This is a genomic window from Streptomyces sp. NBC_01537, assembly GCF_045040445.1.
Taxonomy (GTDB): domain Bacteria; phylum Actinomycetota; class Actinomycetes; order Streptomycetales; family Streptomycetaceae; genus Actinacidiphila.
This window is the reverse complement of the sequence record NZ_CP109392.1, coordinates 8,504,353-8,617,937: the sequence shown is the minus strand read 5'-3', so window position 1 is coordinate 8,617,937 and position 113,585 is coordinate 8,504,353. Positions and strand designations below refer to the sequence as shown.

103 protein-coding genes and 1 riboswitch (2 of these 104 only partly in view) are annotated in these 113,585 nt (G+C 71.8%); of the genes, 19 read left to right on the top strand and 84 right to left on the bottom strand.

The window, feature by feature from the left end:
* On the top strand, positions 1-740 hold the 3' portion of the coding sequence (locus OG607_RS39615) for a DUF3048 domain-containing protein (protein ID WP_405734267.1). The gene continues 247 nt to the left of window position 1, outside the view; only the last 740 of its 987 coding nucleotides appear in the window; its start codon lies off the left edge, out of view; its stop codon occupies positions 738-740.
* A gap of 18 nt (positions 741-758) precedes the next feature.
* Here the strand turns inward: OG607_RS39615 and OG607_RS39610 are convergent, their stop codons facing one another.
* Together OG607_RS39610 and OG607_RS39605 are read right to left on the bottom strand one after the other, a co-directional pair.
* Positions 759-1,160: an STAS domain-containing protein gene (locus OG607_RS39610; RefSeq protein WP_405734265.1), complete on the bottom strand. Its 402-nt coding sequence runs from the start codon at positions 1,158-1,160 to the stop codon at positions 759-761.
* A 192-nt stretch (positions 1,161-1,352) separates the two neighbouring features.
* Entirely contained in the window at positions 1,353-2,480 is a 1,128-nt protein-coding gene (locus OG607_RS39605; RefSeq protein ID WP_405734263.1) for a M24 family metallopeptidase, read from the bottom strand.
* Between the two features lie 544 nt (positions 2,481-3,024).
* Between OG607_RS39605 and OG607_RS39600 the strand changes: the two genes are divergently transcribed.
* Complete coding sequence (locus tag OG607_RS39600) at positions 3,025-4,920, top strand: AAA family ATPase (protein WP_405734261.1); 1,896 nt, start codon at positions 3,025-3,027, stop codon at positions 4,918-4,920.
* Here the strand turns inward: OG607_RS39600 and OG607_RS39595 are convergent.
* From OG607_RS39595 to OG607_RS39545, 11 genes are all read right to left on the bottom strand, one after another.
* Positions 4,917-5,969, bottom strand: coding sequence for a hemolysin family protein (locus OG607_RS39595; protein ID WP_405734259.1), 1,053 nt, complete (start codon positions 5,967-5,969; stop codon positions 4,917-4,919). The genes OG607_RS39600 and OG607_RS39595 overlap by 4 nt on opposite strands.
* Positions 5,966-7,297 carry a hemolysin family protein gene (locus OG607_RS39590; protein ID WP_405734257.1) on the bottom strand — a complete coding sequence of 444 codons (1,332 nt, stop codon included), beginning with the start codon at positions 7,295-7,297 and terminating at the stop codon, positions 5,966-5,968. The genes OG607_RS39595 and OG607_RS39590 overlap by 4 nt, the downstream gene beginning before the upstream one ends.
* Before the next feature lie 181 nt (positions 7,298-7,478).
* Positions 7,479-7,928 carry a PH domain-containing protein gene (locus OG607_RS39585; RefSeq protein ID WP_405734255.1) on the bottom strand — a complete coding sequence of 150 codons (450 nt, stop codon included), beginning with the start codon at positions 7,926-7,928 and terminating at the stop codon, positions 7,479-7,481.
* Positions 7,916-8,764, bottom strand: coding sequence for an ATP phosphoribosyltransferase (gene hisG, locus OG607_RS39580; RefSeq protein ID WP_405734253.1), 849 nt, complete (start codon positions 8,762-8,764; stop codon positions 7,916-7,918). Before hisG ends, OG607_RS39585 begins: the two co-directional genes overlap by 13 nt.
* A 71-nt stretch (positions 8,765-8,835) precedes the next feature.
* Positions 8,836-9,108, bottom strand: a complete 273-nt coding sequence (locus OG607_RS39575) for a phosphoribosyl-ATP diphosphatase (protein ID WP_329320380.1) — start codon at positions 9,106-9,108, stop codon at positions 8,836-8,838.
* Positions 9,109-9,196: 88 nt separating this feature from the next.
* Positions 9,197-9,685, bottom strand: a complete 489-nt coding sequence (ribH, locus tag OG607_RS39570) for a 6,7-dimethyl-8-ribityllumazine synthase (protein ID WP_329320379.1) — start codon at positions 9,683-9,685, stop codon at positions 9,197-9,199.
* 32 nt (positions 9,686-9,717) lie between these two features.
* Entirely contained in the window at positions 9,718-11,025 is a 1,308-nt protein-coding gene (locus OG607_RS39565) for a bifunctional 3,4-dihydroxy-2-butanone-4-phosphate synthase/GTP cyclohydrolase II (protein WP_405734250.1), read from the bottom strand.
* Positions 11,022-11,672: a nicotinamide riboside transporter PnuC gene (locus OG607_RS39560; protein WP_405734248.1), complete on the bottom strand. Its 651-nt coding sequence runs from the start codon at positions 11,670-11,672 to the stop codon at positions 11,022-11,024. The genes OG607_RS39565 and OG607_RS39560 overlap by 4 nt, the downstream gene beginning before the upstream one ends.
* Complete coding sequence (locus OG607_RS39555) at positions 11,669-12,286, bottom strand: riboflavin synthase (RefSeq protein ID WP_405734246.1); 618 nt, start codon at positions 12,284-12,286, stop codon at positions 11,669-11,671. Before OG607_RS39555 ends, OG607_RS39560 begins: the two co-directional genes overlap by 4 nt.
* Before the next feature lies 1 nt (position 12,287).
* Positions 12,288-13,352 carry a bifunctional diaminohydroxyphosphoribosylaminopyrimidine deaminase/5-amino-6-(5-phosphoribosylamino)uracil reductase RibD gene (gene ribD, locus OG607_RS39550; RefSeq protein ID WP_405737359.1) on the bottom strand — a complete coding sequence of 355 codons (1,065 nt, stop codon included), beginning with the start codon at positions 13,350-13,352 and terminating at the stop codon, positions 12,288-12,290.
* Positions 13,353-13,561: 209 nt separating this feature from the next.
* A riboswitch (FMN riboswitch) is annotated at positions 13,562-13,692 on the bottom strand.
* An 80-nt stretch (positions 13,693-13,772) separates the two neighbouring features.
* Positions 13,773-14,981, bottom strand: a complete 1,209-nt coding sequence (locus tag OG607_RS39545) for an ROK family transcriptional regulator (protein ID WP_405734244.1) — start codon at positions 14,979-14,981, stop codon at positions 13,773-13,775.
* A 135-nt stretch (positions 14,982-15,116) separates the two neighbouring features.
* On the opposite strand from OG607_RS39545, the gene OG607_RS39540 reads away from it, so the two are divergent.
* Complete coding sequence (locus OG607_RS39540) at positions 15,117-16,316, top strand: MFS transporter (RefSeq protein WP_405734242.1); 1,200 nt, start codon at positions 15,117-15,119, stop codon at positions 16,314-16,316.
* On the opposite strand, the gene OG607_RS39535 is transcribed toward OG607_RS39540, so the two are convergent.
* Entirely contained in the window at positions 16,313-17,158 is an 846-nt protein-coding gene (locus OG607_RS39535; RefSeq protein ID WP_405737356.1) for a helix-turn-helix transcriptional regulator, read from the bottom strand. The two genes, OG607_RS39540 and OG607_RS39535, sit on opposite strands and share 4 nt — an antisense overlap.
* Before the next feature lie 178 nt (positions 17,159-17,336).
* Here OG607_RS39535 and OG607_RS39530 point away from each other — a divergent pair, with 178 nt between their 5' ends.
* A complete protein-coding gene (locus tag OG607_RS39530) occupies positions 17,337-18,017 on the top strand; it encodes a DUF5995 family protein (RefSeq protein WP_405734240.1) in 681 nt (226 codons plus the stop codon).
* 14 nt (positions 18,018-18,031) lie between these two features.
* Here OG607_RS39530 and OG607_RS39525 read toward each other — a convergent pair whose 3' ends face one another.
* From OG607_RS39525 to rpe, 8 genes are all read right to left on the bottom strand, one after another.
* The gene (locus OG607_RS39525) at positions 18,032-19,750 is read right to left on the bottom strand and encodes a flavin monoamine oxidase family protein (protein WP_405734238.1); all 1,719 of its coding nucleotides are present in this window, start codon (positions 19,748-19,750) and stop codon (positions 18,032-18,034) included.
* A 35-nt stretch (positions 19,751-19,785) separates the two neighbouring features.
* Positions 19,786-20,577, bottom strand: a complete 792-nt coding sequence (locus OG607_RS39520) for a carbon-nitrogen hydrolase family protein (RefSeq protein ID WP_405734236.1) — start codon at positions 20,575-20,577, stop codon at positions 19,786-19,788.
* A gap of 161 nt (positions 20,578-20,738) precedes the next feature.
* Positions 20,739-21,194 (bottom strand): Lrp/AsnC family transcriptional regulator, encoded by a 456-nt coding sequence (locus tag OG607_RS39515; protein WP_405734234.1) that lies wholly within the window; start codon positions 21,192-21,194, stop codon positions 20,739-20,741.
* Between the two features lie 22 nt (positions 21,195-21,216).
* Entirely contained in the window at positions 21,217-22,665 is a 1,449-nt protein-coding gene (locus tag OG607_RS39510) for a GuaB1 family IMP dehydrogenase-related protein (protein WP_405737354.1), read from the bottom strand.
* A 75-nt stretch (positions 22,666-22,740) separates the two neighbouring features.
* On the bottom strand, positions 22,741-23,058 hold the full coding sequence (locus tag OG607_RS39505) for a barstar family protein (protein ID WP_405734232.1): 318 nt from the start codon (positions 23,056-23,058) through the stop codon (positions 22,741-22,743).
* Positions 23,055-23,420 (bottom strand): ribonuclease domain-containing protein, encoded by a 366-nt coding sequence (locus OG607_RS39500; protein WP_405734230.1) that lies wholly within the window; start codon positions 23,418-23,420, stop codon positions 23,055-23,057. Before OG607_RS39500 ends, OG607_RS39505 begins: the two co-directional genes overlap by 4 nt.
* Positions 23,421-23,456: 36 nt before the next feature.
* Positions 23,457-24,491, bottom strand: coding sequence for a sugar-binding transcriptional regulator (locus OG607_RS39495; protein WP_405734228.1), 1,035 nt, complete (start codon positions 24,489-24,491; stop codon positions 23,457-23,459).
* A 70-nt stretch (positions 24,492-24,561) separates the two neighbouring features.
* Positions 24,562-25,227: a ribulose-phosphate 3-epimerase gene (gene rpe, locus OG607_RS39490; RefSeq protein WP_405734226.1), complete on the bottom strand. Its 666-nt coding sequence runs from the start codon at positions 25,225-25,227 to the stop codon at positions 24,562-24,564.
* Positions 25,228-25,399: 172 nt separating this feature from the next.
* Between rpe and OG607_RS39485 the strand changes: the two genes are divergently transcribed.
* A complete protein-coding gene (locus OG607_RS39485) occupies positions 25,400-27,568 on the top strand; it encodes an MMPL family transporter (RefSeq protein ID WP_405734224.1) in 2,169 nt (722 codons plus the stop codon).
* Here OG607_RS39485 and OG607_RS39480 read toward each other — a convergent pair.
* From OG607_RS39480 to OG607_RS39380, 21 genes are all read right to left on the bottom strand, one after another.
* Positions 27,565-28,443, bottom strand: coding sequence for a peptidoglycan-binding protein (locus tag OG607_RS39480; RefSeq protein ID WP_405734222.1), 879 nt, complete (start codon positions 28,441-28,443; stop codon positions 27,565-27,567). The two genes, OG607_RS39485 and OG607_RS39480, sit on opposite strands and share 4 nt — an antisense overlap.
* 24 nt (positions 28,444-28,467) lie before the next feature.
* A complete protein-coding gene (locus OG607_RS39475) occupies positions 28,468-29,871 on the bottom strand; it encodes a DUF6519 domain-containing protein (RefSeq protein WP_405734220.1) in 1,404 nt (467 codons plus the stop codon).
* A 21-nt stretch (positions 29,872-29,892) separates the two neighbouring features.
* Positions 29,893-32,028 (bottom strand): hypothetical protein, encoded by a 2,136-nt coding sequence (locus OG607_RS39470; protein WP_405734218.1) that lies wholly within the window; start codon positions 32,026-32,028, stop codon positions 29,893-29,895.
* Positions 32,025-35,828 (bottom strand): putative baseplate assembly protein, encoded by a 3,804-nt coding sequence (locus OG607_RS39465; RefSeq protein WP_405734216.1) that lies wholly within the window; start codon positions 35,826-35,828, stop codon positions 32,025-32,027. The genes OG607_RS39470 and OG607_RS39465 overlap by 4 nt, the downstream gene beginning before the upstream one ends.
* Positions 35,825-38,950: a putative baseplate assembly protein gene (locus tag OG607_RS39460; protein ID WP_405734214.1), complete on the bottom strand. Its 3,126-nt coding sequence runs from the start codon at positions 38,948-38,950 to the stop codon at positions 35,825-35,827. Before OG607_RS39460 ends, OG607_RS39465 begins: the two co-directional genes overlap by 4 nt.
* Positions 38,947-39,354 (bottom strand): GPW/gp25 family protein, encoded by a 408-nt coding sequence (locus OG607_RS39455; RefSeq protein ID WP_405734212.1) that lies wholly within the window; start codon positions 39,352-39,354, stop codon positions 38,947-38,949. Before OG607_RS39455 ends, OG607_RS39460 begins: the two co-directional genes overlap by 4 nt.
* Complete coding sequence (locus OG607_RS39450; protein WP_405734210.1) at positions 39,351-39,683, bottom strand: hypothetical protein; 333 nt, start codon at positions 39,681-39,683, stop codon at positions 39,351-39,353. Before OG607_RS39450 ends, OG607_RS39455 begins: the two co-directional genes overlap by 4 nt.
* 20 nt (positions 39,684-39,703) lie before the next feature.
* Entirely contained in the window at positions 39,704-40,219 is a 516-nt protein-coding gene (locus tag OG607_RS39445) for a phage baseplate assembly protein V (RefSeq protein ID WP_405734208.1), read from the bottom strand.
* Between the two features lie 27 nt (positions 40,220-40,246).
* Positions 40,247-41,389: a hypothetical protein gene (locus OG607_RS39440; RefSeq protein ID WP_405734206.1), complete on the bottom strand. Its 1,143-nt coding sequence runs from the start codon at positions 41,387-41,389 to the stop codon at positions 40,247-40,249.
* On the bottom strand, positions 41,382-41,723 hold the full coding sequence (locus OG607_RS39435; protein WP_405734204.1) for a LysM domain-containing protein: 342 nt from the start codon (positions 41,721-41,723) through the stop codon (positions 41,382-41,384). Before OG607_RS39435 ends, OG607_RS39440 begins: the two co-directional genes overlap by 8 nt.
* The gene (locus tag OG607_RS39430; protein WP_405734202.1) at positions 41,723-42,364 is read right to left on the bottom strand and encodes a hypothetical protein; all 642 of its coding nucleotides are present in this window, start codon (positions 42,362-42,364) and stop codon (positions 41,723-41,725) included. The genes OG607_RS39435 and OG607_RS39430 overlap by 1 nt, the downstream gene beginning before the upstream one ends.
* On the bottom strand, positions 42,361-42,930 hold the full coding sequence (locus OG607_RS39425; protein ID WP_405734200.1) for a HEAT repeat domain-containing protein: 570 nt from the start codon (positions 42,928-42,930) through the stop codon (positions 42,361-42,363). The genes OG607_RS39430 and OG607_RS39425 overlap by 4 nt, the downstream gene beginning before the upstream one ends.
* A 35-nt stretch (positions 42,931-42,965) precedes the next feature.
* Complete coding sequence (locus OG607_RS39420; protein WP_405734199.1) at positions 42,966-49,064, bottom strand: DUF4157 domain-containing protein; 6,099 nt, start codon at positions 49,062-49,064, stop codon at positions 42,966-42,968.
* Entirely contained in the window at positions 49,061-49,351 is a 291-nt protein-coding gene (locus tag OG607_RS39415) for a hypothetical protein (protein ID WP_405734197.1), read from the bottom strand. Before OG607_RS39415 ends, OG607_RS39420 begins: the two co-directional genes overlap by 4 nt.
* Positions 49,342-51,282, bottom strand: coding sequence for an ATP-binding protein (locus tag OG607_RS39410; RefSeq protein ID WP_405734195.1), 1,941 nt, complete (start codon positions 51,280-51,282; stop codon positions 49,342-49,344). Before OG607_RS39410 ends, OG607_RS39415 begins: the two co-directional genes overlap by 10 nt.
* A 28-nt stretch (positions 51,283-51,310) precedes the next feature.
* The gene (locus OG607_RS39405; RefSeq protein WP_405734193.1) at positions 51,311-51,937 is read right to left on the bottom strand and encodes a DUF4255 domain-containing protein; all 627 of its coding nucleotides are present in this window, start codon (positions 51,935-51,937) and stop codon (positions 51,311-51,313) included.
* On the bottom strand, positions 51,934-52,656 hold the full coding sequence (locus tag OG607_RS39400; protein WP_405734191.1) for a hypothetical protein: 723 nt from the start codon (positions 52,654-52,656) through the stop codon (positions 51,934-51,936). Before OG607_RS39400 ends, OG607_RS39405 begins: the two co-directional genes overlap by 4 nt.
* The gene (locus OG607_RS39395) at positions 52,649-53,371 is read right to left on the bottom strand and encodes a hypothetical protein (RefSeq protein WP_405734189.1); all 723 of its coding nucleotides are present in this window, start codon (positions 53,369-53,371) and stop codon (positions 52,649-52,651) included. The genes OG607_RS39400 and OG607_RS39395 overlap by 8 nt, the downstream gene beginning before the upstream one ends.
* 14 nt (positions 53,372-53,385) lie before the next feature.
* Positions 53,386-53,910, bottom strand: coding sequence for a phage tail protein (locus OG607_RS39390; protein ID WP_405734187.1), 525 nt, complete (start codon positions 53,908-53,910; stop codon positions 53,386-53,388).
* 8 nt (positions 53,911-53,918) lie between these two features.
* Positions 53,919-55,766 carry a phage tail sheath family protein gene (locus OG607_RS39385; protein WP_405734185.1) on the bottom strand — a complete coding sequence of 616 codons (1,848 nt, stop codon included), beginning with the start codon at positions 55,764-55,766 and terminating at the stop codon, positions 53,919-53,921.
* Positions 55,767-56,311: 545 nt separating this feature from the next.
* Positions 56,312-57,214, bottom strand: coding sequence for a helix-turn-helix transcriptional regulator (locus tag OG607_RS39380; protein ID WP_405734183.1), 903 nt, complete (start codon positions 57,212-57,214; stop codon positions 56,312-56,314).
* 188 nt (positions 57,215-57,402) lie between these two features.
* Here OG607_RS39380 and OG607_RS39375 point away from each other — a divergent pair, with 188 nt between their 5' ends.
* A complete protein-coding gene (locus OG607_RS39375) occupies positions 57,403-57,828 on the top strand; it encodes a cupin domain-containing protein (protein WP_405734181.1) in 426 nt (141 codons plus the stop codon).
* 112 nt (positions 57,829-57,940) lie between these two features.
* The gene (locus OG607_RS39370) at positions 57,941-59,335 is read left to right on the top strand and encodes an MFS transporter (protein ID WP_405734179.1); all 1,395 of its coding nucleotides are present in this window, start codon (positions 57,941-57,943) and stop codon (positions 59,333-59,335) included.
* 36 nt (positions 59,336-59,371) lie between these two features.
* On the opposite strand, the gene OG607_RS39365 is transcribed toward OG607_RS39370, so the two are convergent.
* The 3 genes from OG607_RS39365 to OG607_RS39355 all read right to left on the bottom strand — a co-directional run bounded on the left by OG607_RS39365 (position 59,372) and on the right by OG607_RS39355 (position 61,832).
* Positions 59,372-60,295 carry a helix-turn-helix transcriptional regulator gene (locus OG607_RS39365; protein WP_405734177.1) on the bottom strand — a complete coding sequence of 308 codons (924 nt, stop codon included), beginning with the start codon at positions 60,293-60,295 and terminating at the stop codon, positions 59,372-59,374.
* A 112-nt stretch (positions 60,296-60,407) separates the two neighbouring features.
* Positions 60,408-61,154 carry an SDR family oxidoreductase gene (locus OG607_RS39360; RefSeq protein WP_405734175.1) on the bottom strand — a complete coding sequence of 249 codons (747 nt, stop codon included), beginning with the start codon at positions 61,152-61,154 and terminating at the stop codon, positions 60,408-60,410.
* A 198-nt stretch (positions 61,155-61,352) separates the two neighbouring features.
* Positions 61,353-61,832 carry a nitroreductase family deazaflavin-dependent oxidoreductase gene (locus OG607_RS39355; protein ID WP_405734173.1) on the bottom strand — a complete coding sequence of 160 codons (480 nt, stop codon included), beginning with the start codon at positions 61,830-61,832 and terminating at the stop codon, positions 61,353-61,355.
* 154 nt (positions 61,833-61,986) lie between these two features.
* On the opposite strand from OG607_RS39355, the gene OG607_RS39350 reads away from it, so the two are divergent.
* A complete protein-coding gene (locus OG607_RS39350) occupies positions 61,987-62,826 on the top strand; it encodes a helix-turn-helix transcriptional regulator (RefSeq protein ID WP_405734171.1) in 840 nt (279 codons plus the stop codon).
* 1 nt (position 62,827) lies between these two features.
* Here the strand turns inward: OG607_RS39350 and OG607_RS39345 are convergent, their stop codons facing one another.
* Both OG607_RS39345 and OG607_RS39340 read right to left on the bottom strand, forming a co-directional pair.
* Entirely contained in the window at positions 62,828-63,187 is a 360-nt protein-coding gene (locus tag OG607_RS39345) for a winged helix-turn-helix transcriptional regulator (protein ID WP_405734169.1), read from the bottom strand.
* Between the two features lie 18 nt (positions 63,188-63,205).
* Entirely contained in the window at positions 63,206-63,469 is a 264-nt protein-coding gene (locus OG607_RS39340) for a hypothetical protein (RefSeq protein ID WP_405734167.1), read from the bottom strand.
* A gap of 79 nt (positions 63,470-63,548) precedes the next feature.
* Here OG607_RS39340 and OG607_RS39335 point away from each other — a divergent pair, with 79 nt between their 5' ends.
* Positions 63,549-64,211, top strand: a complete 663-nt coding sequence (locus OG607_RS39335) for a TetR/AcrR family transcriptional regulator (RefSeq protein ID WP_405734165.1) — start codon at positions 63,549-63,551, stop codon at positions 64,209-64,211.
* Between the two features lie 41 nt (positions 64,212-64,252).
* Here OG607_RS39335 and OG607_RS39330 read toward each other — a convergent pair whose 3' ends face one another.
* The 3 genes from OG607_RS39330 to def all read right to left on the bottom strand — a co-directional run bounded on the left by OG607_RS39330 (position 64,253) and on the right by def (position 67,241).
* Positions 64,253-65,662 carry an RsmB/NOP family class I SAM-dependent RNA methyltransferase gene (locus OG607_RS39330; RefSeq protein WP_405734163.1) on the bottom strand — a complete coding sequence of 470 codons (1,410 nt, stop codon included), beginning with the start codon at positions 65,660-65,662 and terminating at the stop codon, positions 64,253-64,255.
* 70 nt (positions 65,663-65,732) lie between these two features.
* Positions 65,733-66,665, bottom strand: a complete 933-nt coding sequence (gene fmt / locus OG607_RS39325) for a methionyl-tRNA formyltransferase (protein WP_405734161.1) — start codon at positions 66,663-66,665, stop codon at positions 65,733-65,735.
* A gap of 30 nt (positions 66,666-66,695) precedes the next feature.
* Positions 66,696-67,241 carry a peptide deformylase gene (gene def / locus OG607_RS39320; protein WP_405734159.1) on the bottom strand — a complete coding sequence of 182 codons (546 nt, stop codon included), beginning with the start codon at positions 67,239-67,241 and terminating at the stop codon, positions 66,696-66,698.
* A 332-nt stretch (positions 67,242-67,573) separates the two neighbouring features.
* Here def and OG607_RS39315 point away from each other — a divergent pair, with 332 nt between their 5' ends.
* Positions 67,574-68,062: a hypothetical protein gene (locus OG607_RS39315; RefSeq protein ID WP_405734157.1), complete on the top strand. Its 489-nt coding sequence runs from the start codon at positions 67,574-67,576 to the stop codon at positions 68,060-68,062.
* A gap of 126 nt (positions 68,063-68,188) precedes the next feature.
* Here OG607_RS39315 and OG607_RS39310 read toward each other — a convergent pair whose 3' ends face one another.
* The 14 genes from OG607_RS39310 to pyrR all read right to left on the bottom strand — a co-directional run bounded on the left by OG607_RS39310 (position 68,189) and on the right by pyrR (position 84,517).
* Positions 68,189-70,336 (bottom strand): primosomal protein N', encoded by a 2,148-nt coding sequence (locus OG607_RS39310; RefSeq protein ID WP_405734155.1) that lies wholly within the window; start codon positions 70,334-70,336, stop codon positions 68,189-68,191.
* Between the two features lie 82 nt (positions 70,337-70,418).
* A complete protein-coding gene (gene metK, locus OG607_RS39305; protein WP_405734153.1) occupies positions 70,419-71,627 on the bottom strand; it encodes a methionine adenosyltransferase in 1,209 nt (402 codons plus the stop codon).
* 150 nt (positions 71,628-71,777) lie between these two features.
* Entirely contained in the window at positions 71,778-72,980 is a 1,203-nt protein-coding gene (coaBC, locus tag OG607_RS39300) for a bifunctional phosphopantothenoylcysteine decarboxylase/phosphopantothenate--cysteine ligase CoaBC (RefSeq protein WP_405734151.1), read from the bottom strand.
* 67 nt (positions 72,981-73,047) lie between these two features.
* On the bottom strand, positions 73,048-73,320 hold the full coding sequence (rpoZ, locus tag OG607_RS39295; protein ID WP_006382157.1) for a DNA-directed RNA polymerase subunit omega: 273 nt from the start codon (positions 73,318-73,320) through the stop codon (positions 73,048-73,050).
* 29 nt (positions 73,321-73,349) lie between these two features.
* Positions 73,350-73,907, bottom strand: coding sequence for a guanylate kinase (gmk, locus tag OG607_RS39290; protein WP_405734149.1), 558 nt, complete (start codon positions 73,905-73,907; stop codon positions 73,350-73,352).
* 50 nt (positions 73,908-73,957) lie between these two features.
* Positions 73,958-74,281, bottom strand: a complete 324-nt coding sequence (locus OG607_RS39285) for an integration host factor (RefSeq protein ID WP_405734147.1) — start codon at positions 74,279-74,281, stop codon at positions 73,958-73,960.
* Positions 74,282-74,495: 214 nt separating this feature from the next.
* Positions 74,496-75,338, bottom strand: a complete 843-nt coding sequence (pyrF, locus tag OG607_RS39280; protein ID WP_405734145.1) for an orotidine-5'-phosphate decarboxylase — start codon at positions 75,336-75,338, stop codon at positions 74,496-74,498.
* A complete protein-coding gene (locus OG607_RS39275) occupies positions 75,335-76,414 on the bottom strand; it encodes a quinone-dependent dihydroorotate dehydrogenase (RefSeq protein ID WP_405734143.1) in 1,080 nt (359 codons plus the stop codon). Before OG607_RS39275 ends, pyrF begins: the two co-directional genes overlap by 4 nt.
* Before the next feature lie 210 nt (positions 76,415-76,624).
* Positions 76,625-79,936: a carbamoyl-phosphate synthase large subunit gene (carB, locus tag OG607_RS39270; RefSeq protein WP_405734141.1), complete on the bottom strand. Its 3,312-nt coding sequence runs from the start codon at positions 79,934-79,936 to the stop codon at positions 76,625-76,627.
* Positions 79,929-81,062, bottom strand: coding sequence for a glutamine-hydrolyzing carbamoyl-phosphate synthase small subunit (gene carA / locus OG607_RS39265; protein WP_405734139.1), 1,134 nt, complete (start codon positions 81,060-81,062; stop codon positions 79,929-79,931). Before carA ends, carB begins: the two co-directional genes overlap by 8 nt.
* Positions 81,059-81,622, bottom strand: coding sequence for a hypothetical protein (locus OG607_RS39260; protein ID WP_405734137.1), 564 nt, complete (start codon positions 81,620-81,622; stop codon positions 81,059-81,061). The genes carA and OG607_RS39260 overlap by 4 nt, the downstream gene beginning before the upstream one ends.
* Positions 81,619-82,911 (bottom strand): dihydroorotase, encoded by a 1,293-nt coding sequence (locus OG607_RS39255; protein ID WP_405734135.1) that lies wholly within the window; start codon positions 82,909-82,911, stop codon positions 81,619-81,621. Before OG607_RS39255 ends, OG607_RS39260 begins: the two co-directional genes overlap by 4 nt.
* Positions 82,908-83,876: an aspartate carbamoyltransferase catalytic subunit gene (locus OG607_RS39250; protein ID WP_405734133.1), complete on the bottom strand. Its 969-nt coding sequence runs from the start codon at positions 83,874-83,876 to the stop codon at positions 82,908-82,910. Before OG607_RS39250 ends, OG607_RS39255 begins: the two co-directional genes overlap by 4 nt.
* Positions 83,877-83,950: 74 nt before the next feature.
* Positions 83,951-84,517, bottom strand: coding sequence for a bifunctional pyr operon transcriptional regulator/uracil phosphoribosyltransferase PyrR (gene pyrR, locus OG607_RS39245; RefSeq protein ID WP_405734131.1), 567 nt, complete (start codon positions 84,515-84,517; stop codon positions 83,951-83,953).
* Between the two features lie 240 nt (positions 84,518-84,757).
* On the opposite strand from pyrR, the gene OG607_RS39240 reads away from it, so the two are divergent.
* A complete protein-coding gene (locus OG607_RS39240; protein WP_329320298.1) occupies positions 84,758-85,258 on the top strand; it encodes a transcriptional regulator in 501 nt (166 codons plus the stop codon).
* A gap of 142 nt (positions 85,259-85,400) precedes the next feature.
* Here OG607_RS39240 and nusB read toward each other — a convergent pair whose 3' ends face one another.
* The 13 genes from nusB to OG607_RS39175 all read right to left on the bottom strand — a co-directional run bounded on the left by nusB (position 85,401) and on the right by OG607_RS39175 (position 97,970).
* The gene (nusB, locus tag OG607_RS39235; protein ID WP_405734128.1) at positions 85,401-85,829 is read right to left on the bottom strand and encodes a transcription antitermination factor NusB; all 429 of its coding nucleotides are present in this window, start codon (positions 85,827-85,829) and stop codon (positions 85,401-85,403) included.
* Between the two features lie 2 nt (positions 85,830-85,831).
* Entirely contained in the window at positions 85,832-86,398 is a 567-nt protein-coding gene (gene efp / locus OG607_RS39230; RefSeq protein WP_405734126.1) for an elongation factor P, read from the bottom strand.
* A gap of 51 nt (positions 86,399-86,449) precedes the next feature.
* Positions 86,450-87,559 carry an aminopeptidase P family protein gene (locus OG607_RS39225; protein WP_405734124.1) on the bottom strand — a complete coding sequence of 370 codons (1,110 nt, stop codon included), beginning with the start codon at positions 87,557-87,559 and terminating at the stop codon, positions 86,450-86,452.
* A gap of 68 nt (positions 87,560-87,627) precedes the next feature.
* The gene (locus OG607_RS39220; protein ID WP_405734119.1) at positions 87,628-88,293 is read right to left on the bottom strand and encodes an AAA family ATPase; all 666 of its coding nucleotides are present in this window, start codon (positions 88,291-88,293) and stop codon (positions 87,628-87,630) included.
* Between the two features lie 154 nt (positions 88,294-88,447).
* Positions 88,448-89,530, bottom strand: coding sequence for a 3-dehydroquinate synthase (gene aroB, locus OG607_RS39215; protein ID WP_405734117.1), 1,083 nt, complete (start codon positions 89,528-89,530; stop codon positions 88,448-88,450).
* On the bottom strand, positions 89,527-90,042 hold the full coding sequence (locus OG607_RS39210; RefSeq protein WP_405734115.1) for a shikimate kinase: 516 nt from the start codon (positions 90,040-90,042) through the stop codon (positions 89,527-89,529). The genes aroB and OG607_RS39210 overlap by 4 nt, the downstream gene beginning before the upstream one ends.
* Positions 90,039-91,223, bottom strand: coding sequence for a chorismate synthase (aroC, locus tag OG607_RS39205; protein ID WP_405734113.1), 1,185 nt, complete (start codon positions 91,221-91,223; stop codon positions 90,039-90,041). Before aroC ends, OG607_RS39210 begins: the two co-directional genes overlap by 4 nt.
* 126 nt (positions 91,224-91,349) lie before the next feature.
* Positions 91,350-92,189, bottom strand: a complete 840-nt coding sequence (locus tag OG607_RS39200) for a shikimate dehydrogenase (protein ID WP_405734111.1) — start codon at positions 92,187-92,189, stop codon at positions 91,350-91,352.
* Positions 92,190-92,254: 65 nt separating this feature from the next.
* Positions 92,255-93,985 (bottom strand): endolytic transglycosylase MltG, encoded by a 1,731-nt coding sequence (mltG, locus tag OG607_RS39195; RefSeq protein ID WP_405734109.1) that lies wholly within the window; start codon positions 93,983-93,985, stop codon positions 92,255-92,257.
* Positions 93,986-94,108: 123 nt separating this feature from the next.
* On the bottom strand, positions 94,109-94,573 hold the full coding sequence (gene ruvX / locus OG607_RS39190) for a Holliday junction resolvase RuvX (protein WP_405734107.1): 465 nt from the start codon (positions 94,571-94,573) through the stop codon (positions 94,109-94,111).
* Between the two features lie 5 nt (positions 94,574-94,578).
* Complete coding sequence (alaS, locus tag OG607_RS39185; protein WP_405734105.1) at positions 94,579-97,248, bottom strand: alanine--tRNA ligase; 2,670 nt, start codon at positions 97,246-97,248, stop codon at positions 94,579-94,581.
* Positions 97,248-97,541: a DUF6167 family protein gene (locus tag OG607_RS39180; RefSeq protein WP_405734103.1), complete on the bottom strand. Its 294-nt coding sequence runs from the start codon at positions 97,539-97,541 to the stop codon at positions 97,248-97,250. The genes alaS and OG607_RS39180 overlap by 1 nt, the downstream gene beginning before the upstream one ends.
* A gap of 6 nt (positions 97,542-97,547) precedes the next feature.
* On the bottom strand, positions 97,548-97,970 hold the full coding sequence (locus OG607_RS39175; RefSeq protein WP_405734101.1) for a DUF948 domain-containing protein: 423 nt from the start codon (positions 97,968-97,970) through the stop codon (positions 97,548-97,550).
* Between the two features lie 193 nt (positions 97,971-98,163).
* On the opposite strand from OG607_RS39175, the gene OG607_RS39170 reads away from it, so the two are divergent.
* Positions 98,164-100,374: an ATP-binding protein gene (locus OG607_RS39170; RefSeq protein WP_405734099.1), complete on the top strand. Its 2,211-nt coding sequence runs from the start codon at positions 98,164-98,166 to the stop codon at positions 100,372-100,374.
* On the opposite strand, the gene rpsD is transcribed toward OG607_RS39170, so the two are convergent.
* Positions 100,362-100,976 (bottom strand): 30S ribosomal protein S4, encoded by a 615-nt coding sequence (gene rpsD, locus OG607_RS39165; protein ID WP_405734097.1) that lies wholly within the window; start codon positions 100,974-100,976, stop codon positions 100,362-100,364. The genes OG607_RS39170 and rpsD overlap by 13 nt on opposite strands.
* 227 nt (positions 100,977-101,203) lie before the next feature.
* Between rpsD and OG607_RS39160 the strand changes: the two genes are divergently transcribed.
* The gene (locus OG607_RS39160; protein ID WP_405734095.1) at positions 101,204-101,908 is read left to right on the top strand and encodes a DUF2470 domain-containing protein; all 705 of its coding nucleotides are present in this window, start codon (positions 101,204-101,206) and stop codon (positions 101,906-101,908) included.
* A 36-nt stretch (positions 101,909-101,944) separates the two neighbouring features.
* Here OG607_RS39160 and OG607_RS39155 read toward each other — a convergent pair whose 3' ends face one another.
* Positions 101,945-103,297 carry a replication-associated recombination protein A gene (locus tag OG607_RS39155; protein ID WP_405734093.1) on the bottom strand — a complete coding sequence of 451 codons (1,353 nt, stop codon included), beginning with the start codon at positions 103,295-103,297 and terminating at the stop codon, positions 101,945-101,947.
* A gap of 36 nt (positions 103,298-103,333) precedes the next feature.
* Positions 103,334-103,975: a vitamin K epoxide reductase family protein gene (locus OG607_RS39150; RefSeq protein WP_405734091.1), complete on the bottom strand. Its 642-nt coding sequence runs from the start codon at positions 103,973-103,975 to the stop codon at positions 103,334-103,336.
* A gap of 163 nt (positions 103,976-104,138) precedes the next feature.
* Here OG607_RS39150 and OG607_RS39145 point away from each other — a divergent pair, with 163 nt between their 5' ends.
* The 4 genes from OG607_RS39145 to OG607_RS39130 are packed head-to-tail and all read left to right on the top strand — an operon-like array spanning position 104,139 to position 107,693.
* On the top strand, positions 104,139-104,999 hold the full coding sequence (locus tag OG607_RS39145) for an ABC transporter ATP-binding protein (protein WP_405734089.1): 861 nt from the start codon (positions 104,139-104,141) through the stop codon (positions 104,997-104,999).
* The gene (locus OG607_RS39140; RefSeq protein WP_405734087.1) at positions 104,996-105,844 is read left to right on the top strand and encodes an ABC transporter permease; all 849 of its coding nucleotides are present in this window, start codon (positions 104,996-104,998) and stop codon (positions 105,842-105,844) included. The genes OG607_RS39145 and OG607_RS39140 overlap by 4 nt, the downstream gene beginning before the upstream one ends.
* On the top strand, positions 105,802-107,061 hold the full coding sequence (locus OG607_RS39135; protein ID WP_405734085.1) for a sensor histidine kinase: 1,260 nt from the start codon (positions 105,802-105,804) through the stop codon (positions 107,059-107,061). Before OG607_RS39140 ends, OG607_RS39135 begins: the two co-directional genes overlap by 43 nt.
* Positions 107,058-107,693: a response regulator gene (locus OG607_RS39130; RefSeq protein ID WP_405734083.1), complete on the top strand. Its 636-nt coding sequence runs from the start codon at positions 107,058-107,060 to the stop codon at positions 107,691-107,693. The genes OG607_RS39135 and OG607_RS39130 overlap by 4 nt, the downstream gene beginning before the upstream one ends.
* On the opposite strand, the gene hisS is transcribed toward OG607_RS39130, so the two are convergent.
* Both hisS and OG607_RS39120 read right to left on the bottom strand, forming a co-directional pair.
* A complete protein-coding gene (gene hisS, locus OG607_RS39125) occupies positions 107,690-108,964 on the bottom strand; it encodes a histidine--tRNA ligase (protein ID WP_405734081.1) in 1,275 nt (424 codons plus the stop codon). The two genes, OG607_RS39130 and hisS, sit on opposite strands and share 4 nt — an antisense overlap.
* 14 nt (positions 108,965-108,978) lie before the next feature.
* Entirely contained in the window at positions 108,979-109,671 is a 693-nt protein-coding gene (locus tag OG607_RS39120; RefSeq protein WP_405734079.1) for an MBL fold metallo-hydrolase, read from the bottom strand.
* A gap of 167 nt (positions 109,672-109,838) precedes the next feature.
* On the opposite strand from OG607_RS39120, the gene OG607_RS39115 reads away from it, so the two are divergent.
* Both OG607_RS39115 and OG607_RS39110 read left to right on the top strand, forming a co-directional pair.
* The gene (locus tag OG607_RS39115; RefSeq protein WP_405734077.1) at positions 109,839-110,657 is read left to right on the top strand and encodes a peptidylprolyl isomerase; all 819 of its coding nucleotides are present in this window, start codon (positions 109,839-109,841) and stop codon (positions 110,655-110,657) included.
* Positions 110,658-110,843: 186 nt separating this feature from the next.
* Positions 110,844-112,073, top strand: a complete 1,230-nt coding sequence (locus OG607_RS39110; protein ID WP_405734075.1) for a DUF349 domain-containing protein — start codon at positions 110,844-110,846, stop codon at positions 112,071-112,073.
* Between the two features lie 82 nt (positions 112,074-112,155).
* Here OG607_RS39110 and OG607_RS39105 read toward each other — a convergent pair whose 3' ends face one another.
* Positions 112,156-113,585, bottom strand: partial view of a RelA/SpoT family protein gene (locus OG607_RS39105; protein ID WP_405734073.1) — the 3' portion only. The gene runs 1,012 nt beyond the window's last position; the window shows 1,430 of its 2,442 coding nt (coding positions 1,013-2,442); the start codon falls outside the window, past its right edge; it ends in the stop codon at positions 112,156-112,158.

Genomic DNA, 113,585 nt, shown 5'->3' with positions numbered 1-113,585 from the left:
TCTACGTCGAGGAGGTCGAGGGCGGCCTCAGCCGCATCCTCGCCGTCTTCTCGTCCCAACTGCCCGCCCGGGTCGGGCCGGTGCGCAGCGCCCGGGAGTCCGACCTGGAGCTGCTCCGCCAGTTCGGCAGCCCCGCCCTCGCCTACTCCGGCGCCCAGAGCAAGCTGCTGCCCCTGATCGCCGCTGCCCCCGTCCACGACGTCTCCCCCGCCCACGCCCCGCAGGCCTACGCCCGGGACTCCTCCCGCCCGGCCCCGCACAACCTCTACGCCTCCCCGCGCGAACTGCTCGCCGCCGCGCCCGGCGCGAGCCTCTCCCGCGACATCGGCTTCCGCTTCGGCGCCGCCCCCTCCGGCGGCACGCCCACCGCCCGCGAAACGGTGCGCTTCCCCTCCGCCACCGTCGGCCTGCGCTGGTCCACCGACCGGGCGCGCTGGCTCGTGTCCTTCGACGGCCGGCCCGCGACAGCCACCGAGGGCGGCCAGTTGGGCGCGCCGACCGTCGTCATCCAGTACGTCACCGTACGGGCCTCCGGCTACCACGACCGGCTGGGCAACGCCTCCCCCTACTCCGAGACGGTCGGTTCCGGCCGCGCACTCGTCCTGCGCGACGGCAAGGCGTACGACACCCGCTGGTCGCGGCCCTCAGCCGCGCAGGGCACGGCCTTCACCACGACGGACGGCATGCCCATGCGTTTCGCGCCGGGGCAGGTCTGGGTCGTCCTGGCGCCCCGGCCGTGAGGTGACGGCACCGGAGGGTCAGGCGATGGCGCCGTTCGCGTCCGGGTGCTCCGCGGGGCCGCCGGGCGCGGCCAGCGCCGAGGCCAGGTCGTTGTGGAGGGCGAAGGCCCGCGTCATGCGGGTCAGCCGGAGCAGGCGGAGCACCGGGGGGCTGTCGCTGACGATGCCGAGGCGGCCGCCGCGGTCGAGGACGCGCTTGCGGACCCGGACGAGACAGGAGAGGCCGCCGCAGTCCATGAAGGTGACCCCGCGCAGGTCAAGGACGACGTCCGGCCGGCTCCCGGCGGTCAGTTCGTCGAGGCGGACGGACACCGACGCCGCGGCCACGACGTCCAGTTCCCCCGTGACCTCCACGACGGCGGTGGCCCCCACCGACCGTTCGCGCACCCCGAAAACGAACTCGTGCTGTTCCTCGAACATGGAGAAGGCCCCCGACTCCCGCTGCCTGACGGGGCGTGGCGCGGTCGACACCACACACCGAAGAATTACGGGATACCCCCCTGCCGTACCGCCCGTCAACACATCGGACCAAGAGGCCGAGCGAATGGGTGGGGCGGCGTCGCAGGGCGATGGGCGGCGCTCCTCCACCCACCCCACCTATTCGCTCGGCCTCTAACCAGGAAGTACGACCAGATCCCGTGCTGTCAGGTTGAGGCGCTCACCGCCGTCCGCCGTGCAGACCGCGATGTCCTCGATGCGCGCCCCGAAGCGGCCCGGGAGGTAGATGCCGGGCTCGACGGAGAAGGCCATGCCCGGTTCCAGGGGCCGGGCGCTGCCGGACACGATGTAGGGCTCCTCGTGGGTCTCCAGGCCGATGCCGTGGCCGGTGCGGTGGATGAAGTGCTCGCCGTATCCGGCGGCGGCGATCATGTCGCGGCCCACGGCGTCGAGTTGCTCGGCGGTGATGCCGGGGCGGATGGCCTGGATCTGCGCGTGCTGGGCGCGCTGCAGCACCTCGTACAGCTCGCGGAACGCGGCGGGCGGCTCGCCGACGGCGTACGTACGAGTGGAGTCCGAGCAGTAGCCGTCCTGGGTCGTGCCGCCGATGTCGACGACGACCGGGTCCCCGGCGCGGATGACCCGGTCGGAGACCTCGTGGTGCGGGCTGGCGCCGTTGGGGCCGGAGGCGACGATGACGAAGTCGACGGTGGTGTGGCCGGCCTGGAGGATGGCGTCGGCGATGTCGCGGGCGGCCTCGCGCTCGGTGCGCCCGGCGCGGACCCACTCGCCGATGCGGCGGTGCACGCGGTCGATGGCGGCCCCTGCGCGGCGCAGCGCTTCGATCTCGGCGGACGTCTTGCGCATGCGCAGTTCCAGCAGCACACGCCCGGCCAGGCTCTGTTCGGCCCCGGGCAGTGCGGCGCGGAAGGCGAGCACCTTCTCGGCCCACATGTGGTTGTCGACGGCGACCCGCTCCAGGCCCCTGGGAAGCCGGCCGGCGACGAGCGCGTACGGATCGTCCGTCTCGCCCCAGCCGATGATGTCGATGCCGAGCCCGCCCAGCGGTGAGGCCTCGGCCCCCGGCTGCTCCAGCTCGGGCACGACGAGGAAGGGCTCGCCCAGGGCCGGGACGGCCAGGCAGACGAGGCGCTCGCTGACGTGGGCGTGGTAGCCGGTGAGGTAGCGCAGGTCGGCGCCGGGCGAGATGAGCAGGGCGTCCAGGCCCGCGTCGGCGGCGGCCTTGCGGGCCAGTGAGAGACGCTCGGCGGGGTAGAGCTGCGCGGTGGCGGAGTCGGTCATGTGCCTCACGGTACGACGGGCTCCGGTGGAACGGCCGGATGCGGGCGCGGGACGCGCGAAGCGCCACGGATCCGCTGCAGCGCTGCCGCGTCACTGCCGGGACAGCCGGGGAACGACGGAAACAAGGTGCCGGTGAGGCCGATGGGACGGCCCCGAAATGCCGTTACCATCACGCATTGTGACCGGTTGCAGTCGGTGCGCTGCGGCCCCACGAAGGCTCTCGGACAGTGCTCCGAGGTGGCTTGACCCGGGAGCCATACAGGACTTACGTTCTGATTGCGCGCTCCGGAACGACGCGCACCCAGACGCGAAGCCCCCGGTTGTTCCCCCGTGACCGGGGGCTTCGTTCTGCCCGCACTGGACAAATGGGCCTGCTGCGGGCCGTTTTCCTTACACGCTGTCACCGCGTGCGCCACTCTTCGGCAGGCCGGATCTCCCGAGTACCATGCGAACGGGGCGCGGTGACGGGTATATGTGTACGACACACCCTGCACCAACTCCGGGCTCGGGGACGCGCATTGGGGGAACGGTTGGTGGGGATCTGATGGACTTCGGTACGGAATACTCCGATTCCCCAGCCGACCGTGCCTGGTCGCGGGCCGTGGACGCCTACACCGTGGGCGCCTATCCCCATGCCGAGGAGGAGTTCCGCGCCGCCGTCCGGCTCGACCCGGGCATGGCCGACGCCTGGCTGGGCCTGCACGCGCTGCGCGCCGACACCTCCACCGCGCTGCTGCAGATGTACCGGCACCGCGACCGCTTCGGCGAGCAGCGCAACCGCCACGGCCGCTCCATGAACTCCTGGTACTGGCTGGGCTGGTGGGTGCAGCCGGTCCTGGAGACCGGCCGCGACCTGGTGCTCGCGCACGCCTCGCACTGGCTGGACGGCCGCCATGTCGCCGAGCTGGACCGCGCGCTGGCCGAGTGCCCGCCCATCGACACCGATCCGCACGTCCGGTTCCTGCACGCCTGCCGTGCCTATCTGGTCAAGGACTGGGAGCAGTTGGTGCGGCACACCGAGCCGCTGCTCGGCGACCCCGTGCTCGGCATCGAGGCCGGCCTGTTCGGCGGCATGGCCCGGGTCCGGCTGGAGCTGTGCGGGCAGGCCGAGCCGCTGCTGGCCGCCGCGCTGATGCGGTGCCGCAGCGAGCAGCCGCAGCGCAAGGAGCTGCGCTACTGGCTGGCCCGCGCGTACGAGGGCACCGGGCGCACGGCCGCCGCACTGCCGCTGTACCGGGCCGTGCACCGGGTCGACCCGGCCTTCATGGACACCGCCGCCCGGCTCACCGCGATCAACGAGGCCGACATCCTCGACGAGGGCGGCGCCGACCTCGCCTCCGTCACCACGGCGGGCCTCGGCCTCGGCCAGCTCGTGCCGGACACCCTGGCCGACCCCGATCCGCTGCCGCCGCCCGGCACCGGCCAGCCGCCCGCCGGCCCGTTCCTCGACGACCTGCTGTCCGGCCCCGGCCCGCTCGACGACGACGTACGCGACCGGGTCATCCTCCCGGTCACCCCCATCCCGCCGTCCGATGTCCCGGTCGTCGCGCCCGACCCCGTCCTGCTCGCCGAAGCCCTCGCCGAACTCGACCGCATGGTCGGCCTCGACCCCGTCAAGCGCCAGGTCCGCGCCCTGTCCGCCCAGCTGCGCATGGCCCGCCTGCGCACCGGCCAGGGCCTGCCCGTCCAGCCGCCCAAACGGCACTTCGTCTTCTCCGGCCCCTCCGGCACCGGCAAGACCACTGTCGCCCGCATCCTCGGCCGGGTCTTCTACGCCCTCGGCCTGCTCGGCGGCGACCACCTCGTCGAGGCCCAGCGCTCCGACCTGGTCGGCGAGTTCCTCGGCCAGACCGCCGTCAAGGCCAATGAGCTGATCGACTCCGCCCTGGGCGGCGTCCTGTTCGTCGACGAGGCCTACGCCCTGTCCAACTCCGGCTACACCAAAGGCGACGCCTACGGCGACGAGGCCCTCCAGGTGCTGCTGAAGCGCGCCGAGGACAACCGCGACCGCCTCGTCGTCATCCTCGCCGGCTATCCCGAAGGCATGGACCGCCTCCTCGCCGCCAACCCCGGCCTCGGCTCCCGCTTCACCACGCGCGTGGACTTCCCCAGCTACCGGCCCCTCGAACTCACCCGCATCGGCGAGGTCCTCGCCGCCGACAACGGCGACCACTGGGACGACGAAGCCCTCGACGAGCTGCTCGCCATCTCCGGCCATGTCGTCGACCAGGGCTGGATCGACGAGCTCGGCAACGGCCGTTTCCTGCGCACCCTCTACGAGAAGAGCTGCGCCTACCGCGATCTGCGGCTCTCTGGCTACCCAGGGGCGCCCAGCCGTGACGACCTCTCCACGCTGCGCCTCCCCGACCTGATGCAGGCCTACGGCGAGGTCCTGTCCGGCCGGGGCCCCGGCCTCCCCCCGCCGGACCCGGCCGACTAGCCTGCCAGCGCCCGCGGCGGAGCCGCCCGGTGCGCCGGGTCGCGGACCTCGCCGACGAGCATTTCGAGGACGTCCTCCAGGGCGACGAGCCCGAGCACACGGCCCCCGGAATCCGCGACCGTCGCAAGGTGGGACGCCGCACGCCGCATCTGCGTGAGCGCGTCGTCGAGCGGCAGCTCGGCCCGCAGCGTGGCCATGGGCCGCCACAGCCGCGCGGGGACGGGGCGGTCGGATTCCTCCAGGTCGAGGACGTCCTTGACGTGCAGGTAGCCGAGGTAGGCGCCGTCGGGAGCGACGACGGGGAAGCGGGAGTAGCCCGTGCTGACGGTGAGGTCCTCGACCCGGCGCGGGGTGACGGAGGCGTCGACCGTGACGAGGGAGGCGGGCTGGAGAAGGACGTCGGTGACGGGGCGGGTGCCCAGTTCGAGCGCGTCCTCCAGGCGCTCCTGCTCGCCGTCGTCGAGGAGGCCGGCCGCCCGGGCGTCCTCGACGAGCAGGGTGAGCTCCTCGCTGGTGAAGACCGCGTCGACCTCGTCCTTGGGCTCGACCCGGAACAGCCGGAGCACCAGCCGCGCGCAGGCGCCGAGCACGGCGATCACCGGCCGGAAGACCCGCGCGAAGCCGACCAGCCCGGGGCTGAGCCACATCGCGGTCTTCTCCGGCGCGGCCATCGCGAGATTCTTGGGCACCATCTCGCCGATGACCAGATGCAGGAAGACCACGACCGCGAGGGCGATCACATAGCCCAGCGGGTGGATCAGCTGGTCCGGCAGGTGGACCGCCTCGAAGACCGGCTCCAGCAGGTGCGCCACCGTCGGCTCGGCGACCGCGCCCAGAGTCAGGGAGCAGATGGTGATGCCGAACTGGGCGGCCGCCATCATCTGGGGCAGGTTCTCCAGGCCGTGCAGCACCGTGCGCGCGCGCCGCTGCTTGCCGGCGAGCGGCTCGATCTGGCTGCGGCGTACGGAGACGAGCGCGAACTCGGCGCCGACGAAGAAGCCGTTGGCGAGCACGAGCAGTGCCGCGAAGAAAAGCTGCAGAACACTCATCGTTCGCCGCCCTCCCCGACACGCACCAGGCGAACCCTTTCCGCCCGGTGATGGGAGACCTCCCGCACCCGCAGCTCCCAGCCCGGCAGCCGCGCCACGTCGCCCGGCACGGGGATCCGCCCCAGCAGGTCGGCGACGAGCCCGGCCACGGTCTCGTACGGGCCCTCGGGCGCCGCCAGGCCGATGCGGGCGAGGATGTCGACCCGGCAGCTGCCGTCGGCGTCCCAGGCGGGGCGGCCGGGGCCGTCGGGCTGGACGGGGGCGAGTTCGGGCAGGTCGACGGTGTCGTGCTCGTCGCGGACCTCGCCGACGAGCTCCTCGACGATGTCCTCCAGGGTGACCAGGCCGGCGGTGCCGCCGTACTCGTCGACGACGACCGCGATGGGCTGCTGGCTGCGCAGCTGCTCCAGGAGCTGCTGCACCGGCAGCGTCTCGGGGACGAGCAGCGGCGCGACCGCGATCCGGCCCACCGGGGTGCGGTCCCGCAGGTGCGCGGGGACCGCGAGGGCGTCCTTGAGGCCGACCATTCCTATGGTGTCGTCGAGCCGCTCACGGTAGACGGGGAAGCGGGAGAGCCCGGTGGCCCGGGTGAGGTTGAGGACGTCGGCGGCGGTGGCGGTGTCCTCCAGCGCGCTGACGCGCACGCGCGGGGTCATCACGTTCTCCGCGGTGAGGTCGCCGAGCGAGAGGGTGCGTACGAACAGGTCGGCGGTGTCCTGTTCGATGACCCCGGCCCGCGCCGAGTGCCGGGCGAGGGAGACCAGCTCGGTGGGCGTACGGGCCGATGCCAGCTCGTCGGCCGGCTCGACGCCGAGCGCGCGGACCAGGCGGTTGGCGGCGGTGTTGAGGAATTCGATGACGGGCCGGAAGAGGGCGGAGAAGGCCCGCTGCGGGCCGGCCACCATGCGGGCCACCTGCAGCGGCCGGGAGACGGCCCAGTTCTTGGGGACGAGCTCGCCGATGACCATCTGTACGGCGGAGGCGAGCGCCATGCCGATGACGACGGCGATCGTGGGGGCCGCGCCCTCGGGGATGCCGGTCGCGGTGACCGGACCGGCGAGGAGCTCGGCGAGGGCGGGTTCGGCGAGCATGCCCACCACCAGCGAGGTGATGGTGATGCCGAGCTGGGTGCCGGAGAGCTGGAAGGACAGCTTGCGCAGGGCCTCCACCACACTGCGGGCCCGGCGGTCGCCCTCCGCGGCGGCGCGTTCGGCGGCGGGCCGCTCCACGGTCACCAGGCCGAATTCGGCGGCGACGAAGAACCCGTTGGCGAGGATCAGGGCAAAGGCTGCCGCGAGTAGCAGCCACGAGGACAGTTGAGCGCTCATGCCACCGCTCCGGGATGTCGGAAGAACGCGGTGGCGCAGGTACTACCGGACGGTCCGTCCATCGAACTTGGTTGTCACTCCTTGGGTCGTACTCGGGCACGAGGCGGTGCGGCGTCCTGTGCGGGGTTCCAGAGTAATCAAGAACCGGGCACCAGCGGCAGGCCTGGGACCCCTGTCGGGCCTATCGGCGCCCCGGCTGCCCCGTGCCGTGCTCCTCGGCCAGCGCGCGCAGCGCCCGCGCGTCGCGCAGCGCCTGCTCGCGCCCGACGCCGGGCTGGATGCCCATGGCGGCCAGGCTGGTGCCGTCGGCGAGGTCGAGGTGCACCCAGGCGTCGCCGGGGCGCAGATTCACCCGGACGATCTCGGCCCAGGCCAGGCGGCGCCGGGTGACCAGGTTGACGACGGTGATGCCCTCGGCGTCCACCACGACCTTGGGGCGGCTGAGCCAGGCCAGTACGGCGAGGATCAGCGCCCCGGTGCCGGCGAAGGCCAGCCGGTCGCCGGTGCCCCACGGGCGGGCCCCGTCGGCGGGCAGCAGGACGGCGATCAGCGTGAACATGCCGAACGCCACGCCGCCCGCCGTCAGCAGCACCGCACGGGTGCGGGTCGGGCGGAAGGTCACAGCCGGCACGCGTGGATGCCGGTGGTGAGGATCCCGCGGGCGCCGAGGTCGTAGAGCTCGTCCATGATCCGCTGGGCCTCGCGGCTGGGCACCATGGCCCGGACCGCGACCCAGCCCTCGCGATGCAGCGGGGACACGGTCGGCGACTCCAGGCCGGGGGTGAGGGCGACGGCCCGGTCGACGTGCTCGACGCGGATGTCGTAGTCCATCATCACGTAGCGGCGGGCGACCAGGACGCCGTGCAGGCGGCGCAGGAACTGCTGCACCTTGGGGTCCTCCGGGTCCGCGCCGGCCCGGCGGATGACCAGGGCCTCGGACTCCATGATCGGCTCGCCGATGACCTCAAGACCCGCGTTGCGCAGCGAGGTCCCGGTCTCGACGACATCCGCGATGACCTGGGCGACGCCGAGCTGGATCGCGGTCTCCACGGCGCCGTCCAGGCGGACGACGGAGGCCTCGACGGAGTTCTCGGCGAGGTGCCGCCGGACGACCTCCGGGTAGGAGGTGGCGATGGTCAGCCCGCCGAACTCGCTGACCTTCGTGACCGAGCCGGGCACGGTGGCGTAGCGGAAGGTGGAGCGGGCGAAGCCGAGCTGCACGATCTCCTCGGCGTTGGACGCCGAGTCGAGCAGCAGGTCGCGGCCGGTGATGCCGATGTCGAGCCGTCCGGAGCCGACGTAGATCGCGATGTCCCGGGGACGGAGGTAGAAGAACTCCACCTCGTTCTCGGGGTCGACCAGGACCAGCTCCTTGCTGTCCTTGCGCTGCCGGTAGCCGGCCTCATGGAGCATGTCCGCCGCGGGTCCCGAGAGTTGGCCCTTGTTGGGAACGGCGATGCGCAGCATGGGAGCGTGTTCCTTCTGTTCGGCTGGTGCGGGTGCGGGTGCGGGGTGTCAGTGACTGCTGGGGCAAAGGCTCACAGATGGGCGTATACGTCGTCCAGCGAGATTCCGCGGGCGACCATCATCACCTGAAGGTGGTACAGCAGCTGCGAGATCTCCTCGGCGGTGCGGTCGGCGCCCTCGTACTCGGCGGCCATCCACACCTCGGCGGCCTCCTCGACCACCTTCTTGCCGATCGTGTGCACGCCCTTGCCGACCAGTTCCGCGGTGCGGGAGGTGCTGGGGTCGCCGGTGGCGGCCTTGTGCCGGAGCTCCTCGAAGAGCTCCTCGAATGTCTTCTTCGCCATGATGCGTACACCCTACGGGGTGGGCCCGGCTTCTGAACGCGGTGGTTCAGAAGCTGGACACGGGCGCCCGCATTGAGGGAACCGACGTTCAGCCGCGCCAGGGTTCGGACACCGAACGCAGGATCGTCGCGGTGGCCACGGCGGCTGTCACGGCCTCGTGGCCCTTGTCCTCGTTGGAGCCCGGCAGGCCCGCGCGGTCCAGGGCCTGTTCCTCGGTGTCGCAGGTGAGCACGCCGAAGCCGATCGGCACGCCGGTGTCCACGGAGACCCGGGTGAGGCCCTCGGTGACGCCCTGGCAGACGTACTCGAAGTGCGGGGTGCCGCCGCGGATGACCACACCGAGGGCGACGATCGCGTCGTAGCCGCGGCCGGCCAGCACCTTGGCGACGACCGGCAGCTCGAAGCTGCCGGGCACGCGCAGGAGGGTCGGCTCGTCGATGCCGAGCTCGCGCAGCGCGCGCAGCGCGCCGTCGACCAGTCCGTCCATCACCTGGTCGTGCCACTGTGCCGCGATCACCGCCACGCGCAGGTCGCCGCAGTTCTTCACGGTCAGCTCGGGGGCGCCCTTACCGCTCACGTACGTCTCTCCTTGGATCGGTGATTGCTGGATTACTGGTTGCCGCAGGCGCCGGTGGTGCGCCCCGCTTCGAGCCACGGCAGGTCGTGGCCCATTCTGTCCCGCTTCGTGCGCAGGTAGCGCAGGTTGTGCTCGCCGGCCTGGACGGGCATCGCCTCGCGGCCGTTGACCTTCAGGCCGTGCCGGGTGAGGGCGTCGACCTTGTCGGGGTTGTTGGTCATCAGGCGCAGCGAGCGCACCCCGAGGTCGGTGAGGATCTGCGCGCCTGCCGCGTAGTCGCGGGCGTCGGCGGGCAGGCCGAGCTCCAGATTGGCGTCGAGGGTGTCGCGGCCGCGCTCCTGGAGCTCGTACGCGCGCAGCTTGGACATCAGGCCGATGCCGCGGCCCTCGTGGCCGCGCAGGTAGATGACGACGCCGCGGCCCTCGGCGGCCACCTTTTCGAGCGAGGCCTGGAGCTGCGGTCCGCAGTCGCAGCGCAGCGAGTGGAAGATGTCGCCGGTCAGGCACTCGGAGTGGACGCGTACGAGGACGTCCTCGCCGTTGCCGATATCTCCGGCCACCAGGGCGATGTGCTCCACGCCGTCGACCGTGCTGCGGTAGCCGAAGGCCCGGAAGTCGCCGTACTCGGTGGGCAGCCGGGTCTCGGCCTCGCGGCGCACGGTGGGCTCGGCGGAGCGCCGGTAGGCGATCAGGTCCTCGATGGAGATGATCGCGAGGCCGTGCTTGCGCGCGAAGAGCACCAGCTCGGGGAGCCGGGCCATGGTGCCGTCCTCGTTGGCGATCTCGACGATCGCGGCGGCCGGGCGCAGCCCGGCGAGCCGGGCGAGGTCGACGCCGGCCTCGGTGTGGCCGTTGCGGACCAGTACGCCGCCGGGGCGGGCGCGCAGCGGGAAGACGTGGCCGGGGCGGACGAAGTCGCCGGCCTGCGATTCGCCGGAGGCGAGCAGGCGGATGGTGATGGCCCGGTCGGCGGCGGAGATGCCGGTGCTGGTGCCGTGCTCGGGGCCCGCGTCGACCGAGACGGTGAAGGCGGTGCTCATCGACTCGGTGTTCGTCGCGACCATCTGCGGCAGGTCGAGCCGGTCGAGGTCGGGCTCCTCCATGGGCACGCAGATCAGGCCGCGGCATTCGGTCATCATGAAGGCGACGATCTCGGGGGTCGCCAGCTCGGCGGCGATGATGAGGTCGCCCTCGTTCTCCCGGTTCTCGTCGTCGACGACCACGACCGGGCGGCCGGCGGCGATGTCGGCGACGGCGCGTTCCACCGGGTCGAGGACGATCTGCTCGTCCCCGGCCTCGTACAGGCTGTGCAGTGCGGTGGTCAGGCGTGCGGCGGTCATGCGGGGGCTCCTTCCAGTGCGGGCCGGGGAGCCCGGGTCTGCTGCCACCAGGCGTACATGCCGGCGATCACCAGGACGAAGTAGATGACGTAGACGAGGCCGGAGAAGGGCAGTCCGCTGGTGAAGGCGAGCGGGACGCCGACGACGTCGACCGCGAGCCAGGCGAACCAGAACTCGACCCAGCCGCGGGCCATGGCGACCATCGCGGCGACCGTGCCGACGAAGATGTACGCGTCGGGCCAGGGGTTCCAGGACAGCGACGGATAGAGCGTGAACAGGCCGACCACCGCGAGGGTGCCGGCGGCGGTGCCGGCCACCAGCGCGCCGCGCTCGCGCCAGGTGGCGAAGCGGATCTCGATCTCACCGGAGCCGGAGCCGCGGATGCCGCGCCGCCACTGGAACCAGCCCCACACCGCGACGCCGATCACCAGCAGCTGCTTGCCCACGCCGCCGGTCAGATCCGCCGACCAGTAGGCCGCCACCAGCACCACGCCGGAGACCAGCTGCACCGGCCAGGCCCACACCGAGCGGCGCCAGCCGAGGGCGAGACCGGCCAGGCCGAGCAGGTTGCCCGCCATGTCGGACCATATGACGTGCTGCCCGAAGGCCGTGAAGGCCTCGGAGTTGAGCGAGTTCAGGGCGCTCACTTGGCGGTCTCCGTCCCGGTCCCGGCGCGGGCGCCGAGCATCCGCTCGACGTACTTGGCGATCACGTCCACCTCGAGGTTCACCGGGTCGCCGGGCTGCTTGAAGCCCAGCGTGGTGAGGGCGAGGGTGGTCGGGATGAGGCTGACGGTGAAGAAGTCGGGGCCTGCGTCGACGACGGTGAGGCTGATGCCGTCGACCGTGATCGAGCCCTTCTCGACGACATAGCGGGTGAGGTCCGCCGGGAGGCTGATCCTCACCAGCTCCCAGTTCTCGGACGGCTTGCGCTCGATGACCGTGCCCGTGCCGTCGACATGGCCCTGGACGAGGTGTCCGCCGAGGCGGCCGCCCAGCGCCATCGGGCGCTCCAGGTTGACCTTCGAGCCGACGGCGAGGGCGCCGAGGCTGGAGCGGTTCAGCGTCTCGGCCATGACATCGGCGGTGAACTCGCCGTCGCCGAAGTCGACGACGGTCAGGCAGACGCCGTTGACGGCGATCGAGTCGCCGTGTCCGGCCCCTTCCGTGACGACCGGGCCGCGCAGGCGGAAACGCGACGCGTCGCCCAGCTCCTCGATGGCGACGACGTCGCCCAGCTCTTCGACGATTCCGGTGAACACTTCAGTTCTCCTCGGGACGGCTTGGGTAAGCGGTGATGCGCACGTCGGGGCCGATGCGGGTGACGTCGGCGACATCGAGCCGCAACGCCCGGCCGATGTTCGTGATTCCGGCGTCGCCCAGGGCCGCGGGTCCGGCGCCGAGCAGTGCGGGGGCGAGGTAGCCGACGACCTTGTCGACTGCGCCCACCTCGACGAAGGCGCCGGCCAGGGTCGGGCCGCCTTCGAGGAGGACGGAGCGCACGCCACGGCCGTACAGCTCGGTGAGCAGGGCGTGAACGGCGATTCCGCCCTGGGCGCGGGGCAGTCTGGCGATGTCGACGCCCGGCAGGTGCAGGGTGCTCGCGTCCTGCGCGACGGCGATGAGGGTGGGGGCGGTGCCGTCGAGAACGCGGGCGCGCGGCATGGTCCGGGCCTCGGTGTCGACGACCACCCGCAGCGGCTGGGTGATCTCGCCCTCGACGTCGCGTACGGCCAGTTGCGGGTCGTCGGCCCGCAGGGTGCCGGAGCCGACGACGACCGCGTCCGCATGCGCGCGCAGCCGGTGGACGTCGGCGCGGGACTGCGGGGAGCTGATCCAGCGGCTGGTGCCGTCGGCGGCGGCGATGCGGCCGTCGAGGGTGCTCGCGTACTTCCAGAGCACGAAGGGGCGGCGCAGCCGTACGGAGGTCAGCCAGGCCTCGTTGCCGAGGGCGGCCTCGTCGGCGAGCAGGCCGGCCTCGGCGGTGACTCCGGCGGCGGCCAGGGTGGCCGCGCCGCCGTTGGCGTCGGGGGTGGGGTCGGCGACGGCGTACACGACGCGGGCGATTCCGGCCTCGATGAGCGCCTGCGCGCAGGGGCCGGTGCGGCCGGTGTGGTTGCAGGGTTCGAGGGTGACCAGAGCGGTGCCGCCACGGGCGGCTTCGCCCGCCGCGCGCAGGGCGTGGATCTCGGCGTGCGGGCCGCCGGCCCGCTGGTGCCAGCCTTCGCCGGCGACCTGTCCGGCGGCGTCGAGAATGACGCAGCCGACGACGGGGTTGGGGCTGGTGGAGCCGAGTCCGCGGGCCGCGAGCGCGATCGCCCGGCGCATACTCGCGTCTTCACGGGCTCTGCGGGCTTCGCCGGCTTGCGTGGCGGTGGCCACCGGGTTCTCCTTGCCTCTTCGGGCACGGACTCCGGGGCGTGTTACGGGACATGAGCGGACGCTGGGCACGGGGGAACGCCGGGGTCGGACGGAGCCTCGTGTACGCGGGGTGCGTACAGCGGGCCACCGACGGCGGCGTACCGGTGCTCTGGCCGCCGCGCACTGCCTCCCATCCGGACTTTAACCGTCGGTCCAGGAATTTCACCTGGTCAACCGGCCGCTGGATGCGGACGGGTCGCGGACTGTAACCGCCGGTTCGGACTTTCACCGACCCCGGAGTGCGCTAAACGTCACTGGTACGGACAACAGTCTGCCACGGACGATCGATGCGTATGCATCCGGATCCCTGTGGGCTGGCTCACAGGGTCACTGGGTTTCCGGGGCGAACAGCCGGTTCTGCGCGGCGTCCATCGCGGTCAGGACTGCCCCGCGCAGGACCGCGCTGCCCTCGACGGCCCCGGCGCGGACCTCGGTGGGCAGCGGCGTCATCCGGGCCAGGCCCTCCGCGACGCGGGTGGCGAGCGCCTCGCCACCGGCCCGGCCGACCTCGCCGGCCAGGACGACGCAGCCGGGGTCGAGGACGGCGCAGACGGCGGCCGCGCCGATGGCGATGCGGGCGGCGAGGGCGTCGAGGAAGACCTCGCCGTGCTTGTCGCCCGCGCGGGCGAGGGCCACCACGGCTTCCGCGGCGGCGGCATCGTCGTCCTCCCCCATGACCGGCAGGTGGTGCGCACGGGCGAGGGCGCACACCGCCGCGCTGCCGGCGAGTGAGTGGAAGCCGCCCTCGCACAGGGAGGCGGTGGGCAGCTGGAAGGTGCCGGGGACGGGCAGGAAGCCGATCTCCCCGGCGCCGCCGGAGGCGCCCCTGCGCAGGACGCCGTCGAGGACGACGGCCGCGCCGACCCCATGTCCCAGCCAGAGAAGGACGAAGGTGTCCCGGTCGCGGACGGCGCCGAGCCGCTGCTCGGCGACGGCGGCGAGATTGACCTCGTTGTCCAGCAGCACCGGTATGCCGATCCGCTGCCGCAGCTCGGCGACCAGCGCGGAGTGCCACACGGGCAGCTGGCCCGTCGCGCGCAGTTCGCCCGTCGCGGGGTCGACGAGGCCGGGCGCGCCCACGGCGACGGTGTGCAGGGCGGTGGCCCCGGCCTCCCTGGCGGTGCGCTCCAGCAGGGCGACCGAACGCTTGACCGTGCGCCGGGGGTCCCCCTGCGGGTCGACCGGCAGGGCGGCCCGGCCGATGGTGCGGCCCAGCAGGTCGGCGACCTCGATGGCGACGCTGTGGGTGCGCACGTCGACCGCCGCGAGGTGGGCCCGGTCGGCGACGATCCCGTACACCCGCGCGTTGGGGCCGCGGCGCTCCGCGCCGGACTCGCCGACGACGTGGATCAGCCCGGCTGCGCCGAGGCGCTCGACCAGGTCGGCGACGCTGGGGCGGGACAGACCGGTCAGCTCCTTGAGCTGAGTGGCTGTCAGCGGGCCCTCGCTCTGCAGGAGTTCGAGCGCCAGCCGGTCGTTGATCGCACGTGCCGTACGCGGTGAGGCGGTCCGGCCGGAGTAAGGCGTGGCGGTCATGGCTGGATCCTTCCATGACGTAACCGTCCAAGTCCCCGACGGGTATCTATCAGGGAGCCTGCCTGATAGTTTATGCGCGCATCAGACCGCTTCGCGGCGGCGTCAGAGCAGGCGATTCCGGGGAGGGGATCCACGATGACAATCTCGGCCAAGGCGGACAGGGCGACGGTGACGAAGGCCGACCCGCGCGTGCGCAGGGCGCACCGCGCGGTCGCCGCGGTCTTCGCCGTGCACGGCGCGGTCGCCGGCAGCTTCGCCACCCGTATCCCGTGGATCCAGGAGCACCAGGGCATCGGCACCGGGCAGCTCGGCTTCGCCCTGATGTTCGCCGCGCTCGGCGCCTCCGTGGCGATGCCGCTCGCCGCGCGCATCGTCCACCGGCTCGGCATGCGCACCGCGCTGCGCGTGCTGCTGGCCCTGTGGTGCGCGTCGCTGGCGCTGCCGCCGCTGGCGCCCGGGCTGGTGGGGCTGTGCCTGGCGATGTTCGTGTACGGCGGCAGCGCGGGCATGGCCGACGTGGTCATGAACGCGCAGGGCGTCGAGGTGGAGGAGCGGCTCGGCCGGTCGATCATGTCCGGCCTGCACGGCATGTGGAGCGTCGGTACGCTCCTCGGCTCGCTGGTGGGCGTTCTCGCCGCGCATGCCGACCTCGACGCGCGCCTGCACCTGTCGGCGATGGCCCTGGTCCTGGTCGCGCTGGGCGCGTACGCCTGCCGGGGCGTCCTGGACATCCGGCCCGCGCCGGAGGAGGCCGTGCCGGCCCGCTTCTCCTTCCCGCCGAAGGCCGCGCTGGTCATCGGCGCCGTAGGCTTCTGCGCGGTCTTCGCGGAGGGCGCCAGCATGGACTGGAGCGCCGTCTACCTCCGCGACATCGCCCATGCCTCGCACGGCACGGCCGCCGCCTCCTACACGGCCTTCGCCTGCATGATGGCCGCCTCCCGGCTCGCCGGCGACCTGGTCGTACGCCGCTTCGGCCCGGTCCGTACGGTGCGGGCCGGCGGCCTGCTCGCCACCGCCGGGGGCGTGCTGGTGGTGACATCCGCCTCGCAGTTCGCCGCGATCGCCGGATTCGCGCTGATCGGCGTCGGGGTCGCCGTCGTCGTGCCGCTGTGCTTCGCCGCCGCCGGGCGCGCCGGGCCGGTGCCGAGCCAGGCCATCGCGGGCGTCGCCACGGTCACCTACACCTCGGGCCTCGTCGCGCCCGCCGCGATCGGTTCCATCGCCCAGGCCACCTCGCTCACGGTCTCCTTCGGCCTGGTCACCGCCCTGGCCGCCGGCCTGGTGCTCGGTGCGGGTGTGCTGCGTCCGACGGCGGGCACCCCGGACAAGGCCTAGCCGGTCGGCGTCAGATCCTGCAGGCCCACGACGCGCAGCAGGCGGAGCCGCTCGTACGACTCGCTGCCGGGGCGGGCGGTGTGCAGGATCAGCCGCTGGTCGTGCTCGGCGCTGAGCAGCACCTCGCAGTCCAGCTCCAGGTCGCCGACGACCGGGTGCCGGACACGTTTGACGCCGGACCCCCGCACGGCGACCTCGGGGGTGTCCCACAACCGGGCGAACTCCTCGCTCCTCGCGCGTAGTTCGACGACGAGCGAGGCGGGGCGCGGATCGTCGGGGCGGGCGGCGAGCAGGGCGCGCAGGTTCGCCACGTGGATACGGGCGTGCTCCGCGCGGTCCTCGGACGGGAAGAGGGCGCGGCTGCCTGGGTCGGTGAAGAACTTCCGGACAATGTTGCGCTGCGCCTGCGGCCGGGCCGAGATGTCGCCGAACAGGGCGGCAGCCATGAAGTTCTGGGCGAGGACGTCGCCGAAGTCGCTGACCACCTGGGCCGGAGTGTCCTCCAGCCGGTAGAGCACCAGCAGCAGACCGGGCCGCACGTGACCGGTGCCGTGCCCGCCGCGCGGCGGTTCCTCGCCGGCGAGGTGGAAGAGGTGGTCCCGGGTGTCGTCGGTGAGCCGCAGGGCCCGGGCCAGGGCGGTGAGGATCTGCCGGGAGGGGCGCGGGCCGCGCGACTGCTCCAGCCGCGTGTAGTAGTCCACGGACATCCCGGCCAGCTGGGCGACCTCCTCCCGGCGCAGCCCCGGCGTGCGCCGCCGGGTGCCCTCGGTGAGGCCCACGTCCATGGGGACGAGGCGGGCACGGCTGCGGCGGAGGAAGTCGGCGAGTCCGACTCGGTCCAGGTCGAGGTCCACGTCTCCAGCATCGCGCGGCGGTGCGCCGGTATCCAGGGCGTGCTGGTCCCCTGATCGGCAGGTCCTTCCCGCCCCGGTCCGACCGGTTGAACGATCGTTTCACCCGTATCGGGGATGCCACGGCGCGCGACCGCCGAATCGACAAATCGCCTGCGACTCTGGGCGCATGACGACGCGGGCAATGGAAGTGAACGATGTGGACGACGTCGTGGCGCGCATGCGCGCCCTCGACGCGGCCCTCCCGCCTCGCGACGGCGTCGCCGTCTTCAACCGCGTCTACCTCACCGTCACCGAGGAACTGCGCCGGCGCATCGCCACCCGCGCCTTCGCCGACCCGGCCGGCGCCGCCGAGCTGGGCACCCGCTTCGCCGCCCGCTACCTGGCCGCCGTCACGGCCGGCCCGCGCGACGCCCCCGCCTGCTGGCGCCCCCTGCTGCAGCTGCGCCACCACCGGGGCATCCGCCCCCTGCAGTTCGCCCTGGCCGGTATCAACGCCCATGTCGGCCACGACCTCGCCCTGGCCGTGGTCGACGCGGCCCGCGCTCTCGACCGCGAACCGCCGTCCCTGGAGCGGGACTTCGACCGCGTCGGCGAGCTCCTCACCGCCATCGAGGAGCGCGTACGCGAGGAGCTGATGCCGGGCCCCGACCTCCTCGACATCGCCGACCCCCTCACCCACCTCGCCGGAGCGTGGAGCCTGGACCGCGCCCGGGACGCCGCGTGGGCCGCTTCGCGGGTGCTGTGGTCGCTGCGCGGGCTGCCGGAGATGTACGAGGAGTTCACCGAGAAGCTCGACACGGGGGTCGGGCTGATCGGCCGCTTCCTGCTGACGCCCCTCGACCGCTGATCGCCCTGCGCCGGTCAGTCCTCGTCGAGCGCGACGGGGGCGATCTCGTCGTACAGGTCGCCCGGGCCCGGGTTCGCCGGGTCCGTGCCGCCGCCGAGGTGGTGCATGACGCCCCACACGGCGTTGAGCGCGGTCTGCACGGCGCCCTCGGCCCAGCCCGCCGTCCAGGAGATGTCGTCGCCGGCGAGGAAGATCCCGCGCTTGTCCTCCGGGAGCCCGTCCTGCATGAAGTGGGTGAACAGCCGCCGCTGGTAGCGGTAGTGGCCGGGCAGGTTGGCCTTGAAGGCACCCATGAAGTAGGGCTCGTTCTCCCAGGACACGGTGACCGGGTTGCCGATGATGTGCCGCCGGATGTCGACGTTGGGATAGATCTCGCCGAGCGACTTGAGCATGACCTCCATCCGCTCACCGGCGCTCAGCGGCAGCCACTTGAGGCTGTCGTCGCACCAGGTGTAGGAGAGGCAGATGACGGCGGGCCGGTCCGGGCCGTCGTCCAGCAGGTACGTGCCCCGGGTCATCCGGTCGGTGAGCGTCATGCTCATCACGTCCCGGCCCGTCTGGTTTCCCATGTCGTCGACGGCCTTGTCCAGCCAGAAGGGCCGGTCGACGGGCACGAAGAGCTTGCTGGACTCCATGTAGTGCGTGCGCTCGATCGCCGTCCAGTGGTCGATCGGGAAGAGCGACTCGTCACAGGCGATCTTGCTGAGCAGCATCCAGCTCTGCGCGGTGAAGACCGCGGCGGCGTACGTACGGATGTCCCCCGTCGCGTCCGTCACCGTGATGCGGTTGCCCGCCGTGCGGTGCAGCCGGGTGACGGCGGGGCGCGGGGCGCCGCCGTGCAGGGACTTCAGCGAGGTTCCGCAGGCCCAGTGGACGGTCTTGTCGGGCTCGCGCTCCCACAGCCGCAGCGGAAGCTGCTGGCTGCCGCCGACGATGCCGTGGTGGTCGTCGTCGGCGCCGGTGTAGACGACGCGGAGGATCTCCAGGATGGAGTTGGGGAAGTCGGTGTCCCAGCCGCCGGTGCCGAAGCCGACCTGGCCGAAGATCTCGCGGTGCCGGAAGGACCTGAAGGACGGGGAGTCGCAGAGGAAGCCGTAGAAGGTCTGGTTGTCCAGTCTCTCGACCAGCCGGGACCAGATCTCCCGGATCCGGGGGATGTCGCGCATGCGCAGGGCGAGCTGCATGTCGGAGAAGTCCGCGCCCTCCTCCAGACAGGCGTTCCAGGCGTGCATGACCTGGTGGTAGACCTCGGGCAGCTCGTCCACGCAGGTGGCGTAGTGCGTCTCGCCCTTGAGGTCGACCACGGTCGAGGGGGTGCCCGGCGCCAGCGGGTTCGGGAACGGCCTGGTCTCCAGGCCGACCAGGTCGACGTAGTGCCAGAAGGCGGTCGAAGAGGGCGGGAAGCGCATCGCGCCCATCTCGGCCGTCAGATTCTCGTCGCAGCCCTCGAACCCGACGGTGCGCAGGCGGCCGCCGATCCGGTCGGCCTCGTAGACGACGGGCTTCAGGCCCATCTTCATCAGCTCGTACGCGGCGACGATGCCGCTCAGGCCGCCGCCGATCACCGCGACCTCGGTGCCGAGCGCGGCCGCCGGTACGGAGCCCAGGCCCGCCGGATGGGCCAGGAAGTCGTCGTACGCGTACGGGAAGTCCGGCCCGAACATGGTGATGGGCGGGGCGGCCTGGGCCTGCTCGTGCTGCTCGTCGTGGACGGCGGTGGGCACGGACGTCATGGGGGTGGTGCTCCTAGCGAAACGAAAAAGGTGGGTCAGTACAGCTCGGGCCGGCGGTCGGCCAGGTACGGGTTCGCCGCGCGCGACGCGCGCAGCAGCTCCGGGTCGGCGTCGGCGAGCAGCAGCTCCTCGCCCCTGGCGGCGCGCGCATGCGCGATTCCGTCCGGCCCGGCCAGGCAGCTCAGCCCGACGAAGTCGAACTCGCCCTCTGTGCCGATCCGGTTGACGTAGGCGACGTACAGCTGGCTCTCGAAGGCCCGCGTCGGGACGACGCTCTCGGCCACGAATTCAAAGGGCTGCATCTGCGCCGTCGGCACGACCAGCAGGTCGGTCCCCGCGACGGCATGCGCACGCACGTTTTCCGGGAATTCCACGTCGTAGCAGATGAGGAAGCCGAGCCTGAGACCCTGCAGCTCCGCCTGGACCACCGGGGTTTCCCCCGGGGTGAAGTACGCACGCTCGAAGTCGCCGAAGAGGTGGGTCTTGCGGTAGTTCGCCAGCGGCAGCCCGTCGGGGCCGATCAGCTGGACGGCGTTGTACGTCTCGCCCGCGGTGCCGCGCTCCGGATAGCCGTAGGCCAGCGCGATCCCGTGCCGCGCGGCGACGGCTCCCAGGCGCCGCGCGCTCGGCCCGTCGGCGGGCTCGGCGAGGCGGTGCACGTCGTCCCCGATCGCGTACCCGGTCAGGAACATCTCAGGGGCGATCAGCAGGCCGGCCCCGGCCTGCGCCGCCCGGCGGGAGGCGTCGTCCAGGATCTCGATGTTCTGCTCGACGTCGCTGAGCTTTCCGGAGCTCTGGAGCAGGGCGGTGCGCAGCGGCGGCGTCATGGATCCTCGCGGGTCGTCCGGGTGTTCGGGGGGCACTGGAAACGGTACGTTTCACGGTCTCCCCCGGACAAGACGCGGACATTGCGGACCAATGACCGATCTGTTGCGTCTTTCCGGTGCCGAGCGGCGATTTGTTGCGTCCTACGCCGGACTACGCCGGACTACGTCGGAGACCCGGACGTGTACCGCCTCAGCAGCGGCGACAGCACCAGCACCGACTTCGTACGCTCCACGAACGGCTCCCCCGCGATCCGCTCCAGCACGCGCTCGAAGTGCCGCACGTCGGAGGCGAAGACCTGGACGACGGCGTCCGCCTCACCGGTGACGGTCGAGGCGGACGCCACCTCCGGGTAGCGCGCCAGGCCGCGCCGGATGTCCTCCGGCGACGTGTTGTGGCGGCAGTACAGCTCGACGAGCGCCTCCGTCTCCCAGCCGAGCGCCGCCGGGTCCACCCGTACCGTGAAGCCGGTGATCGCGCCGACCGCCCGCAGCCGGTCGACCCGGCGTTTCACGGCCGGCGCCGACAGGCCCACCTCGGCGCCGATGTCCGCGTAGGAGCGGCGGGCGTCCTCGGCGAGGGCGTGGACGATGCGTTCGTCGAGATCGTTCAGTGGCACAGAGGGAAGTAGAACACGGCGCTCACTGCCAGCTGGCGTGCAGCGGCTTGCCCTCGGCGTATCCGGCGGCGCTCTGGATGCCGACCACGGCCTTCTCCGCGAACTCCGCGAGCGAGGCCGCGCCCGCGTACGTGCAGGAGCTGCGCACCCCCGCCATGATCGAGTCGATCAGGTCCTCGACCCCCGGGCGGGCCGGGTCCAGGAACATCCGCGAGGTGGAGATGCCCTCCTCGAACAGCGCCTTGCGCGCGCGGTCGTACGCGGACTCCTCGCTCGTACGGTTGCGTACGGCGCGGGCCGAGGCCATGCCGAAGCTCTCCTTGTACAGGCGGCCGTCGGCGGTCTGCTGGAGGTCGCCCGGGGACTCGTACGTACCGGCGAACCACGAGCCGACCATGACGTTCGACGCGCCCGCGGCGAGCGCCATCGCTACATCGCGCGGGTGGCGGACGCCGCCGTCGGCCCACACGTGCTTGCCGTACTTCCGCGCCTCCGCCGCGCACTCCATGACGGCGGAGAACTGCGGGCGGCCCACGCCGGTCATCATGCGCGTGGTGCACATCGCGCCCGGTCCGACGCCGACCTTGATGATGTCCGCGCCGGCCTCGATGAGGTCGCGTACGCCCTCCGCCGCGACGATGTTGCCCGCCACGATCGGCACCTGCGGGTCCAGACCGCGCACCGCGCGCACCGCGGCGATCATCGACTCCTGGTGGCCGTGGGCGGTGTCGACGACCAGGGTGTCGACGCCCGCGTCCAGCAGCTGCTTGGCCTTGCCCGCCACGTCGCCGTTGATGCCAACGGCGGCCGCGATGCGCAGGCGGCCGTTCCGGTCGACGGCGGGGGCGTAGAGCGTCGCGCGCAGCGCGGCCTTGCGGGTGAGGATGCCGGCCAGCTTCCCGTCGCCGTCCACGGCGGGGGCGAGCTTGCGGTGCGCGTCCTCAAGGCGGTTGAAGGCTTCGCGGGGGTCTATGCCGGCGTCCAGGAGCAGCAGGTCGCGGGACATGACCTCGGACAGCTGCGTGAAACGGTCCACGCCGCTGAGGTCGTGCTCGGTGACGATGCCGACCGGGCGCTCCTCCTCGACGACCACGACCGCGCCGTGCGCCCGCTTGGGCAGCAGGGACAGCGCGTCGGCGACCGTGGCGGTGGGGGCGAGGGTGATCGGGGTGTCCAGGACCAGGTGGCGGGACTTGACCCAGCCGACCACCTCGGCGATCACATCGATCGGGATGTCCTGGGGGATGACCACCAGGCCCCCGCGACGGGCGACGGTCTCGGCCATCCGGCGGCCCGCGATGGCGGTCATGTTGGCGACCACGAGCGGGATGGTGGTGCCGGTCCCGTCGGGGGACGCGAGGTCCACGGCCTGACGGGACCCGACCGCGGAACGGCTGGGCACCATGAAGACGTCGTCGTAGGTGAGGTCGTACGGCGGCTTTACATCATTGAGGAAACGCACGTACCTCAGTTTTGCATGGCTGGGCCACGGCCGCCCCCAACCGAACGTCCTGGGCTGCGGCCTTCTCTTTGTGGCTTCCTCCAATCACTCCAGGACGATCTCGACGGGCGGCGTCCCCTCCCCCGACCCGCTCATGGCGTCCGCGAAGATCTGCTCCGCGATCGTCCAGTCGTGCGGGTGCCGCGCGGCGTACTCCTGCCACCCGCGTACGCTCACCCGCCACCCGGCGGCGTCCTGCTCCGGCCACCAGCTCGGGTCGCCCAGGCACTCGTCCAGCGCGTCCCAGTTGCGCCCGAAGTACTCCGGCAGCCGCAGCCCGCTCGCGCAGCGGTCCATGAAGGCCTCCTTGTCGGTGACCCCGGCGAGGTCGAGCACGTCCGTGCGCCAGTCGTGCCCGGTCATCGCAGTACCGCCCTGAAGCTCGCGTAGTGATCGTCGGTGTAGTAGAACTCCCCGCCCTGCCCGGTGATGATGCGACGGGCGCCGCGGTCGCTCTCCCCCGGCGTGGGCACGGTGTACTCGTGGTAGTAGCCGCGCCGCCGGCTGGGCAGCAGGCCCTCGAAGTTGCCGAAGACGGTGCCGTCCTTGGCGTACGGGAAGGGGCCGCCCGCGTCGATCAGCTTGAGGGTGTCCTGGGCCTCGGCGGGCAGTTGCGCCTGGGCGACCGTTGACGTGGCGGAGGTGCCGCCGCCCGAGGCGGTGCAGCCGCCGAGCAGCAGCATCAGGCACGCCAGCAGCGCGCCCAGAACGGGCCTTGGGAGCATGCGGCGATGCTCCCACAGGCCCAGGCGGTGCGGCCGTTACGACCCGTCGGGGTCCGCGCGGTCCAGCGCGGGCCGCGGCAGCGGATCGGTGGAATGCAGAAGGTAATCCGCTGCCGCGGTGTCAGTGACGATACTGGTGACCAGTCCGGACCGCAGAACGGCGTCGACGGCGGCCGCCTTGCGCAGGCCGCCCGCGATGGCGAGGACCTCGGGGATGCGGCGGAGGCGGTCGGCCTCGATGGTGATGCAGCGTTCGCCCAGGTCACGGCCCACGCGGCGGCCGGAGGCGTCGAAGAGGTGGGAGGACATCTCGGCGGCGACGCCGAGGGAGGCGTAGTGCTCGCGCTCCTTGTCGGTGAGCGCGTCGTGCACCGTGGAGATGCCCGCCTCCCAGGAGCCGACGGAGACGACGGCGACGGTGACCTTGTCGAAGTAGCTCATGGCGGCCGCGATGCCGCTCTGCGCGCGCAGCGCCGCCGCCGTGGCCGGGTCGCCGAGCACCATCGGGGCGTACATCGGGTGAGCCTCGCCGCCGGAGACGGCGGCGGCGGTGCGGACGGCCTCGACGGAGCCGCGGTCGGCGGTGCCGGCGTCGTACACGCCGGTGAGCTGGACGACGGTGCAGGGCGGGAGGCGGTCCAGCGCGTTGGCCATGGTGATGATGGAGCGGCCCCAGGCCAGGCCCAGGACGTCGCCCTCGCTGACCAGCTCGCCCAGCAGGTCTGCGGCCACCGCGCCGAGGTTCTCGGGGTCGGGGCCGTCACTCTCGTCGGCCGGGGACTCCACGACGACGGCGTGGCGGAGGCCGTAGCGGGCGCGGAGCGCGTCGGAACGTTCGGCGTCCAGCTCGGCGGGGACGCGGATCTCGATGCGTACGAGATCGCGTTCGAGGGCGGTCTCCAGGACCCGGGCCACCTTGAAGCGGCTCACGCCGAACTCCTCGGCGATCTGGATCTTGGACTTCCCTTCGAGATAGAAGCGGCGAGCCATCGCTGCCGCCTGGACCATCTCTCCTGGGCCCATGCGCACCTGCGTGCGGCCTGTGGTCACGTCGCTCTCCCGTTTGCCCATCTGATCGGCTCCGCGCTCATCCTCGCACGATCGCGCGAAGTTACGGACACGTAGGCCCGGTCCGCCCGGTTCAGTGGGCGCAGGCGGCCGTGGCCTGCTTGCGCAGGTTGCGTACGGCCTCCGCCGGGTCCTCCGCGCTGTATACGGCCGAGCCCGCCACGAACACATCGGCGCCGGCCTCGGCGCAGCGCTCGATGGTGGCCGCGGACACCCCGCCGTCCACCTGGAGCCACATCTGGAGCCCGTGCCGGTCGATCAGCCGGCGGGCACGGCGGATCTTGGGCAGCATGATGTCGAGGAAGGCCTGTCCGCCGAAGCCGGGCTCGACGGTCATGATCAGCAGCATGTCGAGCTCGGGCAGCAGGTCCTCGTACGGCTCGATCGGGGTGGCCGGCTTCAGCGCCATGGACGCCCTGGCGCCCTTGGCCCGGATCTCGCGGGCGAGCCGGACCGGGGCGGCGGCCGCCTCGACGTGGAAGGTGACGGACCCCGCGCCCGCCTCGATGTACGCCGGGGCCCAGCGGTCCGGGTCCTCGATCATGAGGTGGAGGTCGAGCGGGGTGTCGGTCGCCCTGCTCAGCGATTCGACGACCGGGACCCCGAGGGTGAGGTTGGGGACGAAGTGGTTGTCCATCACGTCGACGTGGAGCCAGTCGGCGCCCTCGACCGCCCGCGCTTCCTCGGCGAGACGCGCGAAGTCGGCGGACAGGATGCTGGGGTTGATCTGCACGGCCATGCCTCCAGTATGGCGGTGCCGGCCCCCTCTTATGTCCTCCGGGCCGGGTACTGGACCGGGTACCGGGCGAGGTCCGTAATCGCGCTGCGGCGACCGGCTTCCCATGGGATGCTGACCGGAGACATTTGCACTCCTCGGGGGACGCCTTGGACAGGCGGAGGTGGCTGACGCGATGGCTCCGGGCACATCTGGCAAGCTGGCCCTTCTTGTGTGCGGAAAACGCAGCAAGTGGGTCGTTCTCGTGCTGTGGCTCATCCTGCTGGTGGCCGTGGCGCCACTGGCCCAGAAGCTCACGGACGCCGAGCAGAACGACGCGTCCTCGTGGCTGCCGGGCAGCGCGGAATCCACGCAGGTCCTGAATCTGCAGAAGGAGTTCCTGCCCGACACCGCCCCCGCCGTCGTGATCTACGCCCGGCCGGACGGGCTTACGCAGGCGGACCGTACGAAGATCCAGGCGGACGCCGCCGGCATCAAGGCCATGACCCGGCACGGCATCTTCGGCACCCGCACCCTGGGCCCCGCCTACGACCGTCCCGCCGACCCGCGCGCCGCCCAGCTCATCGTCCCCATCAGCGTCGACGAGGGCGGCTGGAACGGCATCGCGGACGCGGTCAAGGACATCCGGGGCGTCGTCACCCAGGACACGGCCGGCCTCGAAGTCCACATCACCGGCCCCGGCGGGTTCTCCTCCGACTCGGCCGACGCCTTCTCCGGCATCGACGGCACCCTGCTGTACTCCGCGCTCGCCGTGGTCGTCCTCATCCTGCTGCTCACCTACCGCAGCATCACCCTGCTGCTCGTGCCCGTGCTGTCGGTCATCGGCGCCCTCTTCACCGCCCAGGCCGCCATCTACCTGCTGGCCACCCACGCCGGCCTGGTCGTCAACGCCCAGAGCGCCGGGATCCTGACCGTGCTGGTCTTCGGAGCCGGCACGGACTACGCGCTGCTGCTCATCGCCCGCTACCGCGAGGAGCTGCGCCGCCACGAGGACCGCCACGAGGCGATGGCCCTGGCCTTGCACCGCGCCGGGCCCGCCATCCTCGCCAGCGCGGCCACCGTCGCGGTCAGCATGCTCTGCCTGCTCTTCGCCGAGATGAACTCCACCTCCGGGCTCGGCCCGGTCGCCGCCATCGGCATCACCATCGGCGTGACCGCGATGATGACGCTCTTCCCCGCGCTGCTGGTCATCTCCGGGCGCTGGGTGTTCTGGCCCACGATCCCCCACGTCGGCTCCGCCGAGCCCACGCGTACGGGCCTGTGGTCGCGGATCGGGCAGCGCATCGACCGCAGGCCACGCACGGTGTGGGTGACGACGGCGCTGATTCTGGCCGTCCTGTCGCTCGGCCTGATCAGCCTCAAGGCGGCCGGCCTGACCAACGCGGAGAGCTTCACCGGCAAGCCGGACTCCGTGACCGGGCAGGAGGTCCAGGCCCGGTACTTCGCCGCGGGCGCCGGCCAGCCTCTGGTCGTCATCGCCAAGGCCTCCGCCACGGGCCAGGTCGAGGCCGCCTTCGCCTCCGTCAAGGGCATCGCCCCCGGCTCCGTCGGCGTCCCGGCCGGGGCCCCGGCGCAGAAGAACGGCCTCGTCTACCTGGAGGGCACCACCACGGCCGCCCCCGACAGCCAGGCCGCCAAGGACACCGTCGACCGGGCCCGCGACACGCTGCACGCCATCCCCGGCGCCGATGCCAAGGTCGGCGGCGGCACGGCGACGATTCTCGACGCCAATCGCGCGGCCCAGCGCGACAGCGAGCTGCTCATCCCGCTGATCCTCGTCGTCGTCCTGATCATCCTCGGCATCCTGCTGCGCGCCCTGGTCGCCCCGCTGGTGCTCATCGGCACCGTCGTGCTCTCGTTTGCCGCCGCACTCGGCGTCAGCGCGCTCGCCTTCCGCCACATCTTCGGCTTCGAGGGCGAGGACACCGCCTTCCCGCTCTTCGTCTTCGTCTTCCTCGTCGCCCTCGGCATCGACTACAACATCTTCCTCATGACCCGCATCCGCGAGGAGACCGCCCACTCCGGCACCCGCCAGGGCACCCTCACCGGCCTCGCCGCCACCGGCGGCGTCATCACCTCCGCCGGCCTCGTCCTCGCGGGCACCTTCGCCGCGCTCGCCACCCTCCCCATCGTCGGCTTCGCCGAAATCGGCTTCGCCGTCGCCTTCGGCGTGCTCCTGGACACCTTCATCGTCCGGTCCGTTCTCGTCTCCGCGATCACCCTCGATCTGCGGCACCGAGTGTGGTGGCCCAGCCGCCTGGACCACCCCTCAGCGGTCGGCCCCGCCGCGGTCGCCCCGACGGCCGAGGAGGACGCCAGGGCGGGCGGCGGCTCAGGGTCCTAGACGTTGGGGACGTGGAGCCTGTCCCAGCTGGTCCTGCCGGGGGTGCCGTCGGCGGCGGTGCCTGAGTAGCCGAGCTTGCGCTGCCAGGCGGCGTAGGACTTGCGGTCTGCTTCGGACCAGGCGGGGCCGGGGCCGACCTCGTAGCGGCCGCAGTTCTCGGCGACGAGGCGCTTGCCCATGGCGGTTATGACGGAGCTGCGGCGGCCGGTCTTGAAGAAGTCGGCGCCGGGGAAGGGCTCGTACTTGGGCTTTCCGGGCTTGGGGGCGGCGGGGGTCGTGGGCTTGGCGGCGAGGCGGGCTTTGACGCGCTTGCGCATGGCGGACATGGTGAAGCCCTTGGGGTCGATCTTGCCGGGCTGCCATTCGAGATGGCCGATGACGGATTCCTCGCTCCAGCCATGGGCGCGGCAGAGGGCGGCAGAGGCCTTCTCGATGGCGGTGAGCTGCGCCGCCGGCCAGGGGTCCTTGCCGTCGCCCAGGTTGACGCACTCGAAACCGTAGAAGTGGGCGTTGCCGTCGGTGTTGGCCTCGTTGTCGGGTGGCAGCGCCGACTGGTTGACCACGGAGCGCAGGACGTCGTCGTCGCCGAGACCGGCGTGGTTGGCGCGGCCGTTTCCGACCAGATAGACGGTGCCGTCCTTGGCGATGACGCCGTGGCACAGGGGTCCGGGCAGGTCGGAACGGCCGTTGTAGCAGAGCTCGACGGAGTTCCTGGTGCCCTTGGTGACGGTGTGGTGGATCATGACGCCGTTGGCGGGTCCCCAGGCGCCTTTGCTGTTGCGGTTGTGGGTGCGCCAGGTGCGGTGCTCGACGACGGTGAGTCCCTCGGCACGGAGCGCTTTGAGCAGGCCGTCGGCGGACAGCGGCTTCGACATCGGTGAGTACCTTTCGATCCGCGACTACTTGGCGGCGTTGACCGGGCCGGCGAGGGGGCCGAAGGCAAGCCGCAGGTCTTCCTGGGAGCGCGTCGACTTGCCGCCGATCCAGGCGAGCGGGGCATAGTGGTGGGCGATGCCGGCCGGGCGTTGCAGCAGCGGCTCGCCGGCAGCGCTGCGGGGCCACTCCACGGTGCCGGTGACGGCGCGGGCGGGGACGGTCCAGTAGTCGCCGGGACGGTAGGTGCCGCCGGGCTCGAACCACACCTGGACGCCGTCCTCGATGTCGAGCCAGACGCCTTCCTGGACGCGCACCGAGCCCGCGGTGAGCCTGCCGCGCTGATCCCAGCGGCGCAGGCACGGGTGGCGTTCGGCGAGGCGTCCGATGCCGGGCTGGGGCTCGCCGGAGAGCCGGACGCGACGGCCGGGGAGGTCGATCTCCTCGACCTGGAGAAGGGGGGCGGGCTCACCGCGGCTGACGTAGGCGGAGTCGAGCACCTCCACCCAGTCCCCGGCGTTGAGGTCGAGCTTGTCGTCGGCGCCGAGGGTGGACAGCTCGGCCCAGCTGCCGTTGAGGGAGTCGATGGGGAAGACGACGGAGCCGTTCTCCCGGGACCACTTGAAGGTGGCGCCGTCCTTGTCCTTCACGGGGCCACCGCGGTGGATCTCGACGCGGTAGAGCTGGTTCTCCGGGCCCCGGTAGCGGGCGTCGGGGCTGACCAGGCACGGCTCCTCGTCCGTTCGGGCCGGGCGCTCGCTGCGCACCGCAAGCCGCCCGCCGACGGCGTCCTGCTGGGCCGCCCAGTCGGCGAAGGCCTTGCGTCGGGAGTCGGTGTCCGCCTTGACCTCGCCCAGCTGGGAGCCCGGCACGGCCAGCACCTGCCAGACGGTCTTGACCCGGGCGGCGGTGTCGGGGAGCGCCGCGCCGAGGGCCACTTCACGGATCTCGGGGTCCTCGGCCGCGGTGACGCTGCGCTCCCAGACCTTGAGGTAGACGAGATAGGGAAAGCTCGTGGGCAGCCGGTCCGCCGGCTTCTCCCGGTCGCGGTAGGCGTCGGGCTGGTCCCAGTAGGACCACGCGGACGGATCCGGCTCCGCGGCGGCCGTGCCGGCGTCGGTCTCGGCGGGGACACCGGGCGCGGGCCGGTCGGCGTCGAGGAGGATGCCGTCGACGTAGTAGCGGCCGCCGCCGATGGCCAGGTCGTCGAGTTCGTTGTCGCCCGGGAGGTAGGTGATCCCGAAGCCGTTGGCGGCCGCCGGGCCGCCGTGCGGGCCGATGAGGTCGGCGGCGGTGGTCCGGGCCTGGTGGAGCTGGATGGCCGCCTGTTCGTTGGCGTCGGCGTCGAGCTGGACGCGTCCCTGCTGGGCGAGGACGGCGGAATAGCCCTTCGCCGGCCGGAAGGTGATGCGTGAGAGGTCGCCGTGCATGGCTGGATGTTCCCCGTTCTTTCAAGAGACGTAGAAGATCCCGGCGTCGGATCCCGCCGGGGTGTACTCGTCGAGGCGGGCGCGCAGGTTGTCCTCGCGCTGGGGCTGGAAGAGGTCGTGGAAGGCGCCGAGTTCGGAGCCGTCCTGCGCGCCCCGGGTGATCTCGGGGGCGGCGGACCGGGCGAGCCGGCCGTAGTCGGGGGTGCCGTAGCGGACGCTGGAGAAGACCGGACGGACCCGGTCGGCGTCGTCGGGGCCGACGAGGTCGGGCTGGCAGTGGTAGCGGCGCGGGGTGCGGGACCCCGGCGGGACGTAGCTGAAGCGCAGGCAGCCGGTGCCGCGCCGGGCGGTCCGGACGGTGCCGGTGAAGACGCAGTCCTCCGCGATCTCGACGGCGTGGGTGTGGATCTCGCCGATGACGGTGGTGCGGTGGGCGTGCAGCACCGCGTGGGCGTGGCGGCAGTCGGGGGCGGACAGTGCCTCACGGTCGTCGCCGGTGGCGTCGAGGATGCTGTCGGCGATGTGGACGGCCAGCGGGTCGGTGCCTACCTCGTCGCCGGTGACCAGGATGGTGCCGAGGATGGAGCGTTCGATCTGGACGCAGGCGGTGGTGCAGTCCAGGACGAGGCTGGGCTCCTCGGGGGAGTGCGGCTCGCACGTGTGCTCCAGCGACCAGCCGGGGACGAGGGTGCAGTGCCGGATGACGACGGAGCCGACCGGGCCGGTGACATTGACGCCGCGTCCGGTGATGAGCAGCCCGTCGAGGGTGATGCGGGGCGCGGGACCGTCGCCCTCACAGGCCTCACGGGCACGGATGTTGAGGGCGTCGGGGCGGTTGCTGTACCAGTCCAGGAGCCGGATGACCGGGCGGGTTCCCTCGGCGGCGCGCACTTCGAGGCGGTCGCCGGGCTCCAGGTCGAAGTCCAGCTGTTCCTGGTAGGCGCCGCTGTGGGTGATCTCGATGACCGCCTCGCCGCCCGCGGCACCGGACTCCTGGTCGGCGCGCCACCGCTCGTAGGCGCCGGTGATGCGGTCGTGCGCCTGGCCGGGACCGACCCGGTAGACGGTGGCGCCGCGGGGTGTGGTGCGGTCCCGGAGGTACTCTCCGCCGCCCATGTCGTCGCTGAAGGCGTAGTGGTGGGTGACCCGGACTCCCCGGCGCGGGGCGGTGCGGGAGCCGAAGGCGATCCGGCCGAGGGCGGGATCGACGGCGATCTGGCCACGCCGGGGGCGGTAGGTCCAGTCGGTGAGGTCGGCCACGACGAGGTCGGCGGGAGGGATGGGGTGCGGATCGTCGTCGCGCCAGATGGCCAGGCTCTTGCCGGGGCCGTAGTAGTCGCCGATGCGGTCGGCCAGGCGCCGGCGGCTGATGCGCGCCGGGACGTTGTCGATCGTCGCGATGTGGGTGGCGGACGGCTCCGGCACGGGCCTGGTGACGAGCGGGCTGTCGTTGCCCAGGATCGAGAAGGTGTACAGGTTGCGCGCCCGGTCGATGCAGTACGCGGGGCCCCGCGAGATGGCGTACGGCCCCAGGCGCCAGACGAACAGGCCGACGCCGTCGGGCGTGCGGCCGCCCTGCCGGCGGGGCGAGGCGGCCCGCCGTACGTCGGCGGTGTGCGCCAGCTCGTCGAAGGGGCCGTCCAGCAGGTCCAGGGCCGAGCCGTCGCGGACGTCGACGGTCCGGCCGCGGGTGAGGCGGCGGGCGTTGGCGGTGTCCTGGCCGGTGCCGTAGAGCCCGACGGGCTGGTGGGTGGCGAGCAGCCGGGAGAACTCGACGGCGCGGGCCGGCCAGTCGGCGACCTTCGCCGAGAGTTCCTCCAGCAGGGCGAGCGTGCCCTTGCGACGGCGGTCGGCCACGGTGTCGGCGACGTCGCGGCGCGGGGCGAGACGGGCGGCGAGCGCGCGGTCCGTGGTGAGGGCTTCCTCGTAGCCGGGCAGCGTCCGGTAGCCGACGAGATCGCCGAGATAGGGCACGGCCCAGTCCTGCGCGGTCTCGATGAACCAGTCGTCGTAGGCCTGCTCCGTGCCGGTCCGTACGAGATCGGCCTGCTCGGCGATGACGGCGAGCAGGGCGCGCAGCGGCTCGCCGGCTTCACTGTCGCGGATGCGGAGCCATTGCGGGAGCAGTTCCAGCAGGCCGTCGGGGTCCCGGCTCATGAGGTGGCCTCCTTGAGGATGAGGGTGTCGGGCAGGTCCGGGGACAGGACGGCGAGCTGGGCGGGGCGGATGCCGCGGAAGACGACCACGGAGCGACCCGGCGGGAGGGGCTTGGTGCCGGTGATACCGGGGTTGAGGCGGAGCAGGCCGGCGATGGAGATGCCGTGCGCCGCGGCGATCTCGGTGAGGGTCTCCCCGCCTTCCCGCGTGACCCGGTAGCGCTGCTCGTCGTAGCGGGCGAGGCGGGACTCGACGACGGGCAGCGGGGCCTGGAGCTGCTCCGCGAGGTGTTCGAGGCCGGCCGGGGTGAGGCTGCCGGGCACACCCGCGAAGGCGTCGACGTCGATGTAGTCGACGCCCGGGACGGACTGGGCGGTGGCCAGCACCTCGGAGAGGTGGGCGGGTTGGCCGAGTTCCCGGGCCGGGTAGCCGAGGCGGGCCAGGAGAGCGGCGCGCAGCCGGGGTTCGACCAGGTCCCAGGAGTGGTCGGGCAGCACCTTGACGTTGGCGGCGACGACCAGCAGGACCTGCTCGCGTACGGCGACCTGAACCGGGAGCCGGGGGTCGCCCTGCTCGGCGAGGGCGGCCCGCAGCGCCCGCAGGAGGGCGGAGTCCTCGGTGAGCGGGATGTCGTCGACTCCGGCGACGGTGAGGTGGACGACCTCGCGGCCGCCGTCGTGGATCTTGACGGCACTGGCCCGGCCGATGCCGGCGCGGGCGCGGGTGAAGTCCTCGTAGTCCGGTACGGAGACGAGCCGGTCCAGGGCCGCGACGGCGAGCGGGATGTTGCGCCGGGCCAGACCGGGGCCGTCGGGGTCCGAACCTCCGGTGGCCGGGAGCGGGTTGGTGACGGCGGAGACGCCGAGCGGGCGGGTGGTGAGCTGGGTGATGCTCTCCGCGCCGACGTTGGCGGCCCGGCCGATGCCCACGCGGTACCCGGCCCGGACGTTCTCGTGGCCGGTGGGCAGCCGGGAGCCGTGCACTCCGTCGCCGAAGGTGACCGTGGTGCGGCCGTCGTCCATGAGGCCGGTGACGTAGATCCGCTCCTCGGGGCCGCGTCCGGCGAGGCTGTCGGTTTCGTGCCAGAGCACTCCGTCGACGCGGATCCGCAGGGTGCTGGCGGCGCCGGACGGGGTGTCGGAGGCGAGCCAGGTGAGCGGGCCCTGCCAGAGGGTGAAGGTCTGGCCGGCCTTGCCGGCGTCGCCGCTGCCGATGGGTTCGTCTCGGGAGGCGCCGTGGGAGGCGCGGACGACGTTGCCGTGGATCTTCACGGCGTCACGGCGGTAGCTGTGGGCGAGGGCCGAGGTGAGCTGGAGGGTGGTGTGCACGGTGTCGCCGGGCAGGGCCGGGTCGACGCTCTGCTCGACGCCCGCGATCATGGCGAGTTCGCTGCCGCGCACGCCCGGGGTGCCGGGGATGTCGGTGCGCTCGCCGCTGACGATGATCCAGCGGCCGGGGGCCAGCCCGTCCTGCAGCCCGGCGAGTTCGATCCGGTCGCCGTGGACGTCGTCGGTGACGGGTTCGTCGGCGAGCCGGATCGTGTCGCCCCGGGCGTGGACGGTGGCGTCGCGGATGTGGGCCAGGAGGGTGTCCTGGTCGTCCAGCCAGTCGTCCTCCAGGGTGAGCTGGGTGACCTTGCCGGTGATGCCGAAGTCGGCGCGGGACAGCACCCGCAGGGAGCTGACCCGGGTGATGACCAGCGCGAGGCCGGGGTCCCCGGGCACCTCGCCGGAGACACCCTTGCGGGGCCGTTGGACGGCCACCCAGCTGCCGGGGGCTATGCCCTCGTACACCGCGTCGAGAGCGATGACCTTGCGGGAGGTGAGCTTCAGCTGGGAGGAGAACGCCACTTTGACGGAGGTCCCCTCGCCGGAGGGCGCCTCGCCGGAGGCCGCCCGGCTCACGGTGACCGTGAACTCCCCCTGGGTGAAGGCGTCCGGTTCGTCGCCGGGCGCGAGGTGGAACTCGACGGGGTCGACGTCGCCGATCGTGACATGGATCAGGCCGTTCTCGATGGCCGGGCGGGAGACGAAGACCGTGCGTTCGGGCAGGTCGGGCAGGAGCTTTACCTTGACGCCGAACTCCTCGTCCCCGTCAGCCGCGGCACCGGGGGCGGGGTTGGGGTCGGGCTCGGTGGTGGTCAGTACGACCCGGCCGGGGCCGAAGTCGTGGGTGCCGTCCTCGCCGGGGAGGGCGAAGGACTGCTGGACGGAGCCGCCGCCCTCGACGTAGGTGAACTCGGCACGCCGGGGCGCCGTTCCGTCGGAGTCGTAGCCGATCCGGAGGCTGGCGAGTCTGGTGCCGGTGAGCGGCCAGTCGTCGTAGCGGGTGACGCGGCCCTGTGGGTCGTAGACCGGCTTGAGCGGGGCGGTCGCGCCGAAGGGGGTGGCGGTGACGCGCATCGCCTGGAGTTCGCGCAGCGCCGGCGCGGCGGTGAGGTCGGTGTTGCGCCAGGCGGCGTAGAGGTCGTCGCTCAGGCGGGGGTCGAGAGCGGAAAGCAGCTGTGGGCCGAGGTCGGAGCCGGGGGCGTAGATGCGGCCCGGGTCGCGGTCGAGGCTGCGGGCGTCGGCCGGCAGCCGGGCGGGGGCGGTGCGCAACGGGCCGAGGAGCGCGCCGAGGCCGCGCAGGGCGGCGGGGACGGCGGCGCCGCCTTCCGAGGGGTCCGGGGCGTCCGGGGTCTCCAGGAGACGGAGTCCGGCGGCGAGGGAAGGCGTGTCCGGCTGCGGGGGTTCGAGGACGCGGGCCTGGGCCTGGAGGGTGGCCAGTTCGGTCTCCAGTGCCTCGAACCAGTCCATTACGTCCGGGTAGTCGTGGGCGAACTCCTTGGCCTCGCGGAGCCGTTCGAGGGTTGTGGTGAGGCGGTCGGCGAGTTTCGACGGTGTCGTGAGCTGGTCGAGATCGGCCCTGAGATCGCTGAGCACCTCGTCGTCGAAGGTGTCGACGATGCGGCTGCCGTCGGGCCAGGGGTTGGGGGTGTCCTGGTCGCCGGGGGTGATCCAGAGCTGGAGTTCGTCGAGGAGATCCTTCAGCGAGCGCAGTTCGGGCCCGGGCAGTGCGATGACGGTGGTGCCGCTGTCACGGTCGACGTTCACCCCTGGCACGGTGAGCAGGACCCGCTGGGAGGGGTCGGCGGTCTTCTCGGCGCTGAAGACGAAGAGCAGTTGGTCGCCGGGCTTGACGTTGTTGGCCGTGCCGGTGGCGTGCAGGGCGGTCCGGTGGGGCAGTTGGGCCGCCGTCAGCTGGTAGGGGCGGCGCTGCCGTACGGGGAGTTCGTTCCAGGCCGAGCGGGCGGGCAGGTCCTCGTCGGACTCGAAGGACTGCGGTTCCTCGCCGGGGCCGGGGACGCTCTGGGCGCGGGCGCCGCGCGGGATGGTGACCACGGCCTCCTGGCCGGTGCGCGGGTCGCGGTCGAGGGCGTAGGCGAGGTAGGTGCCGGCGGCGACTCCGGGACGTGGCCGGTGGCCGACGAGGCGGCCGAGCAGGGCGAGGGAGCTCTCCTCGGTGGCGGTGCGCAGATAGCCCTCGTTGGCGATCCGCTCGGAGTAGAAGGTGAGCAGGTCGCCCAGGACGGCCCAGGCGTCGAGCAGGGCGATCGCCGGGTCGTCGGGGGTACGGACGGTGAGGTCGCGCAGGGCCGGGTAGGCGGGGCCGGAGAGCCGGTCCAGCATGGCCTGGAGGAATCCGCCGTACTCCCCCACCCGGTAGCCGATGGCGGACTGTCCCGGCGGGTTGAAAACGCTGACGGGCGTGGCGGGTTCGGCCCCGCCGCAGCCGCAGCCGCACGTGCTGTCGGCGGTCATCGGCCACCTCCGATCACAAGCGAGACACGGCCGTTCTCGGGCCGGTCGGGGTCGTTGTCGCATTGGGCGACCTCCAGCGGGCCGATCCGCAGCAGGCCGGCTTCGAGTTCGCCGTCGGCCTCCCGGAAGAGGCGTTGCAGCCTGGTCACCCGGGCGCTGAGCACGCCGGGTACGGCGGCGGCGACCGCGACCAGCCGGCTGAGGCGGACGGGCTCGCCGAAGGTGAGCGCGTCGGGGTCGAAGAAGCCGCCGCCCCGGTTGCCCAGGGCGCGGCGGACCCCGTCCAGGACATGGCCGCGCTGGTACCCGGGGGCGGCGCAGACGCTGACTGCGATGTCGAGCGGGACCAGGGCCGCCGGGCGGACGACGAGGTCGTGGCCGATGCGGCGGTACGCGCCCAGGGCGTACTCGACGGCCTGCAGCAGCGCGGCGTCCGGGGTCGCGGTGCCCAGGGCGTCGATGGAGACGTGCATCTCCTGGCTGCTGCCGGTCCAGCGGAGTTCGGCCGCCGCCCGCTGGACTCCTGGGAGCCGGGCGGCGAGTTCGGCGTAGTCCTCGGGGGTGACGGCGCGCATGCGCTGCCGCTGGAGGGCGAGCGGGGCGAGCGTGCGGACCTGGTCGACCGCCTCGGGATCGGTGCCGCCGGTGGCGGGCAGCGGGTTGCGCACGCGGGTGACGGCGCCGGTCGGCACCGGCGTGCGGCAGGCGTCCCGGCAGATGACGAGATGGCCGATGGCCTCGGCTCCGACGTTGCCGGCGGGGCCGCTGCCGACCCGGTAGGCGGCCTGGAGGTGGTCGCCGGGGACGGGTGCGGCCCCGTGCCGGCCGTCGCCGAAGCGCAGGACGAGGCGGCCGTCGTCCTCGGTCTCGCCGGTGAAGTGGCGGTCACGGGGGCCGTCGGCCAGCAGGTCGCCGTGCGGGGTCCATTCGCCGTCGGCTCCGGTGAGGCGTACGGCGGGGAGCGCGGCGCTGGGGTCCTGCCGGGCGAGTGCGGAGGCGGGGCCGGCCAGCACCGGGTCGCCGGGGGCGAGCCCGGCCGCGTAGCGCTCGCCCCAGCTCTGGGCGGTCTCCCAGACGATGTGCCGGTCCAGCACCGCGCCGGCCCGGGCGCGGGCGGTCAGTACCTCCAGGCGCTTGAGCTTGGCGGCCAGCAGCCGCTTGCGGCGGGCCAGCAGCTCGCGCAGGGCCTGGGCGGGGTGGTCGGCCAGGTGGAGGCCGGCCAGGGTGCGGGCGCCGAAGAGCACGGTGAGCTCTGCGGTTTCGGGGTGGCCGGGCGGGTGTCCGTCCTCGGCCCGGCGCCACAGCGCCTCGAGGCGGTCCCGTACCCGCTGCGGGATGGTGGCGAGCAGTGCCGCCTGGCCTGCGGCGACATGGGCCGGGTCGGGGTACGGTGCCGCCTGGGTGACCGGCGCGTGGCGCAGCACGGGCCGGAAGCGGGGAGCGATCGCGGGGTAGGTGAGCTGGGCGAGCAGCGTTTCCAGGGCTGCCGCCTGGGCGTCGGCGGTGGGCGGCTGGACGCGCTCCTCGGTGGTCGTGCCGGGCGCGAGGTCGATGCCGAGTCCGGCGCGGGTCGTGGCGTCCTCGCCGATGAGGTCGTACAGCCCGTGGATCTGTCCGGGGCTCAGTTGCCGCCCGGACCGCGTCTGGTCGAGCAGCGCGCGCAGCGCGTCGGCGGAGCCGCTGCCCTCGGGCCGGACGTCGGCGCAGCCGAAGGCAGGGGGGCCGCAGGGGGCCTCGGTGACGGGCTCGGGCGGGACGGCGAGGCTTTCGGGCGCGCCGCCGCAGAAGGTGAGGGAGCGGCCGTGGTCGACAAGGGTGACATTGCCGCGGGCGACGCCGATGTCGGTGATCAGCGCACAGTCGGTGCCGCCGCGTGCCGACAGGCACAGCGGGAAGGTGAGGGCGTCCTCGGGCGCCCAGACCACGTCCAGGACCGGCTGGTCGTAGAGCTCGTCGGTGAGCGGGGTGACGGAGACGATGCGGACGGCCTGGCGGTGCGCCGGGTCGGCGTCGGCCGGTGAGCCCGTACGGGGGCCGAGGACCTCCTCCAGCAGCAGCAGGTCGCCGGGGCGCAGCTCCAGTGCGCGCTCGCAGCCCGGGCCGTCGCCGTCGCGCAGCGTGGCGGTGGTGGCGCCCTTGGGGAGGGTGCACTCCTGCTCGCCCCAGGTCCAGAAGGAGATGGCGTTGTGCTCGGGGCGCAGCTCCAGGTCGGCCCGGCCCAGCGGTTCGTAGATCTCCAGGCCCGCGCGCTCGGAGAGGGTGTCGAGGTCCTCGTCGGCGATGACGGTGCCGAGGTCGGGCCGTTCCTGCGGGTCGAGCCGGCCGATGTCGACGGCGGCGAAGCGGAATTCGCCGCGCGGGAGGGTGACCGGCTGGTCCGTCTCCAGGGCGATGAAGGCGCGGGCGTTGCACCCGTCGTGCATCGCGTAGTCGATCAGTCTGACGTGGCGGCGGACCGAGACCCGGCGCCGGGCGGTGTCCAGGTACGCCTCCGTCGCCACCGCGTCCTGGTGGTAGGAGAGCTGGTCGGCGGTGTAGGCGAGCAGTTCGACCAGCGTGACGCCCAGATCGGGGATGTGCCGCTCGGCCCAGTCGGGAGCGGTGAGGCTCATCCGGTCCAGGACCAGGCTGCGCAGGCTGTCGTAGTCGCGCGCGGTGTAGTCGATGACCGGGGAGGGCAGCCGCTGCGGTGTGCGGGGCTGCTGTTCGTCGCGGCAGTCGTACGGGGTCGGGCAGGCCTGGCCGAAGGAGAACTCCGCGGACGCGTAGCGCGGGTCGAATCCCCGGTAGGGCTTGGTGCCGGGCCGCCCGTAGGCGTCCGGCTCCACGACGCTCAGCCGGTAGAGGGAGGTGTCCCCCGCCTTGTCGACGGTGATGAGCATGCGGTCGTCGAGCTCGGGGTCCTCCTCGGCCTCGACATGGACGTCGAGGGCGCGGATGGCGGTGATGCGGCGTCCGCCGTCGATGCGGATGTTGCGCGGGTGGAGGTGGTGCGGCGCCTTCCCCAGGAAGGTCACGGTGAGCGTGCGCCCGTCGTCGCTCACCTCGACCGCGTCCACTCCGTTCAGCCGGGCCGCGCGGACGTCGCCCCGCCGCCGGTCCGTGCGGCACTGTGCGCTCACGCGGCTCCGCTCCCTTCGAACACTTCGTTGCGGCGCGTCCCGGTGCGCCGGACCGTGTAGGTCAGGTGCACCCGCACCACGTTGTCCTCGCTCTCCACGTCGAGCGCCTCGACCTCGATCACATCGCCCAGCCAGCGCTGCAGCGCCGCCTGTACGGACAGCTGCAGCGCGGCCGCCAGCTCCGGGCTGTTCGGCGCGAAGACCAGGTCGAGCAGCCCGCATCCGAAGTCCGGGCGCATGACGCGCTCCCCGGGGCTGGTGAAGAGCAGTTGCTCGATGAGGTCCCTCACGTGGTCGTCGTAGCCGGCCTCGGCGGTGCGTCCCCGGCTGTCGGGCCGGAACGGGAAGGCGATGTCGGTGCGGCGCGGCCCGGGGGCGGCGGCCTTCGGCTCGATGACCCTCATGACCCCACCACCCGCTGCTGGACCACGGTCACCGACGGCGGCCCCTGCGGGGCCTGTTCGGCGCTGTGGCACAGGGCCCGTGAGCTCTGCAGCAGCGCGGGCGATCCGTTGACCCGGATCCGTGCGGACGGACCGGTCCAGCGGACGGTGACGCAGGGCTGGGGCTTGGTGCCGACGGTGAAGGGGCAGCCCGTCACCGTGTAGAGGTCGGCGACGGTGGCGGCCGGGCTGCCGACGGCCACGACGCGCGACTGGGCGGGCTGGGCCGAGGCCTGTCCGCCGTGCGGGCACATCACGGTGGCCGCCGTGTTGAGGTTGTTTCCGGACATGAACTTGAACCTTTCCCCCGTCAGGTCACACTCAGGGCGTCCTGGTTGATGGTCACGGTCGGGCCGCTGAGCGAGATGGACGCGCCCTGCCCGTTGTCGAGATGGATCCCCGAGTCGTCGATCACGATGGACGCGCCGGACGGATGCCGGAGCGTGATGCCCTTGCCGCCGGGCTCGTCGGACAGCACGATCAGGCGCTGCCCGCTGGTCTGCAGAACGATGTTGTGCTGGGTCGGGATGGCCGGCCTCGCGTCCGCCGGGACCTCGGTGGCGGAGCCGAACCAGCAGCCCGTCCAGATCGGGTAGCTGGGGTCGCCCTGCTCGAACTCCACCCACACCCCGGCGTCCCTCGGCGGGATCGCCCACTCCCCCATGCCGGGTCCGGCCACCGGGAAGCATGGCATCGCCCACGAGGAGGTCGCGTCGCCCAGCACGTCCGGGACCTGGACCTGGATACGGCCGACTCCGTTCGGGTCAACGTTGTTGACCACCGTGCCCCGGTACTTGCCGAGGTAACGAGTGGGTTCTGCGGGCATGCGCGGCTCCTGGTGCGGTAGTTGCGACTAGGGGACGACGGCAGGCGTCAGGGAGATCAGCCCCTCACGGGCGAGGGTGAAGTTCTGGGTGTAGGCGCCCCGTTGCAGGTTGTGGGTGACGCTCTTGACGAAGTACAGGCCGTCGTAGGTGATCCCGGCGCCGCGTACGCCCACCAGCTCGCGGGGGCGCAGGACATACCCGTACCTGACGACGTCGAGCTGGCCGGAGCCGGACACCGCGTCCGCGGACTCCGCGGCCTTGGCGAGGGTTTCGGCGAGCACCTGGCCGGCGTCCTTCTTCGCCGTGTCGCCGATGACCTTCTTCTTCAGGGCGGGCGCGGGGCGCAGAGCCAGCGGCGGGCGCAGGATGCTCACCTCGGGCACCGGCAGGATCGCCGACACCCGGGTGGCGGGGAACTGGATGCGCGCCTCCGGCTCCTCGCGGGCCGTCCCGTCGAAGGCGAAGGTGAGCTGGTCGACGTTGGACAGGGTGTCCATGTTGACGTTCAGCGCGTGCTGCGGGATCCCGAGCCGGACCTCCGGGCCCCAGTAGGCGCGGCTCATGCCGGGCAGCGGGCCGGGGTCCAGGTAGAAGACATAGCCGTTGGCCTTGGCCAGCTCCGACACGTAGGAGAGGTCGGTGCCCTTCTGGAAGTCGATCCGCTGGGTCGGCATCGGGGTCTGCGGTATGAGTTCCGGCACGACGAGCGGGACGATGCCGTACTGGGCGTACTGCGACAGGATGGCCGCCACCCGGGCCGCGGGTCCCATCGCGGGGAACGGGATGCCCGCCTTCTCCTCAAGGTCCATCAGTACGGTCAGGTCCTCGCCGGTGACGGTGAGGGTGGACTGGCCGGGCTGATTGCTGATGCCGACCTCCTGACGGATGATCACCCCGTCCATGAGGACGGTCGCGGTGCCCTCGACGGTGGCGGTGAGGATGACCCGCGTCTTGGGGTCGAAGAAGCCGGCGGGCAGCAGGCCGGTGTTGATCAGCCCGTTCCTGGACAGGTCGAACGCCAGCTGGAATCCGCTGCGCTGCCCCGATGCCACCGTGACCTGCGCGGACAGCAGCGCGTCGGTGACCTGCTGCGGCACCGGCACGGCGATCTGCGGCCCCATCATCAGGGTCAGCCGGATCGGCCCGGTGGTGATCGGCCTGTCAGCCATTTGCAGCTCCGGGCACTCCTGGCACACCGGCGGGGAGCGTGATCCGGATCCGCCGCCCCGGCGTGTCGGTGAGCTCCCGGGGATCGAGCACCGGGTTCGCGTCCGCGATCTGCCACCACTGGTCGGCACGGCCGAGGTAGCGGGCGGCCAGCAGGTCCGGGCGGTCGCCGGTGCTCACGGTGTGCACGGCGACCTCGCTCAGGTCCTCCGGCCGGGGCAGCAGCCGGCGCCGCAGGTAGCGGGTCTCGCGGCCGTCCGCGCCGGTGTGCACGGCCGTCCCGGTGCCGTAGTACCGGCTCGACCTCGGGTACGACGTCTGTGTTGCGTCCGCCATCAGATTCCCCTCACTCCGAGCGTGTCCAGCCGGCCCGCTGCCGCCGTGCCGACCAGGCGCTCCTTCTGTGCCAGGTGGGCCAGGTACAGCTCCGAACCCCGGTGCCCGGTCGGCAGATCGCTCGTCGTCAGCACCCGCAGCCCGATCCCGACCGCCGCCCTGATCGGGTTCAGCTCGATGTCGAACGCCTCTTCCGTGACCGACAGTTCGGTCAGCCGCACCGGCAGCACCCGCTTGTTGCCCCACGTGAACAGCGTCAGCGGGCTCTCGATCGGCGTGATCTCCAGCGTGCCGAGCGCCGCCAGCGCCTCGTTCTGCCGCAGCCGGGCGCTGGAGGGGTTCACCAGCATCTCCAGCACCGCCAGGTGGGGGTGGATGCCGTTGGGCGCCGCGACGTCCAGCTGGTCCGTCGCGTCGATCTCGGCGGTGAACTTCCAGTTCTCCACGGCCGGGCCCTTCAGGCGCAGCGCCTCGGTGCGGTCGCCGGCGCCGTCCGCCCCGGCCGCCTGCGGGGCGAGCGTGCGCTCCAGGCTGTCGGGGTTGAACTGCAGCACGATGACCTGCTGCGGGGTGCCGCGCTGGGGGTCGACGATGACGATCCCGGACCGGATCGGCTTGGGGATGTCGGCGAATTGGGTCATGAGTCCTCGCCCCTGCTCCGCGCCGCCAAAATGGCTTCCGCATCCTCGCGCACCTCGACCACCGGGTCGTGGTCCCGGAGGTACTCCATGAGAGGCGTGAACTCTTCCCAGCCGGTATTGGCCGCCGACATCAGTGCCACTCGGCGCACCACGGGTTCCGGGTCGTGCAGCGCCCACCGGAAAAGAGCGAACATCTCCGGGTCGAACGGGCCCGAGCAGTGGACCCCGAGCAAGTTCAAGGCGTCCATGAGCCGGACCCCGTCCCGGGTGCCGTCGAAGAGCTCGGCCAGCGAAGCGTCGTCGTAGAGGTCCAGCCCGGCCCGCAGCACGTCAAGGACCGGTTCGGTGTCCGCCCCGGTCACGACCACGTAGTGCACCGGTGTCAGCTCGCCCTCGATCCAGTGGACGGTGGCGCCTTGGTCCCGCGTCAGCCAGATGATCTCGAACGGAGTGTTGCCGGAGGCCTGCACGGTCCGGTAGCGACTCCAGCCCGCCCGCTCGGCCAGTTGTTCGATCTCTGCTCGTCCCGCGCCCGGCTTGGGCACGCGGCGGATGGGTGGTGTCAACGGGGCTCCTTGGTCTGTACGGGTACGCATCAAGATCATCGCCGGATCCACAAACCGCCGGGGGACAGCTCCCATCCCGGCCCAGGGGAATCGGGCGCCTCCCAGCGCCCTCCGGGCGCCATGAACCGGGCGGCGTTGTGCATCGCCCATTCGGGGAACTGCCGTACCAGTTGCTCGTCGCTGAGGTAGAGGGAACCCGCCTTGGCTCTGGCAAAGGCCCTGACCAGGAGGAGCGAGGCATTGCCTCGCATGGTGGTCACCGCGGTGTCGAGCTGCTGACCCCTGCGGGTCAGCCCACCCGTCCGGCTGTGGGTCATCTCCGCCTGTATGCGCTGCGGATCCTGCAGATAGGAGGAGGCCGCGACAGCGTTGTGCGGTGCCATGATGTTCGTCCCCGACACCACATCCCGCCAGGTGGCGCCCGGAAAGTCCGCTAGCTGCCAGGCCAGAACGTTGCCGAGGGCCGCTCCCGGATACCTGGCGCTCTCGACCGTGAGCATCAGCCTGGACAGCGAGGCCACGGTGGCGGCCGCGTCCGGCTCCTGGTGGAAGAAGGGATCAGCCGGCATCCGGCCCTGGGTGACTTCGAAGAACGCCGTCTGGATGCGGCGCCTGGCGACGGATTCCCGGTTCTGCCGGCCGACCACCTCAAGACCCATGCTGCGGACAAGGCGCTCCTGGATGTGCATGAGCTTGTCCTCGGCCGCGTCGGAGCTCTGTCCCGACCGGCGTACGTAGTGGCCGGAGCCCAGACCACTGAGCACCTTGACCAGGCCGGGCTGGGTCTCCCCCGCGCGGGGCCCCCTGCCGAGCGCACGCTGTTGCTCGCTGACCCCGATCTCACCCCCGAGACCTGAGGCCATGATGATTCGCTCGTGTCCTTCGGGACGCTCCCGCCGGATGGCCGCCGCTTCCGACAGCGGATCCCGCGCGCGCCTGGTCACGCTGCTGCCCACGCCCCCTTGCTGCATGGTGCGGCCGCGTTGCTCCTGGTAGTCGCGCTGTGCGGCATTGACGGACGCGGCCCGGGACGGCACCTGGGCGTGGGTGAACAGTCGCTCGCCCATCCCCTCGATGCCGCGCAGCAGTTCGGGCTGGTGCTGCTGGATCAGTTCCTCGGCCCGTTGGATGTGGTCGCGTACGTCCTTCTCGGGATTGAGCGTGGCAACGACCGAAGACTGCGGACCCGATTCTCTCCGGTCGACGGAGGTGAGCCGGTACCAGAGCCGCATCGCCCCAAGCAGCCCCCGTAGGGTGATGCCGCCGATGCCTCGGCGCAGTACCCGGTCCAGACGTGGACGGATCCGTGCGACAGCGAGCTCCAGGCGCTGATTCTTGGCCTCCGGGGAATTCTGGCGCTTGCGGCGTTCGTCGCGCTGCTGCCGTCGTTTCTGGTTCCTCTCACGCAGCCGGTCCCGCCGGCGCTTGAACGCGTCGCGCATCTTGCGGGCGCTGTTGGTGAGGGCGCGGCCGAGCTTGCTGTTCTTGAGCTTGCGGCCAAGGGTCCGGGCCGCGTTGCCGACCTTCTTCAAAGCGCCCTTGACGGCGCCCTTGGCGCGCCTCAGGGCCTGGCCCGTGCGGGAGACCCGGCGGCTGGGCCGGGTGGGCTTCGGTTTTGCGGTCTGCGGCTCGCGCGGCTTCGTGGGCTCGTGCTCACGTTTGGGCTCGCGGTCGGGGGTACGGCGCTCCCCCGGGCGGCGGCTCGGACCCGGCCTCGTACGCGGGGAGGGGTGGCCCGCCAGGGCCGGTTGGCGGCCGCGGGGGCCGCGGAAGGCGGCAGCCGCGTTGCGCAGGCCGGCGCGGGCGCGGTTGACGGCGCCGCCGACGGCTTTGCGGGCGCCTTTGCCGGCCTTGGCGAGGCCCTTGAGGATGCGCTGGGCGATGGACTTGAGCTTGGTGCCCACGCTCTTGCCCGCCGACTTGAGGCGGGTGAGAAGGAAGTTGGTGATGAAGTCGAGGAGGGCGACGACCCCGGCGGCGACCGCGTCGGCGAAGAGGCAGGCGGCCACGGCGGGGCCGGCCTTGACGGCCTTGAGGAAGGTGAAGAACTTCCCGAAGGCCGCGATGATCTTGCTGATGGTGTTCCAGGCCGCCATCAGGCCCTGGATGATCGTCATGATGGCCCCGGCGGCGGGCACGATCAGTGAGACGAGCTTCTCGATGACGATCGAGATGATCATCCCCGGCAGCGCGGCGACGATCGCCTGCCAGGCCATCCGGCCGATCTGCTTGAGCGAGATGCAGCCCTTGACCAGGATGTTGACGAGGGTCGAGGTCAGGCCGACGACCGATTCGACCTTCTCGCTGAACCAGGTCCGCACCGCGGTCTTGATGGCGCCCCAGAGATGGTTCTGGATGCCCTGGCTCGCCGAGGCGCCGAGGTTGGACAGCCAGGCGCCCGGGTCGGACGCGATGTCGCCGATCAGGGCCGCGAACTGGCCCAGGGCCGCGATCGCCTTCTGGGCGAAGTCGATGGCTGCGACCACGGCGTCGCGTACGGCGTTGATCGCGGCCTTGAGGCCCGCCTCCAGGGCGTTGAGCAGCGCGTTGAGCCCTGCGGCGAGGTCGTCGAGGAGCTTGTTGACGGCGGCCTTGAGCTTGTCGGCCCATTCGTTGACCTTGGCGATGGCCTTGTCGCGCCACTCCTCGATCTTCTTGCGGAACCTGTCGCGCAGTTCGGGGAAGGCGGCGAGCAGGACGTCGCAGATCTTGATGAGGGCGTCGGCGAGCTTGTTGATCAGGTCGACGGCGAGCTTGCGGGCCTGGTCGATGGCCCAGTTCGCGAACTCCCTGAACTTGTTGATGATGCCGTTGACCAGGCCCCGGAAGAAGTCGAAGATGCCGGTGACGACGGAGACCAGGGCATCGAAGGCCGCCTTGACCTTCGACTTGACCCAGCCCCACCAGCCTGAGGACTCCTCCTTCTTGCGGTCCTTCTCCTTCTGCGCCTTGTCCTCGGCCTCCTGCCGCTTCTTCTGGATCTCCTCGTTGTCCTTGGACTGGCGGTCCCTGACGTCCTTGTCGGTGTCGGTGCGCTTCTTGAGGATCTGCTGGTTCTTGTCGGTGTGCTCCTTGCCGGCCTCGGTGTCCGACTCGGAGATCCTGTCGTCCTGCTCCTTCCGCCACTGCGCGCGCTCGCCCTTGACCGCCTGCGCCGCGGATCCGCGTTCTCCGGCCTGGGCTTGGGCATTGTCGGCGGTGGCCTTGTCGACATCGGCCTGGTTCTGCTGGCGTTCCTCGGCCTCGGACTGCTTGTGCTTGGCCTGTTCGGTGCCCATTCGGCCCTGGGCCTGGCCGACCGAGCCCTGGATCTGGGTCCCGCGCTCCTGCTGGGCCACGGCGGCCACGCCCGGTTTGGGCCCGGCCGCGCTCGCCGTGGGGCGGCCGCCGCCTGCGCTCTCGCCGCCGGGGACGGTGCCCTTGAGGGTCTCGTTCGGGACGTCCGGGTAGATCCGGTCCTCGCCCATGGGCTTGGCCGAGTCCTCCCGGCCGACGCCGACGATCCTGGCCGACTTGTCCTTGAGCTTGTCCGACTGCTCGTCGGTACGCTTCGGGTCGCTCTCGCCGGTCAACTCGACCGCGGGTGCGGGGCCGACGGTCACATTGAGCGCCGGGTCGGTGGAGGGCACCTCGTTGACCGCGCCCTGCATGTTCTCGACGTCCTGGGCGGTGACCTGGTTCGAGGCGTCGTCGGCGACGTTGGGCGTACGGACCTGCTCGGCGGGGTTCCTGCCCTCGACCTTCTTCTCCTCGGCCTCCTTCTGGTCGCCCTCCGCGCCCTCGGGACCGACGCGCTCCAGCTGCCCCGTCACCGCTGCGGCGGGTGCCGCCGCCTCCGGCGTGCCGTGCTGCGTCCGCGGGGCGCCGGCGGGGCGCTGCTCGGTCGGCGGCGCGGCCTGGAGTTCGGCGTGCTGCTCGCCGACCGTACGGTCCACGGAACCGTCGACGCCGTCCAGCGTGCTCTGCATCTGGTCCGGGGGCAGGGCGGCGGCCGTGGCGAGCGCGCCCTGCGGATCCTGGCCGGACACGTCCGGCGGCGCCGGCTTCTCCTCCTGCTTGGCCTGCCCGCCGCCGCCTCCACCGCAACCGCCCGCGCCGCCTTCCGGCTTGTCCGCCTCGGTGGTGGGCTGCTGGGGGCCCGCGCAGGCGCCGCCGCCCGCTTCGAGCGACGCGTCGGGCGAGGGCGCGGGCTGCGACATGCCCGGGGCGTCGGCCTGTTCGGCAGCCGGGCCCGGCGCGGTGGTCTGGGCTGCGGTCGGGGCGGCGGTCGGGGCGGCCGAAGCCGCGGGTTGGGGCTGCCGCTCCGCTTCGTGGTGCTCCGCTTCCTGGTGCTCGCCTTCCTGGTGCTCGTCGCGCTCCACCGTGCTCTGCGCGGCAGCGGGTTCGGCGGGCTGCTGTGCGGCGGCAGTGTCAGCCGTCCCGGGGTCGGCGCCGACCTCGTCCTCGACCGGCTGCTCCGGCTGGAGGTCCTTGGCGGTGCGGTCCTCGGCCTCGGCGGCGGGCGCTTCCTCGTCCTCGGGTTCGTTCTCGCGCTCGGCCTCGGTCCGCTCCGCCTTGGTGGCCGGTGGCTCGGGGAAGCTCGGCGCCTCCACGGCGGCCGGGGGCGCGCCCGAGGGCGACAGGGTGATCCCCTCGGCGGTGGGGACATTGGACACGTCGAGGTCGGTGGAGGGGAGGAAGTCCTCCGGCTTCAGCTCTGGCTCGGCGGCGACGGCCTGCGCCTGCTCGTCGTCGGCCGCTGGTTCGATGTCGCCGGCGGCGCCGGATTCCAGGCCGAGAGGCTGCTCCTCCTCGCGGGGGTCGTCCTTGTCGCCGTCGTCCAGCAACCCGTGCTGAACGAGCGGGCTGTCCTTGGCCTGGGCGATCCGGTCGACCTCGTCCGGCTTCACCGGCGCGGGCTGCGGCGCCTGCCGGTCGCCGGGCTCCTGCGGCTTGGCGCCCGCGGCAGGCTGCTGCTCCGCCTGCCTGCTCTCGCGCTCCGGCGCGCCGACGGCCTCTGCGGCGGCCGGCCTCGCGGCGGCGGGTTCCTCGGCGGGCTGGGGCTGTGCCGCCGCTCCTGCCTCGCCGCCGGCCCGCTGCTGGGGCTGCGGCTGCGGCTGCGGCTGCGGCTGCGGCTCGGCGCCCTGCTGCGCGGGCTGCTCGTCCTCCGGCTTCGGCTCCTGCTTCTCCGAGTCGTCCGGCTGCTTGGACCCGTCCTCGTGCTCCTGCCCGTGCTCCTCCTCCTTCTTCTCCTGCTCCTCCTTCTTCTCTTCCTTCTTGTCCTCGCCGCGCTGCTGCTCCTGCTCGTGATCGCCCCGCTCCGCCTGCTGCTCACGGTCCCGGTCGGTCCCGGTCCGCTCGGCGGCGTCGGTCACCGGCTCGGGCGTCACGGCGGCATCCGCGTCCGCCGGGCCGTGCTCGGCATCCTCGACGAGTTCCAGTACGCGTTCGTAATCCGAGGACGGCAGCCGCAGTTCCAACCGCCCCAGGACGGAGTCCTGCAACTCCGGGGCGAACCGCTCCAGTTGTTGCCGTACCCGGCCGGCGGCATCCGTCGGGTCGCCGCGCAGCGAGCGCAGGATGCCCGCGGTGAGGCGGTCGACGAGGGTGGCCGGGTCCAGACGCTCGGTGCGGTACTGGTCGGCGTTGACCTTCGCGTAGCGGAGCCAGCCGGGGGTCGCCTCGCGGGTGACGCCGGGCTGGGGTCCGGGTCCGGAGCGCGCTCCCTGCTCGGCCTCACGCTCGATCGGGTCCTGCGGGAGGCTGACGCCGCCGAAGTCGCGTCCGGCGCGGAGCGCGCCGAGGGGGTTCGGGGCCTGGACCGTGTGGAGCAGTTCGTGGGCGAGGAGGCGGCGGCCGTCCTCCGTACCGGGACGGAAGGCGCCCTCGGCGAAGAACACGTCCTGGCCGACGGTGACGGCGTCGGCGCCTACGAGGTCGGTGAGGGCGGCGGAGTCGCGGTCGGTGTGGACCCGGACCTGGCTGAAGTCGTGGCCGAGGCGGGTTTCGAGGTCGCGGCGGACAGCGGGGTCCAGGGGGTGGCCGGCGCCGCTGATGATCTGTTTGGGCTCGGGCGTACGGGCTTTGCGCTGCTGGCGGCGGGCCTTGGGTTTCGGCTGCCGCTCGGGGGCGCGGGAGTGCGTGCTGCCGCTCATCGGACCCTCCCTGCCAGGCCCGCGTGGACGGCACGGGCGAGGGCCTCGCCGAGGCGGCGCGGGGAGGTGGTGGCGGGCAGGTCGGGGAGCCCGGCAAGGGTGTCGAGTGCAGTGTCGCCGCCACCGGCCAGGGGGACACCGCGCTCGGCCACCAGCCGGGTGAGTTCGCGCTGGAAGGCGGCGGAGACACCGTCGTGGTCGATGGCGCCGAAGCCTTCGAGCACCAGTTCGCCGATCTCGACCCGGATCCGGGGAGCCGGGGTGCGGGCGCTGTCGTTCAGTTCCATCCCTGCACCTCCGTGGGGGTGAGGGAGCGGTCGAGCTTGAGGTACTCCGTACGGGCCGCGGCGAGCAGGTGCCGCATCTGCAGCGCGCAGCCCTCCTCCGCGGCGAGGAAGGCCCCGGCGAGAGCGATGTTGCGGATGGAGCCGCCGGCGACGGTGAGCTGGGCCAGCTTCTCGGCGTCGAGGCCCTTGCTGGGGGTCTGCGCGGGGATGACACGGCGCCAGATCTCGGCGCGTTCGGGCACTCCGGGGAAGGGGAAGTCGACGACGAAGCGGATGCGCCGCATGAAGGCGGAGTCGAGGGCCTTCTTCATGTTGGTGGTGAGAATGGCGAGGCCGCGATAGGCCTCCATGCGCATGAGCAGGTAGCTGACCTCCAGGTTGGCGTAGCGGTCGTGGCTGTCCTTGACCTCGCTGCGCTTCCCGAACAGAGCGTCGGCCTCGTCGAAGAGCAGCAGCGCGCCGCCGCGTTCGGCGGCGTCGAAGACCCGGCGCAGGTTCTTCTCCGTCTCGCCGATGTACTTGCTGACGACCTGCGACAGGTCGATGACGAAGAGGTCGACGCCGAGTTCCCCCGCGATCACCTCGGCGGCGAGGGTCTTTCCGGTGCCGGAGCCCCCCGCGAACAGGGCGGTGACGCCGAGGCCGCGCCGCAGGACGTTCTCGAAGCCCCACTCCTGGTGGACGGTGGCACGCTGCCGTACGTGGGCGACGACCTCTCCGAGCACCTCGCGCTGGCGTCCGGCCACGACCAGGTCGTCCCAGCCGGCCCGGGGTTCGATCCGGCGGCCCAGCTCGTCCAGCGCCATCCGGGCCTCGCAGAGCCCGGCCCGCCAGGCCAGTTCGGTGGCGTCGTCCCCGTCAGGGGCGCGGCTCACCGAGGTGGCGGCGGAGCGGATGACGTGTGCGGGCAGGGAGAACTGGGCGACGAGGCCGCGCAGATCCCGTTCGCTGACCTGGGGTACGTCGTCGAGCGCATCGGTCCAGACCAGCAGCTGCTCCTCGGGGGTGAGCGGCGGCACGGTGACGCGTTCGGCGCGGGTGGTGCGGGCGGCGGGCTGCGGGTCGGTGCTGGACAGCACGACCGGGACGGCGAGGCCCGCGATGAAGGCGTCGACCGCGGCGGCGCGGTCCCGGCCGCCGGGCTCCCCGTGCGCGTCGGCCTCGACCAGCAGCGCGGCCGGCAGCAGGATCGCCTCGCGCTGCCACAGCCGGGCGAGCCGGTCGCGGTCGGCCGGGTCGGTGGGGAGGTCGTCGGCGGCCACCGCGTACAGGCTCAGGCCGGAGCTGCGGGCGGCCGAGGCGGCCACGTCCCAGCGGCTGCGGCGATCGGCACCGGCCAGCTCGATGTGTCCGGCCGCCCAGCCGATGGCGATGGTCGCGGCGGCTCGCTCGTGCGTGGCCGGGAGGCCTTCGGCGGGCGCGGGGACGCGGGTCAGCAGGCCGTGCAGCCGTACGTCGAGGTAGGGGACGCCGACGAGGAAGTGCAGGATCCGCTCGTCGATCCGCAGCCGGGCGGTGGTGAGTCCGGTGGCCGCGTCGTCGAGCTCGACCAGCCGCCACCGGCGCAGGGGGCCCACCGGGGCCAGTGCGCTCCAGTGCGGGTCGGCGAGGGCTGCCAGGGCGAGGGCGAAGGTGGGGTAGGGGCGGGCCGGGTCGGCGGCGGCCGCTCCGCAGCGGCCCGCGGCTGTCGCGTCCACCTCGACGGCGGCGGCGAGGACGAGGACGTCCCGTTCGAAGGAGGTGAGCCCGAAGCAGGAGCAGAGGGTGTCGAGCGCGGTGGGCGCCGCGCCTGGCGCATCGTGGTCGGCGTGGCTGCCCCCCGCCGTGACGGCCGACGTACCTGCGTGCGCGTCGAGGCGTGCGAGCACGGCCTCGACGGCAGCCGCCAGCGACTGCCGGTGCAGTCCGTCCTCGCCGTATGCCGCGCCCATCGGCTCCCCCTCCATCGCGACGCGCCCCTCAGCCCGTTGCCGGTTGGCCGGTGGACGGGACGGCGCGCACGGTGCGGGTCTGCACGGGCTTGACGGTGACCGGCTCGCTGCGGCCGTCGATGAGGACGAGGACGCCCTGGTAGCAGAGGGAGAGGGCGTAGGGGGTCTGGTAGAGCATGCCCCAGAGCTTGGAGGTGTCGTCGATGTCCATCGAGGTGGGTGTGAAGCGGATCCTCTGCGCGGCCTCACCGAGGTTCGACCCCTGAAGGTGTGGCAGGGCGGCCGCCTCCTCGATCAACGGCACCGGCAGTACGGGGAATTCGTGCAGCGTCCGCACCACGGACCCCAGCAGCCGCTGGGAGACGAGTTCCGACTCCTCCCCGTAGCAGCTGATGAGGTAGTGCAGGTCGAGCGCGGCCGCGGGCCTGGTGAGGACGGTGCCGTCGGTGGCGCGGGTGGGCGCGTCGGCGTTGCGGAGCGAGGCGTTGGGGGTGACCTGGTACAGGAAGACGGTGATGGTCGGGTCGGCGGGCGGGTCGGCCGGGGGTTTGCGGGCGGCGACGTCGACGGCGAAGGTGATCTCGGGGCCGAGGGAGTTGGCGATGTGCCGGCGCAGTGCCTCGGTGACCGTGGCGATGGCCAGGGAGTTGCTCATCGCTGGGCCTCCTCGCGGGTCAGGTAGGTCTCCAGGCTCAGTGCGGGGCCGGTGCGGCCGGGCCGCTCGGTCCTCGCCGGCGGGGCGGCGGGCCTGCGGTCGGCGGCTTTGACCTCCAGCCTGCCGATGCTGACGTGGACGACCCGCTCGGGCGCTCGCCGGCCGCGCCTGCCGTCGTCCTTCACGGCGGCTGGTGCCACCCGGGGGGCCGGCCGGGCGGCTGCGGGCACAGCGGCGGGGCGCGACGGGCCGGACGGCCGCTGCGGCGCCGGTTCCTGACGGCCCGCCGGGCGGCTCGGCGGCGTATCGGCGGAGTCGTCGGTGCGCGGTGCGGCCGCCCGGCGCTCGGGCGGTGCCGAGGCCGGGGCGGGCGGCAGCCTGGGCGGTACGAGCAGTGGGACGGCCGGGACCGGCGGGCGGCCGGGCGGCGCGGGCTCGCGGGGCGCCACCGGCGTCTGGAGGACCTGGAGGACCTGGAGCAGTGCGGGCCGGGCCGGCTGCCGGTCCCCGGCCGCAGCGGTGGCCGGCCGGGGCGGCTCAGCGGCCCCGCCGGGACGTGGTGCGGCGGGGTGTCCGGTCTCGGGCTCTGGCGGACCGGCGCCGGGACCGAACGCGTCGATGCGCTCGAACGGCCCGGGCAGGCGCGGGCGGACCCGCACACCGCGCCCGGCGGCGTCCGGCGTGCTCCGCCCCACCAGGCGGTCGAAGAAGTCAGGCATCGGCGCACAGCTCCAGGTAGTAGCGGCGGCGCAGCGGGCTGAGCGCCAGGATCTCGGGCTCGCTCCAGCCGTACGCGGAAGCGAGCAGATGTATGTCGAGGAGGATGCCGCGGGCCCAGGCGTCGAGCTCGGCCCAGAGGTAGGAGACGATGTCCAGCTCGGCCGAGGCCTGGTGACCGCATTGCGGGCACTCGACCTTGAGCGTCACATCGGCACACGGGTCGGCCTCGGCGGCGGTCCGTGCCACCAGCCGCCGCACCCGTTCCGGGAGCCGGTCGGGCGCGGCCGGTTTCCCGGCCCGCACCGCCTCCAGGACGCATCTGGCGACCAGGGCCGCCCGGGGGTCGGCCGCATCCTCGACGGCTGCCAGGTCGCCGGTGGTCGGCAGCCGGAACCGGACGCTCCAGCCGTCGGCCTCGATCTCCAGCGGGCCGGTGACCGGGGCGGCGGCCCGGATGACCTCGCCTGTCCCGAAGCCGAACTCCATCTCCTCTGAGCAGCTCTCACAGGTGACCCGGACCTCCATCCGCTCGCCGAACAGCCTGCTGCGCAGCGCGTACAGGTCGGCGTCCCGCTCGCCTACCGGCACCGACCGCAGTTCGTCGAGGCCGGCCGCCGGACGGGCGGCGGAGTGCAGCAGCAGGGCCCGGTGGGCACTGCTGCCGCCCGCCGAGGCTCCCGCCTCCCAGATGGCCAGCAGGGCTGCCTGTTCCACGCTCACAGCGGTGCCTAGGCGGGCTGCTGGAAGCTGGGTTCCTCGGGCTCGGGCACCTCGTAGTCCCGCTCCCAGCCCTCGAGCTCGAGTTTCAGGCTCTGGATGGCGACGGCGTTGGCGTTGGCGTCGAGCTCGCCGAGGATCTGGTACTCGCTCGGCCAGGCCCGGTAGATCTTGTGCGCCACCGCGACCTGCCCGGCCTCGTTGAGCACCTGAATGACCAGGTCCTTACGGAAATCGGCGAGCGAGACCTCCGATCCGCGACCGGAACCGACCTGCCACACCTTGTTCGCCCAGCGGTCGAATTCCGGGTCGTGGGTGATACCCCGTTCCAGGGTGACCGCCTCGAATTCGGTACGTCCGGGCGATTTCCGCGGTGAGCTGGGATCGCCGCCATGGCGGTGTTTCACCACCTCTGTCGTCCGCTTGAGCGGGCTGATCTTGCTGATACCTGCGACGACGCGTCCGTCCCACACCACCAGGAACTTGAAGTTCTTGTAAGGGTCGAACCGCTGCGCATTGACGGTGAACTCGGCCATGAAGCTTCCTATACCTCGAACTGTCCGGCCAGTTGCTCGATCTTGACGATCACGAATTCCGCGGGCTTGAGCGGCGCGAATCCGACGACCACATTGACCACTCCGCGATTGATGTCGTCCTGGGTGGTCGTGGAGGAGTCGCACTTGACGAAGTACGCCTCGCGCGCGGTGGTGCCCTGGAAGGCCCCCTGCCGGAAGAGCGTGTTCAGGAACGCCCCGACATTGAGCCGGATCTGCGACCAGAGCCGCTCGTCGTTGGGCTCGAACACCACCCATTTCAGCCCGCGGTACAGGCTCTCCTCCAGCAGGAGGGCGAGCCGTCGCACGGGTACGTACTTCCACTGCGAGGACAGCGCGTCGGCGCCCTGCAGGGTGCGCGCGCCCCAGATCACCGGGCCGACCACCGGGAAGTTGCGGATGTTGTTCAGGGCCAGCGGGTTGAGCAGCCCGTTCTCCCGGTCGGTGGCCGCGACGGTGAGCGCCCGGACCCCGGTGATCCGGGTCTCGGTGCCGGCCGGGGCCTTCCAGATGCCGCGTTCGCTGTCGGTGCGGGCGTAGATCCCGGCGATGGCGCCGGACGGCGGGAAGGCGCGGAGCCGCCCGGTGAGCGGGTCGGTCAGTTCCAGGGCGGGGAAGTACAGGGCCGCGTGGTTGCCGCGTACCGAATCGAAGGCGGACAGCCCGGCGCGGGCGGCGTCGACGCTGTCCCAGGACGCCGGGGCGTCGGCGATCACAAAGAACCGCTTCTCCTCGGCGAGGGCCTGGGCGGCGGAGAGCACGGTGATCTGGGCGTTGATGTCCTCATATGCCGAGAGCTCCGGGAGCACCAGGAGGTTGAGGTCCTGGACGTCGCGCAGTGCCTGGATGCCCGTCTTGCCGGCCTCGCTGCCGGTGAGGTCGGTGGGACCGGGGGCTCCTCCGTCCTCGCCGCCCGTGAGCGCGAAGACCGGTGGCTCTACGGAGCCTTCGAGCCCGAGGTCGTTGGCCGCCTTGCCGGTGAAGCGGATGGTGTCCGCCGGGTCGGTGGAGCCCGCGACGACCTGCAGTCGGCGGCCGAAGGCGGTCACCCTGGTGCCGGCGAAGGCGCGCTTGCCGGGCGCGTCAGGGATCGCGCGCAGCTTGCGCTCCAGCAGCAGGGCGAGTTGGGGGACGGTGGTGGGGGCGTCGCCGTCAGCCTCCGGATCGTGGATGGCGAACTGCCGTGTCACCTCCCCGATCGTCACGCTGATCTCGGCGGTGAGGTCCGGGAGCGTTTCGGCGAACGCCTTGGAGACCGTCCCCACCGGGTCCGGCCGACCCTCGGCCAGCACCTTCGCCTCGACCAGCGACGACCCGGAAGTGATGATCACCGCGGCGTAGTTGGGGTCCTCCTCCCGCGCCGACAGGCCGGTGAACGACTCGCGGGCCCCGCCGGAGACGTCGAGGACCTGCAGGTTGAAGGTCTCCTCGGGCGCCGTCGTGTCGTAGTCGACCGCCACCCGCAGCCCGCCGCCCCAGGCGCCCGGCTCCTTGGCCGTCAACTGCAGTACGGAGGTGTCCGTGCTCGTCTGCGTGGAACCCAGCGTGACCGAGGCGGCCTGGCCGCTGCCTGCGGCCACCGCCCGCACGACGACGGCGACGGTCCCGCCGTTGACAAAGAACTGCTGAACGGCGTAACTCACTGCGCTCTCGGTCGCGAGACCGCCGAATTGCCGCTCGAAATCGGCGAAACTGGTGATGGTGACGGGCCTGTTCACAGGCCCCCGGCGCGTGTGCCCGACGAACGCGGTGACCGAGGTGGTCACCGCCCCAATGGTCCGGACGCTACTGGGAAGTTCTTCGATGTATACACCGGGATAGGTCGGTGTTGTGGGCATGCCCCCTCCATTCCCTTGGGACACCAAGAGGAGCGAGGAGGAGGAGATCGTCTGGCCGGCATCGCAGGAAGGCGCACCGACGCAGCGCTCACCAGTTTCCCCCGTCAGGCTGATGCCTGTAACGCCTGGTGTCGCAGTGCCTCGATGTGATTCTTGCGTCGGACCTGAATTGCAGTCAAGACATTGCGGTAATCAGCAGTTAACAGATTTCAACACCGATGGCTGAAATACGCGCCTCATATGAGCGATCATCACCGGTCCCCCACATCCCGGGTTGAAACCACCCGGCGCACCCTGACAACCGCCGGCCGAGTCGCGCACCGGCGGCAGGGCCACGGCGGGCGGAGGCGCCGCGGCAGGTCCGGCGGCCATCATCCACAGACTTCCCACAGGTTCCGCTGGTCGCCACAGCCCCACGCGGAGTCCTCCGCCACAATGGACGGTCCACGGGACCGCCCGGCCCCGCAGCGGCTTGCGCCATCGGAAGGGTGACATCCACAAGTGACCGGAAACCGCCTCTGGGCCCTGGCCGGCCCGATGGGCTGTCAGTAACGCTGTTCCTCAGGGGCCCTCGGCGTCGAGGACGGCTCGTGCGCCGCCATGTCGAGGAGGACGATCGCATCGTGTTCGGGGGTGCCGGGCTCGGCGAAGTACGTGACCAGACGGTGGCCGGGGGTGCCTTCGAGCTGCATGGACTGGTACCCCAGGGTGAGGTCGCCGACCTCGGGGTGGTGGTAGGTCTTGCGCCCGTGGGTGCGGCCCTTCACGTCGTGGCGTTCCCACATGCGGGCGAACTCGGGGCTCTTGAGGAGCAGTTCGCCGACGAGCTGGGCGAGGTCGGGGGCGTCCGGGTCGGTGCCGGCGAGAGCACGGAGGCGGGCGACGCAGCCGCGGAGCTGGTGCTCCCAGTCGTGGAACAGGTCCCGGCCGGCGGGGTGGAGGAAGGCGTAGCGGGCGATGTTGCGCTGCTTGGCCGGCCAGTCCTCCATACCGGCGAACAGCCGCAGTCCGCCGGGGTTCCAGGCCAGTAGGTCGTTGGTGCGGCTGACCACGTACGCGGGGTTGGGCCGCAGGCTCTCCAGGAGCAGCCTGACGCCGGGCCGTACGTACCGGCTGGGCGCGACGGGCGGATCGGGGGCGGTGCGGGCGGCGTGCGCGGCGAGGCTGCGCAGGTGCTCGTGCTCGGCATCGTCAAGCAGCAGGGCGCGGGCCAGGGCGTCGACGACGGAGGGGCTGGGGCGGGTCTCCTTGCCGCGTTCCAGACGGGTGTAGTAGTCGATGCTGATCCCGGCGAGGGTGGCCAGTTCCTCACGGCGCAGCCCGGGCGTACGCCGCAGCCCGGGGCCCGCCGTGAGGCCGGCCTCGGCGGGGGTCACCCGGGCGCGGCGGGCGCTCAGGAAGCGCCCCAGCCCGGTGCCGCCGGCGGCGGTGCGCTGCTCACGTGTCATGCCTCCAGTGTGGCGACGCCGTGACCTGTCCGGCACAGGCGTGGGGGGCCCTGCCACACCCCGGAACACCGCTCCCAGGCACAGCGCGGCCTGCCGCGACGCGAGCCCGGGGAGCAGGCTGGACGAGCGCTCGGCCACCCCACGTCACATCGTCGGGAACGAGCACCAGGACGAGAAGGAGCAACACCATGGAGATCCTGCCGAAGAAGCCGTCGACGAAGGGACCGGCCGCGCTGTTCACCGGCGACGTCTGGTTCGACGTCCTCGCGGCGGGCGAGGAGCCGTCCCGGATGCGGGTGAACGTGGTGCGCTTCTCGCCCTGCGCCCGCACCGCCTGGCACTGCCACGCGGTCGGACAGACGTTGCACGTCACCGAGGGCGTCGGGCTGGTGCAGTCCCGCGGCGGCGAGGTCGTCGTGATGCGCCCCGGCGACACCGTCCACACGCCGCCGGGCGAGTGGCACTGGCATGGCGCCGCGCCCGAGCACTTCATGACGCACCTCGCGATGTGGGAGGGCCCGGGCCCGGACGGCGGCCCCGAATCCCAGTGGGGCGAGCACGTCACCGATGAGGAATACAACGCCAGGAGCGACGACACGAGGTATCCGGGCTGAAGGCCGGCGGCCCGGTCGTCGCCCCGCACCGGGCACCACTGTGCGGCCCTGACCTCCCTCCCCCGCTGCCCGGCCGCCGCAGCCGAACCCTTCCCCTCTCAGGAGAGACCCCATGTCCATCCCTGTCACTCCGTCCCGGCACCCTCTGGGGAGCGTCCCGGCGCAGCGCGCATCAGGTGCCGGCTGGGCGCTGGCAGCGGCCGTGCTCGGCTTCTTCGTCATCACGCTCGACGCCCTGGTGGTCAATGTCGCGCTGCCCTCGATCAGGGACGACCTCGGCGGCGGCGTCACGGGCCTGCAGTGGGTGATGGACGGCTACACGCTGATGTTCGCCGCGCTGCTGCTGTCCTCAGGCGCGCTGTCGGACCGGATCGGCGCGCGCCAGGCGTACGCGGCCGGGTTCGCGCTGTTCATCGCCGCCTCGGCGGCCTGCGGGCTGGCCCCGGGCCTGGGGACGCTGGTCGCGGCCCGGCTGGTGCAGGGTGCGGGGGCCGCGGTGATGCTGCCGGCGTCCATGGCCCTGATCCGCGAGGCGTACCCGGACCCGGCCAAGCGGGCGCGGGCGATCTCGATCTGGGCGATGGGCGGCGCGGTGGCCTCGGCGGCGGGTCCCGTGCTGGGCGGCTTCCTGACCCTGCTGAGCTGGCGAGCGATCTTCTTCATCAACCTGCCGGTGGGCGTGGCCGCGCTGTTCCTCTTCGCCCGGATCGCGCGCTCACCGCGCCGGGACGCGCCGTTCGACCGGACGGGCCAGGTGGCCGCGGTCCTGGCGATGGGCGGGCTGACGTACGGGGTGATCGAGGCCGGCGCCGACGGCTTCGGCACACCCCGGGTGGCGGCGGCGCTCGGCCTGGCCGCGGTGGCACTGGTGGTGTTCCTGACCTCCCAGGCGCGCGGCGCGCACCCGATGGTGCCGCTGGACCTGTTCCGCTCCCGCGGCGTCGTGATCCCGCTGCTGGGCGGCTTCGCCTTCACCGTGGGCTTCTACGGCCTGGTGTTCCTGCTCAGCCTGTACTTCCAGGAGCTGCGCGGCCTGTCGTCGCTGGGCACGGGCCTGGCGTTCCTGCCGATGACCATCGTCACCGCCTTCATGAACCTGGTGGCGGCCCGGGCGGCGGAGAGGTTCGGGGCGCGGGTGCCGATCTCCGCCGGGCTGTTCCTGATGGCGGTGGGCCTGCTGGTGCTGTGCGTGGTCCCGCAGTCCACGCCCGCCTGGCTGATGGCGCTGCTGCTGGTGCCCGTCGGGGCCGGCGGGGCACTGGCCGTGCCGTCGCTGACCGCCGTACTGCTGGACAACGTTCCCGCCGACCGGGCAGGCACGGCGAGCGGTGTCCTCAACACCTTCCGGCAGATGGGCGGCGCCCTGGCCGTGGCCGTCTACGGCGCGCTGATCGCCGCCCAGGGCGGCTTCCTGCACGGCATGCGCGTCAGCCTGCTCATCTCCACCGTGCTGCTGCTCGTGATCGCGGCGGCCTCCCTGATGCTCAGGCCGGTCCCGAAGAACTGAGGGGTCCCGCCGGGAGAATCGAGCGGCGAGCCCCGGTCAGCGTCGCTGGTCCGCGGCGGGCTTCGGGGCGGGCTCGGTCACGGCCATGTCCAGCAGGCGCATCGCGTCGTACGCGGGGGTGCCCGGTACGGCGTGGTACGCGACCAGACGCTGGCCGTGGGCGCCCTCCAGCTCCATGGACTGGTAGCCGAGGGTGAAGTCTCCGGCCTCGGGGTGGTGGAAGGTCTTCCGGCCGGAGGAGTGCCCGGTGACGTCGTAGCGCTCCCACAGCCGGGCGAACTCGGGGCTCTTGAGCAGGAGTTCGTCGACGATGTCGGCCAGGTCGGGGGCGTCCGGCTCGGTGCCGGCCAGGGCGCGCAGGCGGGCGACGCAGCCGCGGATCTGGTTGTCCCAGTCCTCGAACAGGTCGCGGGCGGCCGGGTGGAGGAAGACGTAGCGCACGATGTTGCGCCGCTGCGCCGGCCAGTCCGCCAGCCCGGCCATCAGCCGCAGCCCGCCCGGGTTGGAGGCGAGCACCTCCATCGTGCGGCTGACGACATGGGCGGGATTGGGCCGCATGCTCTCCAGCAGCAGCTCGACACCGGGATCCACGGTCCGGCCGGACGCGGCCGGTGATCGCGGCGTGGTGCGGGCGGCGCGCGCGGCGAGGTCGCGCAGGTGATCGTGCTCAGCCCCCTCCAGCAGGAGGGCCCCTGCGAGCGCGTCGACAACGGAGGGGCTGGGATTGTTCTCCCTGCCGCGCTCCAGCCGGGTGTAGTAGTCGACGCTCACCCCGGCGAGCGTCGCCAGCTCCTCGCGGCGCAGTCCCGGTGTGCGGCGCAGGCCGAGCCCCACCGGCAGACCGACATCGGCGGGGGTCACCCGGGCGCGCCGGGCGCTCAGGAAACGCCCCAGCTCGGTACCGCCGCTGCTACCGCTGCCACTGCTGCCACCACTGACGCTGCGCTGCTCACGTGCCATGCCGTCCAGTCTTGCAGCTCTGTGACCTGCGTGACAGGAGCGTGGGGAGCCCTGTCACACCCTGTCACACCCCTGAACGCAGCTCCCCGGCCATCGGCGTCCGCCTTCGCCGTCAGCCGACGCTGCTGAGCATGGCCAGGACGTCGTCGTACCTGCCGCCGGCTTCCGCGTCGCGCACGAACCTGGCGCGTTCCACGACGATCTCCTTCGCATCGGGCCGAGTGTGCAGGAGAGTCAGGGTCTCGTCGAGGAAATCCTCCAGCGGCATGGCGTTCTCGTCGTCCTGCTGACCCAGCAGAGTCGTCCGCACACCCGGCGGCGCAACCTCGATCACCTGGACGGAAGCGTCGGCGAGCTGGACGCGCAGGCTCTCGCTGAAGGAGTGCAGCGCGGCCTTGGTCGCGTTGTAGGTCGGAGTGACCGGCAGCGGCACGAACGCCAGCGCGGAGGAAACGTTCATGACGACCGCGTCGTCCTTGCCCACCAGCAGCGGCAGGAACGCATAGGTCATCCGGATCGCGCCCAGCAGATTGACCGTGACATGGTCCTCGGCAATCTGCAGATCAGCCGGGTCGAGGAGGCTCTCCCGCAGCATGATGCCAGCGTTGTTGACCAGGACGTTCAGCCCCGGATGGCTCGCGGCCACCGTTTCGGCGGCACGGGCGATCGACGCCGGGTCCGCGACATCGAGGACGAGCGCCTCGATGCCGGGGTGATCGGTCGTGATCCGATCCAGCAGTTCCTTGCGCCGGCCGGCGACGATCACCTTGTTGCCCGCCTCGTGCAAGCGCACGGCCAGACCGAGCCCGATGCCCGACGTGCCACCGGTGATCAGGATCGTGTTGCCGGTCATCTTCATGGGGATGTCCTCTTCCTTCGCTGCGGAGCGGGACAGTGAGCGCCCCGCAACCCCGACCGTACGAACGACACCCGCAAGGCGGGAGAGGAGCACTTGTCCATGGATCGGCGGTCCCTGCCTGCACGCCGACCTCGTACGGCAGCCGCGCCCGCCAGTGGGCGCGGCTGCGCATTCGCAGGGTGAACCGGCGGTGTGGTGTCAGTGCTCCTCGGCCGCCGGCTCCAGGACGAACAGCGGGATCTGACGGTCCGTTTTCTTCTGGTACTCGGCATAGTCCGGGTACGCCTCGACGGCGCGAGCCCACCACGCCGCCTTCTCGTCCCCGGTCACCTCACGTGCCAGCATGTCCTGCCGCACCGGGCCGTCCTGAAGCTCCACCCGGGGGTCGGCCACCACGTTGTGGTACCAGACCGGGTGCTTGGGGGCTCCGCCCATGGAGGCGACCACCGCGTAGGAACCGTCGTACTCCACCCGCATGAGCGGGGACTTGCGGATCTTGCCGCTCTTGGCGCCAAGGGTGGTCAGGATGACGACAGGCAGGCTCCCCCGCGTCACGTCTTCCGGACCGACCACGCTGCTCAGCGTCGTTCCCTCCGTGCCACCGGAGCCTTCGTACAACTCCACCTGGTCACGTACCCACTGCGTCGTGCTCGGCTCGTACTCGCCTTTGAGCGGCATCCTGCCCATCTCCATGCTGTCGAAGAGTCTTCATCACGCCCAACACACAACGCACAAGGCGGACAGGATCATCCCCGTCGCGCACCGTCCGTGGCTTGTTCCATGGATCGGCGGTCCCTGGATAGCCGGGCGGGATGCGGCGACGATGGACGACATGGACAAGAAGGAACTGGCGGAATTCCTGCGTCGGCGGCGTGAGACGCTGCGCGCCCGCGACGTCGGGCTGGTCGAGGGGCCGCGCAGGCGTACCCAGGGGCTGCGCCGCGAGGAGGTCGCCGCTCTCGCCGGCATGTCCACCGACTACTACACCCGGCTGGAGCAGCAGCGCGGCCCGCAGCCCTCCGTGCAGATCGCCACCGCCCTGGCCCGGGCGCTGCGGCTGACCCTGGACGAGCGCGATCACCTCTTCGGCCTCATCGGCCACAACGCCCCGGCCCGCTTCCACCGCTCCGAACACGTCAGCCCGACCCTGATGCGGGTCCTGGACCGCCTGGACGACGCCCCCGCCCTGGTGCTGACCGACATGGCCGACACCCTCGCGATGAACCCGCTCGCCACCGCGCTGCTCGGCGACCAGACCCGCCACACCGGCCTGGCCCGCAGCGCCTACTACCGCTGGTTCACCGACCCCGCCGAGCGCCTGGTGTACCCCGAAGAAGACCACCCGCACCACAGCCGCACCCAGGCAGCCCGCCTGCGGGTCGCGCTGACAGCCGGCAGCGACACTCCCAGAGCCGCCCGGATCGTCGCTGAACTCACCGAACACAGCCCCGAGTTCGTCCGCGCGTGGGAACTGCAGGAGGTCGCCCAGCGGTACGACGAGAGCAAGACCATCGTCCATCCCGAGCTCGGCCGTATCGAAGTCGACGGCCAGGTCCTGTTCACCGAGAACCGCGCACAGACCCTGGTGGTGCTCACCACGCGCCCCGGCACGGAAAGCCACAGCAAGCTCGAACTGCTCTCCGTCATAGGACACCAGCAGCTCACCCCCTGACTCAGCCGGTCGGGGCCTCGTCGGCGCCGTGGGGCTGTGGCGGCAGATGCTCACGTCCCCAGCACGCCAGGGCGTGCAGAGGGCCGAGAAGGGCGCTGCCGCGCTCGGTGAGCGCGTAGAGAGTACGGGCAGGCGGCCCGGGGTGCACGGTCCGGGTGACGATTCCGGCGGTGGTCAGCTCGTGAAGGCGGTCGGAGAGCATGCGGTCGCTGATGCCAGGAACCCGCCGGCGTACCTGGATGAATCCGGCGGGGCCCGTGGCGAGGGCGGCGATGAGCAGGCCGTTCCAGCGTTTGCCGAGCAGGGCGAAGACCCGGGTCAGGGCGGGGAGGTGCTGCTCGGATTCATGGATCTTCAACATGGCCGGCGCTGCGGGCCGTCACCGCTCCCCGGGGTGTCCGGCGTTCCCGGGGGTGATGTTCTTGTTGTAGCGGAGCAGGTTGTGCGGGTCGCAGGCGGTCTTGACCGCACCCTGCCGCTGGTGCTTGGCCTCGCTGATGGCCGTCGCCCACTGCTCGTACTGCGAGTCGTGCTCGGGGGCGTCCCGCATGCTGACGGCTTCCCACACCCAGGCGGCTCCCTCGCGGGAGAAGGCCGTGGCGTCCTCGTCGGCGTGGGTACGGGGGTCTGCCGACACGGTCATGGGGGCCTCCTGGACCAGGGTGCGCAAGCTAACCGGAAATTCAATTTCCGATTATGGTGGGAGGCTAACATCCTTGGAAATGAGTCCCACGACACCCCCTGACGACCGGCGGCTGCGCGCCGACGCCCGACAGAACATCGAGCAGATCCTCCGGGCCGCCCGGGACGTCTTCGCCGACCTCGGCTACCAGGTGTCGATCGCCGAGGTCGCCCGACGGTCCGGCCTGGGCATGGGCACCATCTACCGGCACTTCCCGAACAAGACCGCCCTGGTGGAGCGCGTCGCGATCGAGGTGATGCGGGAGAGCCTGACCGAGGTACGGCGCGCCCTGGCCGAGGAACCGGGCTCCTGGACCGGATTCACCCGGGTGATGCGCCACATGACGCGCCTGCGCAGCAGCCAGCTCTTCCCCGTCTCCCGGGGGCGTGCCAAAGAGCCGGGACCCGAGCTCCACGGCATCCGCACAGAGCTCCTCGCCGCCCTGGACGACCTGGTGGTCCGGACACAGAGCGCGGGAACCCTACGGGAGGACGTGAACGCCTCCGACCTCGTCCTGATGCTCAACTCGATCCCGCCGCGCATACCCGACCCGACCGACGGCAGCCCCGTCGCGGACCTGGCCGACCGGCACCTCGGCGTCCTCCTCGACGGCCTGCGGGCCCCCGGCACCGAACGCCTGGCCCTCCCGGCCCCCGGCCGCCGGGAGATCGACCAGTTCTTCCGGGCCACCCACGATCTGTGACCCCCGGAAACCCCCGCGACAGCGAGAGGATCCGCCGCTGTTCAGGCCGTGCGGCGCAGCAGCGCCAGATACATGGCGTCCGTCCCGTGCAGGTGCGGCCACAGCTGCACGTCGGGGCCGTCACCCAGGTCGGCGACCCCCGGCATCAGCGGCCGTACGTCGATCCACTCGGCCTTGGCGTCGCGCAGCGCGTCCTCCACGACCGCCCGGGTCTCGGCCGGGTGCGGGGAGCAGGTCGCGTAGCCGACGACCCCGCCGACCCGGACGGCGCGCAGTGCCTGCTGCAGCAGGCCGCGCTGGAGCGGGGCGAAGCCGGGGACGTCCTCGGCGCGGCGGCGCCAGCGGGCTTCGGGGCGGCGGCGAAGGGCGCCGAGCCCGGTGCAGGGGACGTCGACGAGGACGCGGTCGAAGGCGCCGTCGGCCCAGGCGGGCCGGGTGCCGTCGGCGACGATGACCTGGTAGGGGCCGGGGTTGCCGGAGAGGGCGCGGGCGACGAGCCGGGCGCGGTGCGGCTGCTTCTCGGAGGCGACGAGCACGGCGTCGCGCTGGGCGGCGAGCGCGGCCAGCAGCGCGGCCTTGCCGCCGGGGCCGGCGCAGCCGTCGAGCCAGAGCCGGTCGGGGCCGTCGAGGGGCGCCGCGGCGAGGGCGGCGGCGACGAGCTGGCTGCCCTCGTCCTGGACGCCCGCCGCGCCGTCGCGCACGGCGTCGACGGCCGCGGGGTCGCCGCCTTCGGCGAGCCGGACGGCGTACGGGGACCAGCGGCCCGGGGCGGTGGCCTCGGGGGGCAGGGAGCCGGCGATGTCGGCGGGGGTGGAGCGGCCGGGGCGGGCGACGAGGGTGACCTCGGGGCGTTCGTTGTCGGCGGCGAGAAGTTCCTCGATGCCGGCGCGGCCGCCGCCGAGGGCGTCCCAGAGGGCCGAGACGATCCAGCGGGGGTGCGAGTGGACGACGGCCAGATGAGCCTCGGCGTCCTCGTCGTAGGGCGGGGCGACCTGCTCCAGCCAGGCGTCGAGGTCCTGGGCGGCGATCCGCCGGAGCACGGCGTTCACGAACTTCGCGCGGCCGTCGCCGAGCACGACCCGCGCGAGCTCCACGGTCGCGGACACCGCCGCGTGCGACGGGATCCTGGTGCCCAGCAGCTGGTGCGCGCCCAGCGCCAGGACGTCCAGCACCGGCGGGTCCACCTCGCGCAGCGGCCGGTCCACGCAGGCCGCGATCACCGCGTCGTACGTCCCCTGCCTGCGCAGCGTCCCGTACACCAGCTCCGTGGCCAGCGCCGCGTCCCGCCGGTCGAGATCCGCCTTGCGCAGCAGCGGCGGCAGGACCAGGTTCGCGTAGGCGTCGCGCTCGTCGACGGCCCGCAGTGCCTCGAACGCGAGGATCCGTACGGGATCGCGCTGGGGGCGGCGGTAGGGCTTGCCGGTACGACGGCGGGCGGGCGCTTCGCTCACGTGAAAGGTGCTCCGGGGATATCGGTGACTGCGCTGTTCACGCCAACTCTACGTCGGCCCCGGGCAGGCCCTACTCGCCCAGCCGCTCGCCTGATGCGATCCGGGCGCCCCGTGCCCAGTCGGCGGCGGCCATCCGCTTCTTGCCCTGCGGCTGTACGTCACCGAGCCTGACGGCGTAGCTGCCGGTGCCGGCGTAGACCGCGTTCTTGGCGACCTCCAGCTCGCCGGGGGCCAGTTCCCGCCGTTCGGGGTGCGGGAAGACCGGGCCGAGCTTGAAGCGCTCGCCCTGGAAGAGCGTCCAGGCCCCGGGGGCGGGGGTGCAGCCGCGCACCAGGCGGTCCACCCGGAGCGCGGGGGCCTTCCAGTCGACGCGGGCGTCCTCGACGGTGATCTTGGGGGCGAGGCTGATGCCCTCGGCGGGCTGCGGGTGGGCGACGAGCGTGCCGTCCTCGATGCCGTCCATGGTCGCGGTGAGCAGCCGCGCCCCGCTGTGCGCGAGGCGGGTGAGCAGGTCGCCGCTGGTGTCGGTGGGGCGGACGTCCTCGGTGACGACGCCGTACACCGGGCCGGAGTCCAGCCCCTGCTCGATGAGGAAGGTGGTGGCGCCGGTCACCTCGTCACCGGCCATCACGGAGTGCTGCACGGGTGCGGCGCCGCGCCAGGCGGGCAGCAGCGAGAAGTGCAGGTTGACCCAGCCGTGGGCCGGGACGTCGAGGGCGACCGAGGGCAGCAGTGCGCCGTAGGCGACGACCGGGCAGCAGTCGGGCCCGATCTCCCGCAGCCGGGCCAGGAAGTCCTCGTCGCGCGGCCGCGCCGGCTTGAGCACGTCGATGCCGGCCTCCTCCGCCCGCTGCGCGACCGGGCTCGCGAGGAGCTTGCGGCCGCGCCCGGCCGTCGCGTCGGGCCGGGTGACCACGGCGACGACCTCGTGCCTGTCGGATGCCAGCAGGGCGTCCAGGGCGGGGACGGCGACCTCGGGGGTGCCGGCGAAGACGAGCCTCATGTAGGTGCAGTGCCTTTCGGTGTTCGAGGGTCAGAGCGCGCGGCCGAATGTGCTGTGCGGCGAGGTCCTGACCTGCGGCGGGACCTCTCCGGCCCACTGCGCGTCGCGGATCGCCTTCATCGCGGCCTTGCGCTGCGCCGTGTCGAGCCGGTCGATGAAGATGATCCCGTCGAGGTGGTCGGTCTCGTGCTGGATGCAGCGGGCCAGCAGCTGTGTGCCCTCGATGGTCACAGGGTCGCCGTGCATGTTGAAGCCCCTGGCCACGACCCCGTACGCGCGCTTGCAGTCATAGGTGAGCCCCGGCAGCGACAGACAGCCCTCGGGGCCGTCCTGCTCGTCCTCGCTGAGGCTGAGGTCCGGGTTGACCAGGTGGCCGAACTCGCCGTCGATCCAGTATGTGAACACCCGCAGCGACACGCCGATCTGAGGCGCCGCCAGGCCGGATCCGGGCGCGTTCCGCATGGTCTCGGTCAGAGACTTGACGAGGGTACGGAGCTCCTTGTCGAAGACGGTGACAGGCTGCGCCGTCATGCGCAGCACCGGGTCGCCGAAGAGGCGGATCGGCTGGACGGACACGCGGCGGACTCCCGGAGTGGTCGGGCGGGGCGGTGGGGCGGTCAGGCGGTCAGGCGGTCAGGCGGTCAGGCGGTCAGGCGGTCAGGCGGTCAGGCGGGAACAACGGCCAAGTCTATGGGGTGACGCTCCGCTCGCGGCGGGGGCGTACGCGCCGCTGCGCGCCCCCCGCGGCCCGGAACGCGCCCCCTGCTGCGTGACCCGCAGGGAGGCTGGCGCGTTGGTCAAAGGAGATTGACCGAGAAGTACCGAGAAGTCCCGGGCAGATGATGGCAGCGATGACAGCGTCGGCCCGATCCATGATCCATGCCGGAGCCGGTCCGAGAGGCCTGTTGATGCCCGAACACGCAACGCACGACGCCCAGGCACGGGCAAGCCTGCACCTGCTGGTGCGGGATATCGAGAGGGTCCGCCGCCAAGTGGACGCCCTGCGCACCCTCACCGCCCAGCTGGGCAATGTCTACCGTCCGCGGCGCAGCGGTCCCGCCGCCGGATTCGTCGTCTACGGCCGCGCCCCCGCCCCCACCGTCCGGCTCGCGCAGGAGCTCCGCGACAGCGTCGAGACGCTGGTCACGGCGGCCGTGGAGTTCGATCGCTCGCTCGGTTTCTCCTGGGACGCGGTGGGTTCCGCCCTCGGCGTCACCAAGCAGGCCGTGCACCGGCGCTACGGAGCCCGCCGCGCGTCCGCCGCCGGCTCCGACGAGGCCCCGGAGGGCACACTGCCGCAGCTGCCCGCGGTCCCGGCCGCCCGCTCGGTCCCGGTACGCGACGATGCCCTCCCCGGCGCCCTCCCCGGCGCCGTCCCCGGCCCCCGGACCGGCTGACCCGCCACATCGCGAACACCGCGCGCACCGCGTACGCCGCTCCGCCCCGCCGCCCGCCACGCCGACAGGCCGGGCGCCGGGGCGGCGGCGCAACAGGGCCCGACAGGACCCTGGCCGGGCGACCGGCTACCCGATGTCCGGCGGATCGATCCGCACCCGCACCGGGTCGGCCTCCTTGCGCGCGATCCGGGCCGTCTGCGCCGCCTTGAGCGCGGCGGCCAGCGCCGCCCCGCTGCCGGGCCGCACCCGCAGCAGCACCCGCTCCCACTGCTCACCCGGCGGCGGATCCCCGGTCCGCCGGGGCCGGCCCGGCTCGACGACGGGCAGCGGCACCGGGCCCAACACGTCGGTGCCCTCGGGCAGCCGGGCGGTGGCCACCAGGTCCGCGACGGCCGCAGGCTTCCCGGCCACCGCCGCCATCCGGGACACCGGCGGAAAGCCCAGTTCGGCGCGCTCCGCCAGCTCCCGCACCGCGAAGCCGGCCGGGTCCCAGCGCACCAGCGCCTGCACCGGGCGCAGCGTCGGCTCGGCCAGCACGACCACCGTGCCGCCCTCCGCCGCAGGCCGCACCAGCGCCGCGGCGCCCGCCCAGCGCCGCAGCGCCTCCTCCCCCGCCCGCAGGTCGGGCCGGTTGAGCAGCGCCCAGCCGTCCAGCAGCAGCGCCGCCGCGTAGCCTGCCCCCTCGGCCACCGGCTCGGCGCCCGGCGTGGAGATCACCAGCGCGGGCGCGTCCGGCACCGACGCCAGGACCCCGTCCCGCCCCGACATGCGCACCGGTACCTTCGGAAAGGCCCGCCCCAGCTCGTCCGCCGTCCGCCGGGCACCCACGACCTGCGCGCGCAGCCGCAGGCCGCCGCACTCATGGCAGTGCCAGCTGGTCTCGATCCGGCCGCACCACGCGCAGGTCGGCGCCCCACCGCCGTCCCGCAGCTCCAGCGGCCCCGAGCAGCCCTGGCAGCGAGCCGTCTCCCGGCACCGCTCGCAGGCCAGCCCCGGTACGTATCCCCGGCGCGGCACCTGCACCAGCACCGGGCCGCGCGTCAGCGCCTCCTTCGTCACCTGCCAGGCGAGGCTCGGCAGCCGCGCGGCCCGCGCCGCCGCGTCCCGCGCCTCGTCGTTCTCGCCGACCGTACGGATCAGCGGCACCGCGGCCCGCACCTGCTCACGGCCGGCCGTGATGGGCAGCGCCCAGCGCGTGTCGACAAGCTGGGCCCCCTCCACCGTGCAGACGAAGCCGCCGAGCAGAAAACCGGCCCGCTCCTCGGTGGCTCTCAGCAGCAACACGTCACGCGCATGCGGCATCGGCGCGTGCTGCTCGGAGTGGCTGGAATCGCCGTCGTCCCACAGCGCGACCAGCCCCAGGTCCGCGACCGGCGCGAACATCGCCGCCCGCGTCCCCACCACTGCCCGCACCGCGCCCCGGCTGACCGCCAGCCACCGCCGGTAGCGCTCCTCGGGGCCCACGTCGGCCGTGAGCAGCACATGCCGCCCCTCCCCCAGCAGCGCGGTCAGCGCCGCGTCCACCCTGGCCGCCGCCCTGCCGTCCGGCACGACCGCGAGCGCGCCCCGCCCGGACGCCAGCGTCGCCGCCATCGCCCGCGCCAGCTCGTCGGGCCACCGCGGTCCCGGCAGCGCGGTCCACACCGCCCTCGGCGAGTCCCCCCGTGCCAGCGCCTGCACGAAGGCCGCCCCCGTCGGATACCGCCCCCAGCTGCCGGGATCCGGCATCGCCGGCGTCGGCGGCGCCGCCCGCTCGGGCTCCGCCTCGACCTTTGCCCGCCTCGGCGGCACCGCCAGCTGCACCACATCCGCCAGCGCCCCCGCGTACCGGTCCGCCACCGCCCGGCACAGCCTCAGCAGCGCCGGCGTCAGCACCACCTCCGGCGACAGCACCTGCGCCAGCGGCGCCAGCGGTCCCCGGTAGTCGCTCTCCGTCAGCCGGGCCACCACGAAGCCGTCATGCAGTTCGCCGCCCTCCCGGCGCCCCTTCACCACCCGCGCCCCGAACCGCACCCGGACCCGCACTCCCGGCTGCGCCTGCTCGTCCATCGCCGCGGGCACCGCGTAGTCGAAGTACTGGTCCAGATGCAGCAGCCCCTTGTCCACCAGCACCCGCGCCACCGGCAGCCCCTCCGCCAGCGCCGCCCCCCGCCACGTCCGCGGCTTGGCCCTCGGCTCCTTGGCCTGCCGCACCGTCTCCCGTATGAGCGCAAGCTGCTCTCCCCCGGCGGCCTCGGCCGACGTGGGTGTGTTCTGCTGGTTCTCGCTGCTCACAGCCTCAGTGTTACCAGACGCCACCGACAACGGCCCCGGACCGCCAGTGCGGTCCGGGGCCGTGAACGGCAACAGCCGGGCGTTACAGGCCGGCGGCCTTGCGCAGTGCCTCCACGCGGTCGGTGCGCTCCCAGGTGAAGTCGGGCAGCTCGCGGCCGAAGTGGCCGTAGGCGGCGGTCTGGGAGTAGATCGGGCGCAGCAGGTCCAGGTCGCGGATGATGGCGGCCGGGCGGAGGTCGAAGACCGTGGAGATGGCCTGCTCGATCTTCTCGGTGTCGACGGTGGCGGTGCCGAAGGTCTCGACGAAGAGGCCGACGGGCTCGGCCTTGCCGATGGCGTAGGCCACCTGGACCTCGCAGCGGGAGGCGAGGCCGGCCGCGACGACGTTCTTGGCGACCCAGCGCATGGCGTAGGCGGCGGAGCGGTCGACCTTGGACGGGTCCTTGCCGGAGAAGGCGCCGCCGCCGTGGCGGGCCATGCCGCCGTAGGTGTCGATGATGATCTTGCGGCCGGTGAGGCCGGCGTCGCCCATGGGGCCGCCGATCTCGAAGCGGCCGGTGGGGTTCACCAGCAGGCGGTAGCCGTCGATGTCGAGCTTGATGCCCTGGTCGACGAGGGCCTTGAGCTCGGGCTCGACGACGAACTCGCGGATGTCGGGGGCGAGCAGCGACTCGAGGTCGATGTCGGAGGCGTGCTGCGAGGAGACCACGACGGTGTCGAGACGCACGGCCTTGTCGCCGTTGTACTCGATGGTGACCTGGGTCTTGCCGTCGGGGCGCAGGTACGGGATGGTGCCGTTCTTGCGGACCTCGGTGAGCCGCTTGGACAGCCGGTGCGCGAGCGTGATCGGCAGCGGCATGAGCTCGGGGGTCTCGTCGGTGGCGTAGCCGAACATCAGGCCCTGGTCGCCGGCGCCCTGCTTGTCCAGCTCGTCCTCGTCGCCCTCGACGCGGTTCTCGTACGCGCTGTCGACACCCTGCGCGATGTCCGGGGACTGGGCGCCGATGGACACCGAGACGCCACAGGAGGCGCCGTCGAAGCCCTTCTTCGAGGAGTCGTAGCCGATCTCGAGGATCGTGTTGCGCACCAGGCTCGCGATGTCGGCGTAGCCCTTGGTCGTGACCTCTCCGGCGACATGCACCAGGCCGGTGGTGATCAACGTCTCGACGGCCACCCGGGAGGTGGGGTCCTCCTTGAGAAGCGCGTCGAGGATCGCGTCGCTGATCTGGTCAGCGATCTTGTCTGGGTGTCCCTCGGTGACGGACTCCGAGGTGAACAGGCGGCGGGACACATCGCTCCCTGGGGTTGCAGCGGCTGCTGGCTGATCTTTGGGCGGTTCGCACGGGGCTGCGCCTGGCGTTCCGCGGGCCAGTTTACTGTGAGGCTCGTTCGCTTGACACGGCATCTCACACCTTGGCGATGCCGTGACCTGCGACACTTATCAGCTAAAACGGTCCACTACAAGGTCAAACACGACTTCGGCCAGATCTTCCTTCGGACCGTACGGGACCGCGGTCTCGGTTCCGTCGGCCCCCAGGACCACGGCTTCGTTCTCCTCGGAGCCGAAGGCCTTGTGATCTCCCACCTCGTTGACGACCAGCAGGTCACAACCCTTACGGGCGAGTTTCGCGTGCCCGTTGGCCAGCACATCGTCGGTCTCCGCGGCAAAGCCGACGACAATCTGTCCGGCACTGGGCCGGTCGTGGGACAGCTCGGCCAGCACATCGGGATTGCGTACGAGCTCCAACGGTGGCGGCTCCTCGCCGTCCTTCTTCTTGATCTTGCCGGTCATGTACCGGGCGGGGCGGAAGTCGGCGACCGCGGCCGCCATCACCACCGCGTCGGCCTCGGCGGCGGCCTTCAGGACCGCCTCCCGGAGCTGTACGGCGGTGCCGACCCGCACCACATCGGCCCCGGCGGGGTCCGGCAGGGCGGTGTTGGCGGCGACCAGGGTGACCCTGGCCCCCCGGGCGACGGCGACGCGGGCCAGCGCGTAGCCCTGCTTGCCGGAGGAGCGGTTGCCGAGGTAGCGGACGGGGTCCAGGGGCTCCCGGGTGCCACCGGCGCTGATGACGACATGCCGGCCGGCCAGGTCCGGGGCGGCCGCGCCCCGGGCCAGCACGCGGCGGCACGCCTCGAAGATGTCGGCGGGGTCGGGGAGCCGCCCCTTGCCGGTGTCGACGCCGGTGAGCCGGCCCACGGCGGGCTCGATGACGATGGCGCCGCGCCCGCGCAGGGTGGCGACGTTCTCCCGGGTGGCCGGGTGCTCCCACATCTCGGTGTGCATGGCCGGGGCGAACACCACCGGACATCGCGCCGTGAGCAGGGTGTTCGTCAGCAGGTCGTCGGCCAGGCCGTGGGCGGCCTTGGCCATGATGTCGGCGGTCGCGGGCGCGACCACCACCAGGTCGGCGTGCTGGCCGATCCGCACATGCGGGACCTCCTCGACGCTGTCCCACACCCGGGTGCTCACAGGGTGACCGGACAGGGCCGACCAGGTCGCCTCACCGACGAAGTGCAGCGCCGACTCGGTGGGCACCACCCGTACGTCGTGCCCGGACTCGGTGAACCGCCGCAGCAGCTCGCACGCCTTGTAAGCGGCGATGCCGCCGCTGACCCCCAGAACGACCTGTGGCTTCTTCATGGGTCTATGACACACCACGGGCCCGGCCGTTTGGCGGCCGGGCCCGTGGTGACACACGTCATCAGGACTACTGCGCGGGGCCCTCGACGGCCTCGGAGGTCAGCAGACCGGCGTTGATCTCGCGCAGGGCGATCGACAGCGGCTTCTCGTGGACGTGGGTGTCCACCAGCGGGCCGACGTACTCCAGCAGGCCCTCACCGAGCTGCGAGTAGTACGCGTTGATCTGACGCGCACGCTTGGCCGCGTAGATCACGAGGCTGTACTTCGAGTCCGTGGCCTCGAGCAGCTCGTCGATCGGCGGGTTGATGATGCCCTCGGGCGTGGAGATGGAAGAGGACACGCTCTACCTTCCGATAAAAGGGAAAAAGATCAGACAACCTGCATCAAGGCTAGCAGCTCACGCGCTACATCCTCGACGGAGGTGTTGACAAGGGTCACATCGAACTCGGACTCGGCGGCCAGTTCGACCTTCGCGGCCGCCAGCCGGCGCTCGATCACCTCGGGGGACTCGGTGCCCCGGCCGGTGAGCCGGCGTACGAGCTCCTCCCAGCTGGGCGGCGCCAGGAAGACCAGCTGGGCCTCGGACATGGCCTTGCGGACCAGGCGGGCGCCCTGCAGGTCGATCTCCAGGAGGACCGGCACACCGGCGTCGAGCTTTTCGAGCACGGCGCCACGCGGGGTGCCGTAGCGGTTGCCCGCGAACTCCGCCCACTCCAGCAGTTCCCCGTTGGCGACGAGCTTGTCGAACTCGTCGTCGTCCACGAAGTAGTACTGGACCCCGTGCTTCTCACCGGGGCGCGGCTTGCGGGTGGTCGCCGACACCGAGAGCCAGACCTCGGGGTGGACTGTGCGCATATGGGCGACGACCGTGCTCTTGCCGACCCCCGAGGGGCCGGAGAGCACGGTCAGCCGCGGACGTTCCATCATGGAGCGATTATCCCCGGTCCCGGAGTGTTCCGTGACCGCTGGGGACTGTGTCAGGCAGCGGGACTGCCGAACTCACGCTCCAGGGAGGCAATCTGGTTGGAGCCGAGCCCACGGACCCGGCGGCTCTCGGAGATGCCGAGCCGCTCCATGATCTGCTTGGCACGGACCTTGCCCACGCCGGGCAGGGACTCCAGGAGGGCGGAGACCTTCATCTTGCCGATGACATCGTTCTCCTGCCCGGTCTTGATGACATCGTGCAGCGAAGCGCCGGAGTGCTTGAGTCGATTCTTGACCTCGGCGCGCTCCCGGCGAGCCGCGGCGGCCTTTTCGAGCGCGGCAGCGCGCTGTTCAGGGGTAAGGGGCGGAAGAGCCACGCCTACGTCACCTCGGATATAGAACTGTCGGATACGGACCGGTGTGGAACCTAGTCGCCCCCCACCTGCAGGGGCAACGTGAAACGCGCACGTTGCGCGCTACTCGTCGGAGACTAGCGGCCGGAACGCCTACAGTCAGCGCAAACAAGAAGAAAAGTCCTGGTCAGCCTCGCCCGACCAGGACTTTTGGGACAAATCACCGCACTATTGCGGCCTACTTGACGATTTTGGCGAGATCTGCTGCCTCCCGGGCGGCGGATTCCCGCAGTGCCGCGACCGACGGTCCGTGCCGCAGAACACCCCGGCTGAAGCTCGGCACGACATTGCGCACGGCGGCCCCGAAGATCCTCGGCAGATCCGCCGCGGTCGCGCCCTGCGCCCCCATTCCGGGCGCCAGCAGCGGGCCGTTGATCCCCAGATCCACCCCCGCCTCGGCCAGGGTCGCCCCTACCACCGCGCCGACCGAACCGAGCGGCTGATCCGGTCCCTGCGGTCCGTTCTCCACCGCGATGTGGTCCAGCATCACCTGTGCGAGTGACCTGCCGTCCGGCGCGGTGGACCGCTGTACCTCCGCGCCCTCCGGATTGGAGGTCAGCGCGAGCACGAACACCCCCGCCCCGCTGATCCGCGCCGCGTCCAGCGCCGGGCGCAGCGACCCGAAGCCCAGATACGGGCTCACCGTCACCGCGTCCGAGAACAGCGGCGAGTCCTTGTCCAGGTACGTCGCCGCATAGGCTGCCATGGTCGAGCCGATATCGCCGCGCTTGGCGTCCATCAGCACCAGTGCCCCGGCCTCCCGGGCCTGGGCCACCGCCCGCTCCAGTACGGCGATCCCGCGCGAGCCGAACCGCTCGAAGAACGCGCTCTGCGGCTTCAGCACCGCCACCCGGTCGGCCAGCGCCTCCACCACGGTGTACGTGAAGGTCTCCAGACCCGCCACGTCGTCGTTCAGCCCCCACGCGGTCAGCAGCGAAGCGTGCGGGTCGATTCCCACGCACAGCGGCCCGCGCGTGTCCATGGCGCGGCGCAGGCGCACACCGAAGGGTTCCAGGCTCATACGGCTTCCTTTCCAACGGCTTCCCGGAGGGTGGCGTACGGGCTCTGCGCCAGGAGCTCCGCGAGCTCCCGGTGGATACGCCGGCACCAGAACGGGCCCTCGTACACGAACGCGCTGTAGCCCTGCACCAGCGTGGCACCCGCGAGGATGCGCTGCCAGACGTCCTGGCCCGTCTCCACGCCGCCGACGCCGACCAGCGTGATCCGGTCCCCCACGCGGGCGTACAGGCGGGCGAGCACTTCGAGCGACCGGGCTTTCAGCGGCGCACCGGACAGCCCTCCGGTCTCCTTGACGACGGACGGATCCGAGGTCAGGCCGAGGCCCTCCCGCGCGATCGTGGTGTTCGTGGCGATGATCCCGTCCAGGCCCAGCTCCACGGCCAGGTCCGCCACCGCGTCCACGTCCTCGTCCGCGAGGTCCGGCGCGATCTTGACGAGCAGCGGCACGGCACCCGCGGCGGCCCGGACGGCGGTCAGCAGCGGGCGCAGGTGGTCCACGGCCTGCAGATTGCGCAGCCCGGGCGTGTTCGGGGAGGAAACATTGACCACCAGGTAGTCGGCGTACGGCGCCAGCCGCTCGGCGGACGTGACGTAGTCGGCGGCCGCCTCAGCCTCCGGAGTGACCTTGGTCTTGCCGATGTTGACGCCGACGGTCGTCCTGAACACCGGATTACGGGCCGCGAGGCGAGCGGCCACCGCCGCCGAGCCCTCGTTGTTGAAGCCCATCCGGTTGATCAACGCCCGGTCGGCGACGAGCCGGAAGAGCCGCTGCCTGGGGTTGCCGGGCTGGGGCTGGGCCGTGACCGTGCCGATCTCGACGTGGTCGAAGCCCAGCATGGCGAGGCCGTCGATCCCGACGGCGCTCTTGTCGAAGCCGGCGGCCAGTCCGAACGGGCCGTGCATGCGCAGGCCGAAGGCCTCGGTGCGCAGCGCGGGGTCGCGCGGCGCGAGGACGGCGGCGGCGAGCGTGCGCAGGACGGGGATGCGGGCGGCGACGCGGATCCAGCCGAAGGCGAGATGGTGGGCGCGTTCGGGGTCGAGCCGGCGGAAGAGGAGTTTGAAGAGGAGGGGGTACATGCGGTGGTTCTACCTGTCCGTGGTCGACCTCTGAACGCCCTTCGGGCGTGTCCTCAATCGCCGGACGGGCTGAATTCAGCCCGTCCGGCGATTGAGGACCGGGGCCTGGGGTGGGGGTACCTCCCAGGCGAAGCTCTGGGGGAGAGCCCCAGCGGGTCCGGGCGGAGCCCGGTTTCGGGAAGGGGCGGGGTGGGGGAGGAAACCCCGGCCTCAGCCCTCGCGGGCTTCGGTCAGCCGCTGCGCGTGCTCCTGCAACGACCGGACCCCGACATCGCCCCGATTGAGCGCGTCGATGCCCTGCACGGCCGCCGCCAGCGCCTGCACCGTCGTCAGGCACGGAACACCCCGCGCGACCGCCGCAGTGCGGATCTCGTAGCCGTCCAGCCGCCCGCCCGTCCCGAAGGGCGTGTTGACGATGAGGTCGACGTCGCCGTTGTGGACGAGCTGGACGATGGTCGGCTCGCCCTGCGGCCCGGTGCCCTCGCTGAGCTTGCGGACGACCGTGGCGTGGATGCCGTTGCGCCGAAGGACTTCGGCCGTCCCGGAGGTGGCGAGGAGCTCGAAGCCGTGCTCGACGAGAGCCCGCGCCGGGAAGATCAGCGCGCGCTTGTCGCGGTTGGCGACGGAGATGAAGGCGCGTCCCTTGGTGGGCAGGGCCCCGTAGGCCGCGGCCTGGGACTTGGCGTAGGCGGTGCCGAAGACGGAGTCGATGCCCATGACCTCGCCGGTGGAGCGCATCTCCGGGCCGAGGATGGTGTCGACGCCGCGGCCCTGGACGTCCCGGAAGCGGGACCAGGGGAGCACGGCCTCCTTGACGGAGATCGGCGCGTCGAGCGGCAGCGTTCCGCCGTCGCCGGTGGCCGGGAGGAGTCCCTCGGCGCGCAGTTCGGCGATCGTGGCGCCCAGCGAGATGCGGGCGGCGGCCTTGGCGAGCGGAACCGCCGTCGCCTTCGACGTGAAGGGGACCGTGCGCGAGGCGCGCGGATTGGCCTCCAGCACGTACAGGATGTCCCCGGCCAGGGCGAACTGGATGTTGATCAGGCCCTGGACGCCTACGCCTGCGGCGATGGCCTCGGTGGAGGCGCGCAGCCGCTTGATGTCGTGGCCGCCCAGCGTGATCGGGGGCAGGGCGCAGGCGGAGTCGCCGGAGTGGATGCCGGCTTCCTCGATGTGCTCCATGACGCCGCCCAGGTAGAGCTCGTGGCCGTCGTACAGGGCGTCGACGTCGATCTCGATGGCGTCGTCGAGGAAGCGGTCGACCAGGACCGGGCGGTCGGGGCTGATCTCGGTGGACTCGGCGATGTACGAGGAGAGCCGGGACTCTTCGTAGACGATCTCCATGCCGCGCCCGCCGAGGACATAGCTCGGCCGCACCAGCACCGGGTAGCCGATCTCGTCGGCGATGGCCTTGGCCTCGTCGAAGGTGGTGGCGGTGCCGTGCTTGGGGGCCGGCAGGCCGGCCTTGGCGAGGACGCGGCCGAAGGCGCCGCGGTCCTCGGCGAGGTGGATGGCCTCGGGCGAGGTGCCGACGACGGGGACGCCGTTGTCCTTGAGGGCCTGGGCCAGGCCCAGCGGGGTCTGGCCGCCGAGCTGGACGATGACGCCCGCCACCGGCCCGGCGAGGGTCTCGGCGTGGACGATCTCCAGGACGTCCTCCAGGGTGAGCGGCTCGAAGTAGAGCCGGTCGGAGGTGTCGTAGTCGGTGGAGACGGTCTCGGGGTTGCAGTTGACCATCACGGTCTCGTAGCCCGCGTCGCTGAGCGCGAAGGAGGCGTGGACGCACGAGTAGTCGAACTCGATGCCCTGGCCGATGCGGTTGGGGCCCGAGCCGAGGATGATCACGGCGGGCTTGTCGCGCGGGGCGACCTCGCTCTCCTCGTCGTACGAGGAGTAGAAGTACGGCGTGTTGGCGGCGAACTCGGCGGCGCAGGTGTCGACCGTCTTGTAGACCGGGCGGACGCCGAGCGCGTGCCGGACCTCGCGGACGACGTCCTCGCGCAGGCCCCGGATGCCGCCGATCTGGGCGTCGGAGAAGCCGTGGCGCTTGGCGTCGGCCAGCAGCTCGGGGACGAGGCGGTCGGCGGCGGCCAGCTCGTCGGCGGTCTCCTTGATGAGGAAGAGCTGGTCGACGAACCAGGGGTCGATCTTGGTCGCCTCGAAGACCTCCTCCGGGGTGGCCCCGGCGCGGATGGCCTGCATGACGGTGTTGATCCGGCCGTCGGTGGGGACCTGGGCCGTGGTGAGCAGCTCGGCCTTGTCGCCGGGGTCGCCGGTGAAGGCGAACTGGCTGCCCTTCTTCTCCAGCGAGCGCAGCGCCTTCTGCAGAGCCTCGGTGAAGTTGCGGCCGATCGCCATCGCCTCGCCGACCGACTTCATGGTGGTGGTCAGCGTCGCGTCGGCGGCCGGGAACTTCTCGAAGGCGAAGCGCGGGACCTTCACCACGACGTAGTCCAGCGTCGGCTCGAAGGAGGCCGGGGTCTTCTCGGTGATGTCGTTGGGGATCTCGTCGAGGGTGTATCCGACGGCGAGGCGGGCGGCGATCTTGGCGATCGGGAAGCCGGTGGCCTTCGACGCCAGCGCGGAGGACCGCGAGACGCGGGGGTTCATCTCGATGACGATGACGCGGCCGTCGTCCGGGTTGATCGCGAACTGGATGTTGCAGCCACCGGTGTCGACGCCGACCTCGCGGATGATCGCGATGCCGATGTCGCGCAGCCGCTGGTACTCGCGGTCGGTCAGCGTCATCGCGGGCGCGACCGTGATCGAGTCGCCGGTGTGCACGCCCATCGGGTCGAAGTTCTCGATGGAGCACACGACCACGACGTTGTCGGCCTTGTCGCGCATCAGCTCCAGCTCGTACTCCTTCCAGCCGAGGATGGACTCCTCGAGGAGCACCTCGGTGGTCGGCGAGAGCGTCAGTCCCTGGCCCGCGATGCGGCGCAGCTCGTCCTCGTTGTGGGCGAAGCCGGATCCGGCGCCGCCCATGGTGAAGGAGGGGCGTACGACGACCGGGTAGCCGCCGAGCGTCTCCACGCCCCCGATGACGTCGTCCATGGAGTGGCAGATCACCGAGCGGGCGGATTCGCCGTGCCCGATCTTGGCGTTGACGGCCTCGACGACGCCCTTGAAGAGGTCGCGGTCCTCGCCCTTGTTGATCGCCTCGACGTTGGCACCGATCAGCTCGACGCCGTACTTCTCCAGCACTCCCTGCTCGTGCATGGAGATCGCGGTGTTGAGCGCGGTCTGTCCGCCCAGGGTGGGCAGGAGTGCGTCGGGGCGCTCCTTGGCGATGATCTTCTCGACGTACTCCGGGGTGATCGGCTCGACGTAGGTGGCGTCGGCGATCTCCGGGTCGGTCATGATCGTGGCGGGGTTGGAGTTGACCAGGATGACCCGCAGGCCCTCGGACTTCAGGACGCGACAGGCCTGCGTGCCGGAGTAGTCGAACTCGGCGGCCTGGCCGATGACGATCGGGCCGGAGCCGATGACCAGGACGGACTGGATATCGGTGCGCTTAGGCACGCTGGCCCTCCATGAGAGTCACGAAGCGGTCGAACAGGTAGGCCGCGTCATGCGGGCCCGCCGCCGCCTCGGGGTGGTACTGGACGCTGAAGGCCGGCTGGTCGAGCAGCTGGAGGCCTTCCACCACGTTGTCGTTGAGGCAGACGTGGGAGACCTCGGCGCGGCCGTAGGGGGTGTCGGAGACCGCGTCGAGCGGCGCGTCCACGGCGAAGCCGTGGTTGTGCGCGGTGACCTCGACCTTGCCGGTGGTGCGGTCCTGAACGGGCTGGTTGATGCCCCGGTGGCCGTACTTCAGCTTGTACGTGCCGAAGCCGAGCGCCCGGCCGAGCAGCTGGTTGCCGAAGCAGATCCCGAACAGCGGGGTCTTCCGCTCCAGGACACCCTGGACGGTGGTGAGGTCGGCGGTGGCCGGGTCGCCGGGGCCGTTGGACAGGAAGACGCCGTCCGGCTGAACCGCGTAGACGTCGTCCACGGTGGCGGTGGCGGGCAGGACGTGCACCTCTATGCCGCGCTCGGCCATGCGGTGCGGGGTCATGCCCTTGATGCCGAGGTCGATGGCGGCGACGGTGAAGCGCTTCTCGCCGATGGCCGGGACGACATACGTCTCGGTCGTGGCGACCTCCGCCGAGAGGTTCGCGCCCTTCATCTGCGGGGACTGCCGTACGCGCTCCAGCAGGCTCGCCTCGTCGGCCACTGCCTCGCCGGAGAAGATGCCCACGCGCATGGCGCCCCGCTCGCGCAGGTGGCGGGTCAGGGCACGGGTGTCGATGCCGCTGATGCCGACGACGCCCTGCTTGACGAGCTCCTCGTCCAGCGTGCGCACCGAGCGCCAGTTGGACGGCACGCGCGCGGGGTCGCGCACGACGTACCCGGCGACCCAGATGCGGGACGACTCCGGGTCCTCGTCGTTGACGCCGGTGTTGCCGACGTGCGGGGCCGTCATGACGACCACCTGGCGGTGGTAGGACGGGTCGGTCAGGGTCTCCTGGTAGCCGGTCATGCCGGTGGAGAACACCGCCTCGCCGAAGGTCTCCCCCACGGCCCCGTAAGCGCGGCCGCGGAAGCTGCGGCCGTCCTCCAGGACGAGTACGGCGGGGGTCCTGGCCCCCTTGGTGGAGGTCGTCATCGTGCGGCGCCTTCCGTCGAGATGTTCAGGGTGTTGATGGCTTCGACCCAGTCGGTGTGCTCGGCCGACCGGTCGGAGCGGAAGCCGGAGTCGATCAGCGCGTCGCCGTGGGCCCAGGTGACGACCAGCAGGCCGCCCTCGGTGAGGACCTTGCCGGCGATGCCCTTGTCGAGCCGGGCCTCGCGCAGCTGGTCGGCGGGGATGAAGAAGTCGGTGGCCCCGGGGCGTACGACGTCCAGGCCTGCGTCGGTGAGCGTGAGCTCGACGCGGCTGCGGGTGCCCAGGCCGTGGGCGACGATGCGGTCCAGCCACTGCCCGGCCGTGGTGGAGCCGTGGTAGCGGCCGCTGAGCGTCAGCTTCGGCTCACCGGGCGCCTCCGGCGCCTGGGGCAGCTCGGGCAGGCCGCTCTGGAGGGTGCCGCGCCACTTCCAGCCCTGGCGCATCAGCCAGTACAGGAGCGTGACGAAGAGCAGCAGGCCGACGATCCAGCCGATGCGGTCGGACCAGTCGGTGACCTGCGCCGACTCCTTCGCCTCAGCGATGAAAACCAGAGGTGTCACGTGAGCTTCCCGTCCATGACCGTCGCCTTGCCCCGCAGGAACGTGGCGATCACCTGGCCCGGCAGCTCGATGCCCTCGTACGGGGTGTTGCGGCTGCGGGAGGCGAAGCCCGCGGGATTCACCACCCCACGGTATGCCGGATCGACCAGGGTGAGGTTGGCGGGCTCACCAGCCGAGACGGGCCGGCCGTGCCCGGCGAGGCGGCCGATGGCGGCCGGGCGCCACGACATGCGGTCGGCGACGCCCGCCCAGTCCAGCAGACCGGTTTCGACCATCGTGTGCTGGACCACCGACAGCGCGGTCTCCAGGCCCACCATGCCCATGGCGGCCGCGGCCCACTCGCAGTCCTTGTCCTCGTGCGGGTGCGGGGCGTGGTCGGTGGCGACGCAGTCGATGGTGCCGTCGGCCAGCGCCTCGCGCAGGGCCATCACGTCGGCCTCGGTGCGCAGCGGCGGGTTGACCTTGTAGACCGGGTCGTACGAGCGCACCAGCTCGTCGGTGAGCAGCAGGTGGTGCGGGGTGACCTCGGCGGTCACGTCCCAGCCCTTGGACTTGGCCCAGCGGACGATCTCGACCGACCCGGCCGTCGACAGGTGGCAGATGTGCACGCGCGAGCCGACGTGCGCGGCGAGCAGGACGTCGCGGGCGATGATCGACTCCTCCGCCACCGCCGGCCAGCCGCGCAGCCCCAGCTCCCCGGAGACCGTGCCCTCGTTCATCTGCGCGCCCTCGGTCAGCCGCGGCTCCTGCGCATGCTGCGCGACAACCCCGTCGAAGGCCTTCACGTACTCCAGCGCCCTGCGCATGATCACGGCGTCGTCCACGCACTTGCCGTCGTCCGAGAAGACCCGCACCCCTGCGGCCGAGTCGGCCATCGCGCCCAGCTCGGCGAGCTGCTTGCCCTCCAGGCCCACGGTGACGGCGCCGACCGGCTGCACGTCGCAGTAGCCGGACTCCCTGCCGAGCCGCCAGACCTGCTCGACGACTCCGGCGGTGTCGGCGACCGGGAAGGTGTTCGCCATGGCGTGCACGGCCGTGTAGCCGCCGACGGCCGCCGCGCGCGTGCCGGTCAGGACCGTCTCGGAGTCCTCGCGGCCCGGCTCGCGCAGGTGGGTGTGGAGGTCGACCAGGCCCGGCAGCAGGATCCTGCCGGCGGCCTCGACGACCTGGGCGTCTCCGGCCTCCAGGCCAGCGCCGACGGCGGCGATGGTCTCGCCGTCGATCAGGACGTCCTGCGGCTCGCCACCGAGGATCTTCGCGCCCCGGATAAGGATCTTGGTGGTGCTCACTTGCTCTCCTCGGTGCGGGAAGTGGTGATGGCCGGCTCGCTGCCGCCCAGCAGCAGGTACAGGACCGCCATGCGCGTGCTGACGCCGTTGGCGACCTGCTCGACGGCTGTGCAGCGCGGGGAGTCGGCGACCTCGGCGGTGATCTCCATGCCGCGGTTCATCGGGCCGGGGTGCATGACGATGGCGTGCTCGGGCAGAGCCGCCATGCGCGTGCCGTCCAGGCCGTAGCGGCGGGCGTACTCGCGCTCGGTGGGGAAGAAGGCGGCGTTCATGCGCTCGCGCTGGACGCGGAGCATCATCACGGCGTCGGACTTGGCCAGCACGCTGTCCAGGTCGTACGAGATCTCGCAGGGCCAGGTCTCGACGCCGATGGGCAGCAGCGTGGGCGGGGCCACGAGGGTGACCTCGGCGCCCAGGGTGTTGAGGAGCAGGACGTTGGAGCGGGCCACCCGGCCGTGCAGGATGTCGCCGACGATCGTGATCCGGCGGCCGGCCAGGTCGCGGCCCGGGCCGGACAGGTGGCGGCGCATCGTGAAGGCGTCGAGCAGTGCCTGGGTGGGGTGCTCGTGGGTGCCGTCGCCCGCGTTGACCACCGAGCTGTTGATCCAGCCGGAGTTGGCGAGGCGGTGCGGGGCGCCGGAGGAGTGGTGGCGGATGACGACGGCGTCGGCGCCCATCGCCTCCAGGGTCAGGGCGGTGTCCTTGAGGGACTCCCCCTTGGCGACCGAGGATCCCTTGGCGGAGAAGTTGATGACGTCGGCGGACAGCCGCTTGGCGGCGGCCTCGAACGAGATGCGGGTGCGGGTCGAGTCCTCGAAGAAGAGGTTGACGACGGTCCGGCCGCGCAGGGTCGGCAGTTTCTTGATCGGCCGGCCGGCGACGCGGGCCATTTCCTCGGCGGTGTCGAGGACCAGGATGGCGTCGTCGCGGGTGAGGTCCGCAGCCGAGATGAGGTGGCGCTTCATCGGGTCAGCTCCCAGAAGAAGTTTTCGGGCGAGGGCACGCGGAATCCCGGGCGCAGCCCGGGGCATGACGGGCGCTACTGGTCGCGGGAGCCCAGCAGGACGGTGTCGCGGCCGTCCTCTTCGGTCAGCTGAACCTTCACCGTCTCGCGCAACGAGGTGGGGATGTTCTTGCCGACGTAGTCGGCCCGGATCGGCAGTTCGCGGTGACCGCGGTCGACCAGGACCGCGAGCTGCACCGCACGCGGGCGGCCGATGTCGCCCAGCGCGTCGAGCGCAGCCCGGATCGTGCGGCCCGAGAAGAGCACGTCGTCCACGAGGACGACCAGCCGGCCGTCCACCCCGTCGCCCGGGATGTCGGTGTGGGCGAGCGCGCGAACCGGGCCGAGCCGCAGGTCGTCGCGGTACATGGTGATGTCCAGGGAGCCGACCGGAACCTTGCGTCCGGTGATCTCGGCGAGCTTGTCGGCGAGCCGGCGGGCGAGGAAGACGCCACGCGTCGGAATGCCCAGGAGCACCACGTCGTCGGCGCCCTTGGCGCGTTCGACGATCTCGTGGGCGATGCGGGTCAGGACCCGCGCGATGTCCGGTGCCTCCAGGACGGGGCGTGCCGGTGTCGGTGATGCTGCGGTGCTGTCGGCCATCAGAAATGGACCTCCTTCCCCGCCTCACAGGACGGGCGTTAAAGGACGCCGGAATTACGCTGTCACCGTAGCAGGTGGCGGGCATCTTCCCGCAGCAGCGGCTCACAGGGTACGCGAACCGCCGTAACGGGGTCATATCGAACGCCCCAGGAGTACCGGTGTGGCCCATTCGGCTTGACGGATTCCAATTACGCTGCGTAACATCACACTGAGTTACCGAGTTTTCGTCCGGGGAGCCTTATGTCCAGCGATTACGCCAAACAGCTCGGAGCCAAGCTCCGCGCCATCCGCACACAGCAGGGACTCTCCCTCCATGGCGTCGAGGAGAAGTCCCAGGGCCGCTGGAAGGCTGTGGTGGTCGGCTCGTACGAGCGCGGCGACCGCGCCGTGACCGTACAGCGCCTTGCCGAGCTCGCCGACTTCTACGGCGTTCCGGTGCAGGAGCTCCTGCCCGGCTCCGCGCCGGGTGGCGCGGCCGAGCCGCCGCCGAAGCTCGTTCTCGACCTTGAGCGGCTCTCCCAGGTGCCGTCCGACAAGGCCGGCCCGCTGCAGCGCTACGCCGCCACCATCCAGAGCCAGCGCGGCGACTACAACGGCAAGGTGCTCTCGATCCGCCAGGACGACCTGCGCACCCTCGCTGTGATCTACGACCAGTCGCCGTCCGTCCTGACGGACCAGCTCATCAGCTGGGGTGTCCTGGACGCGGACGCGCGGCGCGCGGTCCAGCACGACGAGGGCTGACGCCCTCAGCAGAAACGTTCGCCCTGGTGAGCGGTGTCCTGACGGGCGCCGCGCACCGGGGCGTTTCTGTTCGGAAACGGCACGATGCCCGTGCCCGGAACGCGGCTGCGTTCCGGGCACGGGCATCGTGCCGACGTTGCGGCTACTCGCGCCGCAGGCTCGGCTTGAGGTCCTTCAGACGGGCCAGGAGGCCGTTGACGAAGGCCGGGGACTCGTCGGTGGAGAACTCCTTGGCGAGCTGGACGGCCTCGTCGAGGGCGACGGCGTCGGGGACGTCGTCCTCCCAGATGAGCTCGTACGCGCCGAGGCGCAGGACGTTGCGGTCGACGACCGGCATGCGGTCGAGCGTCCAGCCGATGGAGTACGTGGAGAGCAGTTCGTCGATGCGGGCCGCGTGCGCGGAGTACCCCTCGACGAGCTGCATCGTGTACTCGGAGACCGGCGGCTGCCGGTCATCGGTCCGGGCGAGCCGTATCCAGTCCGCCATGGCGGTCTTGGGGCCGACACCCCGCTGTTCCGCCTCGAAGAGGATCTGGAAGGCACGCTTACGGGCCTTGTTCCGGGCGGCCACGGTTAGTTGTTCACCCGGCCGAGGTAGTCACCCGTGCGGGTGTCGACCTTGACCTTTTCACCCGTGGTGATGAACAGCGGGACACCGATCTCGTAGCCGGTCTCCAGGCGCGCGGGCTTGGAGCCGCCGGTGGAACGGTCGCCCTGGACGCCGGGCTCGGTGTACTCGATGACGAGCTCTACGGCGGCCGGCAGCTCGATGTACAGGGGCGCGCCCTCGTACATCGCGACGACGGCCTCGAAGCCCTCAAGGAGGTAGTTGGCGGCGTCGCCGACCACCTCGGGGGTGATGTAGACCTGGTCGTAGGTGTCCATGTCCATGAACACGAAGTCGGTGCCGTCCTTGTAGGAGAACTGCATGCCGCGCTTGTCGACGTTGGCCGTCTCGACCTTCACGCCGGCGTTGAAGGTCTTGTCGACGACCTTGCCGGAAAGCACGTGCTTCAGCTTCGTACGGACGAAGGCGGGGCCCTTGCCGGGCTTGACGTGCTGGAACTCGACTACGGACCAGAGCTGGCCCCCGTCGAGCTTGAGCACGAGGCCGTTCTTGAGGTCGTTCGTGGATGCCACGGTTGCGGAACTCCTGGACTGCTGCTTCGGAGACCAAAGCGCACACGCCCTTTAGAGGGCGAGAAGCTCCTTGGTCGTGATGGTGAGTAGCTCTGGCCCGCCGTCCGCCGTAGGACGTACGACGAGTGTGTCGTCGATGCGGACACCGCCTCGGCCCGGGATGTGGACCCCCGGTTCGACGGTGACCGGCACGCAAGCGTCCAGTTTACCCATGGCCGAGGGCGACAGCCGAGGGTCCTCGCCGATCTCCAGGCCCACGCCGTGTCCGCTGCTCTCCCCCAGGGCGTCGCCGTACCCCGCGGAGGCCAGCGGCTGGCGGGCGGCACGGTCGACATCACGGCAGGCCACACCGGGCGCGAGCGCCTCCCGGCCGGCCCGCTGGGCGGCGAAGACCAGCTCGTACAGCTCGATCTGCCAGTCGGCGGGAGTCGTCCCGATGACGAAAGTACGGCCCACCTCACAGCGGTATCCGCGGTAGCACGCGCCCAGGCAGACGGTGAGGAAGTCGCCCTCCTCGACCCGCCGGTCCGTGGGTACGTGGTGCGCGGCGCCGGAGTGGGGCCCGGTGCCGACGTAGGTGGGGAAGGCGGGGCCGTCCGCGCCGTGGTCGACCAGGCGGCGCTCCAGTTCCAGGGCGAGATGGCGCTCGGTGCGGCCGACCAGGATCGATTCGAGCAGCTCGCCCAGGGCCTGGTCGGCGATCTCGGCGGCGATGCGAAGGGAGGAGATCTCCTGCTCGTCCTTGACCAGCCGCAACTGCTCCACGGCCCCGCCCAGGTCGCTCAGCCGCACCCCCGGCACGACCGACGCGATGGCCCGGTGCCGGGTCACGGTCAGATGGTGCTCCTCCACCGCCAGCGCCACCGCCTTGCGCTCCCGGGCCAGGCCCGCGGCGGCCACCACCGGGTCGCCGTCCGGCACGGGCAGCACCACGGCCCGTACGTCATCCGGGATCTGGCCCTCGGCGGCATCCCCGGAGGGCCGGCGGCTGTGCACCAGCACATCCTGCGCCCCCGGGCCGAGCAGCAGCACCGCCCCGGCCGGCGCGCATCCGGTCAGATACCGGACATTGGCCGGGCGCGACACCAGCGCCGCCTCGGCCCCGGCTGCCGTAGCGCGGTCGCGGAGCCGTTCCCTGCGGGCAGCGTGCACCTCGGACATGTGGCGAGCGTACGTCGGGGCCGGACGTACGGCCTGTCGAGCGGGCCGACCGCGCTACTGCGGGCCCCCTACCAGGCCGGGGGAGCCTGGCCCTGGACGCTGCGGGCCACGACCTGGTCCAGGGCGGCGGCCGAGGTGGCGACGTCGAGGTTGGAGTTGTCGATGATCGGCAGCCCCGAGCCGTACCAGCCGGCCATCCGGCCGTGGATCCGGGCGACCTCCTCGTCCGACAGCCTGCGGTTCCCCGAGCGCTGCGCGTTGCGCGCCAGCACGATGTCCAGGCCCGGGAGCAGGACGACGGGCAGCAGCCCCGGGCCCACATGCCGCTTCCAGCCGCCCAGGCCCACGGCGGGGCGGTCCGGGAAGACGGCGTCGTCGATGATGCAGGAGATGCCGTTCGCCAGGAAATTGCGGGCCGCGAAGCCGCACGTGCGGCGCGCCAGGCGGTACTGCGCCTCGGAATGCTCGTTCCACCCCGATTGCGGGTCCGCGAAGCCCGAGCGCACCCACTCGCGTACGTCGTCGAGGCTGATGTGCGCCGTCGGCACCCCGCGGTTGTCCGCCCAGTGGCGCGCGATCGTCGTCTTGCCCGCTCCCGCCGCGCCGATCAGCAGCACGGCTATCGGTGGCTGCGGCGGCGATGGCATCTGCGGCATCGGGAACTGTCCGGTGGCGGCGAACGCCTGCGGCGGGCCCGGCGGTTGCGGCGGCCCGCCGTGCACAGCATGCTGCATGTCGGCCCACTCCGTCTCGTGCGGTCTGCTTGCGCGACCGGCCCAAAGCGAGCCGTTCGAAACCGAACGCTACCGTCCCGGGCCGTACTTGTGTGAACGCCCGGGCTATGACGGACGTGCCCGGTACCCTCCGGGCCGGCGGGGTGGCGGCTGCCTACTTGGCGACTTCCGCGTACGCCGCGACGAGCACCGCCGGGTCGGGGCCCTCCAGGACCGTCGGCTTGGCCAGGCCGTCGAGCACGATGAAGCGGAGCCGGTCGCCGCGCGACTTCTTGTCGACCTTCATGTTCTCCAGGAGCTTGGGCCACTGGTCGTAGCGGTAGCTCAGGGGCAGGCCGACGGATTCCAGGACCGCGCGGTGCCGGTCGGCCGTGGCGTCGTCCAGACGGCCCGCGAGGCGGCCGAGCTCGGCCGCGAAGACCATGCCGACGGAAACGGCAGCCCCGTGGCGCCAGTTGTAGCGCTCGTTCTTCTCGATGGCGTGGGCGAGGGTGTGGCCGTAGTTGAGGATCTCGCGGAGGCCGGACTCCTTGAGGTCGGACGAGACGACCTCGGCCTTGACGCGGATGGAGCGCTCGATGAGCTCGGCGGTGTGGGGGCCGTCGGGGGTGCGGGCGGCGACGGGGTCGGACTCGACGAGGTCGAGGATCGCGGGGTCGGAGATGAAGCCGGCCTTGATGATCTCGGCGAGGCCGCTGATGTAGTCGTTGGCGGGGAGGGACTCGAGGGCGGCGAGGTCGCACAGGACGCCGGCCGGGGGATGGAAGGCGCCGACGAGGTTCTTGCCCTCGGCGGTGTTGATCCCGGTCTTGCCGCCGACCGCCGCGTCGACCATGGCGAGCACGGTGGTGGGGACGGCGATCCAGCGCACCCCGCGCAGCCAGGTGGCGGCGACGAAGCCGGCCACGTCGGTCGTGGCGCCGCCGCCGACACCGACGACGACGTCGGTGCGGGTGAAGTTGGACTGGCCGAGGGCCTTCCAGCAGTAGGCGGCGACCTCGACGGTCTTGGCCTCCTCGGCGTTGGGCAGCTGGATGGCGATCGCCTCGTAGCCCTGCGCGGCGAGATCCTCGCGCAGCGCCTCGCCGGTCGCCGCGAGGGCCTCGGGGTGGAGGACGGCGACCCGCTTGGCGTCGGTGCCGATGAGCCCGGGGAGCTCGCCGAGAAGTTGGCGGCCGACCAGTACCTCGTACGGCGCGGTGCCCGCGCTGCCACCGACCTGGATGCGCGTGATCATGCGGTCTTGAGCTCCAGTTCGGTGAGGACGAGTTCGGCGACTTCTTCGGCGGTGCGGCCTTCGGTGCTGACGACCGCGCGGGCGACCTCGGTGTAGAGGGGGCGCCGGGCCTCCATGAGCTCCCGCCACTTCTGCCGGGGGTTGACCGCCAGCAGCGGGCGGGCCGTGTCCAGGCCGACCCGCTTGACGGCCTCGGCGACGCCCATGTCGAGGAAGACCACGGGCAGGCCGATGAGCAGCTTGCGCGTGTCGTCGTTGAGGATCGTGCCGCCGCCGAGCGCCAGGACGCCGTCGTGCTCGGTCAGGGCGGCGCGTACCGCCTCGGCCTCCAGGGCGCGGAAGTGGGCCTCGCCGTCCTCGACGAAGATGTCGGCGATGGATCGGCCCTGGGCCGCGACGATGTCGGCGTCGGTGTCCCGGCAGGTCGTGCCCAGCTCGTCGGCGATCAGCTCGCCGACGGTGGTCTTGCCGACGCCCATGGGGCCGACGAGGACGGCTACGGGGCCGGTCATCGGACCACCAGGTTGTCGAGGTAGCCCTGGACGTTGCGGCGGGTCTCGGGGACGCTGTCGCCGCCGAACTTCTCGGCCACGGCGTCGGCCAGGACCAGCGCGACCATCGCCTCGGCGACGATGCCTGCGGCGGGGACCGCGCAGACGTCGGAGCGCTGGTGGTGGGCCTGGGCCACCTCGCCGGTGGTGACGTCGATGGTGGCCAGCGCGCGCGGCACGGTGGCGATCGGCTTCATCGCGGCCCGTACGCGCAGCAGCTCGCCGGTGGTGAGGCCGCCCTCGGTGCCGCCGGAGCGGCCGGTGACGCGGCGGATGCCGTCGGCGGTCGGGACGATCTCGTCGTGGGCCTTGGAGCCGGGCACGCGGGCGAGGTCGAAGCCGTCGCCGACCTCGACGCCCTTGATGGCCTGGATGCCCATGAGGGCGGCGGCGAGCCGCGCGTCCAGGCGGCGGTCCCAGTGCACATGCGAGCCCAGGCCGACCGGGACGCCGTAGGCGAGGACCTCGACGACGCCGCCGAGGGTGTCGCCGTCCTTGTGGGCCTGGTCGATCTCGGCGACCATCCGCTTCGACGCGTCCGCGTCGAGGCAGCGCACCGGGTCGGCGTCGAGCTTCTCGACATCGGCGGGGACCGGGTAGACGCCGTACGGGGCCTTGGCGGCGGCCAGCTCCACGACATGGGAGACGATCTCGATGCCGGTGGTCTCCTTGAGGTAGGAGCGGGCCACGGCGCCCAGGGCCACACGGGCGGCGGTCTCGCGGGCGCTGGCGCGCTCCAGAATCGGCCGGGCCTCGTCGAAGCCGTACTTCTGCATGCCGGCCAGATCGGCGTGGCCGGGGCGCGGCCGGGTGAGCGGGGCGTTGCGGGCCAGGCCGTCCAGGATGTCCTGGTCGACCGGGTCGGCCGACATGACCTGCTCCCACTTGGGCCACTCGGTGTTGCCGACCATGATCGCGACCGGGGAGCCGAGGGACAGGCCGTGCCGTACGCCGCCGAGGAAGGTGACCTCGTCGCGCTCGAACTTCATCCGGGCACCGCGGCCATAGCCGAGCCGCCGCCGCGCGAGGGCGTCCGCCACCAGGTCTGTGGTGATCGGCACGCCGGCGGGAAGTCCCTCCAGCGTCGCGACGAGTGCGGGGCCGTGCGACTCCCCCGCGGTCAGCCAGCGCAACCTGCTCAACGGTGCTCCTTAAACGTCCTGCGGCTCGGGGCCCGCCTCACGGGACGCACCCCACTTTTTGATCCTCCCACGATTCCGGGCAGCCCCTTGCCCCGTTCCACGGTGCGGACGCCCCTCCCCCGGGTGTCAGTGCCCGTGCAGCGCCGCCTCGCCGGCCGCGCGCATCGCGGCCAGCGGCGCGGGAGCGCGCCCGGTCATCTGCTCCACCTGGAGGACCGCCTGGTGCACCAGCAGATCGAGTCCGCCGACGACCGCGCCGCCGCGCGCCGACCAGGCGGTGGCCAGCGCGGTGGGCCACGGGTCGTAGAGCACGTCGAAGAGCGCGCCGGGCGCCTGCGGGACGGCGCCGGCCAGCACGTCGGCGGCTCCGGCCGGGGTCGTGGCGATCACCAGCGGCGCGTCGAAGGCGCGGGCGGCGTCCTCCCAGGCGGCGGTGCGCACGGTGACGCCGAGCCGCTCGCCCCACTGACTCATCTCAGCGGCGCGGTCCGGGCCGCGTACGTACGCGGTGACCTCGCCGGAGCAGATCTGGGCCAGGGCGGCGAGCGCGGAGGAGGCGGTGGCGCCGGCGCCGAGGACCGCGGCGGAGTCGACGCGCTCGACGCCGCGCTCGCGCAGGGCGGCGACCATGCCGGGGATGTCGGTGTTGTCGCCGAGGCGGCGGCCGTCCTCGGCGAAGACCAGCGTGTTGACGGCCTCGACGGAGGCCGCGGTGTCGCTGATCCCGTCGAGCAGCGGGATGACCGCGCGCTTGAGCGGCATGGTGAGCGAGAGCCCGGCCCAGCTGTCCGGCCCGGCCTCCAGCTCCTTGAGGAAGCCCGGCAGGGCCTCCTCGTCCACCTCGAAGCGGTCGTACGACCAGCCGGTCAGGCCCAGCTCCGCGTAGGCCGCGCGGTGCAGCACCGGGGACAGGGAGTGGCCGATGGGCGAGCCGAGGACGGCTGCTCTGCGGGCGCTGCTGGTCATACGGGTGGTACTCCTGCGCTTGGCTGTCGGTCGGCCTGCGGCTACGGCTACGGCTACGGCTACGGCTACTGGCACGATCCGGAGGACGTGTTCAGGGTCTGGTCATGGGCTTCGCAGTACACCTTGACGTTCTTGAGGTGGTCGGCGTAGCTCACGGCGAAGCGGGTGTCGCCGGGCTTGATCGTCACCCAGTACACCCAGTTGCCCTTGGTCGGGCTGAGGACGGCCTCTATGGCGTCGGCTCCCGGGTTGGAGATGGGGGCCGGGGGCAGTCCGGTGTTGGTGTAGGTGTTGAAGCCGTCGGCCTTGGACGCGAGGTCGGCGCTGCTGAGCTTGGTCCGGCCCAGGTGGTACTGGAGCGTCGAGTCGAGTTCGAGCTTGCCGTAGGTGGCGTTGGTGTTGAGGCGGTTGTAGAGGGCGCGGGCGGCCTTGCCCATGTCCGCCTTCTGGTCGACCTCGGCCTGCAGGATGCTCGCCTCGATGATCACGTCGTAGGGAGTGTCCAGGTTGACCTCCTTGCCGGCGGTGGCGAGATCGACCTTGGTGTACTCGGCCTGGGCGTTCTTCACCATCTGCTTGAGCAGGTCGAGGGGCTTCATCTTGCTGCTGATCGAGTAGCGCGCCGGGTAGAGGAAGCCCTCCGGGTTGCCCTTGGCGTACGAGGGCAGACCGAGGCTGCCCGCGCCGCTCTTGGCGGCCTTGGCGGTGCTGCCCGAGCTCAGCTTGAGCTTGGAGTCGATCAGCGCGTAGATCTTGGTGGCGGTGAGCCCCTCGGGGATGATCAGGACGTTCTGGGAGGACGGGTCGAGCATCATCGTGATCGCGGAGTCGGCGGACATCTCCCCGCGTAGCACGTAGATACCGGCCTGGATGGTGGTGCTCTTGGCGTTCTTGCCGGCCGCCGTCGTGAAGGCGTCGACGCTCTTGACCACGCCGGCCTTCTTCAGGATGTTGCCGATGCTGGTCAGCGACGAGCCCGTGGGGATCTCGACCTGGACCTCGCCCGAGCCCTTGCCGGAGTAGTCCGGGGCCGGGCCGAAGTGGCTCTCGTAGTACTGGTAGCCGTACCAGGCGGTGGCGGCGCCGCCACCGCCCAGCACCAGCAGGACGACCAGGCAGGCGCAGCCGCTCCGGCGCTTCTTGCCGCCCTTCTTCTTGCCCTTGCCGCCTCGCGCGCGACGGCCGTCGCGGGGGTCGTCGTCCTCGTCGTCATCGTCCCCGCCGGAGAAGAAGGCGTGGTCGTCGACGGCGGACTCAGGCTCGGGATCCCAGTCGGCGGGCGGCTCGGGGCTGGCCTGCAACGGCTGCTGCTGCGGCTCGGGGTGCTGCTGGGCCTGCTGAGGCTGCTGCTGGCCGTGCTGGGGCTGCTGCTGCTCCTGGTACTGCGGGCGCTGCGGCGGCGGGTAGCCGCCCTGGCCGTAGTAGTCGGGCTGCTGTGCGTGCTGGCCGGTGCCGTAGGGGTCGTTGGGGTCCGCGCCGTACGCGACCGGGGCGCCGTTCCAGGTGTCGTACTGCTGGTGCTCGTACGACTGCTGCGGGTGCTGCTGCTGCGGGTGCTGCTGCTGCGGGTGCTCGTACGACTGCTGCTGGTCGTACTGCTGCTGGTACTGGGGCTGGGGCTGCTGCTGGCCGGTGGCGTACGGGTCCCAGCCGCCGTCCTGGTGCTGTGGGTGCTGCTGCGCCTGCGCCTGCGCGTGCTGCTGCTGGTACTGCTGCTGATCGCCCCACTGATCACCGAAGAGCGGGTCATCGGGGTGCCACGGTTCGGAGCCGGGGCCCCGGCCATAGTCAGTCATCGATCCCCTTGGTTCGCGAGGCGGCGGCAGGCCGGCGCTTGTGGCGCGGCCGTTCGGCCCGCCCCGTCGGTACGGGGACCGCTGTGGGAGCCCCATGCCGCGCGGAACGTTACCGTACCGCGATCAGACAATCGGTTCGACGCTCTCGCCCGGAGCTTTACCGGACACCCGTTCGGCCTCAAGGGCGCTCTGCAGGATGACGACGGCCGCGGCCTGGTCCACCACGGCCCGGCCCTTCTTCGCCTTGACGCCCGAGGCGCGCAGGCCGTGGGTCGCGGTGACGGTGGTCATCCGCTCATCGACCAGCCTCACCGGCACCGGTGCGATGATCTTCGCCACATCCTGGGTGAAGGCCCTGACCTTGACCGCGGCCGGCCCCTCGCTCCCGCTGAGGGAGCGAGGGAGCCCGACCACGACCTCGATCGGCTCGTACTCGGCGACGATCTCGGCCAGCCGGCGCTTGGCCGCCGGGATGTCCCTGCCCGGCACGGTCTCGACCGGCGTGGCGAGGACCCCGTCGGGGTCGCACGAGGCGACCCCGATCCGGGCGTCCCCGACGTCGATCGCGAGCCGGCGGCCCCTGCGCATGCGGCTCAGGCCTTCTCGGCGACGAGCCGCTGCACGGCGCCGACGGCCTCGTCCACGGCGGCCGGGTTCTGGCCGCCGCCCTGGGCGACGTCGTCCTTGCCGCCACCGCCGCCGCCGAGGGTCTTGGCTGCGGCGCGGACCAGCTCACCGGCCTTGATGCCGCGCTCGCGGGCGGCCTCGTTGGTGGCGATGACGGTCAGCGGACGGCCGTTGGCCACGGTGAACAGGGCCACCACGGCCGGACGTCCGCCCGTGATGCGCTGGCGTACGTCCAGAACCAGCTTGCGCAGGTCGTCCGCGCCGGTGCCCTCCGGGACGGTACCCGTCACGAGAGCGACGCCCTTGACGTCCTGGGCCCCGGCAGCGAGCCCGGCGGCGGCCTGGAGGACCTTCTCGGCGCGGAAGCGCTCGATCTCCTTCTCGGCGTCCTTGAGCTTGGCCAGGACCCCGGAGATCTTGTCGGGCAGCTCCTCGGGACGGCCCTTCACCAGGTCCGTGAGCTGCGAGACGATCGTGTGCTCACGGGCCAGGAAGCTGTACGCGTCCACACCGACCAGGGCCTCGACGCGGCGCACGCCGGAGCCGATGGAGGACTCGCCGAGCAGCTTGACCAGGCCGAGCTGGGCGGTGTTGCCGACGTGCGTGCCGCCGCACAGCTCCTTGGAGTAGTCGCCGATGGTGACGACGCGCACATGCTCGCCGTACTTCTCGCCGAACTCGGCGATGGCGCCCTGCTTCTTGGCCTCGGCGATCGGCAGCACCTCGGCGGTGACGTCGAGTTCGCGGGCCAGGACCTCGTTGATCTTCTGCTCGACATCGGTGAGCACCGTGCCGGGGACGGCGGTCGGCGAGCCGAAGTCGAAGCGGAAGCGGCCCGGCGAGTTCTCCGAGCCGGCCTGGGCGGCGGTCGGGCCCAGCGCGTCGCGCAGCGCCTGGTGGGTGAGGTGCGTGGCGCTGTGGGCGCGGGCGATGGAGCGGCGGCGTACGAGGTCGATCTGGGCCAGGGCGCCGGCCCCGACGGTGACCTCGCCGACCTGGACGACACCCTTGTGGACGCTGACCCCGGCCACCGGCTGCTGGACGTCGCGGACCTCGATCACGGCCCCGGAGTCGATCCGGATCCGGCCGGTGTCGGCGAGCTGCCCGCCGCCCTCGGCGTAGAAGGGGGTGCGGTCCAGGATGACCTCGACCTCGTCGCCCTCGTTGGCGGCGGGCGAGGGGACGCCGTCCACCAGCAGGCCGACGACCGTGGCCTCGCCCTCGTTGAGGGTGTAGCCGGTGAACTGGGTTGTTCCGGCGGTGTCGGCGACGGCCCGGTAGGCGGAGAGGTCGGCGTGACCGCTCTTCTTCACCATGGCGTCGGCCTTGGCCCGGTCCCGCTGCTCCTTCATCAGACGGCGGAAGCCGTCCTCGTCCACCGACAGGCCCTGCTCGGCGGCCATTTCGAGGGTGAGGTCGATCGGGAAGCCCCATGTGTCGTGGAGCAGGAAGGCCTTGTCGCCGGAGAGCACCTTGCCGCCGGAGGCCTTGGTCTCGGTGACGGCGGTGTCGAGGATGTTGGTGCCGCCCTTGAGGGCCTTGAGGAAGGCGGCCTCTTCGGCGAGGGCGACGGTCTCGATGCGCTTGCGGTCGGTCAGCAGCTCCGGGTACTGCTGGCCCATCGTCTTCAGGGTGACGTCGACGAGTTCGGCGACCACCTCGGTGGTGGCGCCCAGCAGGCGCATGTTGCGGATGGCCCGGCGCATGATGCGGCGCAGCACGTAGCCACGGCCCTCGTTGCCGGGGGTGACGCCGTCGCCGATGAGCATCACGGAGGTGCGGATGTGGTCGGCGACCACGCGCAGCGAGACGTCGGATTCGTGCGCGGCACCGTAGGAGACGCCGGTGAGCTCGGTGGCCTTGTCGATGACGACGCGCAGGGTGTCGGTCTCGTACATGTTCTGTACGCCCTGCAGGATCATGGCGAGGCGTTCGAGACCGAGGCCGGTGTCGATGTTCTTGGCGGGGAGGTCGCCGAGGATCGGGAAGTCCTCCTTGCCTGCGCCCTCGCCGCGCTCGTACTGCATGAAGACCAGGTTCCAGATCTCCACGTAGCGCTCGTCGTTGACGGCAGGACCGCCCTCGACGCCGAACTCCGGGCCGCGGTCGTAGTTGATCTCCGAGCACGGGCCGCACGGGCCGGGCACGCCCATGGACCAGAAGTTGTCCTTCTTGCCCAGGCGCTGGATGCGCTCGGCGGGGACGCCGATCTTCTCGCGCCAGATCTGCTCGGCCTCGTCGTCGTCGAGGTAGACCGTGATCCAGAGCTTCTCCGGGTCCAGGCCGTAGCCGCCGTCCGCCACGGAGCCGGTGAGCAGCTCCCAGGCGTAGCCGATGGCGCCTTCCTTGAAGTAGTCGCCGAAGGAGAAGTTGCCGCACATCTGGAAGAACGTGCCGTGCCGGGTGGTCTTGCCGACCTCTTCGATGTCGGGGGTGCGCACGCACTTCTGCACGCTGGTGGCGCGCGGGGCGGGCGGTTTGACCTCGCCCAGGAAGTAGGGCTTGAAGGGCACCATTCCCGCGTTGACGAGCAGCAGCGTGGGGTCGTCGGCGATGAGGGACGCCGAAGGCACAACGGTGTGCCCGCGCTCCTCGAAGAAGCGCAGCCAGCGGCGGCGGATTTCAGCCGACTCCATCAGTGATCGTCCTTCCGGTTGTACGCGATCGCCGGGCGCTGCCCGGGGACTTCGAGTTCGGGGGCCGTATCGGTACGGCCCAGTGCGTCGTTGAGCTGGTCCTCGCGCTCGGCCATGCCGGCGCGTACGTCCTGCGCGAAGGTACGCAGCCGGCCGCCGGCTTCGAGCGCCTTGTTGGCCGCCTGCGCGGCAAGGCTCTCGGGGCTGAGGCTGCGGATCTTGCGGTGGACCTTGTTGGTGGCCCAGACACCGGTTGCGGCGCCGGCGGTGAACCAGAATGCGCGGCGGAACATTGCAGGTCAGCCCCTCGACTTACGGCCCCGGACGGACGGGAGCGTCCGTCCGACGACCACGGTGTGCTTCTTCGGCGCGTCCTTCGCCTGGAGGCCGACCGCACGTCGTACGCCGTAGCCGAAGGCCGCGACCTTGACCAGCGGGCCGCCGAAGGTGGAGGCGACGGTGGTGGAGAGCGCGGACGCGTTGGCGGTGACCTCGGCGACGTCCGAGGTGATGGTGTCCACCCGGTCGAGCTGGGTGTGCGCGGAGCGGACGGCGGCGGAGGCCTCGCCGAGCAGCGGCACCGCCTGCTCGGTGACATCCGCGACGAGCCGGGTGGCCTGCCGGAGCGCCTGCGCCAGCCTGACCAGGACCACGGCCAGGAAGGACACCAGGATCGCCCAGAAGACGGCCACGATGAGGCCGGCCACCTCTCCACCGGACACGATGCTGCTCCTCGGAAGTTCCACGTTGACCGCTGCGACTGCCGCGTCAAGTCTTATGTGTCAGATGCCGACCTTATCGCGCCGGGCCCCGGCCTCCGTACCGCATTACCGCGCGCGGCGACGCGCGCGGCGGTGGGTGCACGCGGCACCCGGACTGTACGTTCCGCTTACCTGGCGGTACGCTCCGTGACCCATGCGGCCCCATGCCTCGACCGGAAACCTGCCCGCGGAGCTGAACCACTTCGTGGGGCGCCGGCGTGAGTTGTCCGATGTCGCGGACCTGTTGAAGCGGGCCCGCATCGTCACGGTGAGCGGTGTGGGCGGGGTGGGCAAGACGCGCTTCGCGGTGCGCGCCGCGGCCGTCGCGGCCGCGCAGGAGGGGTTCTCAGGCGGGGCGTGGCTGGTGGAGCTGGCGCCCGTACGCGATCCGGCGCTGGTGGAGCACGCGGTGGCCGAGGCGCTCGGGCTGACCGACCACACGACCCGGCTGCCGCGCGCCACTTTGGCGGCCCATCTCGCGGGGCGTGAGCTGCTGTTGGTCCTCGACTGCTGCGAGCGCCAGGTGGAGGCCGCCGCCCGGCTGGCCGAGGCGCTGCTGCGGCAGGCGCCGGGGCTGCGGATCCTGGCCACCTCGCGGCAGCCGCTGGGGGTGCCCGGGGAACACGTCATGGTCCTTGAGCCCTTCGCCGAGGACGGCGATTGCGATACCGACGCGGTGGAGCTGTTCGCGGACCGGGCCTCGGCCGTCCTGCCGGACTTCGCGGTCGACGGGTCCAACCGGGCGGCGGTGCGGGAGCTGTGCCGCCGGCTCGACGGGATCCCGCTGGCGCTGGAGCTGGCGGCGGGCCGGCTGCGGGCGCTGTCGGTCGATCAGATCCTGGAGCGCCTCGACGACCGCTTCACGATCCTGACCCGGCGCGGCGCCACCGGCCCGGCCCGCCATCGCACCCTGCGCACGGCGATCGGCTGGAGCCATGAGCTGTGCAGCCCCCGCGAGCGGCTGCTGTGGGCCCGGCTCTCCGTCTTCGCGGCGGACTTCGACCTGGAGGCGGTGGAATACGTCTGCGCGAGCCCGGAGCTGCCGGCCGAGGCCATGGTGGACCTGGTCACGGACCTGGTGGACAAGTCCGTGCTGATGCGCCGTGACACGGCCTGCGGGGCGGTGCGCTATCTGCTGCTCGACACCATGCGCGACTACGGGCTCGGCTGGCTGCGCGAACTGGGCGAGGAGCAGCGGGCGCGTGCCCGGCACCGGGACTGGTACCTGGGTTTCGCCACCTGGGGCGAGCTGGAGTGGTTCAGCGCGCGGCAGGCGCAGGTCGCACGGAGCACCGAGCGGGAGCTGGCGAACCTCCGGGCGGCGCTGGAGTTCTCGCTGGAGGACCCCCGGGAGTTCCGGATCGGCCAGTTCCTCGCCGGCACCCTGTGGTTCTACTGGGTCGGCTGCGGCCGGCTCGCGGAGGGCCGCTACTGGCTGGAGCGGGCGCTGGCCGCCGACGAGACTCCGACCGGGCAGCGCGCCAAGGCACTGTGGGTGTGCGGCTATGTGTCGATCCTGCAGGGCGACGGGATCGCCGCCCTGGGGATGCTGCACGAATGCCGTCAGCTCGCGCTGGACACCGGCAACGCGACGGCGGTGGCGTACGCGGTGCACCGGCTCGGCTGCGGGGCCCTGCTGAGCGATGATCTGCCGCGTGCGAAGGCGCTGTTCGAAGAGGCGCTGGGCCACTACCGGACGCTGGGCGAGCTCAACAGCAACGTCATCATGGCGGAGGTCGAGCTGGGCATGGTGGCGGCCTTCTCGGGCGAGCTGGAGCGCGGCATCGAGATCTGCGAGGCCGTACGGGAGGCCTGCGAGGACCACGGCGAGCGCTGGGCGCTGGCGTACGCGCTCTACACGCGCGCGGTGATCGCCTGGTGGCAGGAGGATCCGGCGCTGGCGCGGCAGCTGGCGGCGGAATGCGTACGCATCAACCACGAGTTCCGGGACATGGTGGGGATCGTCCTGGGCATCGAGGTGCTGGCCCTGCTGACTGCCGCGCACGACGCCGAGGAGGCGGCGGCGCTGCAGGGCGCGGCGGCCGGCATCTGGGACCTGGTGGGGCTGCCGGTCTTCGGCTCCCGGTATTTCGCCATTCCGCACAACCGGTGCGAGGAGCTGTGCCGGGCGGAGCTGGGCGCGGTGGGGTACGCGCGGGCGTTCGCACGGGGGTCGGCGCTGGGTCTGGACGCGGCGGTGGCCAGGGCGCTCGCGAGCCGCGAGGCGACCAGGGCGTGCACCGGATCGGCGGGCTCGGCGGGTGCAGCGGGCTCGGCGGGGAACGCAAAACCCGCCCGTTCCCGGCCGGAGCCGGGAACGGGCGGGTATGACGCGCCGGGTGCGGGCGAGCGTCAGCGGGCGTAGTACTCGACGACGAGCTGCTCGTCGCAGATCACGGGGACCTCGCGACGGTTCGGCAGACGGTCCAGGCGGAAGGCCAGCGCCTGCAGGTTGACCTGCAGGTACTTGGCGACCTCGCCCTCGCCCGCCCAGCCGCCCTCACGGGCGACCTGGAACGGGGTCTTGGCGCGGGAGCGCTCGCGGACCTGGATGACGTCGTCCGGCTTCACGCGGAAGGACGGCTTGTCGACCTTCTTGCCGTTGACCTCGATGTGGCCGTGCACGACCTGCTGGCGGGCCTGGTAGATGGTGCGGGCCAGGCCGGCGCGCAGCACCAGGGCGTCCAGGCGGCGCTCCAGCTCGACGACCAGCGCCTCGCCGGTCTTGCCTTCGGCCTTCTTGGCGCGGTCGTAGGCGCGGGCCATCTGGCGCTCGGAGATGTCGTACTGAGCGCGCAGGCGCTGCTTCTCGAGCAGACGGACCTTGTAGTCGCTGTTCTGCTTGCGGCCACGGCCGTGCTCGCCCGGCGGGTAGGGGCGGGCCTCGAAGTACTTCACAGCCTTCGGGGTGAGCGCGATACCGAGCGCACGGGACTTCTTGACCTTGGGACGCGACTGGTTAGGCACGTTCTCCAGACCTCCGGTGTAAGTTAGGTTAGGCTTACCTTAACTGAGGAGATCGCATGTCGAGCCCTGGGAACACCACAGGCATCACGGACAACGCCGACGCCGACGTGGACAATGCCTCAACAGGGCATTCCAACGGCGTTGGACCCGACGCTCGGAGCGAAGGGATGACGGAGGTCCGATCAGCTCATGGTCAGCCGCGTCCCAGCGGGCTTGAAACCGTCCGGTTGCCGTCAGCAGCCGAACGCACACGAACTCTCGTACAGAGTACAGCGTCCGCGGTACTGCTGATTCCAGGCCTGGACGGGGCCCGGCAGGACGAGATGACCCCCCGGGAGCGCATCGCCGGTTCCGACGGGGACCTTTTCCTGCTGTTTGCGGCCGATTCGCCCGCCGTGCGGACCGCGACCCACGCCGAGGCCGACGATCTCCCCGCTGTGCTGGAGATCACGGACGTCGCCCCGGTGGCGGTGCCCAACCGGATCCGCGGCCGCGCCTGGGTGTCCGGCTGGCTGACCACGGCCCACGAACTGCCCGCGCGGCCCGGCTGCGTATGGCTGCGGCTGGAGATCGGCGAGGCCTCCCTGGACGACCTGTGGGGAGCCGAGCCCGTCGAGCCCGAGGCCTTCACCGCCGCGCGGGCGGATCCGCTGGTCGCCCACGAGGCGGAGCTGCTGCAGCACCTGGCCTCCTCGCACGCGGAGCAGTTGGGCTGGCTGTGCGCGCTGGCCGGGGACGCGTGCGGATCGGTGCCGCTGCGCGCGGTGCCGCTGGCGCTGGACCGTTTCGGGCTGCGGGTGCGGTTCACGGGGGAAGGGCAGGCCTTCGACGCCCGCTTCGAGTTCCTGTCGCCGGTGCGCGCGCAGGAGGATCTGCACCGGGCGATGCACGCGCTCTTCGAGGTGGCGTACGAGGCCGCGAACCCTGAGTGACCGCGAGCCGAGCCGATACGGCGTCGCGCGGAGCGCTCAGGACCCCCCCGCCAGCCGTCCGCGCGCCCACTCGACCACATCCGCGTACCGTGCCTCGGCGCCATGGCGGGTGGGCTGGTAGTAGCGCGCGCCGTGGATGGCGTCCGGGGCGTACTGCTGCGCGGCGATGCCCTCCGGCACGTCGTGCGGATACACATACCCCTGGGCGTGTCCCAGCTTGGCGGCGCCCTTGTAGTGCCCGTCGCGCAGATGCGGCGGGACGGGCCCGGCCTTGCCCGCCCGTACGTCGGCCAGCGCGGCGCCGATCGCCGTGGTCGCGGAGTTCGACTTGGGCGCCAGGGCGAGCGCGATGGTGGCGTGGCTGAGGGTCAGGGCCGCCTCGGGGAAGCCGATCAGCGCCACGGCCTGGGCCGCCGCCACGGCGGTGGGCAGGGCGGTGGGGTCGGCCAGGCCGATGTCCTCGCTGGCGGAGATCATCAGCCGCCGGGCGATGAAGCGCGGGTCCTCCCCGGCCTCGATCATCCGGGCCAGGTAGTGCAGCGCCGCGTCCACGTCCGAGCCCCGGATGGACTTGATCAGTGCGCTGGCCACGTCGTAGTGCTGGTCGCCGTCGCGGTCGTACTTCACCGCCGCCCGGTCGACCGTCTCCTCCAGTGTGACCAGGGTGATCTCGTTCTCGCCCTTGGCCATGGCCGAGCCGGCCCCGGCCTCCAGCGCGGTGAGCGCGCGGCGCGCGTCGCCGCCCGCTATGCGCAGCAGATGGGCCTCGGTGTCCCCGGGCAGCGTGACCGCCCCCGCGAGCCCGCGCTCGTCGGTGACCGCCCTGCGCAGCAGTGCGCGCAGGTCCTCGTCGGTGAGCGGCTCCAGCGTCAGCAGCAGCGAGCGGGAGAGCAGCGGCGAGATGATCGAGAAGTACGGATTCTCGGTGGTGGCCGCGATCAGCGTGACCCAGCGATTCTCCACTGCGGGCAGCAGCGAGTCCTGCTGGGCCTTGCTGAAGCGGTGGATCTCGTCGAGGAACAGCACGGTGTCGCGGCCGTACATCCCCGACTGCTGCTTGGCGCTCTCGATGACCGCCCGTACTTCCTTCACGCCCGCCGTGATCGCCGACAGCTCGACGAACCGCTTCTCGGTGGCCTGGCTGACCACATACGCCAGCGTGGTCTTGCCGGTGCCCGGCGGGCCCCAGAGGATCACCGACGACGCGCCCGCCGGCCCCCCTGCCCCCTCGCCCACCAGCCGCCGCAGCGGTGAACCGGGCCGCAGCAGGTGCTGCTGCCCGACCACCTCGTCGAGCGTGCGCGGGCGCATGCGTACGGCCAGCGGACTGCCGCCCGGCTCACGGGCCTGGCGGTCCTCCGCGGCGGCGGTGAACAGGTCGGGTTCCACGAGAGGAAAGCCTATGCCACGGCACTGACAGCCAGGTCAGACGAGCGTGCTCCAGTACGACCACCAGCGGGTGAGGATCAGCATGATGATGATCCCGTACCAGAGCACCGGCACCACCCAGTGGAACTCCAGCACCAGCGAGCGCGCCCCGGCGGGCACCTTGATGATGCCGTGCTTGATGTTGTGCACGGCGGTGTACCAGAACAGGGCGATGGTGACGACCCAGGCCAGCGAGCACCACAGGCACAGCGAGCCGATGCTGTAGAGCGACTGGTACTGCAGCCAGGTCACGAAGCCGACGCCGAAGACCGTGCCGGCCTGGAGTCCGAGCCAGAACCAGCGGCGGTAGCGGGCGCCGGCCAGGATCCCCATGCCGATCGCGATGACGACCGGATAGGCGACCATGCCGATCATCGGGTTCGGGAAGCCGAAGACGTGCGACTGCTCGCTCTTCATGATGTTGCCGCAGGAGATGATCGGGTTCAGGCTGCAGCCGGGCACGAAGTTGGGGTCTTCGAGCAGTTTGAACTTGTCGATCACGATGACCCATGAGGCCAGCAGCCCGAGCGCCCCGCACACCACGAGCAGCCAGCTGAAGGCCTTGCCCGCGCCGATCAACTCGGTGGGTTCCCGCTGCTCGTCGTCGGTACGAGCCTCATCAAGCGCCGGTGTCACCATGTCGCCGTTCCCTAGGTCCGTCGTTTCCGCATTTCCCGCCTTGCCCAACGCTAGCGGCCCGCGGGAAGTGCCGGGTGTCATCCTGCCGTGTCCACCGTTCGACGGACAATCATGTGTCCTCCCGGTTGTACCGCGGACCCGCCCGGAACGGGATTCTGAATCCATGACGACGACAGAGCACGCGGTACGGGTACGGGGGCTTCGCAAGCGGTACGGCGAAGTCACCGCGGTCGACGGTCTGGATCTGGACATCCGGCGGGGTGAGATCTTCGGGATCCTGGGGCCCAACGGGGCCGGCAAGAGCACGACGGTGGAAATACTGCAGGGCCACCGGTCACGGGACGGGGGTGAGGTCTCCGTGCTGGGGCAGGACCCGGACACGGGCGGCCGGGAGTGGCGGTCCCGCGTCGGCATCGTCTGGCAGGACGAGTCCGCCCCCGCCGAGCTGACGGTCGCCGAGACCGTGCGGCACTTCGCGCACTACTACCCCCGGCCACGCGATCCGGGGGAGGTCATAGGCCTGGTCGGGCTGGCGGAGAAGGCCGGCAGCCGGATCAAGACGCTGTCGGGGGGCCAGCGCCGCCGCCTGGACGTGGCCCTGGGGGTGATCGGCGGCCCCGAGCTGCTGCTGCTCGACGAGCCGACCACCGGATTCGACCCGGCGGCCCGGCGGGAGTTCTGGGAGCTGGTCCGGGGGCTGGCCCATGGGGGCACGACGATCCTGCTCACCACGCACTACCTGGAGGAGGCGGAGGCGCTGGCCGACCGGCTCGCGGTGATATCGGCCGGCCGGGTGGTGGCCCACGGCGAGCCGGCCGGCCTGCGCGAGCGGTACGGCTCCGGCTCCACCGTGGAGTGGACGGAGGCCGATGGCAGTCCGCGCTCCGCGCAGACCGACACACCGACGCAGGCCGTCGCGGAGCTGATGCGCCGCTTCGACGGCGAGATACCGGGTCTGCGGATCAGCCGCCCCACGCTTGAGGACATCTATCTGCAGCTCATCGGCGAGGAGGAGGGACGATGACCACGACAGCGGTGCCATCGGCGGCCACGCCGGCCGCCGCCACGAAGCTGCCCAGCGCCTGGAGCCTGGGGCGGCATCGGGCCTCGATCGAGATCAAGCAGTTCTTCCGCCTGCGCGAGCAGGTGGTCTTCACCTTCTCCTTCCCGATCGTCTTCCTCTTCCTGTTCGCCTCGATCTTCAGGGACGACATGGCGAACACGGGCGCGACGGCCTCGCAGTACTACGTGGCCTCGATGATCGCCTCGGGAATCATGGCGACCAGCTTCCAGTCTCTGGGCGTGTCGATAGCGATAGAGCGGGACGAGAAGGTGCTGCGGCGACTGCGCGGCACGCCGATGCCTCCGGTCGCGTACTTCCTGGGGAAGATGTGGCTGGTGCTGGTGACCGGCACGATGGAGACCGCTCTGCTGCTGCTCTTCGGCACCACGGTGTTCGACGTCGATCTGCCGTCCGACGCCATGGGCTGGCTGACTTTCGGCTGGATATTCCTGCTGGGGCTGACCGGCTGTGGGCTGCTGGGCATCGCGATCAGCAGCCTTCCGAAGTCCGGGCGCGCCGCCACCTCGGTGGTGGTACTCCCCTATCTGGTCCTTCAGTTCATATCCGGCGTGTACATCCTCATCGACACCGTCCCGGGCTGGATGCTGAACATCGGGGCGCTGTTCCCGCTGAAGTGGATGTGCCAGGGCCTGCGCGGAGTGTTCCTGCCGGACAGTGCGGCGGCTCTGGAGCAGGCCGGGAGCTGGGAGTTCGGACGGATCGCCCTGGTGCTGAGCGCCTGGTGCATCGGAGGATTGGTGCTGTGTCTGCTGACGTTCCGCTGGAAAAGCGCGCGCGACGGCTGAGGGAGGCCGACGGCGCGCGGGACTCCGACGTGCACAGCCGGACCTTCTACAACTGGGACGCGTACTTCGCGGTGGTATGGGCCGGCACGCTGGCTTTCGCGCTCGGCGCGAAGGACCCGGCGCTGCCGGTCCGCACGGCGGCGGCCGCGCTCTTCTGCCTGCTGGTGCCCTGGTATGTGTGGGCGGGGCGGCCGGAGATGATGACCGAGGGCGCCAACACGCGTCCTTCCGCCCGGTACATCGTGGGGGCGGTCGGGCTGTTCATGGTGTCCGCCGTGCTGGTCGGCGAGACCCGGCTGGTCACCTTCGCACTGGTCCCGCAGTGCTTCATGCTGCTGCGGATGCGATGGGCCCTGGTGGCGCTCACGGTGATCAACATCGTGCCGGTGGTGGGCTGGGGGCTGCTGTGGCGTCCGGATTCCGAGGATCTGTTCCTCAACTCGGTGTTCGCGGTGGTCACGCTGACCTTCTCGACGGTGATGGGCAGCTGGGTCATCCGCATCCTCGACCAGAGCCGGGACCGTGCCGCGCTGATCGCCGAGTTGGACGCCAGCAGGCTGGAACTGGCCACTCTGTCGTCGACGAACGGGGCGCTGGCCGAACGGGAGCGGATGTCCCGGGAGATCCACGACACGCTAGCCCAGGGATTCACCAGCCTGCTGATGCTGGCCCAGGCGGTGCAGTCCGAGCTGGACCACGATCCCCGGCAGGCGCGCCGGCACGTGGGCCTGATGGTCGTCACCGCCCGGGAGAATCTCGCCGAGGCCCGGGCCCTGGTCGCGGGGGCCCGGCCGACGGACCTCGTCGGCAGCTCCCTGCAGGAGGCGCTGCACCGGCTCGGCGACCGGTTCTCCACCGAGACGGGGCATCCGGTGCCGTTCGTGGTGACCGGGGAGACCAGGTGGCTGCCGGCCGCCGTGGAGGTGGTGGCACTGCGTTCGGCCCAGGAAGCGCTGTCCAACGCCCGTCGGCACGCCGGGGCGCAGGCCCGTGTCGAGCTGGGGCTCTCGTACGACGGGGACGCGCTGCGGCTGTCGGTACGGGACACCGGCAGCGGCTTCGACCCGGGCAGTCCGGGTGGTGGCTACGGGCTGCCGGGGATGCGGGCCCGGGCCGAGGAGATAGGTGGCACAGCGCATGTCCTCAGTGCGCCCGGCAAGGGCACCACCGTCACCGTCGAACTCCCCCTCGGGGCCGCAGCAAGGAGTGCACCGTGATCCGGATCCTGCTCGCCGACGACCATCCCGTCGTCCGGGAGGGGCTGCGTGGCATGCTCAGCGCCGAGCCGGACCTGGATGTCGTGGCCGAGGCGTCCAGCGGGCCGCAGGCGGAGGTGCTGAGCGCGTCGCTGCGGCCCGACATCGTGCTGATGGACCTGCGGATGCCCGACGGCGGCGGGGTCGAGTCGATTGTCCGGATGACCGCCGCCGGGCTGCCCTGCCGGGTGATCGTCCTGACCACGTACGAGACCGACGGTGACATCCTGCGGGCCGTGGAGGCGGGCGCCGCCGGCTATCTGCTCAAGGATCTCTCCCGGGCCGAGCTCGCCGACGCCATACGGGCCGCGGCCCGGGGCGAGACCGTGCTCGCCCCGTCCGTCGCCGCGAGGCTGGTCGACCAGCTGCGCACCAAGCCGGAGCGGCCACGGCTGTCGGAGCGCGAGACAGCCGTGCTGCGGCTGGTCGCCGACGGCTGCACCAACGCGGAGATCGGACGGCAGCTGTTCATCGGCGAGTCGACGGTGAAGACGCACCTGCTGCGGGTCTTCGGCAAGCTCGGCGTGGGCGACCGCACCGCGGCTGTGACGTCCGCGATGCGGTTCGGCCTGCTGGAATCCCCGGAGAGCTAGGACGCGGCCTGGGCCAGCCTGGCCCGGAGGGCGGGAACGACCTCGGTCACGGGGACCGGGGTCTGCTCGCCGCTCTCCAGGTCCTTGAGCTGGACGACGCCCTCGGCGAGGTCGCGCTCACCGGCGACCACGGCGAAGCGGGCACCGGAGCGGTTGGCCGACTTCATCGCGTTCTTCAGGCCCTTGCTGCCGTACGCGAAGTCGGTGGCGACTCCGGCCCGGCGCAGTGCGGTGACCGCGGCGAACAGCACGCGGCGCGCCTCCTCGCCGAGCGGCACCGCGAACACCTGGGTCACCGGGGGCAGTTCGAGCTCGATGCCCTCGGCCTCCAGCGCCAGCACCGTGCGGTCCACGCCGAGCGCCCAGCCGACGGACGGCAGCGGGGGGCCGCCGATCATCTCGGACAGGCCGTCGTAGCGGCCGCCGCCGCCGACGGCGGACTGCGAGCCGAGACCGTCGTGGACGAACTCGAAGGTGGTGCGGGTGTAGTAGTCCAGGCCGCGCACCAGCTTGAGGTCGTCCTCGAAGGCGACGCCCTCCGCCGTAAGCAGCTCGCGCACCTCCTCGTGGTACGCCTTGCACGCGTCGCACAGGTAATCGCGCAGCACCGGCGCGCCCACGAGCTGCTTCTGCACCGCGTCGCGCTTGTCATCCAGGACCCGCAGCGGGTTGATGTCGACGCGGCGGCGGGTGTCCTCGTCCAGGTCGAGACCGCGCAGGAAGTCCTGCAGCGCCGTCCGGTAGACGGGGCGGCACTCCTTGTCGCCCAGCGAGTTCAGCAGGATGCGGAAGTCCCGCAGGCCCAGCGAGCGGTAGGCCTGGTCGGCGAGGATGATCAGCTCGGCGTCCAGCAGCGGGTCCTCGGCGCCGATCGCCTCGGCGCCGACCTGGGAGAAGTGCCGGTAGCGGCCCTTCTGCGGGCGTTCGTAGCGGTAGTACGAGCCGGAGTACCAGAGCTTGACCGGCAGGTTGCCGGTCTTGTGGAGGTTGGCCTCCAGCGCGGCGCGCAGGACGGAGGCGGTGCCCTCGGGGCGCAGAGCGAGCTCGTCGCCGCCCTTGGTGGTGAGGGTGTACATCTCCTTGGTCACGATGTCGGTGGACTCACCGACGCCGCGTGCGAACAGCTCTACGCCCTCGAAGCCGGGGGTCTCGATGTAGCCGTAGCCGGAGTCGCGCAGCGGCGCGGCGATGGCCTCGCGCACGGCGAGGAACTTCGCGGAGTCCGGCGGCAGCAGGTCGTACGTGCCCTTGGGGGCCCTGAAAGTGCTCATGCGATGTGTACTCGTCACAATCCTCGTCGCGGAGCCGTCACGCCGGCCTCACCCAGGTACGGGTTGGTGGCGCGCTCGCGGCCGATGGTGGTCTGGGGGCCGTGGCCGGACAGCACCACGGTCGAGTCGTCGAGCGGCAGGCACACGCGGGCCAGCGATTCGAGGAGCTCGGCCGGGTCGCCGCCGGGCAGGTCGGAGCGTCCGACGGAGCCGGCGAACAGCAGGTCACCCGAGAAGAGCACCGAGGGGATCTCGGTGGTCTCGGGCAGCCTGAAGGTCACCGACCCCTTCGTATGGCCCGGCGCGTGCGCGACGGACAGCTCCAGACCGGCCAGCCGCAGCGCGGCGCCGTCGGTGAGTTCCCGCACGTCGTCCGGCTCGCCGATGGTCAGCTCGCCCAGCAGCTGCGCCCCGATGGAGCGGCCCAGGGCCTTCTCCGGGTCGGTCAGCATGAAGCGGTCCTCGGGGTGGATCCAGGCGGGCACGCCGCTGGCCCCGCAGACCGGGACGACCGAGGCCACATGGTCGAGATGGCCATGGGTGAGGATGACGGCGACGGGCTTGAGGCGGTGCTTGGCGAGCGTGTCCTCGACGCCCTGGGTCGCTTCATGACCCGGGTCGATGATCACGCACTCCTCACCGGCGGCGGGGGCGACCACATAACAATTGGTCCCCCAGGCCCCGGCGGGGAACCCGGCAATGAGCACGTTCGTCCTTCTGTCGTCCACGGCAGGTTTACGCAGTCCAGTAGTGCAAGAGCCTACCGGCGCAGCCGCGGCTGTCGCGAACCAGTAACGTCACTGCACCGACTGGACTGAGGGACGCGGTAACGCGAAGATCTCCGAAACAGACATCATCACCGGGAGAAGGCGCAGTGGTCACCAAGGATGCGCGGCGGCGGCAGCTCGCCCGCGAGAAGTACGAGCGGCAGCAGCAGCGGCGGAGCTCACTCCGCTCCCAGGCCCGGAAGCGCAACGCCATCATCGCCGCGGTGGTCGCGGGCGTACTGGCGATCAGCGGCGGCGCCTGGGCGGCGGTAAGCCTGACCGGCGGCAAGGGCAGCACCGACGCGGCCGCCTCGGCCTCGCCGAGCGCGTCCGCCAGCAAGGCCGCGGACCCCTGCGAGAAGGCGGCGGCCGGCAAGGTCGGCACCAAGCAGTGGAAGAAGGAGCCGGCGGTCACCATCGACAAGAAGGCGAAGTACGTCTTCACGCTCGCGACCACCTGCGGTGACATCGCTCTCGACATGGACGCGGCGGACGCCCCGCACACGGTCAACTCGTTCAAGTTCCTTGCCGACGCGGGCTTCTTCGACCACACCAAGTGCCACCGGCTGACCACCTCGGGCATCTTTGTGCTCCAGTGCGGCGACCCGACCGGGCAGGGCTCGGGCGGTCCCGGCTACACCATCCCGGACGAGAACCTGAAGGCGAAGTCCATCTCCGGCGGCACCTACCCGGCGGGCACCGTCGCGATGGCGAACACCGGCAGCGCCCACACCGGCGGCAGCCAGTTCTTCCTGGTCTACAAGGACAGCACGCTGCCCGCCAGCTACACCCCGTTCGCCACGATCACCTCGGCCGGCATGAAGGTGCTCAACAAGATCGCCGCCGCCGGCGAGGCCAACGGCACCGGCGACGGGGCTCCCAACGCCACCGTCGTGATCAACAAGGCGACCGTCACGAAGTCCTGACCGCAGCGGTGCCGCGGCCCCGGCCGATTCGTAATTTCGCATGTGCGGGATGCGGACAGCCGGGGCACCGGTCGCCTATGTTGGCGGTTGTATAGGGTGCCTGCGCCAGGGCGCGGCTCTGGCCGAATGAAACTGTGGAAGATGCCGGCTCCGTTGTACGAGCCGGGCATCACGTGAGGAGGCGCTGTGAGCAGCGACCCGTGGGGCCGCGTCGATGAGACGGGGACCGTGTACGTGCGTACGGCCGACGGCGAGCGAGAGGTCGGCTCCTGGCAGGCGGGCTCCCCTGAGGAGGCGCTGGCCTACTTCGAGCGCAAGTACGAAGGCCTTGTCGTCGAGATCGGCCTCCTCGAGCGCCGGGTGCGCACCACCGATCTCGCCCCGAAGGACGCGCTGACCGCCATCGACCACCTGCGGGTCTCGGTGGACGGCGCGCACGCGGTGGGCGACCTGGACGCGCTGACCAAGCGGCTGGACGCGCTGGTCGGCCTGGTGGAGTCCCGCCGCGAGGAGCGCAAGGCGGCGAAGGCCAAGCAGACCGACGAGGCCAAGCACTCCAAGGAGGCGCTGGTCGCCGAGGCCGAGCAGCTCGCCGAGAGCGAGCAGTGGCGCTCCGCCGGAGAACGGCTGCGTGCCCTCGTCGACACCTGGAAGGGCCTCCCCCGCCTGGACCGCAAGACCGACGACGAGCTGTGGCACCGCTTCAGCCACGCCCGCTCGGTCTTCTCCAAGCGGCGCAAGGCGCACTTCGCCTCGCTGGACGCCCAGCGTGAGGATGCGCGGCGCGCAAAGGAGAAGCTGGTCGACGAGGCGGTGGCCCTGTCCAAGTCCACGGACTGGGGACCGACCGCCGCCCGCTACCGCGAGCTCATGACCGACTGGAAGGCCGCCGGCCGTGCCCAGCGCGAGTCCGAGGACGACCTGTGGAACCGTTTCCGCGGCGCCCAGGATGTCTTCTTCGCGGCGCGGTCCGAGGTCTTCGCCGAGCGCGACGTCGAGCAGCGGGAGAACCTCTCCGCCAAGGAGGAGCTGGCCATCGAGGCCGAGAAGCTCCTCCCCGTGACCGACCTCAAGGCCGCCCGTGCCGCCTTCCGGGCGATCAACGAGCGCTGGGAGGCCATCGGCCACGTGCCGCGTGACGCGCGCCCCAAGATCGAGGCCCGTATGCACGCGGTGGAGCGGGCGATCCAGGAGTCCGAGGAGAACGAGTGGCGCCGCACGAACCCGGAGGCCCGGGCGCGCGCCGCGGGGCTCACGGGGCAGTTGCAGGCCGCGGTGGACAAGCTGGTGGCTCAGGTCGAGGCGGCTCGCTCCGCCGGTAACACGGCCAAGGCCGACAAGCTCGCGAAGGAGCTTGAGGGGCGGCAGGCGCTGCTCGACCAGGCGCTCAAGGGGTTGCACGAGTTCGGCGGCTGACGCGTCCGTTGTGAACGGCCCCGGCACGGATTCCGTGCCGGGGCCGTTCTGTGTCCGCAAACGCCGGACGGGCTGGAACGGCCTACCGCTGGCGGCCTGACGTGACGCGGTACACGTCGTACACGCCCTCCACGCCCCGCACGGCCTTCAGGACGTGCCCCAGGTGCTTGGGGTCGCCCATCTCGAAGGTGAAGCGCGAGGTGGCGACGCGGTCGCGGGAGGTCTGGACGGCGGCGGAGAGGATGTTGACGTGCTGGTCGGACAGGACCCGGGTGACGTCGGAGAGGAGGCGGGAGCGGTCGAGGGCCTCGACCTGGATGGCTACGAGGAAGACGGAGGACTGGGTGGGGGCCCATTCGACGTCGATCATGCGCTCGGGCTGCTGGGACAGGGAGTCGACGTTGACACAGTCGGCCCGGTGGACGGAGACGCCGGCGCCGCGGGTGACGAAGCCGACGATGGAGTCGCCGGGGACGGGGGTGCAGCAGCGGGAGAGCTTGACCCAGACGTCCTTCTCGCCCTTGACGATGACGCCGGGGTCGGCGTTGGCCCGCCGCTTGCTGCGGCTCTGGGAGGGGGTGGTGATCTCCGCGATGTCCTCGGTCGCGCCTTCCTCGCCGCCGAGGGCCTCGACGAGCTTCTGGACGACCGACTGCGCGGTGATGTGGCCCTCGCCGATGGCGGCGTACAGGGCTGAGATGTCGGGGTAGCGCATCTCGTGCGCGAGCGTGACCAGCGAGTCGCCGGTCAGTACGCGCTGGATCGGCAGGTTCTGCTTGCGCATGGCCCGCGCGATGGCTTCCTTGCCCTGCTCGACCGCTTCCTCTCGGCGCTCCTTGGAGAACCAGGCGCGGATCTTGTTCCTGGCCCGCGGGGACTTGACGAAGCCCAGCCAGTCGCGTGAGGGGCCGGCGCCGGCGGCCTTGGAGGTGAAGACCTCGACCGTGTCGCCGTTGTCGAGGGTGGACTCCAGGGGGACGAGGCGGCCGTTGACCCGCGCCCCTATGGTGCGGTGGCCGACCTCGGTGTGGACGGCGTAGGAGAAGTCGACCGGCGTGGAGCCGGCGGGGAGCGCGATGACATCACCCTTGGGGGTGAAGACGAAGACCTCGTTCTGCGAGAGGTCGAAGCGCAGGGACTCCAGGAACTCGCCGGGGTCCTCGGTCTCCTTCTGCCAGTCCAGGAGCTGGCGCAGCCACGCCATGTCGTTGATGGCGTCGCCCTGGCCCCGGCTGGGGGTGTCCGTGCGGACCTTGGAGGCGCCGGCGACGGCCTCCTGCTTGTACTTCCAGTGCGCGGCGATGCCGTACTCGGCGCGGCGGTGCATGTCGAAGGTGCGGATCTGGAGCTCGACCGGCTTGCCGCTGGGTCCGATGACCGTCGTGTGCAGCGACTGGTACATGTTGAACTTGGGCATCGCGATGTAGTCCTTGAACCGCCCCGGGACCGGGTTCCACCGCGCGTGGATGGTGCCCAGTGCCGCGTAGCAGTCGCGGACGGATTCGACGAGGA

Excerpts from the sequence above, each read along its gene's own strand:
- OG607_RS39610 (WP_405734265.1), bottom strand. The coding sequence starts at position 1,160 with ATGTTCGAGGAACAGCACGAGTTCGTTTTCGGGGTGCGCGAACGGTCG.
- OG607_RS39605 (WP_405734263.1), bottom strand. The coding sequence starts at position 2,480 with ATGACCGACTCCGCCACCGCGCAGCTCTACCCCGCCGAGCGTCTCTCA.
- OG607_RS39600 (WP_405734261.1), top strand. The coding sequence starts at position 3,025 with ATGGACTTCGGTACGGAATACTCCGATTCCCCAGCCGACCGTGCCTGG.
- OG607_RS39595 (WP_405734259.1), bottom strand. The coding sequence starts at position 5,969 with ATGAGTGTTCTGCAGCTTTTCTTCGCGGCACTGCTCGTGCTCGCCAAC.
- OG607_RS39590 (WP_405734257.1), bottom strand. The coding sequence starts at position 7,297 with ATGAGCGCTCAACTGTCCTCGTGGCTGCTACTCGCGGCAGCCTTTGCC.
- hisG (WP_405734253.1), bottom strand. The coding sequence starts at position 8,764 with ATGCTGCGCATCGCCGTTCCCAACAAGGGCCAACTCTCGGGACCCGCG.
- OG607_RS39575 (WP_329320380.1), bottom strand. The coding sequence starts at position 9,108 with ATGGCGAAGAAGACATTCGAGGAGCTCTTCGAGGAGCTCCGGCACAAG.
- OG607_RS39565 (WP_405734250.1), bottom strand. The coding sequence starts at position 11,025 with ATGACCGCCGCACGCCTGACCACCGCACTGCACAGCCTGTACGAGGCC.
- ribD (WP_405737359.1), bottom strand. The coding sequence starts at position 13,352 with ATGCGCCGGGCGATCGCGCTCGCGGCCCGCGGACTCGGCTCCACCAGC.
- OG607_RS39545 (WP_405734244.1), bottom strand. The coding sequence starts at position 14,981 with ATGACCGCCACGCCTTACTCCGGCCGGACCGCCTCACCGCGTACGGCA.
- OG607_RS39540 (WP_405734242.1), top strand. The coding sequence starts at position 15,117 with ATGACAATCTCGGCCAAGGCGGACAGGGCGACGGTGACGAAGGCCGAC.
- OG607_RS39530 (WP_405734240.1), top strand. The coding sequence starts at position 17,337 with ATGACGACGCGGGCAATGGAAGTGAACGATGTGGACGACGTCGTGGCG.
- OG607_RS39525 (WP_405734238.1), bottom strand. The coding sequence starts at position 19,750 with ATGACGTCCGTGCCCACCGCCGTCCACGACGAGCAGCACGAGCAGGCC.
- OG607_RS39520 (WP_405734236.1), bottom strand. The coding sequence starts at position 20,577 with ATGACGCCGCCGCTGCGCACCGCCCTGCTCCAGAGCTCCGGAAAGCTC.
- OG607_RS39505 (WP_405734232.1), bottom strand. The coding sequence starts at position 23,058 with ATGACCGGGCACGACTGGCGCACGGACGTGCTCGACCTCGCCGGGGTC.
- OG607_RS39500 (WP_405734230.1), bottom strand. The coding sequence starts at position 23,420 with ATGCTCCCAAGGCCCGTTCTGGGCGCGCTGCTGGCGTGCCTGATGCTG.
- OG607_RS39495 (WP_405734228.1), bottom strand. The coding sequence starts at position 24,491 with ATGGGCAAACGGGAGAGCGACGTGACCACAGGCCGCACGCAGGTGCGC.
- rpe (WP_405734226.1), bottom strand. The coding sequence starts at position 25,227 with ATGGCCGTGCAGATCAACCCCAGCATCCTGTCCGCCGACTTCGCGCGT.
- OG607_RS39485 (WP_405734224.1), top strand. The coding sequence starts at position 25,400 with ATGGCTCCGGGCACATCTGGCAAGCTGGCCCTTCTTGTGTGCGGAAAA.
- OG607_RS39480 (WP_405734222.1), bottom strand. The coding sequence starts at position 28,443 with ATGTCGAAGCCGCTGTCCGCCGACGGCCTGCTCAAAGCGCTCCGTGCC.
- OG607_RS39475 (WP_405734220.1), bottom strand. The coding sequence starts at position 29,871 with ATGCACGGCGACCTCTCACGCATCACCTTCCGGCCGGCGAAGGGCTAT.
- OG607_RS39470 (WP_405734218.1), bottom strand. The coding sequence starts at position 32,028 with ATGAGCCGGGACCCCGACGGCCTGCTGGAACTGCTCCCGCAATGGCTC.
- OG607_RS39465 (WP_405734216.1), bottom strand. The coding sequence starts at position 35,828 with ATGACCGCCGACAGCACGTGCGGCTGCGGCTGCGGCGGGGCCGAACCC.
- OG607_RS39455 (WP_405734212.1), bottom strand. The coding sequence starts at position 39,354 with ATGAGGGTCATCGAGCCGAAGGCCGCCGCCCCCGGGCCGCGCCGCACC.
- OG607_RS39450 (WP_405734210.1), bottom strand. The coding sequence starts at position 39,683 with ATGTCCGGAAACAACCTCAACACGGCGGCCACCGTGATGTGCCCGCAC.
- OG607_RS39445 (WP_405734208.1), bottom strand. The coding sequence starts at position 40,219 with ATGCCCGCAGAACCCACTCGTTACCTCGGCAAGTACCGGGGCACGGTG.
- OG607_RS39440 (WP_405734206.1), bottom strand. The coding sequence starts at position 41,389 with ATGGCTGACAGGCCGATCACCACCGGGCCGATCCGGCTGACCCTGATG.
- OG607_RS39435 (WP_405734204.1), bottom strand. The coding sequence starts at position 41,723 with ATGGCGGACGCAACACAGACGTCGTACCCGAGGTCGAGCCGGTACTAC.
- OG607_RS39430 (WP_405734202.1), bottom strand. The coding sequence starts at position 42,364 with ATGACCCAATTCGCCGACATCCCCAAGCCGATCCGGTCCGGGATCGTC.
- OG607_RS39420 (WP_405734199.1), bottom strand. The coding sequence starts at position 49,064 with ATGAGCGGCAGCACGCACTCCCGCGCCCCCGAGCGGCAGCCGAAACCC.
- OG607_RS39415 (WP_405734197.1), bottom strand. The coding sequence starts at position 49,351 with ATGGAACTGAACGACAGCGCCCGCACCCCGGCTCCCCGGATCCGGGTC.
- OG607_RS39410 (WP_405734195.1), bottom strand. The coding sequence starts at position 51,282 with ATGGGCGCGGCATACGGCGAGGACGGACTGCACCGGCAGTCGCTGGCG.
- OG607_RS39405 (WP_405734193.1), bottom strand. The coding sequence starts at position 51,937 with ATGAGCAACTCCCTGGCCATCGCCACGGTCACCGAGGCACTGCGCCGG.
- OG607_RS39400 (WP_405734191.1), bottom strand. The coding sequence starts at position 52,656 with ATGCCTGACTTCTTCGACCGCCTGGTGGGGCGGAGCACGCCGGACGCC.
- OG607_RS39390 (WP_405734187.1), bottom strand. The coding sequence starts at position 53,910 with ATGGCCGAGTTCACCGTCAATGCGCAGCGGTTCGACCCTTACAAGAAC.
- OG607_RS39385 (WP_405734185.1), bottom strand. The coding sequence starts at position 55,766 with ATGCCCACAACACCGACCTATCCCGGTGTATACATCGAAGAACTTCCC.
- OG607_RS39380 (WP_405734183.1), bottom strand. The coding sequence starts at position 57,214 with ATGACACGTGAGCAGCGCACCGCCGCCGGCGGCACCGGGCTGGGGCGC.
- OG607_RS39375 (WP_405734181.1), top strand. The coding sequence starts at position 57,403 with ATGGAGATCCTGCCGAAGAAGCCGTCGACGAAGGGACCGGCCGCGCTG.
- OG607_RS39370 (WP_405734179.1), top strand. The coding sequence starts at position 57,941 with ATGTCCATCCCTGTCACTCCGTCCCGGCACCCTCTGGGGAGCGTCCCG.
- OG607_RS39365 (WP_405734177.1), bottom strand. The coding sequence starts at position 60,295 with ATGGCACGTGAGCAGCGCAGCGTCAGTGGTGGCAGCAGTGGCAGCGGT.
- OG607_RS39360 (WP_405734175.1), bottom strand. The coding sequence starts at position 61,154 with ATGAAGATGACCGGCAACACGATCCTGATCACCGGTGGCACGTCGGGC.
- OG607_RS39355 (WP_405734173.1), bottom strand. The coding sequence starts at position 61,832 with ATGCCGCTCAAAGGCGAGTACGAGCCGAGCACGACGCAGTGGGTACGT.
- OG607_RS39350 (WP_405734171.1), top strand. The coding sequence starts at position 61,987 with ATGGACAAGAAGGAACTGGCGGAATTCCTGCGTCGGCGGCGTGAGACG.
- OG607_RS39345 (WP_405734169.1), bottom strand. The coding sequence starts at position 63,187 with ATGTTGAAGATCCATGAATCCGAGCAGCACCTCCCCGCCCTGACCCGG.
- OG607_RS39340 (WP_405734167.1), bottom strand. The coding sequence starts at position 63,469 with ATGACCGTGTCGGCAGACCCCCGTACCCACGCCGACGAGGACGCCACG.
- OG607_RS39335 (WP_405734165.1), top strand. The coding sequence starts at position 63,549 with ATGAGTCCCACGACACCCCCTGACGACCGGCGGCTGCGCGCCGACGCC.
- fmt (WP_405734161.1), bottom strand. The coding sequence starts at position 66,665 with ATGAGGCTCGTCTTCGCCGGCACCCCCGAGGTCGCCGTCCCCGCCCTG.
- OG607_RS39315 (WP_405734157.1), top strand. The coding sequence starts at position 67,574 with ATGCCCGAACACGCAACGCACGACGCCCAGGCACGGGCAAGCCTGCAC.
- coaBC (WP_405734151.1), bottom strand. The coding sequence starts at position 72,980 with ATGAAGAAGCCACAGGTCGTTCTGGGGGTCAGCGGCGGCATCGCCGCT.
- gmk (WP_405734149.1), bottom strand. The coding sequence starts at position 73,907 with ATGATGGAACGTCCGCGGCTGACCGTGCTCTCCGGCCCCTCGGGGGTC.
- pyrF (WP_405734145.1), bottom strand. The coding sequence starts at position 75,338 with ATGAGCCTGGAACCCTTCGGTGTGCGCCTGCGCCGCGCCATGGACACG.
- OG607_RS39275 (WP_405734143.1), bottom strand. The coding sequence starts at position 76,414 with ATGTACCCCCTCCTCTTCAAACTCCTCTTCCGCCGGCTCGACCCCGAA.
- carA (WP_405734139.1), bottom strand. The coding sequence starts at position 81,062 with ATGACGACCTCCACCAAGGGGGCCAGGACCCCCGCCGTACTCGTCCTG.
- OG607_RS39250 (WP_405734133.1), bottom strand. The coding sequence starts at position 83,876 with ATGAAGCGCCACCTCATCTCGGCTGCGGACCTCACCCGCGACGACGCC.
- pyrR (WP_405734131.1), bottom strand. The coding sequence starts at position 84,517 with ATGGCCGACAGCACCGCAGCATCACCGACACCGGCACGCCCCGTCCTG.
- OG607_RS39240 (WP_329320298.1), top strand. The coding sequence starts at position 84,758 with ATGTCCAGCGATTACGCCAAACAGCTCGGAGCCAAGCTCCGCGCCATC.
- OG607_RS39225 (WP_405734124.1), bottom strand. The coding sequence starts at position 87,559 with ATGTCCGAGGTGCACGCTGCCCGCAGGGAACGGCTCCGCGACCGCGCT.
- OG607_RS39220 (WP_405734119.1), bottom strand. The coding sequence starts at position 88,293 with ATGCAGCATGCTGTGCACGGCGGGCCGCCGCAACCGCCGGGCCCGCCG.
- aroB (WP_405734117.1), bottom strand. The coding sequence starts at position 89,530 with ATGATCACGCGCATCCAGGTCGGTGGCAGCGCGGGCACCGCGCCGTAC.
- OG607_RS39210 (WP_405734115.1), bottom strand. The coding sequence starts at position 90,042 with ATGACCGGCCCCGTAGCCGTCCTCGTCGGCCCCATGGGCGTCGGCAAG.
- OG607_RS39200 (WP_405734111.1), bottom strand. The coding sequence starts at position 92,189 with ATGACCAGCAGCGCCCGCAGAGCAGCCGTCCTCGGCTCGCCCATCGGC.
- mltG (WP_405734109.1), bottom strand. The coding sequence starts at position 93,985 with ATGACTGACTATGGCCGGGGCCCCGGCTCCGAACCGTGGCACCCCGAT.
- ruvX (WP_405734107.1), bottom strand. The coding sequence starts at position 94,573 with ATGCGCAGGGGCCGCCGGCTCGCGATCGACGTCGGGGACGCCCGGATC.
- alaS (WP_405734105.1), bottom strand. The coding sequence starts at position 97,248 with ATGGAGTCGGCTGAAATCCGCCGCCGCTGGCTGCGCTTCTTCGAGGAG.
- OG607_RS39180 (WP_405734103.1), bottom strand. The coding sequence starts at position 97,541 with ATGTTCCGCCGCGCATTCTGGTTCACCGCCGGCGCCGCAACCGGTGTC.
- OG607_RS39170 (WP_405734099.1), top strand. The coding sequence starts at position 98,164 with ATGCGGCCCCATGCCTCGACCGGAAACCTGCCCGCGGAGCTGAACCAC.
- OG607_RS39150 (WP_405734091.1), bottom strand. The coding sequence starts at position 103,975 with ATGGTGACACCGGCGCTTGATGAGGCTCGTACCGACGACGAGCAGCGG.
- OG607_RS39145 (WP_405734089.1), top strand. The coding sequence starts at position 104,139 with ATGACGACGACAGAGCACGCGGTACGGGTACGGGGGCTTCGCAAGCGG.
- OG607_RS39140 (WP_405734087.1), top strand. The coding sequence starts at position 104,996 with ATGACCACGACAGCGGTGCCATCGGCGGCCACGCCGGCCGCCGCCACG.
- hisS (WP_405734081.1), bottom strand. The coding sequence starts at position 108,964 with ATGAGCACTTTCAGGGCCCCCAAGGGCACGTACGACCTGCTGCCGCCG.